The sequence below is a fragment of the Paramylibacter ulvae genome, from assembly GCF_014652655.1.
In the GTDB taxonomy this organism is placed as follows: domain Bacteria; phylum Pseudomonadota; class Alphaproteobacteria; order Rhodobacterales; family Rhodobacteraceae; genus Amylibacter; species Amylibacter ulvae.
This window is the reverse complement of sequence record NZ_BMZF01000002.1, coordinates 1-115343: the sequence shown is the minus strand read 5'-3', so window position 1 is coordinate 115343 and position 115343 is coordinate 1. Positions and strand designations below refer to the sequence as shown.

At 48.9% G+C, this 115343-nt stretch carries 109 protein-coding genes, 2 tRNA genes and 1 pseudogene (1 of these 112 running past the window's edge); 57 read left to right on the top strand and 55 right to left on the bottom strand.

Annotated features, from left to right (window positions below; genetic code table 11):
* The 7 genes from addA to regB form a co-directional block, all read right to left on the bottom strand.
* Window positions 1-1784: the 5' portion of a double-strand break repair helicase AddA gene (addA, locus tag IE094_RS05385; protein WP_189639562.1), read on the bottom strand. It extends 1585 nt beyond the left edge of the window; 1784 of the gene's 3369 nt are visible here — the first part of the coding sequence; the start codon lies at window positions 1782-1784; its stop codon lies beyond the left edge, outside the window.
* Entirely contained in the window at window positions 1781-4801 is a 3021-nt protein-coding gene (gene addB / locus IE094_RS05380) for a double-strand break repair protein AddB (RefSeq protein WP_189639561.1), read from the bottom strand. The genes addA and addB overlap by 4 nt, the downstream gene beginning before the upstream one ends.
* Entirely contained in the window at window positions 4713-5411 is a 699-nt protein-coding gene (locus IE094_RS05375) for a nucleotidyltransferase family protein (RefSeq protein WP_189639560.1), read from the bottom strand. Before IE094_RS05375 ends, addB begins: the two co-directional genes overlap by 89 nt.
* On the bottom strand, window positions 5401-6417 hold the full coding sequence (locus IE094_RS05370; protein ID WP_189639559.1) for an aminoglycoside phosphotransferase family protein: 1017 nt from the start codon (window positions 6415-6417) through the stop codon (window positions 5401-5403). Before IE094_RS05370 ends, IE094_RS05375 begins: the two co-directional genes overlap by 11 nt.
* Window positions 6418-6948, bottom strand: coding sequence for a tRNA (adenosine(37)-N6)-threonylcarbamoyltransferase complex ATPase subunit type 1 TsaE (gene tsaE / locus IE094_RS05365; protein ID WP_373295854.1), 531 nt, complete (start codon window positions 6946-6948; stop codon window positions 6418-6420).
* A 12-nt stretch (window positions 6949-6960) separates the two neighbouring features.
* On the bottom strand, window positions 6961-7995 hold the full coding sequence (locus IE094_RS05360) for a PAS-domain containing protein (RefSeq protein WP_189639557.1): 1035 nt from the start codon (window positions 7993-7995) through the stop codon (window positions 6961-6963).
* A 229-nt stretch (window positions 7996-8224) separates the two neighbouring features.
* Window positions 8225-9640: a sensor histidine kinase RegB gene (gene regB, locus IE094_RS05355; RefSeq protein ID WP_189639556.1), complete on the bottom strand. Its 1416-nt coding sequence runs from the start codon at window positions 9638-9640 to the stop codon at window positions 8225-8227.
* 97 nt (window positions 9641-9737) lie between these two features.
* Between regB and IE094_RS05350 the strand changes: the two genes are divergently transcribed.
* Together IE094_RS05350 and IE094_RS05345 are read left to right on the top strand one after the other, a co-directional pair.
* Window positions 9738-10343 (top strand): SCO family protein, encoded by a 606-nt coding sequence (locus IE094_RS05350; RefSeq protein ID WP_189639555.1) that lies wholly within the window; start codon window positions 9738-9740, stop codon window positions 10341-10343.
* Between the two features lie 68 nt (window positions 10344-10411).
* A complete protein-coding gene (locus IE094_RS05345) occupies window positions 10412-10966 on the top strand; it encodes an ActR/PrrA/RegA family redox response regulator transcription factor (RefSeq protein WP_099591336.1) in 555 nt (184 codons plus the stop codon).
* On the opposite strand, the gene IE094_RS05340 is transcribed toward IE094_RS05345, so the two are convergent.
* Complete coding sequence (locus IE094_RS05340) at window positions 10963-11850, bottom strand: LysR family transcriptional regulator (protein ID WP_189639554.1); 888 nt, start codon at window positions 11848-11850, stop codon at window positions 10963-10965. The two genes, IE094_RS05345 and IE094_RS05340, sit on opposite strands and share 4 nt — an antisense overlap.
* Before the next feature lie 97 nt (window positions 11851-11947).
* Between IE094_RS05340 and IE094_RS05335 the strand changes: the two genes are divergently transcribed.
* On the top strand, window positions 11948-12124 hold the full coding sequence (locus IE094_RS05335; protein WP_189639553.1) for a hypothetical protein: 177 nt from the start codon (window positions 11948-11950) through the stop codon (window positions 12122-12124).
* A 13-nt stretch (window positions 12125-12137) separates the two neighbouring features.
* Here the strand turns inward: IE094_RS05335 and IE094_RS05330 are convergent, their stop codons facing one another.
* Both IE094_RS05330 and IE094_RS05325 read right to left on the bottom strand, forming a co-directional pair.
* Window positions 12138-12728 (bottom strand): YfbR-like 5'-deoxynucleotidase, encoded by a 591-nt coding sequence (locus IE094_RS05330; protein WP_189639552.1) that lies wholly within the window; start codon window positions 12726-12728, stop codon window positions 12138-12140.
* Window positions 12718-13224, bottom strand: a complete 507-nt coding sequence (locus tag IE094_RS05325) for a sulfotransferase family 2 domain-containing protein (protein WP_229802069.1) — start codon at window positions 13222-13224, stop codon at window positions 12718-12720. The genes IE094_RS05330 and IE094_RS05325 overlap by 11 nt, the downstream gene beginning before the upstream one ends.
* Window positions 13225-13523: 299 nt before the next feature.
* Between IE094_RS05325 and ahcY the strand changes: the two genes are divergently transcribed.
* Window positions 13524-14915, top strand: a complete 1392-nt coding sequence (gene ahcY / locus IE094_RS05320; RefSeq protein WP_189639550.1) for an adenosylhomocysteinase — start codon at window positions 13524-13526, stop codon at window positions 14913-14915.
* Between the two features lie 93 nt (window positions 14916-15008).
* On the opposite strand, the gene IE094_RS05315 is transcribed toward ahcY, so the two are convergent.
* From IE094_RS05315 to IE094_RS05295, 5 genes are all read right to left on the bottom strand, one after another.
* Window positions 15009-16094, bottom strand: coding sequence for a hypothetical protein (locus tag IE094_RS05315; RefSeq protein ID WP_229802068.1), 1086 nt, complete (start codon window positions 16092-16094; stop codon window positions 15009-15011).
* On the bottom strand, window positions 16095-17057 hold the full coding sequence (locus IE094_RS05310; protein ID WP_189639548.1) for an NAD-dependent epimerase/dehydratase family protein: 963 nt from the start codon (window positions 17055-17057) through the stop codon (window positions 16095-16097). It lies immediately after the preceding gene.
* Entirely contained in the window at window positions 17054-17620 is a 567-nt protein-coding gene (locus IE094_RS05305) for a sugar transferase (protein WP_189639547.1), read from the bottom strand. Before IE094_RS05305 ends, IE094_RS05310 begins: the two co-directional genes overlap by 4 nt.
* Before the next feature lie 139 nt (window positions 17621-17759).
* Window positions 17760-18683, bottom strand: a complete 924-nt coding sequence (locus IE094_RS05300) for a polysaccharide deacetylase family protein (protein WP_189639546.1) — start codon at window positions 18681-18683, stop codon at window positions 17760-17762.
* 12 nt (window positions 18684-18695) lie between these two features.
* A complete protein-coding gene (locus tag IE094_RS05295) occupies window positions 18696-19781 on the bottom strand; it encodes a GNAT family N-acetyltransferase (RefSeq protein ID WP_189639545.1) in 1086 nt (361 codons plus the stop codon).
* A gap of 83 nt (window positions 19782-19864) precedes the next feature.
* On the opposite strand from IE094_RS05295, the gene IE094_RS05290 reads away from it, so the two are divergent.
* Window positions 19865-21292 carry a 3-deoxy-D-manno-octulosonic acid transferase gene (locus IE094_RS05290; RefSeq protein WP_189639544.1) on the top strand — a complete coding sequence of 476 codons (1428 nt, stop codon included), beginning with the start codon at window positions 19865-19867 and terminating at the stop codon, window positions 21290-21292.
* Window positions 21293-21372: 80 nt separating this feature from the next.
* Here IE094_RS05290 and IE094_RS05285 read toward each other — a convergent pair.
* Window positions 21373-21459, bottom strand: a tRNA-Leu gene (locus IE094_RS05285).
* 137 nt (window positions 21460-21596) lie between these two features.
* On the opposite strand from IE094_RS05285, the gene IE094_RS05280 reads away from it, so the two are divergent.
* A complete protein-coding gene (locus tag IE094_RS05280; RefSeq protein WP_189639543.1) occupies window positions 21597-22589 on the top strand; it encodes a complex I NDUFA9 subunit family protein in 993 nt (330 codons plus the stop codon).
* On the opposite strand, the gene IE094_RS05275 is transcribed toward IE094_RS05280, so the two are convergent.
* Window positions 22586-23389 carry an undecaprenyl-diphosphate phosphatase gene (locus IE094_RS05275; RefSeq protein ID WP_189639542.1) on the bottom strand — a complete coding sequence of 268 codons (804 nt, stop codon included), beginning with the start codon at window positions 23387-23389 and terminating at the stop codon, window positions 22586-22588. The two genes, IE094_RS05280 and IE094_RS05275, sit on opposite strands and share 4 nt — an antisense overlap.
* A 220-nt stretch (window positions 23390-23609) precedes the next feature.
* Here IE094_RS05275 and IE094_RS05270 point away from each other — a divergent pair, with 220 nt between their 5' ends.
* The 7 genes from IE094_RS05270 (at window position 23610) to IE094_RS05240 (ending at window position 33687) form a co-directional block, all read left to right on the top strand.
* Window positions 23610-25046, top strand: coding sequence for an NAD(P)-dependent oxidoreductase (locus tag IE094_RS05270; protein ID WP_189639541.1), 1437 nt, complete (start codon window positions 23610-23612; stop codon window positions 25044-25046).
* 151 nt (window positions 25047-25197) lie between these two features.
* Window positions 25198-25602, top strand: coding sequence for a GFA family protein (locus tag IE094_RS05265; protein ID WP_189639540.1), 405 nt, complete (start codon window positions 25198-25200; stop codon window positions 25600-25602).
* A 67-nt stretch (window positions 25603-25669) separates the two neighbouring features.
* Window positions 25670-30196: a glutamate synthase large subunit gene (gene gltB / locus IE094_RS05260; RefSeq protein WP_189639539.1), complete on the top strand. Its 4527-nt coding sequence runs from the start codon at window positions 25670-25672 to the stop codon at window positions 30194-30196.
* A 91-nt stretch (window positions 30197-30287) separates the two neighbouring features.
* A complete protein-coding gene (gene mtgA / locus IE094_RS05255; RefSeq protein ID WP_189639538.1) occupies window positions 30288-31049 on the top strand; it encodes a monofunctional biosynthetic peptidoglycan transglycosylase in 762 nt (253 codons plus the stop codon).
* Between the two features lie 64 nt (window positions 31050-31113).
* Window positions 31114-31779 (top strand): FtsZ-binding protein FzlA, encoded by a 666-nt coding sequence (gene fzlA, locus IE094_RS05250; RefSeq protein ID WP_189639809.1) that lies wholly within the window; start codon window positions 31114-31116, stop codon window positions 31777-31779.
* A 20-nt stretch (window positions 31780-31799) separates the two neighbouring features.
* Window positions 31800-32834 (top strand): tRNA epoxyqueuosine(34) reductase QueG, encoded by a 1035-nt coding sequence (gene queG / locus IE094_RS05245; protein ID WP_373295857.1) that lies wholly within the window; start codon window positions 31800-31802, stop codon window positions 32832-32834.
* Window positions 32827-33687 (top strand): SDR family oxidoreductase, encoded by an 861-nt coding sequence (locus IE094_RS05240; protein WP_189639537.1) that lies wholly within the window; start codon window positions 32827-32829, stop codon window positions 33685-33687. Before queG ends, IE094_RS05240 begins: the two co-directional genes overlap by 8 nt.
* 31 nt (window positions 33688-33718) lie before the next feature.
* Here IE094_RS05240 and IE094_RS05235 read toward each other — a convergent pair whose 3' ends face one another.
* Complete coding sequence (locus IE094_RS05235) at window positions 33719-34333, bottom strand: L,D-transpeptidase (RefSeq protein WP_189639536.1); 615 nt, start codon at window positions 34331-34333, stop codon at window positions 33719-33721.
* Window positions 34334-34487: 154 nt separating this feature from the next.
* Between IE094_RS05235 and dalA the strand changes: the two genes are divergently transcribed.
* Window positions 34488-34985 (top strand): divisome-associated lipoprotein DalA, encoded by a 498-nt coding sequence (gene dalA / locus IE094_RS05230; RefSeq protein ID WP_189639535.1) that lies wholly within the window; start codon window positions 34488-34490, stop codon window positions 34983-34985.
* Window positions 34986-35018: 33 nt separating this feature from the next.
* Here the strand turns inward: dalA and IE094_RS05225 are convergent, their stop codons facing one another.
* From IE094_RS05225 to IE094_RS05215, 3 genes are all read right to left on the bottom strand, one after another.
* Window positions 35019-35546, bottom strand: a complete 528-nt coding sequence (locus tag IE094_RS05225; protein WP_189639534.1) for a L,D-transpeptidase family protein — start codon at window positions 35544-35546, stop codon at window positions 35019-35021.
* Window positions 35543-36715 (bottom strand): dual-specificity RNA methyltransferase RlmN, encoded by a 1173-nt coding sequence (gene rlmN / locus IE094_RS05220; RefSeq protein WP_189639533.1) that lies wholly within the window; start codon window positions 36713-36715, stop codon window positions 35543-35545. Before rlmN ends, IE094_RS05225 begins: the two co-directional genes overlap by 4 nt.
* A gap of 112 nt (window positions 36716-36827) precedes the next feature.
* Complete coding sequence (locus IE094_RS05215; RefSeq protein ID WP_189639532.1) at window positions 36828-37349, bottom strand: invasion associated locus B family protein; 522 nt, start codon at window positions 37347-37349, stop codon at window positions 36828-36830.
* 167 nt (window positions 37350-37516) lie between these two features.
* Here IE094_RS05215 and IE094_RS05210 point away from each other — a divergent pair, with 167 nt between their 5' ends.
* Window positions 37517-38533 carry an asparaginase gene (locus IE094_RS05210; RefSeq protein ID WP_189639531.1) on the top strand — a complete coding sequence of 339 codons (1017 nt, stop codon included), beginning with the start codon at window positions 37517-37519 and terminating at the stop codon, window positions 38531-38533.
* A 77-nt stretch (window positions 38534-38610) separates the two neighbouring features.
* Here IE094_RS05210 and IE094_RS05205 read toward each other — a convergent pair whose 3' ends face one another.
* On the bottom strand, window positions 38611-39975 hold the full coding sequence (locus tag IE094_RS05205) for a mechanosensitive ion channel family protein (RefSeq protein WP_189639530.1): 1365 nt from the start codon (window positions 39973-39975) through the stop codon (window positions 38611-38613).
* 236 nt (window positions 39976-40211) lie between these two features.
* Between IE094_RS05205 and leuC the strand changes: the two genes are divergently transcribed.
* From leuC to leuB, 4 genes are all read left to right on the top strand, one after another.
* Window positions 40212-41618 (top strand): 3-isopropylmalate dehydratase large subunit, encoded by a 1407-nt coding sequence (leuC, locus tag IE094_RS05200; RefSeq protein ID WP_189639529.1) that lies wholly within the window; start codon window positions 40212-40214, stop codon window positions 41616-41618.
* A 320-nt stretch (window positions 41619-41938) separates the two neighbouring features.
* Complete coding sequence (leuD, locus tag IE094_RS05195; protein WP_189639528.1) at window positions 41939-42544, top strand: 3-isopropylmalate dehydratase small subunit; 606 nt, start codon at window positions 41939-41941, stop codon at window positions 42542-42544.
* A gap of 189 nt (window positions 42545-42733) precedes the next feature.
* Entirely contained in the window at window positions 42734-43552 is an 819-nt protein-coding gene (locus IE094_RS05190) for a hypothetical protein (RefSeq protein ID WP_189639527.1), read from the top strand.
* 67 nt (window positions 43553-43619) lie between these two features.
* Window positions 43620-44726 (top strand): 3-isopropylmalate dehydrogenase, encoded by a 1107-nt coding sequence (gene leuB, locus IE094_RS05185; protein ID WP_189639526.1) that lies wholly within the window; start codon window positions 43620-43622, stop codon window positions 44724-44726.
* 17 nt (window positions 44727-44743) lie between these two features.
* Here leuB and IE094_RS05180 read toward each other — a convergent pair whose 3' ends face one another.
* Window positions 44744-48169 carry an indolepyruvate ferredoxin oxidoreductase family protein gene (locus IE094_RS05180; RefSeq protein WP_189639525.1) on the bottom strand — a complete coding sequence of 1142 codons (3426 nt, stop codon included), beginning with the start codon at window positions 48167-48169 and terminating at the stop codon, window positions 44744-44746.
* A 171-nt stretch (window positions 48170-48340) separates the two neighbouring features.
* Window positions 48341-48691, bottom strand: coding sequence for a hypothetical protein (locus IE094_RS05175; protein ID WP_189639524.1), 351 nt, complete (start codon window positions 48689-48691; stop codon window positions 48341-48343).
* A gap of 261 nt (window positions 48692-48952) precedes the next feature.
* On the opposite strand from IE094_RS05175, the gene IE094_RS05170 reads away from it, so the two are divergent.
* From IE094_RS05170 to IE094_RS05160, 3 genes are all read left to right on the top strand, one after another.
* Window positions 48953-49975, top strand: coding sequence for an aspartate-semialdehyde dehydrogenase (locus IE094_RS05170; protein WP_189639523.1), 1023 nt, complete (start codon window positions 48953-48955; stop codon window positions 49973-49975).
* 105 nt (window positions 49976-50080) lie between these two features.
* Window positions 50081-51754, top strand: coding sequence for a mucoidy inhibitor MuiA family protein (locus IE094_RS05165; RefSeq protein ID WP_189639522.1), 1674 nt, complete (start codon window positions 50081-50083; stop codon window positions 51752-51754).
* Window positions 51755-51854: 100 nt separating this feature from the next.
* Entirely contained in the window at window positions 51855-52208 is a 354-nt protein-coding gene (locus IE094_RS05160) for a cytochrome c (RefSeq protein WP_189639521.1), read from the top strand.
* A gap of 49 nt (window positions 52209-52257) precedes the next feature.
* Here the strand turns inward: IE094_RS05160 and IE094_RS05155 are convergent, their stop codons facing one another.
* Window positions 52258-52911 (bottom strand): carbonic anhydrase, encoded by a 654-nt coding sequence (locus tag IE094_RS05155; protein ID WP_189639520.1) that lies wholly within the window; start codon window positions 52909-52911, stop codon window positions 52258-52260.
* A gap of 138 nt (window positions 52912-53049) precedes the next feature.
* On the opposite strand from IE094_RS05155, the gene IE094_RS05150 reads away from it, so the two are divergent.
* Genes IE094_RS05150 through IE094_RS05140 form a run of 3 tightly spaced genes read left to right on the top strand, consistent with a single transcriptional unit; the run spans window position 53050 to window position 55647 of the window.
* Window positions 53050-53445: a hypothetical protein gene (locus IE094_RS05150; RefSeq protein WP_189639519.1), complete on the top strand. Its 396-nt coding sequence runs from the start codon at window positions 53050-53052 to the stop codon at window positions 53443-53445.
* A gap of 56 nt (window positions 53446-53501) precedes the next feature.
* Window positions 53502-54896, top strand: a complete 1395-nt coding sequence (locus IE094_RS05145) for a leucyl aminopeptidase family protein (protein WP_189639518.1) — start codon at window positions 53502-53504, stop codon at window positions 54894-54896.
* A complete protein-coding gene (locus IE094_RS05140; protein ID WP_189639517.1) occupies window positions 54889-55647 on the top strand; it encodes a C40 family peptidase in 759 nt (252 codons plus the stop codon). The genes IE094_RS05145 and IE094_RS05140 overlap by 8 nt, the downstream gene beginning before the upstream one ends.
* Before the next feature lie 19 nt (window positions 55648-55666).
* On the opposite strand, the gene IE094_RS05135 is transcribed toward IE094_RS05140, so the two are convergent.
* The 3 genes from IE094_RS05135 to hspQ form a co-directional block, all read right to left on the bottom strand.
* A complete protein-coding gene (locus IE094_RS05135) occupies window positions 55667-56014 on the bottom strand; it encodes a DUF2794 domain-containing protein (RefSeq protein ID WP_189639516.1) in 348 nt (115 codons plus the stop codon).
* 60 nt (window positions 56015-56074) lie between these two features.
* Window positions 56075-56263, bottom strand: a complete 189-nt coding sequence (locus IE094_RS05130) for a hypothetical protein (protein WP_189639515.1) — start codon at window positions 56261-56263, stop codon at window positions 56075-56077.
* 117 nt (window positions 56264-56380) lie between these two features.
* On the bottom strand, window positions 56381-56707 hold the full coding sequence (hspQ, locus tag IE094_RS05125) for a heat shock protein HspQ (protein WP_189639514.1): 327 nt from the start codon (window positions 56705-56707) through the stop codon (window positions 56381-56383).
* Window positions 56708-56800: 93 nt separating this feature from the next.
* Between hspQ and IE094_RS05120 the strand changes: the two genes are divergently transcribed.
* Complete coding sequence (locus tag IE094_RS05120; protein ID WP_189639513.1) at window positions 56801-57685, top strand: AEC family transporter; 885 nt, start codon at window positions 56801-56803, stop codon at window positions 57683-57685.
* 78 nt (window positions 57686-57763) lie between these two features.
* Window positions 57764-58342, top strand: coding sequence for a transglycosylase SLT domain-containing protein (locus tag IE094_RS05115; RefSeq protein WP_189639512.1), 579 nt, complete (start codon window positions 57764-57766; stop codon window positions 58340-58342).
* Window positions 58343-58346: 4 nt separating this feature from the next.
* Here the strand turns inward: IE094_RS05115 and IE094_RS05110 are convergent, their stop codons facing one another.
* From IE094_RS05110 to IE094_RS05095, 4 genes are all read right to left on the bottom strand, one after another.
* Window positions 58347-58961, bottom strand: coding sequence for a LolA family protein (locus tag IE094_RS05110; protein WP_189639511.1), 615 nt, complete (start codon window positions 58959-58961; stop codon window positions 58347-58349).
* A gap of 104 nt (window positions 58962-59065) precedes the next feature.
* Complete coding sequence (locus tag IE094_RS05105) at window positions 59066-61870, bottom strand: DNA translocase FtsK (protein WP_189639510.1); 2805 nt, start codon at window positions 61868-61870, stop codon at window positions 59066-59068.
* Window positions 61871-61879: 9 nt separating this feature from the next.
* The gene (locus IE094_RS05100; RefSeq protein ID WP_189639509.1) at window positions 61880-63058 is read right to left on the bottom strand and encodes an aminotransferase class I/II-fold pyridoxal phosphate-dependent enzyme; all 1179 of its coding nucleotides are present in this window, start codon (window positions 63056-63058) and stop codon (window positions 61880-61882) included.
* Between the two features lie 126 nt (window positions 63059-63184).
* The gene (locus IE094_RS05095) at window positions 63185-64513 is read right to left on the bottom strand and encodes an amidase (RefSeq protein WP_189639508.1); all 1329 of its coding nucleotides are present in this window, start codon (window positions 64511-64513) and stop codon (window positions 63185-63187) included.
* Window positions 64514-64577: 64 nt separating this feature from the next.
* Here IE094_RS05095 and IE094_RS05090 point away from each other — a divergent pair, with 64 nt between their 5' ends.
* Window positions 64578-65804 (top strand): FAD-dependent monooxygenase, encoded by a 1227-nt coding sequence (locus tag IE094_RS05090; RefSeq protein ID WP_189639507.1) that lies wholly within the window; start codon window positions 64578-64580, stop codon window positions 65802-65804.
* On the opposite strand, the gene IE094_RS05085 is transcribed toward IE094_RS05090, so the two are convergent.
* The 5 genes from IE094_RS05085 to IE094_RS05065 form a co-directional block, all read right to left on the bottom strand.
* Window positions 65801-65980 (bottom strand): Trm112 family protein, encoded by a 180-nt coding sequence (locus IE094_RS05085; RefSeq protein WP_189639506.1) that lies wholly within the window; start codon window positions 65978-65980, stop codon window positions 65801-65803. The two genes, IE094_RS05090 and IE094_RS05085, sit on opposite strands and share 4 nt — an antisense overlap.
* Window positions 65977-66636: an LON peptidase substrate-binding domain-containing protein gene (locus IE094_RS05080; protein ID WP_189639505.1), complete on the bottom strand. Its 660-nt coding sequence runs from the start codon at window positions 66634-66636 to the stop codon at window positions 65977-65979. Before IE094_RS05080 ends, IE094_RS05085 begins: the two co-directional genes overlap by 4 nt.
* 15 nt (window positions 66637-66651) lie before the next feature.
* Window positions 66652-67557 carry a thioredoxin family protein gene (locus IE094_RS05075; RefSeq protein ID WP_189639504.1) on the bottom strand — a complete coding sequence of 302 codons (906 nt, stop codon included), beginning with the start codon at window positions 67555-67557 and terminating at the stop codon, window positions 66652-66654.
* Window positions 67558-67702: 145 nt separating this feature from the next.
* Window positions 67703-68491 (bottom strand): exodeoxyribonuclease III, encoded by a 789-nt coding sequence (locus IE094_RS05070; RefSeq protein WP_189639503.1) that lies wholly within the window; start codon window positions 68489-68491, stop codon window positions 67703-67705.
* Between the two features lie 105 nt (window positions 68492-68596).
* Window positions 68597-69283, bottom strand: coding sequence for a response regulator transcription factor (locus IE094_RS05065; RefSeq protein ID WP_189639502.1), 687 nt, complete (start codon window positions 69281-69283; stop codon window positions 68597-68599).
* A 161-nt stretch (window positions 69284-69444) separates the two neighbouring features.
* On the opposite strand from IE094_RS05065, the gene ribA reads away from it, so the two are divergent.
* Both ribA and IE094_RS05055 read left to right on the top strand, forming a co-directional pair.
* Window positions 69445-70521, top strand: a complete 1077-nt coding sequence (ribA, locus tag IE094_RS05060) for a GTP cyclohydrolase II (RefSeq protein ID WP_189639501.1) — start codon at window positions 69445-69447, stop codon at window positions 70519-70521.
* Entirely contained in the window at window positions 70518-71030 is a 513-nt protein-coding gene (locus IE094_RS05055) for a L,D-transpeptidase family protein (RefSeq protein WP_189639500.1), read from the top strand. Before ribA ends, IE094_RS05055 begins: the two co-directional genes overlap by 4 nt.
* Here the strand turns inward: IE094_RS05055 and IE094_RS05050 are convergent, their stop codons facing one another.
* From IE094_RS05050 to IE094_RS05040, 3 genes are all read right to left on the bottom strand, one after another.
* Window positions 71031-71681 carry a YggS family pyridoxal phosphate-dependent enzyme gene (locus IE094_RS05050; protein WP_189639807.1) on the bottom strand — a complete coding sequence of 217 codons (651 nt, stop codon included), beginning with the start codon at window positions 71679-71681 and terminating at the stop codon, window positions 71031-71033.
* On the bottom strand, window positions 71671-73836 hold the full coding sequence (locus tag IE094_RS05045; protein WP_189639499.1) for a tetratricopeptide repeat-containing sulfotransferase family protein: 2166 nt from the start codon (window positions 73834-73836) through the stop codon (window positions 71671-71673). The genes IE094_RS05050 and IE094_RS05045 overlap by 11 nt, the downstream gene beginning before the upstream one ends.
* 133 nt (window positions 73837-73969) lie before the next feature.
* The gene (locus tag IE094_RS05040) at window positions 73970-74884 is read right to left on the bottom strand and encodes a porin (protein ID WP_189639498.1); all 915 of its coding nucleotides are present in this window, start codon (window positions 74882-74884) and stop codon (window positions 73970-73972) included.
* A 250-nt stretch (window positions 74885-75134) separates the two neighbouring features.
* On the opposite strand from IE094_RS05040, the gene IE094_RS05035 reads away from it, so the two are divergent.
* The 5 genes from IE094_RS05035 to IE094_RS05015 all read left to right on the top strand — a co-directional run bounded on the left by IE094_RS05035 (window position 75135) and on the right by IE094_RS05015 (window position 80317).
* Window positions 75135-75584 (top strand): DUF3576 domain-containing protein, encoded by a 450-nt coding sequence (locus IE094_RS05035; RefSeq protein WP_189639497.1) that lies wholly within the window; start codon window positions 75135-75137, stop codon window positions 75582-75584.
* 70 nt (window positions 75585-75654) lie between these two features.
* Window positions 75655-78198 (top strand): leucine--tRNA ligase, encoded by a 2544-nt coding sequence (gene leuS, locus IE094_RS05030; protein ID WP_189639496.1) that lies wholly within the window; start codon window positions 75655-75657, stop codon window positions 78196-78198.
* On the top strand, window positions 78185-78682 hold the full coding sequence (lptE, locus tag IE094_RS05025) for an LPS assembly lipoprotein LptE (RefSeq protein ID WP_189639495.1): 498 nt from the start codon (window positions 78185-78187) through the stop codon (window positions 78680-78682). Before leuS ends, lptE begins: the two co-directional genes overlap by 14 nt.
* Window positions 78679-79707 (top strand): DNA polymerase III subunit delta, encoded by a 1029-nt coding sequence (gene holA / locus IE094_RS05020; protein WP_189639494.1) that lies wholly within the window; start codon window positions 78679-78681, stop codon window positions 79705-79707. Before lptE ends, holA begins: the two co-directional genes overlap by 4 nt.
* A 10-nt stretch (window positions 79708-79717) precedes the next feature.
* A complete protein-coding gene (locus tag IE094_RS05015) occupies window positions 79718-80317 on the top strand; it encodes a glutathione S-transferase family protein (protein WP_189639493.1) in 600 nt (199 codons plus the stop codon).
* Here IE094_RS05015 and IE094_RS05010 read toward each other — a convergent pair.
* The 3 genes from IE094_RS05010 to IE094_RS05000 are packed head-to-tail and all read right to left on the bottom strand — an operon-like array spanning window position 80303 to window position 83580.
* Complete coding sequence (locus IE094_RS05010) at window positions 80303-81478, bottom strand: TIGR03862 family flavoprotein (RefSeq protein ID WP_189639492.1); 1176 nt, start codon at window positions 81476-81478, stop codon at window positions 80303-80305. The genes IE094_RS05015 and IE094_RS05010 overlap by 15 nt on opposite strands.
* Window positions 81475-82779, bottom strand: coding sequence for a mechanosensitive ion channel family protein (locus IE094_RS05005; RefSeq protein WP_189639491.1), 1305 nt, complete (start codon window positions 82777-82779; stop codon window positions 81475-81477). Before IE094_RS05005 ends, IE094_RS05010 begins: the two co-directional genes overlap by 4 nt.
* Before the next feature lie 39 nt (window positions 82780-82818).
* Entirely contained in the window at window positions 82819-83580 is a 762-nt protein-coding gene (locus IE094_RS05000) for an SDR family oxidoreductase (RefSeq protein WP_189639490.1), read from the bottom strand.
* 198 nt (window positions 83581-83778) lie between these two features.
* Between IE094_RS05000 and IE094_RS04995 the strand changes: the two genes are divergently transcribed.
* Genes IE094_RS04995 through lpxK form a run of 6 tightly spaced genes read left to right on the top strand, consistent with a single transcriptional unit; the run spans window position 83779 to window position 89790 of the window.
* Window positions 83779-85239 (top strand): DUF2125 domain-containing protein, encoded by a 1461-nt coding sequence (locus IE094_RS04995; RefSeq protein ID WP_189639489.1) that lies wholly within the window; start codon window positions 83779-83781, stop codon window positions 85237-85239.
* Between the two features lie 13 nt (window positions 85240-85252).
* Entirely contained in the window at window positions 85253-86599 is a 1347-nt protein-coding gene (locus IE094_RS04990) for a TldD/PmbA family protein (protein ID WP_189639488.1), read from the top strand.
* Window positions 86592-87356, top strand: coding sequence for a 3'(2'),5'-bisphosphate nucleotidase CysQ (locus tag IE094_RS04985; protein WP_308429204.1), 765 nt, complete (start codon window positions 86592-86594; stop codon window positions 87354-87356). Before IE094_RS04990 ends, IE094_RS04985 begins: the two co-directional genes overlap by 8 nt.
* 16 nt (window positions 87357-87372) lie before the next feature.
* Window positions 87373-87615, top strand: a complete 243-nt coding sequence (locus tag IE094_RS04980) for a DUF4170 domain-containing protein (protein WP_189639486.1) — start codon at window positions 87373-87375, stop codon at window positions 87613-87615.
* A 7-nt stretch (window positions 87616-87622) separates the two neighbouring features.
* A complete protein-coding gene (locus IE094_RS04975; RefSeq protein ID WP_189639485.1) occupies window positions 87623-88825 on the top strand; it encodes a 3-deoxy-D-manno-octulosonic acid transferase in 1203 nt (400 codons plus the stop codon).
* Complete coding sequence (gene lpxK, locus IE094_RS04970; RefSeq protein WP_189639484.1) at window positions 88825-89790, top strand: tetraacyldisaccharide 4'-kinase; 966 nt, start codon at window positions 88825-88827, stop codon at window positions 89788-89790. Before IE094_RS04975 ends, lpxK begins: the two co-directional genes overlap by 1 nt.
* On the opposite strand, the gene IE094_RS04965 is transcribed toward lpxK, so the two are convergent.
* From IE094_RS04965 to IE094_RS04955, 3 genes are read right to left on the bottom strand one after another with little or no spacing between them, the layout of a single operon-like run.
* Entirely contained in the window at window positions 89787-90923 is a 1137-nt protein-coding gene (locus tag IE094_RS04965) for a CaiB/BaiF CoA transferase family protein (protein WP_189639483.1), read from the bottom strand. The genes lpxK and IE094_RS04965 overlap by 4 nt on opposite strands.
* Window positions 90924-90926: 3 nt before the next feature.
* Window positions 90927-91613: a DsbA family protein gene (locus IE094_RS04960; RefSeq protein WP_229802067.1), complete on the bottom strand. Its 687-nt coding sequence runs from the start codon at window positions 91611-91613 to the stop codon at window positions 90927-90929.
* Window positions 91614-91625: 12 nt separating this feature from the next.
* Window positions 91626-92165: a DUF721 domain-containing protein gene (locus IE094_RS04955; protein ID WP_189639482.1), complete on the bottom strand. Its 540-nt coding sequence runs from the start codon at window positions 92163-92165 to the stop codon at window positions 91626-91628.
* 143 nt (window positions 92166-92308) lie between these two features.
* On the opposite strand from IE094_RS04955, the gene IE094_RS04950 reads away from it, so the two are divergent.
* Both IE094_RS04950 and IE094_RS04945 read left to right on the top strand, forming a co-directional pair.
* A complete protein-coding gene (locus tag IE094_RS04950) occupies window positions 92309-93322 on the top strand; it encodes an A/G-specific adenine glycosylase (protein WP_189639805.1) in 1014 nt (337 codons plus the stop codon).
* A pseudogene (locus IE094_RS04945) lies at window positions 93319-94257 on the top strand (alkane 1-monooxygenase); the annotation flags it as partial. The gene IE094_RS04950 and the pseudogene IE094_RS04945, both read left to right, overlap by 4 nt.
* Window positions 94258-94545: 288 nt before the next feature.
* On the opposite strand, the gene IE094_RS04940 reads toward IE094_RS04945, so the two are convergent.
* The 3 genes from IE094_RS04940 to IE094_RS04930 all read right to left on the bottom strand — a co-directional run bounded on the left by IE094_RS04940 (window position 94546) and on the right by IE094_RS04930 (window position 96862).
* Entirely contained in the window at window positions 94546-95652 is a 1107-nt protein-coding gene (locus IE094_RS04940; RefSeq protein WP_189639480.1) for a site-specific DNA-methyltransferase, read from the bottom strand.
* A 93-nt stretch (window positions 95653-95745) separates the two neighbouring features.
* Entirely contained in the window at window positions 95746-96423 is a 678-nt protein-coding gene (rnhB, locus tag IE094_RS04935; protein ID WP_308429198.1) for a ribonuclease HII, read from the bottom strand.
* Between the two features lie 37 nt (window positions 96424-96460).
* Window positions 96461-96862, bottom strand: coding sequence for a hypothetical protein (locus IE094_RS04930; protein WP_189639479.1), 402 nt, complete (start codon window positions 96860-96862; stop codon window positions 96461-96463).
* Between the two features lie 178 nt (window positions 96863-97040).
* Here IE094_RS04930 and IE094_RS04925 point away from each other — a divergent pair, with 178 nt between their 5' ends.
* The gene (locus IE094_RS04925; RefSeq protein WP_189639803.1) at window positions 97041-97343 is read left to right on the top strand and encodes a hypothetical protein; all 303 of its coding nucleotides are present in this window, start codon (window positions 97041-97043) and stop codon (window positions 97341-97343) included.
* A complete protein-coding gene (locus IE094_RS04920; RefSeq protein ID WP_373295853.1) occupies window positions 97321-98010 on the top strand; it encodes a winged helix-turn-helix domain-containing protein in 690 nt (229 codons plus the stop codon). Before IE094_RS04925 ends, IE094_RS04920 begins: the two co-directional genes overlap by 23 nt.
* Here the strand turns inward: IE094_RS04920 and IE094_RS04915 are convergent.
* Window positions 97994-99871, bottom strand: a complete 1878-nt coding sequence (locus IE094_RS04915; protein ID WP_189639477.1) for a monovalent cation:proton antiporter-2 (CPA2) family protein — start codon at window positions 99869-99871, stop codon at window positions 97994-97996. The genes IE094_RS04920 and IE094_RS04915 overlap by 17 nt on opposite strands.
* 194 nt (window positions 99872-100065) lie before the next feature.
* Here IE094_RS04915 and IE094_RS04910 point away from each other — a divergent pair, with 194 nt between their 5' ends.
* Both IE094_RS04910 and IE094_RS04905 read left to right on the top strand, forming a co-directional pair.
* Window positions 100066-100494 carry a hypothetical protein gene (locus IE094_RS04910; protein ID WP_189639476.1) on the top strand — a complete coding sequence of 143 codons (429 nt, stop codon included), beginning with the start codon at window positions 100066-100068 and terminating at the stop codon, window positions 100492-100494.
* A 107-nt stretch (window positions 100495-100601) separates the two neighbouring features.
* On the top strand, window positions 100602-101072 hold the full coding sequence (locus IE094_RS04905; RefSeq protein WP_189639475.1) for a Dps family protein: 471 nt from the start codon (window positions 100602-100604) through the stop codon (window positions 101070-101072).
* Here the strand turns inward: IE094_RS04905 and IE094_RS04900 are convergent.
* The 3 genes from IE094_RS04900 to IE094_RS04890 form a co-directional block, all read right to left on the bottom strand.
* A complete protein-coding gene (locus tag IE094_RS04900) occupies window positions 101064-101306 on the bottom strand; it encodes a DUF1289 domain-containing protein (protein WP_099594394.1) in 243 nt (80 codons plus the stop codon). The genes IE094_RS04905 and IE094_RS04900 overlap by 9 nt on opposite strands.
* 10 nt (window positions 101307-101316) lie before the next feature.
* The gene (gene hemP / locus IE094_RS04895) at window positions 101317-101493 is read right to left on the bottom strand and encodes a hemin uptake protein HemP (RefSeq protein WP_189639474.1); all 177 of its coding nucleotides are present in this window, start codon (window positions 101491-101493) and stop codon (window positions 101317-101319) included.
* A 151-nt stretch (window positions 101494-101644) separates the two neighbouring features.
* Window positions 101645-101721, bottom strand: a tRNA-Arg gene (locus IE094_RS04890).
* Window positions 101722-101798: 77 nt separating this feature from the next.
* Here IE094_RS04890 and IE094_RS04885 point away from each other — a divergent pair.
* Window positions 101799-102653, top strand: a complete 855-nt coding sequence (locus IE094_RS04885) for an aminoglycoside phosphotransferase family protein (RefSeq protein WP_189639473.1) — start codon at window positions 101799-101801, stop codon at window positions 102651-102653.
* On the opposite strand, the gene ubiB is transcribed toward IE094_RS04885, so the two are convergent.
* Together ubiB and ubiE are read right to left on the bottom strand one after the other, a co-directional pair.
* The gene (ubiB, locus tag IE094_RS04880) at window positions 102639-104168 is read right to left on the bottom strand and encodes a 2-polyprenylphenol 6-hydroxylase (protein ID WP_189639472.1); all 1530 of its coding nucleotides are present in this window, start codon (window positions 104166-104168) and stop codon (window positions 102639-102641) included. The two genes, IE094_RS04885 and ubiB, sit on opposite strands and share 15 nt — an antisense overlap.
* Window positions 104169-104918, bottom strand: a complete 750-nt coding sequence (gene ubiE / locus IE094_RS04875; protein WP_189639471.1) for a bifunctional demethylmenaquinone methyltransferase/2-methoxy-6-polyprenyl-1,4-benzoquinol methylase UbiE — start codon at window positions 104916-104918, stop codon at window positions 104169-104171. It abuts the gene before it with no gap.
* Between the two features lie 86 nt (window positions 104919-105004).
* Here ubiE and mutM point away from each other — a divergent pair, with 86 nt between their 5' ends.
* From mutM to gyrB, 9 genes are all read left to right on the top strand, one after another.
* Window positions 105005-105874, top strand: coding sequence for a bifunctional DNA-formamidopyrimidine glycosylase/DNA-(apurinic or apyrimidinic site) lyase (gene mutM / locus IE094_RS04870; protein ID WP_189639470.1), 870 nt, complete (start codon window positions 105005-105007; stop codon window positions 105872-105874).
* A 101-nt stretch (window positions 105875-105975) separates the two neighbouring features.
* Complete coding sequence (gene rpsT, locus IE094_RS04865) at window positions 105976-106242, top strand: 30S ribosomal protein S20 (protein ID WP_189639469.1); 267 nt, start codon at window positions 105976-105978, stop codon at window positions 106240-106242.
* Window positions 106243-106639: 397 nt separating this feature from the next.
* The gene (locus IE094_RS04860) at window positions 106640-107074 is read left to right on the top strand and encodes a rhodanese-like domain-containing protein (RefSeq protein WP_189639468.1); all 435 of its coding nucleotides are present in this window, start codon (window positions 106640-106642) and stop codon (window positions 107072-107074) included.
* A gap of 24 nt (window positions 107075-107098) precedes the next feature.
* Complete coding sequence (dnaA, locus tag IE094_RS04855) at window positions 107099-108463, top strand: chromosomal replication initiator protein DnaA (RefSeq protein ID WP_189639467.1); 1365 nt, start codon at window positions 107099-107101, stop codon at window positions 108461-108463.
* A 157-nt stretch (window positions 108464-108620) separates the two neighbouring features.
* The gene (dnaN, locus tag IE094_RS04850; RefSeq protein WP_189639466.1) at window positions 108621-109739 is read left to right on the top strand and encodes a DNA polymerase III subunit beta; all 1119 of its coding nucleotides are present in this window, start codon (window positions 108621-108623) and stop codon (window positions 109737-109739) included.
* Between the two features lie 3 nt (window positions 109740-109742).
* Complete coding sequence (gene recF, locus IE094_RS04845; RefSeq protein WP_189639465.1) at window positions 109743-110849, top strand: DNA replication/repair protein RecF; 1107 nt, start codon at window positions 109743-109745, stop codon at window positions 110847-110849.
* 15 nt (window positions 110850-110864) lie between these two features.
* The gene (locus tag IE094_RS04840) at window positions 110865-111293 is read left to right on the top strand and encodes a VOC family protein (RefSeq protein ID WP_189639464.1); all 429 of its coding nucleotides are present in this window, start codon (window positions 110865-110867) and stop codon (window positions 111291-111293) included.
* Complete coding sequence (locus IE094_RS04835; protein WP_189639463.1) at window positions 111290-111910, top strand: LysE family translocator; 621 nt, start codon at window positions 111290-111292, stop codon at window positions 111908-111910. Before IE094_RS04840 ends, IE094_RS04835 begins: the two co-directional genes overlap by 4 nt.
* A gap of 78 nt (window positions 111911-111988) precedes the next feature.
* The gene (gene gyrB / locus IE094_RS04830) at window positions 111989-114406 is read left to right on the top strand and encodes a DNA topoisomerase (ATP-hydrolyzing) subunit B (protein WP_189639462.1); all 2418 of its coding nucleotides are present in this window, start codon (window positions 111989-111991) and stop codon (window positions 114404-114406) included.
* Window positions 114407-115343 lie beyond the last annotated feature (937 nt).

Here is a 115343-nt window from a genome sequence, read left to right as displayed (position 1 = left end):
GCCTTTAGTTCTTTGATGATTGCTTTGAACAATGCGCCGCGGCTGCGTACCAAAATCAGAAAATCACCTGCGGTAACTGGGCGAATATCCCCGTCTGCCTCAATCAATTGTCCGCTTTCCAATATCGCATGAATTTCGCATGCAATTTGACGGGCCAATTCATTTCGCGGATCGTCAGGTGCGGCGGCATTAGTGGGCACGAACCATTCGGATTCCTCGGGTTTTTCACCCTTGTCAATCACGGGCCACAAATCAATTCGACCTGCCATTTCTGATTTAAAAGCAATGTGTTGCACACCGTTTTGAAACCGATCTTCTGGCAGGTTCTTAAACACATTATCAACCAGCCCCATTATTGGTTCTGACGATCGAAACGAATATAGCAAATCTTGGGATGCGAGTGGGTTATTCACCTGCGCGAGCTGTGTCGCAAAATGATCCTTCATGTCGCCAAAAATACGTGGGTCTGCACCTTGGAATGAATAAATTGATTGTTTTTCATCGCCCACGATAAACAACGTTCGTGCGGTATTATTCGCGGATTCCCCGCTGGTAAATTCGGCGTGTAGCTGTTTCACAACATCCCATTGCTGCGAACTGGTATCTTGCGCCTCGTCAACCAAAATGTGATCAATGCCACCATCCAAACGATATAACACCCACGCGGCCATGCTTGATTTTGTTAACAACAGGCGGGCGCGATTGATTAGATCATCATAATCCAACAGCCCCGTGTGCGTTTTATGCGCATCGAATTGTTTCAAAAATACGGCGGCAAAACGATGAAGCGCCGCCGTGCGTTGAAACGACAATAACGATAACCGTTGATCACGAACAGCTTCAACAAGATGCATTATCTCGTTGATTTCATTTCGTAATGGTTCACCCTTTTTAAGAATCTTTAATACTGGAACCTTATCAATTTTTGCAGAAAAAGGTTCATTTGCACCAGCACCAGTGAGCATCACGCGTTCAAGGTTTCTTAATGCGCTGTTGGGATCGCGCGCTGTGAGCGCGGCGCGAATAAAACGTGCGTTGTTAACGTCCTGAACTCCGCCATTTGGCATGATGTCTGCCAGCTCCGCGAGGGTGGCACGGTTTTTATCTGTGAAAACAACAGCCGAGATGAGCGCCAAGGATTCATCCCCAGACAAGCCAAAATCTTTGGCGGTTGGTGCACGGTCAAAATCTTCGCGGTGTTTGACGATTTCCGCCAACAGTTCGTCAGTATCAGCACCGGTAAAAAAACCCGCGAAATCGTCGAATACGCCCTGATCATCACCCGACGCGATGTTTTCCAAAATATCGCCGCAAATCTGCGCCTTTTGGCGCTCATTTATCATTTCAAATTGCGGCGAAACACCAGATTCAACAGGAAAACGGCGTAACAGCGCATCGCAAAAGCTGTGAATCGTTTGGATTTTCAATCCACCAGGCGTTTCCAACGCGCTGGCAAATAATGTGCGTGCAAGGCGAAGTTTTTCATCGGTTAATATATCGGCGGGCTCGCCAAGCTTTAACAACTCTTTGCGCAGGGCGGCTTCTTCCATCATCGCCCATTGACCGAGCCTTTGAAACAACCTTATTTGCATCTCTGCAGCGGCGGCTTTGGTGTAAGTGAGACAAAGAATTTTTTGGGGATCCGTTCCGTGCAGCAATAATCGCGCAACGCGGTCAGTTAACACGCGCGTTTTCCCAGAGCCTGCGTTCGCTGATACCCATGTCGATGCCGACGGGTTTGCCGCACGAATTTGGGCGCGTGTTGCATCATCAAATTCGATCATGGCACTTCCTTTGGGACGGGGGCGTCTGTTATTTCCCACTCGCCCTTGCGCGACAAGTGATCGTAGTCAGAAAAATCGTTTTCATTTAATAGCTTATCACGCGCAGTGAATCCAGATTGGGCAAGTTTATAGGCATGAATAAGCGAACGGAATTCTTCCCAAACTTGGTCAATGGGTGTTTTTTCGATGTCAACGATCCGTGTTTCCTGATCTTGATGCATGCCGATATATTCAAGATGCACAATTTTCGCGGCCCCCAGGTCATCAAATTTACCCTGACTAGCGATGGCTGCTTCTAACTGTAATTGTTTGTCAAAATTTGCGATATCCTTTGGTGCGGGTGGCTTGCCCGCCTTGTAATCATAGATTGCGTAATTCCCCGCATTATCCATGTCGATACGATCGGCCTGAACGGATAATGTAAAATCCAATTCTGGATCGTAGAATTTACCACATCGTTCCTGTGCGATAACGGTGCCAAATTTCTGGCGATCAACTTCGCCATCGACAAACCACTGTGCCACGCGTTGCAATCGCGCCAGCCATAACCGCTGCATCGCTGGCCACGGCACATCCCGCTCCAAAACTGTTTCGGCAAGGTTGATAAAGTAATTTGTATTTAAGTTATCTTGGTCTGTTGCGACATCGGCGATGAAATTTTCCAAAAACGAATGAATGGAAATACCGCGCACCAACGCATCGGGTTCTTGGCCAACTGCATCTAACTTGCGCAACCCAAGCACATGCTTGGCATAAATCGCATAAGGATCACGAACCAATGTTTTGATTTGGGTTACGGATAACCGATTTGGCCGCGCCGCAATCGGCGGCATTGGCGAAGGCCTAGGTTCACGCGCAACGCTTGTTTCAACGCGTTCAATGGCATTTGCAATGGCAATCCAATGGTTTCCGCGTGATTGCATTGCTGCAAAATATGAATCACTTTCGTTATCTATGCCTTTGATAAGGTTTGATAATCTTATCAACCAGCGAGATGCAAGAGTTGGTGATTCATTGTCCCTGACGGATCGTGACAACACCACATTGGGCGCGCCCATTGCGAGCTGAAAATCATGTGCCGCTAAACCTATTTGGCGATCTGGCAACGCAAGACCAATTTGCCCGCGCATATTGCGGTTGAGCCATGGGTCGGGAGAGGGCGTTTTGGGCCAAATCCCTTCGTTGAGACCACCAAGAATGACCAATTCCGCACCCTGAACACGCGCCTCCATGGTGCCCCATATCGAGATGAGCGGATGCGCTTGCGTGGCGCCGCGCACTTCGCCCTTTGATAACACCAATCGTAACAGGGCGCGATATTCTGTGATGTTTAAAACACCGCCGTATGTTGATTCAGCACTAAATTCACGCCAAATTTTTGCGGCCTCAACGCCCGCTTCTTTGCGCCACAACTCGCCTTCGGTATCGTCGTTGGCGCCTGATGATAGTGTTTGTGCAAGTTGTTGGTGATCATGAACCCATTGTTGCAAATCACGCGGCGCGCCGTTTTCCACGCCACTAAACGCTGATTTCAACCAACCGACCCACTGAATACTTGCGGGGTCATTTTGTTTTTGCGCCCAAGAGTGCAGTGCTTCAAAATTTACCTCTGGATCACCGCCGCGCAAAATTTTGAGCTCAACTTCGCTAATGCGGCGTTGGTGTTCACCACGATCACCGCCGCTATGTGTGAGGGGGTGCTTCAAAATTGCAAGCAGACGCTGAGGCGTGAGTTTTTGCCCCAAAAAATCACCTGCCAAGCGTAAAAATATACCGGGCGGTGACAAATCCAGCGGTTGCCCCGCGCTGTCATCGGGAATAATTCCCCATCGCCCCAATGCCGTTTCAACACGACGCGTCAAATTGCGATCAGGCGTAATCAGCACGGATTGTACACCGTCCTCTGCGGCCTTGCGCAGGCGCAAAGCGATTGTGAGGGCTTCTTCTTTGGGTGATTTTGCTTCCAGTAAATCTATATTTTTTATTGCATTACTGATAGTTGCGGAAAGTTTTTCACCTTCTTCTCGCCACTGATCTGTCACGGGTGCTGGACGCAGAGCAAGTGAGATTAGCGCATTGCGATCTGTATTTTCGGGCAAGACAGTATGCCAAAGATGAACATCACTAGGGGCCATTTCCAAACGTGCAAGTAGCTTTGCAAATCCAGCCTGTGGATGATCAAGAGCTGCATTGGATTTTGATAATGTTTTCCAAACACTTATTGGCATATCCTTGTCAAAACCAGGCAGCACCACGCCACCCTGGGGTAAATTGGCAACCGCGTGCATGAACAATGCTGTGTGCCCGCGTGAACCCGTTGAGCCAGCAACAATTATGGGGTGATCTGGCGGATTTTCACGCCAATGATCGGCATATGCCTTTGCCACATGGTGTTGGCGATCATTTGGGTCAGTACCGGCGTTTTCTGTCCAATGGGTCGCGATAATTTGCAAAAATTTCAGCGAGCGGTTCCAATGTTCCGATTGGTTTTCCAGAACAATATCGTCTAGTGCTGTGAGTGGAACTGCTTCTCCTTGGAATTCGTCCATTAAGGCCGCTAACGCATCAGCCAAATCGTAAGCGGCGGATTGTGGTGCCAGTGAAGGATCGGATTTGATTAACGCTTGAACCAGTTGACCCATTTGCAGACGCCGCCGCAACGCGGGAACCGGTTTTGGTAGGGTAATCGGCGCGAGCGGGTCATTTGCCAGATCTGTGATCAATCGAATACGAGGCAATAAACAGGAACCTGTTTCAATGAACAGCTGTTTCAATCGGCGTGCCGCGCGGGTTGTATTGACGAAAATTTCGATGCTTGCCAGATATTCTGGCGGTTTGTCTTTGGTTTTCGCAAGCAAGCCCGCAACGAATGCTTGCGAAAAATCTATGCCGATGGGCAGAGAGAATACTCGTGGGTGCGGTGTTGGCTCAAACATGTTTTGCCAATTCGTTTTCTGCGGTGATGATGCCATTGGGATGGCCAACATCAACCCAACCACCATTATGAATAACGCCATGTAACCGGTTGTTTTTTAACATTTCGTTCCACAATACATTAAGTGAAAAGCTTGGTGTTTTAATGTCTTTCAACATGTCAGTTTTGATAATCTGAGCCCCCGAAAACACAAATGGTGCTGATCGAGATTGGCCGCGTCGTGCAATGGTGCCTTGTTCATCACAGAAAAAGTCGCCAGCGCCCGAATACTCTTGGGCATTTTGCAATGGGATCAGGGCCAACAGGCCATCCATGGTTTTTGGGTTCCAATGGTTGCGCAAAACGGTCAATGGGTTTGTGCCCGTCCAAATTGCATCTGAATTAAGCGTGAAAACGGGATTTTTTCCCAAAATTGGCAGCGCGTTTTTCAACCCACCTCCAGTTTCCAAAATCTTATCTGTCTCGCGAATTGTTTGCACGTTGGTGTCAGCCAAGTGTTGTTCAATTTGTTCAGGCAAGTAATGGACATTCACTACTGTGGTTTTCACGTCCGCCGCCGCAACCAAATCCAGAGCATAATCGATCAGCGGCCTGTTGGAAATTTTGATCATCGGTTTTGGCGTTGATTGCGTAAGCACGCCCATGCGCGTGCCAAAACCCGCGGCAAATATCATGGCAGCGTCAGGCTTCATGACGATAACCTGCGAGTTTTTCCAATGTCGCGCGGTCTGGCGACGGTAGATTTAGAGCAACCCAATTTGCCAAACCTTGCAAGGATGGATGGGAAAGATCGTTCATTAAATGGTTCCATACGCGTTGGATAAGATCAAGATATTGCACCTTGCCATCGCGTGCGGCAAGGCGTGTGAACAGGCCAATAATTTTTAGGTTCCGTTGTGCGCCAAGTGTGTGGAACGCTTGGTCAAACGTCGCGTAGTCAAACCCAGATTGGGCAATAAAATACGATTTCATTTCGGACTGTAACTTTTGGGATGTGTCGCGGCGCGCATCTTCGAGTAATGACACCAAATCATATGCGGGATGCCCTGCGAGCGCGTCTTGGTAATCAAGCAAACCAACACGCTTGACGCCGCCGCGTTCTGGCAGCCAGAGTAAATTTTCTGCATGAAAATCGCGTAGAATTGTGCACTGATCGTAGGGTTCCAGCGCTTGGGTTGCATCTGTGATCAAAGTTTGCAGTGCCAAAAATTGTTCTGCGCGTGGTTTGTTACTCGTTGCCGCAGGATAATACCATTCCAATGCAAGACTGCTTTCGCGCAGATATGTTGCCAGATCATAGGGGGGCAATGAATCACATTTGGCATTTTTTTGTACCCGCAGCAAAACGTCAATTGCTGCACGGTAAAGATCGGATTCCATTTCTGGATTTGAACGGCACAAATTTGCAAACAGATCATTTCCGAAATCTTCGATCAATAAAAATCCGCGATCAAAATCTGTTTGAAATATTTGTGGAACCGATACACCAGCGTTGTGCAATAGCGTGGTGACATCAGCAAAAATTTTTACCGGCAGGTTTGTTTTGGGTGGAGCATCCATCAGAATGGAGATATCACCACGATTATCCAACCGTTCATATCGGCGGAACGAAGCATCAGCCACAAGCGCGTTGCGTGTTGCATTTTCCAACCCGTGCGAATTCAAAAACGCATTAATTTCGATTTCACGGTCTTGCATTTATTGGGTTTCCACGGATTTCACAATATCACTTAGCCTATCATCCCATTTATCATGCTGCCATTCCAGAACAAGGTTTCGCGTGTTTTCGTCGTGAGTATCAAGGTGAATGTGCAAAGCATCAGAGCCCAAACTGTCTTGGATTTTTTCAGGCCATTCAATCAGGCAAATTGCGTCATTGATCGCATCTTCCAGACCAAGCTCGTCGATTTCATCAATCGATGTTAGGCGATAGAGATCGGCGTGCCAAATTTCACCTTGTGATGTTTCATAGGTTTGCACCAAGGTAAAAGTAGGGGATGGGATGTCCTCTTGCACACCATCAACCGCCAATCGGCTTGTGATTATTTGACGTGCGAAATGTGTTTTTCCAGCGCCAACATCGCCATATAGAAAAACCGTATCGCCATTTTGCAATTGGCCCGCCAATTTTTGCGCAAGCGCTGTTGTTGCATCAACAGAATTCAAAAATAGCGTGATTTGCAATGTGCCTGCCTCGTTAACTTTTGCGGTTACGATAGCTGGCGGCAAAGCGACGTGCAATCACGCTTTGGCAATTGATTGTTGGCGCGTTTCAACAACTGGGGATCGGGCGGCATAGGCTTTGTGTTGAAATACACAAAAGGTTTGCCCGTTGATCAGTGGGGTAAATGTTGCCTCGATGGTTTCGCCCGTTTTTAGTGTTAGATCGGCGTTCCATGTTTCCTTGTCATCCAGTTGGAAAACAAAATCGCGCAGATCGCCAAAAATGGGTGAAGGCATGCATTGTTCAGACCAAACACGGCTGACAGCAAGGATATCTGGCACAACGACAGAGCGGGAAAATTCTTTGCCCCACAATTTATCAAATTCCTGATTGGCAAACGCCATTTCGCCTGATCGTTCAAACATAATCACAGCACAATCAAGCACATCAAATGCGTTATAGAGATTATCAAGATGTGATCGATATTCGCGTTCAACCAACACGCGCCCTGATATATCTTCGAAGTAAAATGTAACGGCACCGTTGGAATTGGGATATGCCGATACGTTGTAAACCGATCCATCTGGCATGTTCCAATCATCCTGATATTGGAAATTTGGATCACTTAGATCGTTGATAAATTCGTTTCGCCATTTTTTGAAATCACGCGGTTCTGGCATTGCACCGTGGTAACGAAGCTTGGTTAAAAATTCATCGATGCTTGGTGCGCTTGCCAACCAACTTGGCGCAAGATCGAGTAGTTTTGTCAGAGCGGGATTAAACATCGACAACCCGTGTTGTTGATCAAACACCGCAATCCCAGTTGGTGAATTTGCAAAACTTTCGGAAATGTTTTCGACAAACCGTTTGCGTTCTATTTTTGCGTTTTGTGCGGATTCAGTCGTAACCGCAAAATAAAATTCGCGCCCTTCAAATTCAAATTTACATATTTCATAATCCAACGAATCTGGTTGATTGGGAAGCGTGAGTGTCGCGCCAACACTTGGCCCATTCAGAACAATGGGTGCTTGTAAATTGTACATTTTGATTGTGAATTGATCTTCGCCAGAATTTTTCCAAAGCGATAAATGTTTATCATTCGCCCAAAACACATTTCCATCCTGTTCGCACCAAATGGAAATGGGTAATTTATCCGCGAGCTTCGTAATGTTATCGGATTGATGCGCCTGATTTTGGCGAATAAGAATTGCACATAAGCCTGCAATAAGAGCAAGTGTCGCTATCAAAGATAGGTTGGAAAGAGTTAAATCAGAAAGAATTTGAGAGCCTCAGATATTTTTTCTAATCCACTAACCTCATTTTTGTTAACGAATGGTTAACCTAAATTTCAAACCTTTGGTTTTCACCCAGAATTTTGGTTTGTGTTTCAATATTCGCACGCGCCCATCGAACGCTGACAATCGCGCCAACTGCATCCTTCATCAACGCCAAATTGGGTGGCGTTTCAGGGGTGTGGGGCGTTTCGTTTCGAGCGTTTGAAAATGTGAGCTCGGCGCCTGATCGTTCCAACAACGTTTTTGCGATGAACAGACCCAGCCCCATGCCTTCGTATTCGGGGCGTTTTTGGGCATTTTGTTTTTTGCGCGAACGAGCGCCCAAAAACGGATCACCGATACGATGGATAAGTTCGGCCGAATACCCCTTGCCATCATCGCCCACCAGAATACGAATGGAATTTTCCGTCCAAATGGTGTGAACCCAGACTTTGGATTGCGCAAAATCAACGGCATTTTGCACCAGATTCCGCAGGCCATGAATGACTTCTGGGTGGCGTTGCACCAAAGGGACCCCGAATAAATTCCCTTGTTCAATTGTGCCGTTGGACAGATATATAATCTCTTTCCCGCGGCCTTCGTGGGGCTCAGCAGCTTCGCGCAATATACTGGTTACGGGGGCGGATTTAAGATGCAAATCATCTTTGCCAGTGCGACCCATGTCTTTTAGGATTGTGCTTAACCGATCTGCTTGGCTATGAATTAGTTGCATATCTTCTAGCATATCGGGTGAATCAGATAATTCCGATTGCAATTCGGATGAAACCAATTTGATTGTGGCAAGTGGTGTGCCCATTTCATGTGCGGCTGCGGCAACTACACCACCAAGCATCGATAATTTATATTCGCGATCCAGTGCCATTTGGGTTGCGGCCAGCGCTTGTGACATTGAAAATGTTTCCATCGTGACGCGCCGTGCATAGGCTGCCAAAAACACAATCCCGATGACCAATGCCGTCCAGTTTCCCCAATGAAACAATGTGGGCAAGGTGATCAAATCACCGCCCGTGGTCTTGAGCGGAACATATGTAACTGTTAGCGTCGTAATGGACAGCACCGCCAATGTTCCAATGGCAATGGTGGCGCGCAATGACAACGCGGTTGCCGAAATGGTTACGGGTGCCAAAATTAACAGCGCAAATGGGTTGTTGATACCACCAGTTAAATACAACAGTACAACCAGTTGGCACAGATCAAATACGAGGGTTAGCAACGTTTCGCGTTCAGACAGGCGCTTGTTTGCAGGCAGCACAAACAACGAAATCAGGTTCAATAAAACGGATGACCCAATCGCCAATGCACAAAGCCCAACATTCAGCGACAAATCGAGCAAAAACACAGCAACGATCATTGCCAAAGTTTGTCCTGTAATCGCCAGCCAGCGCAAAATTATTAGCGTGCGCAGACGCACCCATTCGCTTCTGGCGGATCGATTAAACAGGTTGGGTTGTTGAACTGGCATTATTTCCCCTAACGCGATTGTGACGATTTGGCCGCTTGCGCTTTGTTGGCAAAGGCTAGATGAAATTCGTAGGATTTGCCAGAAAGAGAGAGACCTTATGTCAAAAAATTATGCAATCTTGGCGGCATCAGTTGTCACCGTTGGTTTGGCGGTTGGGGCTGGGTTTGTGATGTTTGGAAAATCTGGCGATCAATGTTCCACATCCACCATTGCAGGTGGTGCGGCCGCGATTGGCGGGCCGTTTTCACTGGTTAATCAGACAGGTGAAACTGTTACAGAAAAAGATGTGATCAAAGATTATAGTCTGATTTATTTTGGCTACACCTATTGCCCTGATATTTGCCCGTTGGACACCGCGCGCAACTTGGAAGCGGTTGATATTTTGGATGCACGGGGCATTCAAGTCGACCCTGTGTTCATTACCATTGATCCCGCGCGTGACACGCCACAGGTTCTGGCAGATTACGCCAAAATCATGCACCCACGTTTAATTGCATTAACAGGGTCAGAGGAACAAATTTCCGCAGCGTCCAAAACATATAAAACCTATCGCGCCAAAAGTGGCGATGGTGATGCGGATTATCTGATGGATCATTCGACATTCACATATTTGATGTCACCATCGGGCTTTGTTGATTTTTTCCGCCGCGAGGTCACACCAGAAGACATGGCGGATAAGATCGCGTGCTATACCAAAGGATAGCGATGATCTATTTGACCAATGTGTTGCTTGCACCTAAAAAGGTGCGACAGCCACATTAGGACATAGCAATGACGGATCGTGAATTGACAGATATTGGGCCTGATACATCTCTGCTCATCTTGGATGATGACGAACCGTTTCGCCGCCGTTTGGCGCGTGCCATGGAAAAGCGTGGCTTTACCCCAACCGCACTTGAAAGCGTCGCTGCAGGGCGTGCATTTTGCACCGCGACACCACCCGCCTATGCCGTGGTTGATCTGCGATTAGAGGATGGCAATGGTTTGGATGTGGTCGAAGTGTTGCGTGAAAAACGACCAGAGGCAAAGGTCATTGTGCTTACGGGATATGGTGCCATTGCCACCGCGGTTGCAGCGGTAAAAATCGGGGCGACGGATTATCTTTCTAAACCTGCGGATGCCAATGATGTGACAAATGCATTGCTGGCCACTCCAGGGGACCGCCCACCGCCACCTGAAAACCCGATGTCTGCGGATCGTGTGCGCTGGGAACATATTCAACGTGTGTTTGAACTTTGTGATCGTAATGTGTCCGAAACCGCGCGACGTTTGAATATGCATCGGCGCACATTGCAACGTATTCTAGCAAAACGCAGCCCACGTTAACCACGGTTGGATTCAGCCGCCGCACGGCGCAGCCATTTTTGAAATATGCGCAAGGCATCCGTTTCACGCCCAAAGCGTGTGACCATGTAATACCCAAGCCCATCGTCGCGCAGCGCACAAATTTGCGCCAGCTCGCCCGATTTAATCGAAGGGGCAACCAGCGCTTGGGGTTGCAACGACATACCCAATCCCGCACGCGTTGCCGCCAACACCAGTTCGCTTGTGTTTAACATGCTGACCTTGCAGTTGTTCAGGTCAATGCCTTCGTTTTCAACCAACGCTTTGCGTTCCAACATATGGCTTTCAAACAGCCAAGTAAGATCGCATATATCTTGCAACGTTTTGATTTTACGCCCCGCTACCAAATCAGCGCGCGCGACCACAACAATATTCCCGCTGGTCAAGTGTTCGCATTCCAACCCCGCCCAATCGCCATTTCCAAATCGAATTCCCATATCAAAGCCGTCTTTGACCAAATCAACCAATTGCGTTGTTGGGCTAAGGTTTACCGTGATCTCTGGGTGTGCCGCCCAAAATTCACCGATGCGGGGCATTAACCAGCTGGCGGCGAATGCGGGTGTGATGGAAATGTTTAATGGACGCTGGGCGTTGTGATTGTGCAATGTTTCCACGCCATCCGCAATAAGCGTAAAGCCATCGGCCAGATGATCTGCAAGCGCACGCCCACGTGGCGTCACCGCCATTCCGCGCCCGCGCCGTGTGACCAAAGTTTGTGCGAAATAATTTTCCAGTGCACGTACATTTTGCGCGATCGCGGCATGGGTCACATTCAATTCCTGTGCAGCGCTTGAAAAACTACCCAACCTTGCGGTCGCTTCAAACGCGCGCAGCCACGAAAGCGATGGAACATTTGACCAGTCCATATGTTAGTTTTCCTTACATATTGAAAATCTTATAAACTCGATATGATCAACAATATATGACAGAAATGACATAGACAAACAAGGAAAGGAAAGTAAAATGTTAGGAATTTTTTCAAACGTATTCAGAATTGCAAGTCGTACAGAACCACAAAATTCGCAAAATAAAACCGAAGATTACTATTCACAAATGCGTCGTTACCGAAACGCAGAAAAGGCAGAACGCGATCAGGCACGCCGCCGGTTGGATCGCGCATATTTGCAAACATTCTGGTAAAATCGCAGCGCGATTAGACGCTGTCGATTAGATCATGAAATACTTCTAAAAATTGACCCTTCACCTCCATCGGGGGGTGGGGGCGCAATGTGCGATTTGGTAAATCCTTTAACACCGGTTTGCCGAATAATTTATCAGCCTCCTCGCGACTAAACCCTGCCAATTGCACCGCCTCTAACCATGCGGAGAGCGTATCGGCGCGTTTAATTTGGCGTTTAATCAAATCGGGAATTTTTGCGGGCAATCCGAATTTTTGATGAATGGCGGCCGTCAGGCGATCGTCCATCTCTTTATACGCGGGTCCGACCGCGCTTTTGACGGGGCTAATCATGTCGCCGATCACATATTCAGGCGCATCATGCAACAAAGCCGCCAACCGCCATTTGCGATCAATGCGAGGGTTCAGGCGAGTGAACAATTCCGTAACAAATACCGAATGTTCAGCGACTGAATACGGATAATCGCCGTGCGTTTGCCCATTCCAGCGCGCCACAAAAGAAAGCCCATGCGCGATATCTTCGATTTCAATATCCAGCGGCGATGGATGCAATAAATCCAAACGTCGCCCTGATAACATGCGCTGCCATGCGCGTTTACTTGTCATACCCAAAAATCTCGTAATCGTTTTTATATGATTCAAATACTTCGTCGCGCAGGCGAGAAAATTCAGCAACGCTCAGGTTTAAACGTTCGCGACGTGTATCCGTTGCATGGTCGCTTTGGTTTTCGTGATGCATCCGTCGCCCCGTCATATCGAGCCCAGCATTTTTAAATTGTTCCATCCATTTATCCGCCTCTTCCACGCGTAACAAAAGATCGACACGTGGTTTCGTGACACTTGGAAAATGCGTCCAATTTGTTTGTGCGGGAATATAGCCGTTTTCATGTTCAATAAGTGCGAGATATTGAAATGGATCCAAATCCTTGACCATTGGGCCATACGCTTTGACTAAGCCGCCCATATATGGGCCAAGAACATGATAAAAATATCCTGAAATAAATCGATCAAATGGGTGGCGGACAGCGGCGATTGAAAAACAATTTAACCAATATCGTTCAGACAGTTTTTCTCGTGGATAAACATGAGATTGTTTGTGCACACCCAACAATTTGCGCAAACTGGTGCCCGCTGCCTTGGGGTTGTGCAGAAATATAACCGGTCTGCCGTTTAATGTGAGTTCTGTGGATATGCTCGCGGTTGGAGCACCATAAATTCGATATACCCCGCGATTTATTTTTCGCAGCGACGATTTTAACGCGGTTGAGATTGGTTTTTGATAGTGAAATTCCATGTCTCGCGCTTTGTGCCTTTGTTGATATTTCCCGTCCTACTTGCCGATTGACTATCCTAGTGATAGGCAGCAAGCAAGATTGTTAATCCCCATATACGGTAGAGACCATGACACAAGATTACATTGTAAAAGATATTTCTTTGGCGGAATTTGGCCGCAAAGAATTGGATATCGCAGAAACTGAAATGCCGGGTCTGATGGCGTTGCGCGATGAATACGGCAAAAGCAAACCATTAAAAGGTGCGCGTATTGTTGGATCGTTGCACATGACAATTCAAACGGCTGTGTTGATTGAAACGCTGGTGGCGCTGGGCGCAGATGTGCGTTGGGCATCATGTAATATTTTTTCCACCCAAGACCATGCGGCGGCATCTATTGCGGCGGCGGGTGTTCCCGTGTTTGCAATCAAGGGGCAAACATTGGTGGAGCATTGGGATTATTTGGATCGCTCATTCATGTTCCCAGATGGTGCGAATTTGATCCTTGATGATGGTGGTGATGCGACGCTGTACGTGTTGCTTGGCGCACGTGTCGAAGCGGGCGAAACCGACCTGATCGAGGTTCCAACATCCGAAGAAGAAGAAGCAATTTTTGCTCAGATCAAAAAGCGTATGGCGGCCAGTCCAGGTTGGTTCACCAAAACACGCGATGCGATCCAAGGTGTTTCAGAGGAAACAACGACGGGCGTTCACCGTCTGTATGATTTGCACAAAAAGGGGCAATTGCCTTTCCCGGCGATCAACGTGAATGATTCCGTGACCAAGTCAAAATTTGATAACAAATACGGCTGCAAGGAATCACTGGTTGATGGCATTCGTCGCGCAACCGACACAATGATGGCGGGTAAAACTGCCGTGGTGTGCGGGTACGGTGATGTTGGGAAAGGTTCCGCTGCATCCTTGAGCGGCGCAGGTGCGCGCGTGAAGGTAACGGAGGTTGATCCAATTTGTGCATTGCAAGCGGCGATGGACGGGTTTGAGGTGGTAACACTGGAAGACGCGGTATCAAGCGCAGATATTTTCATCACAACCACAGGCAACAAAGATGTCATTCGTATCGAACATATGCGCGAAATGAAGGACATGGCGATTGTTGGTAACATTGGACATTTCGATAATGAGATTCAGGTTGCTGCATTGAAAAACCACAAATGGACCAACATCAAAGATCAAGTTGATATGATCGAAATGCCATCTGGCAACCGTATGATCCTGTTGTCACAAGGGCGTTTGTTGAACCTTGGCAATGCGACGGGTCATCCATCATTTGTGATGTCCGCATCATTTACAAACCAAGTGTTGGCACAGATCGAGCTGTGGACCAAAGGTGATGAATATAAAAACGAAGTGTATATTTTGCCCAAGCATCTGGATGAAAAAGTTGCGCGCCTACATCTCGATCGTATTGGTGTGAAGCTGACTGAATTATCCAAGGAACAGGCAGATTATATTGGCGTAACACCCGTTGGCCCATATAAGCCAGAACACTATCGTTATTAATAAAATCTAACGAAAACCATTCCAAAAGGCGCCCGCAATTTTGCGAGGCGCCTTTTGTATCTTGGTGCGTTTTTCGCAGAACACTTCAGCCAGTTAGCTATGGTTATCTGCTGACTCCGTGGAAAAGCGATGCATCAACGGTAAGCTGAGCAATAAATATAGATACGGTGTGCTGATCGAAATATTCGTCAGCCCAAAATAAATAACGGCGATAATCAAAAACAGCCGCGCACGTGCGATGCATATATATCCAATAACAAGTGGAATACTTGTGAATCCAAACACATAAATTAATACAGTTGCAATACTGGATAAACGCTCGATCGTGGTGTCTGCACCATTGGCAAGAAAATCGAAATTCACATTGATATCACCAGATTGAGGAAATGCATGTGGCCAAAATCCAGATTGGAATGCGCTTGCGATGGGTGCCAAGCCACGCGCGATACGGTTGGAAAAACTTTGATCGTTCCAAATCAAACTTTGATCTTGAGAGACATCGGCCAGCAACATGCCCATGCGCGTGTCGGTTTGAACAATACCGTTAAACAAAATCACCAATACAATCACTGTCAGCACAACATAATGAATTCGATTTGCACGCAAATTTGCCAGAACCAAAATGACCGCGAGCGGAGCAATTGCAGTGAGTGATTCAGAGGCGAGCACCAAGAAACAGGATAACGTTATCCACCAAAAAGACTGACGAAGATGGAGCAAGACCACAACAATCGCCAAACCGATCAATCCCAGATATGACGGTTCTGATGTGAAGGATGTCATCCCGCGCGCAACGCTGCCACGTTGGTTTGACACCACCAAATCCAATATGCTGGGCGCAACTATTTCAACGGCAAGCCCAAATACATAGAAAATGAGCGCGACTTTTATTGTCTGGGTTAAGGCCGTTTGATTTTGGCGTGCAAAAAAAGCCGTTGCAATCGGAAAGGTAAGCAGTGCCAGTGTATTGACGCCAGCACCCAAAATCAGACCCGCAATACCCATTGCTAACGTAATAATCAGCGTGGTTGCCGCAAATGGCAATTCGCCATCCTTGATCGTGCAAAACGCCATCAAACCAATAAACAATAAAAAAAAGTGGGGTTGTATATCCGTCTGTAACGGGCTGGCCTTTAGATAGGGTAAACACGCCGCTAAGATAACAATCCGCGCCAGCATTTATGAATTAAGTTGCTGTTTATCTGCCTGCGCAATGGCAGCCATTTCATCGTCAATGGTGAACCGCGGTTCCCAGTCGCAGTTGTCGCGTAAAATTTGATCATCTACCCGTACATCATTGGTTAGGCGTCGCACCGCAGCACCGACAATCGGTATCCGTTTCGCGATCAAAAACAAAAGCTTGGGTATGTTGATTAACCGAGAAGGAACGCCATACGCCTTGGCGATTTTCTCTATGAGATCAGGTGTTGAAATTGGCGCCCGATCACACAGTAGTATGGGTTTATCAATCGCGTTAAATTGTCGTGACAACATCACCAGAATGTCGCAAAAATTGCGCAATCCGATCATGTCTCGACTGTTAGAAATGTTTTTAAATGGCAGTGGTTTTTCTGCCTTGATATGTTCAATTAACGTTCGAAATTTTCCGGTGACATTTGCGCCGTAAATCAATGGTGGGCGCAATATCATCAATTCAACACCCAGCGATTTGGCGTGCGGTATCAGTGCATTTTCGGCATCTAATTTAGAGCGCGCATATGCATTTTCGGGTTTGGGTGTATCATTCCATTTAAACGGTGTGGCACCCGATGTGGCTCCATTCACCAATAGCGATGACACAAAAATCATTTTACGCCCCCCTGCCAATGCAAATCCGTTCAAAGCCGTTACCGCAGCTTGGCAATTTGCCACGTGCAACAATTTTTCAGACTCTGGTGTATCTTGGTTACCAAATGGTAAATATGCGGCAAGGTGGATATAGACATCTGCGCCCTGCAACGCTGTTTGCCAATCCAATACATCGCAATTAATTAAATCTGGACAACGCCGATCCGATTTAGAACCAGTCCGTGCCAACGCAATTGGGGCAATCGTTTTACGGTGATTTTGTAACGTGCCCCCAAGACATTTCCCAACGAAACCATTTGCGCCAGAATATGCGACATTTAATGGCGCGGTCATTGGAATATGCTGTGGTTAAGCCTTGGAGCCTTGGTGCGGGCAAATGTTGATAACAGTATCTGAATATCCAGCCAAATATTTTGACGCTCGATATATTCTTTGTCGGCAATCGCCAATGTTTCATGTGTCGACATATCGATATTGTTCACTTGTGCGAGGCCAGTGATACCAGGGCGCGTTCTAAACACACCATATTGGCGGCGAATAAGGATCAGGGGTTGTTGGTTGGGCAAATTGGGGCGCGGCCCAACAAGGCGCATATCGCCAATAATCACGTTCCAAAATTGTGGTAGCTCATCAAATTTTGATTTGCGCAAAAATCGCCCGATGCGCGTTATATGCTCGCCACCCACGGTATGGGTCGGATGATCGCCAGTGCCCTTTTTCATGGTGCGAATTTTATACAATGAAAACAACTTTTCATCTTTGCCAAGACGCGTTTGCCGAAATATCGGCGCCCCGCGAGATTCAATAGAAACAGCGACACAGATCACAAGAATTACAGGCAATGCGATTAAAAACAGTGGGATCGATACCCCCAAATCAAAAACGCGATTATTCACTCAATTCACCTCTCGCTGGCCAAGCAGATTTGTTGGTATTCTTTTGTCTGCAACTCGTAATATAGGCGTTAATTTGCGAAAGTAAAATTCGCAACTCTTGCAATATGATATGCATTAGCGAGCGCAATGGCGGATCATATTACTGGGGAAAATCATTAGTATCAAAACGATTGATTTGCAACGGATCATCGGTTGCAAGATTTGCTGTACCCACTTTCACCGTGAACCCAGCAACGCAGCCCATTGTGCGCAAAATTGCCAATGTATCTGCGTTATACCCACCGTAAGGATAACACATAACCCAGTTGTCAGACGGTACACCAAGTGAGCTTAGATAGTCTTGTGACAGTTCAAGCTCTTGTTTTTGTTCATTTTTCGAAACACTGTTCAGCCAAACATGGTTATATGTGTGATTTCCCACATACATGCCATTGGCCATCATTTCGCGCAATTCGTCGGATGTCACATACAGTTCGGTGCAAAAATCCGTCGGGGTTATTCCTACGTATTTTTCGAACAGAGTTTTCGTAATGCTGCTCCGCATTTGATGGGGCAATTCACGTTGCAACATTCGTTTTACAAATGTGATTTCTGGCGCGTCATAACGATTTTCGACGTTTACGCTATTGCGATAGGCATCCCATTGTGCAGGGTTCATACCCGCCGCCATACATTCGGTTTTCAAATCGCGCAGCAGCGTGGTTTGATCATCTGATGATGCTAAGATAAAATGAATCGCATTCACGTCCAGCAATGACTTGTCTCGGATGGCACAAGCAGGTGGAAAGAAAAAACCGGTCAAATTTCGGCGCATCAATTCTGGAAATACAAAGTCAAAGTGATCTCGATACCCATCATCAAACGTCAATGTGCACGCCCGATCAGGCAAGCGTTCGCCGTTGATTAGATGTGCCAAGAAATGTTCGGGCGAAATGATGTTATATGTGGATTGCAAATAATCCAACTGTCGCACGAACCCAGACAGTTCCAACCCCTTTAAATTTGGAAACCGCGATTTCGCGATTGGGCGAACGTAATGATACATAACGCTGGTTAAAGTCATCGCATTTCCTGTTTACGTGGCTGTAGCGGGTACAGGCCGATCCAAATCTGCATCTTGTTTGGTGATGTATAGCTTGGAAATATCTGCCATATCCACCAAATGATCCTTTGCCCAGTAAATCAAAGACGTTGTTTGTGGGTGGCGCAATTCAAGGGGTGAAAACAAATGTGGAAAACAAAACTGCGGATCGTTGGTTGTTGAAAACCAATTATTTGCAACAAACTCTGCATAGATTGCGGAGCTCGTGCAATAAAAGTCTATCACATGCGCACCGTTTTCTGCGCCAAAGTTTTCGATAAAACATCTCGCAGGGCCAATTGCGCTTTGATCGCCAAACACATCCATGATGTGTAACACCGTGAAACCTTGATCTGTTTGGTGGAAACGTACTGCTACGATTGATTTGTGTTTTGACCCTATCGGGCGCACACAAAATTGCATGTACTTAAAATTGGGATGTGCATCATACCGCCAAGCCATGTTTACACTATCGCGCGCGAACAGATTGTATTGTTTTGTCATCTGCGCGTAAGCGGATTCAATATCATCTGGGGTGGCGACAGATACGTCATAGTTTTTGCTTGAAACACCCGACCATTTTTTCGCCAATCGCATGCCCATTGCGTCGGTTTCACAAAAGGCTTCTATTTTTTCAAAATCTAGAACTTTTACAAATCGCGGTATTTCGCGCACATATTTGAACCCACTGCGCAAATAAATCGGCAATGCATCATTCGTAATTCCCATCCCGATGAGAATATCAAAATTATCCATGATATGTTTTAGAATTTTCGCACCAGCGCCCTTGTTTCGATAAGCCTCGCCAGTTGCCCATGTTGTCAATTCACCGCCGCGCAATGTTGTCTGGCCCAAATTGAAATTACGCGGTGTGACCCCCATTGCTCCGGCAACTTGGCCTATCTTTTCATCAAATGCGATTACGCAACTGTCCAATCCCATATCGCGGGGCGAATTGATAAATTGCCAAGCATAGAAATTTGGATCTGACAATGCGATCGGTCGAGACCAAACATCGCGATAAAAATTTTGAACCTGCTCCGGGCTGACCCCCAGCTCTGCTGCTGTTCCGATTTGCATCTTGCGTCAATCCATTTTACCAAGGGCTTCAACGCCGTAATTTGCAGTTTGGACAGATGAAATGCAACAGCAAAGCACTAAGAATGCGTAACGGAACGCACGGTCAACAGGCCGCTGATATCGCTACGCGCAAGCATCCGTTCCTCACCTTAAAAACACGGGTTCAGTTGTTTTTGTATCGGGTGGCGTGGGTCATCCTATCGCCGATAATTTTGGCATATTTTCTCCTTCGTAGCAGACGTGACTCTGCCTATCGTCAAAATATCCCCGAGCGTTTTGGGTTTTATAAATCACCAAAACCAGCCACGGTTTGGCTTCATGCGAATTCTATGGGCGAAGTTCGCTCTGCTGTACCAATTATTCACAAATATCTAAACCAAGGGTTAAAGATCGTCGTGACCAACATGACGCCAGCTGGTCGGCAAACCACACAAGAAATTTTTGCGCCCGAAATCGCAGCTGGGTCACTGCAATTTTCATATATACCATTTGAGTTTCATGGTGCATATCAGCGATTTTTTGATGCTTTCCAACCCAAGTTTGGCTTGGTCATGGAAGCGGAAATTTGGCCCATGATGATTGATCGCTCTCGTCATTTCAAAGTGCCTCTGTTTTTGTGTAATGCGCAATATTCCGATCATAAATCTGGGCGAGCTCCGGATCAATTTTTGGCGAAAATTTGTACGGGTTATGTTGGAATTTTTGCAAAATCAAAACCTCAGGCAGATCGGTTTCGACATATCGGTTGCACCCATATTGCGATCACGGGTGAAACGCGGTTTGATCAAAACGTTCCCCAAAATTTGTTAGATTCGGTGATTTTGGTGCGCGAAAAACTGGCGCCAATGTCGCGAAAAATAGTGACCATCGCCAGCGCCGTAGAGGGCGAAGAGTCAGAAAATTTGGCGCTAATTGATGAAATTCGTAATACTGCGATATCGCGTGGTGAAACAGCGCCATTGATTATTTACGTTCCAAGAGCAACTGAACGCTTTGTTCCAATTACACAAATTTTGAATGACAAATTCACGGTTCAAAATCGATCTGTGTTGTTCGACGATAATCTGTGCATTGTTGGCACAGTTGAACCCAATTTGGACATCTTGGTTGGAGACAGCTTTGGTGAAATGTATTTCTATCTTGGCCTGTCTGATGCTGTTGTTGTTGGGGGTGGATTTGATCGAAGGGGCGCACACAACATCATCGAACCCATCGCAGTTCAAAAGCCAGTATTCGTTGGGCCATACACATGGTCAATTGAATACCCTGCCAAAGAAGCATTGGATGCAGGTGTTTTGAAACAAGCGGACACACCAGCGCTACTTGCCGTTGACGTTGTAGATGGGTTGTTTGGCTGTGACGACATTAATGTCCGATGGAAAGCCTTGCTTGATTTCTATCGTGCGCATACTGGATCCGCCCAAAAGGTTATCGATTGCTTGCCACGGTTGCTGCGCGAAACTGGTTTCGCGAAAATCGTGGATGATGCGAGGTTAAGCGAAACACCCTAGAAAACCAACGCGCGTTATCAGGATATAACCATGAAGACGGAAGGTTTTGTGGAGTGAAATTTCGGTATCTATCAAATATTTGGTGCCCAGGAGAGGACTCGAACCTCCACGTCCATACAGACACCAGCACCTGAAGCTGGCGCGTCTACCAATTCCGCCACCTGGGCAGGTCACGTTGGGGCGATTTATACGCGACATTGGGACAAGTCAACGTCAAGAATTGCACAAATTCGCGATTCAACTTGTTTGCGCGGCCCCAGCGCGGTAATGCCTATGTTGAATTCTATTAATGTTGGAGCGTTTCATGACCGCAACTCCTAAATTGGTAACGATCTTTGGTGGATCAGGCTTTGTAGGCCGTTATATTGCACGGCGTATGGCCAAGCAGGGATGGCGCGTGCGCGTTGCCGTGCGTCGCCCAAACGAGGCGATGTTTGTTCGCCCTTATGGAAGCGTGGGGCAAGTTGAACCAATCTTAGCAAACGTGCGCGACGATGCGTCTGTGCGCGCGGCGATTGCGGGTGCTGATGCGGTTGTGAATTGTGTTGGTACGTTTGATGCCACAGGCAAGAATAATTTTGATGCAGTTCATGTGGATGGCGCTGGGCGCATTGCACGTATTGCGAAACAAGAACGTGTTGCGGAATTGGTGCATATCTCGGCACTTGGCGCAGATGTGGATGCTGATAGCGCCTATTCACGCAGCAAGGCCGAAGGCGAAGCGGCAGTAAAGGAACATTTCAAATCCGCGATGATCCTGCGCCCAGGTGTGATTTTTGGGCCAGAGGATGAATTTTTCAACCGTTTTGCCAAGATGGCAAAATATTTCCCAGTGATTCCACTGGTTGGTGGCAACACATTGTTCCAACCTGTATATGTCGATGATGTTGCAGCTGCAGCAGAACAAGGCATTTTGGGTCAGGCCGCGGGTGGCGTTTACGAGCTTGGCGGGCCAGATACAGAAAGCTTTGCTGATTTGATTGCGCGGATGCAAAAATCTGTGCGTCGCAATCGTATCGTGATCCCTGTACCGTTTTTCTTCGCGCGGATGAAAGCGTGGGGGTTCAATTTGACACAAAAACTGACCCTAGGTTTGTTTAAAAATACCATCCTGACACCCGATCAGGTGAAGGGGCTGCGCGTTGACAATGTGGTTTCAAGCGGTGCTAAATCATTTAGCACGTTGAAAATCACACCCACGGCGATGGCTTCGGTTTTGGATGAATATCTGTATTGCCACCGCCCATATGGACAGTACACTGAATTGACGGAATCTGGTAAAAACCTACGCACCTAGGCGTAGGCATATGCCAGTAACGCGATACCCAAAACAACCCGATAAATCACATATGGGGTGAAGCTGACAGATTTGAGCAGCTTCATCATCAACGACAACGCAAGCAATGCGGCCGCGAATGCAAACACCGCGGCAATTGCGCCGTCTTTTGCCATGGCCCAATCCGCACTTTTGGCAACATCCAATCCCAGCAAAACACCCGATGCGATGATCGTGGGGATCGACATTAACATGGCGATTTTTGCGCCATCTTCACGGGTGTATCCCATTTGGCGCGCACCCGTAATGGTGATGCCAGAACGCGATGTGCCAGGGATCAGAGCGACGGCTTGCCATAGGCCAAGTTTGATCGCGTCGGGTAGGTTCCAATCCGATTGTACCTTGGTCTGTGCACCCTTTTGATCTGCCCAATAAAGTACGATACCAAAGATTAACATGGCCCAGCCAATGACCTTGATCGAGCGCATGGCGTCGGACAGGCCTGTGAGCTTGAGGATAAATCCAATGATGACCACGGGGATGGTGGCGACGATTAATAACAGCGCCAATTTTGCACCATCGGTATCAATCTTGCCCGTGATTAATCGCAACGCGCCAAAGAATGCAGATTTCACATCGGCCCAAAAGTAGAGAACAACCGCACCAAGCGTGCCAATATGAACCGCAACATCAATGAATTGCCCTTGATCCTGTGCGCCCGTTAATGCAGGCAACAATGCCAGATGTCCCGATGACGATACGGGCAAAAATTCAGTGATCCCCTGAATTACCGCGAGAAGTAATAAATAAAACAATGACATGATTCATCCTTGATTCGTTTGGGTGACCATAAAAACCTTTGGATTCAAAGGGAATTGCCAATTTAGGTAAGTTTAAGTTACCTAAATTTGTTGAAATTCAGTTACGTAACTTTCAAATATATCAAATTTCCCACAAATAGGTCAGTAAGATTGACTTTTCATTCCTTCTCTGCTTGTTTAAAACACGCGCAAACGTGTTACCAAAATAAAGAGGCAAGCGATGGCACAGCAAAAAATGCTGAAATTTGTAAACGTAGAACGGGACATGCCCCAAAAACGTGTGCCAGATTTACGCAAAAAAGATTACGATGAAATCTATCAAGAGTTCGCCGCGGTCAAAGCAGAGGAGCAAGCAAGCCGTTGTTCGCAATGTGGCGTGCCGTTTTGCCAAACCCACTGCCCGCTGCATAATAACATCCCAGACTGGCTCCGCCTGACGGCAGAGGGGCGTTTAGAAGAAGCCTATGAAATTTCACAGGCAACGAACACTTTCCCAGAAATTTGTGGCCGCATTTGCCCACAGGATCGCCTGTGCGAAGGCAACTGTGTGATTGAACAATCGGGCCACGGCACCGTGACAATCGGATCGGTGGAAAAATACATCACGGATACCGCGTGGGAAAAGGGCTGGGTTAAGGCCGCAAAACCATTTGCAGAGCGTGACGAATCCGTTGGCATTATTGGTGCGGGCCCTGCAGGTTTGGCCGCCGCCGATATGTTGCGTCGCCAAGGCGTGCAAGTCACCGTTTATGATCGTTATGATCGCGCGGGTGGATTGCTGACATATGGTATCCCCGGTTTCAAATTGGAAAAAGATGTGGTGATGCGCCGCAATAAATTGCTGTCTGATGGCGGTGTTGAATTTGTGCTGAACACCAATATCGGTGTTGATATCAGCTTTGCCGATTTGCGTGCAAAACATGATGCAATCCTTATTGGTACTGGTGTTTACAAGTCTCGCGATCTGGGCGGACCGGGTGCGGGTAACAACGGAATTGTTAAAGCGATTGATTATCTGACCGCATCAAACCGTTTGAATTTCGGTGACACAGTGCCCGAAATTGAAAGCGGTGAATTATCCGCCACGGGCAAAAAGGTTGTCGTGATCGGCGGTGGTGACACCGCAATGGATTGTGTGCGCACAGCCATTCGTCAAGGTGCGATATCGGTGAAATGTTTGTATCGTCGCGATCAGAAAAACATGCCGGGATCACAACGCGAAACACAAAATGCGATTGAGGAAGGCGTTGAATTTGTCTGGCTGTCTGCCCCCAAAGGGTTCACAGGCGAAGGCGACGTTTCAGGCGTTGTTGTTTCCAAAATGCGCCTTGGTGCGCCAGATGCATCTGGCCGCCAAAGCCCCGAGGAAATCCCCGGTGCAGATTATACAGAAGACGCGGATTTGGTGATCAAAGCATTGGGTTTCAGCCCAGAAGAATTGCCAACATTGTGGGATACACCCGAATTGGAAGTGACCCGTTGGGGCACGGTGAAGGCCGATTTCCAAACCCATGCAACATCCATGGATGGCGTGTTTGCTGCGGGCGATATTGTGCGCGGTGCATCATTGGTTGTTTGGGCCATTCGCGATGGCCGCGAAGCCGCGGACAGCATTTTGGATTACCTCAATAACGCATCTGCAGTGGCGGCGGAATGATCGCAACCTGGATCATAAATGCCCAAAACTGGCTGTATGACATGTGGCGGACAAGCGTCGGACAGGTGTCGGACAACCGTGCGACAGCGTTACAGCCCGTCAGGGTAAATAGGTCAAGCGATCTGTCCCAATATCCTTGGGAGCAAAAGTGATGTCACAGATGGGTCAATGTATGTGCGGTGGGATTGAATTTACCGCGGATGTCGAAAACGCGTTTGGTGCGTGCCATTGCAAAATGTGCCAGCGCTGGGCGGGTGGCATGTTTATGGGCACACATGGTGCCAATCTTAGATTCACCAAAGGCGCGGATATGCTCGCCGTGTATGAATCATCAGATTGGGCAAAGCGAGCGTTCTGTAAAACCTGTGGTTCAAGCATTTATTACGAATTGAACGGAGTTGATGGTGTGTCCATATCCATTGGCACATTGAACAATACATCAGCGTTGGAAATGAAACGTCAGTTTTTCACCGATCTGTGCATTGGTGATGTCAGCATTGCCAATCAAACCGACACGATGATCAGCGCCGAAATACAAGCAAAATTCGGGGTCTAACCCCAAGCCAGAACAATTTTCGAGCAGCGGCATTGCCGTTTGCCCGACCCGACGAAAGGATGAATCGATGACAAAATATGATGCAGCTTGGAAAGCAGACCAAGAATCCAAACGCGCCTTTGTGGCCGAACATGGCATGTATTCAGAGGCCGACGAGCACAGCTCTTGTGGGGTTGGGTTGGTTGTTGCCATTGATGGCAAAAAGAACCGCAAAGTAGTCGAAAACGCGATTGCGGCGCTCAAGGCGATTTGGCATCGCGGTGCGGTTGATGCGGATGGTAAAACAGGTGATGGCGCGGGTATCCACGTACAAATCCCTGTGCCGTTTTTCTATGATCAGGTTGAACGCACAGGCCACGTACCACGCAAGGGCGAATTGATCGCTGTTGGACAAGTGTTTTTGCCGCGCACAAATTTCGCCGCACAGGAAACTTGCCGTACCATCGTTGAAACCGAAGTGTTGCGCATGGGCTATTACATTTACGGCTGGCGCCATGTGCCCGTGGATGTGTCTTGTCTGGGTGAAAAGGCAAACGCCACGCGCCCTGAAATCGAACAAATTCTGATTTCCAATTCCAAAGGTGTGGACGAAGACACATTCGAGCGCGAACTTTACGTTATCCGTCGGCGCATTGAAAAACAGGTTGTCGTAAGCCAAATCAAAGATTTTTACGTTTGTTCATTGTCATGTCGTTCGATCATTTACAAAGGCATGATGTTGGCCGAACAGGTTGCGGTGTTTTACCCCGACCTGATGGATGATCGTTTTGAATCCGCATTTGCGATTTATCACCAGCGTTATTCAACAAACACATTCCCACAATGGTGGTTGGCACAACCGTTCCGCATGTTGGCGCATAACGGTGAAATCAACACATTAAAGGGCAATGTGAATTGGATGAAATCCCATGAAATTCGCATGGCTTCCAAATCATTTGGATCATACGCCGAGGATATCAAGCCAGTGATCCCTGCGGGTTCATCCGATTCAGGTGCGCTTGATTCCGTGTTCGAAGCATTGGTACGCGCTGGGCGTTCGGCGCCCATGGCGAAAACCATTTTGGTTCCTGAAAGTTCGGCCAATGATGATCTGCCACAATCGTGGTTGGATATGTATTCATATTGCAATTCTGTGATGGAACCATGGGATGGCCCCGCCGCATTGGCAATGACCGATGGGCGTTGGGTTGTTGCAGGTTTGGATCGCAACGGGTTGCGCCCGATGCGTTATGTCATCACTGGCGATGGTTTGGTAATCGCAGGTTCAGAGACGGGCATGGTTCCCACCGACGAAGTGACCGTGATGGAAAAAGGCGCACTCGGCCCAGGGCAAATGTTGGCCGTGGACATGAAAGAACAGCGTCTGTTTCATGATGCAGAGCTTAAGGACACATTGGCGGCGAAAAAACCATTCGGTGAATGGGTGAAATCCGTGATCGATCTGGATGACGTAACAGCCGCGAAAAAAGAGATCGTAGAATTTAGCGGTGATGCATTGCGCAAACGCCAAGTGGCGGCAGGTTATTCCATCGAAGAATTGGAAATGATCCTGCACCCGATGGCCGAAGATGGCAAAGAAACATTGGCATCCATGGGCGATGATACACCATCGGCGGTATTGTCCGATATGTATCGCCCATTGTCGCATTTTTTCCGTCAAAATTTCAGCCAAGTCACCAACCCACCGATTGACAGCCTGCGCGAAAGCCGCGTGATGAGCCTGCGCACGCGGTTTGGGAACCTTGGCAATGTGCTGGACGAAAGCAACGAGCAAACCGAGATTTTGACATTATCCAGCCCGTTTGTATCCAACGCGCGGTTCGCCGCAATGGTGGAACAATTCGGCAAGGCGGTGACGACCATCGATTGTACATTTGATGGATCAGATGAACGCGGGCTTCGCATTGCGGTGGATCGTATCCGCGCAAGCGCCGAAGAGGCCGTGCGTTCAGGTGCGGGTCAAATCATTTTGACCGACAAAGCGCAGGATGAAAACAAGGTGGCGATGCCAATGATTTTGGCAACATCTGCGGTGCATTCATGGTTAACGGCGGCGGGTTTGCGCACGTTCTGTTCGATTAACGTACAGTCGGGTGAATGTATTGACCCCCATTATTTTGCCGTGTTGGTTGGATCTGGTGCAACCACAGTGAATGCCTATTTGGCATTGGACAGCTTGGCCGATCGTATTGATCGCGGATTGTTGGATTGCACGCTTGAAACCGCAGTTCTGCGTTACAAAGAGGCGATCAATCAAGGTTTGTTAAAAATTATGGCCAAGATGGGGATTTCTGTGATTTCATCCTATCGCGGTGGTTTGAATTTTGAGGCGGTTGGACTGTCCCGCGCAATGGTTGCGGAATTCTTCCCCGGAATGCCAAGCCGCATTTCAGGCATCGGTCTGCACGGTATTCAGCGCAAGGTAACAGCCGTGCATGCCAAGGGTTGGAAACAAGGCCAAGATATTTTGCCCATCGGTGGTTTTTACAAATCGCGCCGCTCGGGTGAAAAACACGCTTGGGAAGCGCAAACAATGCACATGTTGCAAGCCGCCTGTGACCGCGCATCATATGATTTGTGGAAACAATACAGCAAAGCGATGCAAAGCAATCCACCAATTCACTTGCGTGATTTGTTGGATTTCAAAGCGGCCGTAAAACCAATTTCTGTGGATGAGGTTGAAAGCATCACCGCAATTCGCAAACGTTTCGTGACGCCGGGAATGTCATTGGGCGCATTGAGCCCAGAGGCACATAAAACATTGAACGTTGCGATGAACCGTATCGGTGCAAAATCCGATAGCGGCGAGGGCGGCGAAGATCCCGCACATTTCGTACCAGAACCCAATGGTGATAACCCGTCTGCGAAAATCAAACAGGTGGCATCGGGGCGTTTTGGCGTAACAGCGGAATATCTAAACCAATGTGAAGAATTGGAAATCAAGGTCGCCCAAGGTGCAAAACCGGGCGAAGGTGGCCAATTGCCAGGCATCAAAGTGACGGAATTAATCGCACGCCTGCGCCATTCAACACCGGGTGTGACATTGATTTCACCGCCCCCACATCACGATATTTATTCGATCGAAGATTTGGCACAGTTGATTTACGATCTGAAACAGATCAATCCACGCGCCAAGGTGACGGTGAAATTGGTATCATCATCGGGTGTGGGTACTATCGCCGCTGGTGTCGCAAAGGCCAAGGCCGATGTGATCCTGATTTCGGGTCACAATGGTGGCACGGGCGCATCCCCTGCGACATCCATCAAACACGCTGGTTTGCCATGGGAAATGGGTCTGTCAGAGGCACACCAAGTTTTGGCAATGAACAATCTGCGTGATCGTGTGACATTGCGCACCGATGGTGGTTTGCGCACGGGCAAGGATATCGTAATGGCGGCCATGTTGGGTGCGGAAGAATACGGTATCGGCACGGCGGCATTGATCGCGATGGGCTGTATCATGGTACGTCAATGTCAATCAAACACATGCCCTGTTGGTGTCTGTGTCCAAGACCCAGAGCTGCGCAAAAAATTCACTGGTAATGCGGATAAGGTTGTAAACCTAATCACGTTTTATGCCCAAGAAGTACGCGAAGTTTTGGCCAGCCTTGGTATGCGTTCATTGGACGAGGTGATTGGGCGCGCTGATATGTTGGCACAGGTATCACGTGGGTCTGCGCATCTTGATGATCTGGATATGAACCCGTTGTTGATCAGCGTCGATGGTTCGCAATCAATTAAATACGATCGCAATCGTGAACGCCAAGCGGTGACAGATACGCTGGATGCGGAAATCGTGGCGGATGCAGAACCGTTTTTCAAGGACGGTGAAAAAATGCAGCTATCTTATGCGGTGCAAAACACGCATCGTACCATTGGCACACGCGTATCATCCCATATCGTGAAACGTTTTGGGATGCGTAATGAATTGCAAGAGGATCACCTGACAATCAAATTGACAGGCTCCGCTGGCCAATCATTGGGTGCGTTTGCCGCACCTGGGCTCAAGCTAGAGGTATCGGGTGATGCGAATGATTACGTCGGCAAAGGCTTGTCGGGTGGTAAAATCGTTGTGCGCCCACCGTTGTCTAGCCCGCTGATCGCCGCGGAAAACACCATTATCGGTAACACGGTTTTGTATGGTGCGACGGATGGTAAATTGTTTGCCAATGGTCGCGCAGGCGAAAGGTTTGGTGTGCGCAATTCTGGTGCATCCGTTGTGATCGAGGGCTGTGGTTCCAATGGTTGTGAATATATGACCGGCGGCGTTGCGGTGATCCTTGGCACGGTTGGTGCGAACTTTGGCGCAGGTATGACGGGTGGTATGGCGTATATCTACGACCCCGAAGGCAAGTTTGCAGATGTGGCAAATATGGAAAGCCTTGAAACAGCACCTGTAACCGTTGCGCATTGGCAAGATCAGCTTAAGGGTTTGATCACAGAACATGTGGCCGAAACGCGAAGCCCGAAGGGCGCACAAATATTGCATCACTGGGAAGAAGAACTGGCACATTTTGTGCAAGTCTGCCCCAAAGAAATGATGTCGCGCATTCCGCATCCTTTGCGATCTGAAAGTGCAAAAAAATCAGCATAAATTTTCAGGGGCGCGTTTTGCGCCCCTTGTTTTTTGGCGCTAGGAATATTGTGCGGGTTTGGCTAGTCTTGCCGTGAAACAATAGGTTGGCATGGCAAAGACGACGTCCAAAAAAGCAGCACCGCGCAAATCAAAAAACAGCGCAAAGCCCAAGGTAAAGAACAGCAAAAAGCCTGTCAAAAAACGTGGGCTGATCGCGCGTGTTTGGCGTTGGGTTTGGCGTGGGGTGTTTGGCTTTTTCGCGCTGTGCATTTTTTTGGTTATTTTGTTTCGGTTCGTCAATCCACCCAACGGGATTTACATTTTGGAGGAACGCCATCGTCTGGGTGGCGTGAAGCAAGATTGGACAGCGCTTGATGATTTTTCGCGCCACATGCCATTATCCGTGGTCGCGGCAGAGGATGCGAATTTTTGCCTTCACAGCGGGTTTGATTTGGACGCAATCAAAGACGCATGGGAAGACGGGGGAACACGCGGTGGTTCCACCATCACCCAACAAGTGGCGAAAAACGTGTTTTTGTGGCATGATCGCACATGGCTGCGCAAAGGATTGGAAGCAGGATTTACCATCCTGATTGAAATTATCTGGCCGAAAAAACGCATCGTAGAGGTTTATTTAAACGTGGCCGAATTCGACGCTGGCGTGTTTGGCGCAAGCGCAGCAGCGAAACATTATTTTGGGGCAGCACCAAAAAACATCAGTGCGCTACAGGCCGCGCGTTTGGCGTCCATTTTACCAAACCCACAACAACGATCCGCAAGCCGCCCATCGCGATCCACCCGCAATAAAACCCGCCGCGTGATGTCGGGCGCACAAACAATTGCCGCCGATGGGCGTGATAACTGTTTCTAGGTGTTGAAAATTCTTTCAACTCTTGTCACAAGGAAGGGGTACACCCCAAAAAAATGAACGTATGATGCATAGACTCTATCATTTTCCATTGTCGCCCTTTTCCCGCAAGGCCCGTTTGGTTCTGGCGGAAAAAAAGATCGAGGTCGAATTAATCGAAGAACGTTTCTGGGAAGAGCGTTCCGAATTTCGCCGCCTGAACCCCGCGGGCAAGGTGCCTGTGTTAAAGGTGGATGACTTTATTTTGAGTGAATCAAATGCGATTTGCGAATATCTCGAAGAAAAACACCCAAACCCACCATTGTTACCACGTACACCAGAAGAGCGGGCCGAAGTGCGCCGTTTGGTCAGCTGGTTTGACGATAAATTTTATCGCGATGTCACGGTGAACCTGTTGGGTGAACGCATGATGAAGCGCATCACTGGTGTGGGTTACCCCGAAAGCACGAATGTGAAAGAAGGCTCGCGACAAATTAAGATGCATCTGGATTATATGTCGTGGCTGTTGGATCGTCGCCGCTGGCTGGGTGGGAATATGTTAAGTCTTGCTGATTTTTCCGCAGCGGCACAGTTAAGCTGTTTGGATTACATTTCCGATGTGGATTGGGATCGATCACCATTGGTCAAAGACTGGTACGCGACGATCAAATCACGTCCTGCGTTTCGATCATTGCTGTCTGATCAATTATCGGGTTTCCCGCAACCACCACATTACGCCAATCTGGATTTTTAGTGACTGATGGGGTGCAACCCCTGCGTGATGCACTGGAAAAGCGGGCATATGCAGAAGGTTTTGCCAAGATGGGCATATGCGGGCCCGATGCAATCCCATTGGCGCCCAGTCGATTGGAAGAGTTTGTCGCCTCTGATATGCACGGGCAAATGGGATGGATGGCCGAGCGCATGCATTGGCGCGGCAACCCCGCAAAATTATGGCCTGATGCAAAATCGGTGATCATGCTGGCAGAACCGTATACACCCGAACATGATCCGTTGGATATTTTGCAACACCGTGATCGCGCGGCGATTTCGGTTTATGCGCAAAACCGCGATTATCATGACATGGTCAAAAAGCGCCTGAAACGATTGGGACGCTGGTTGATTGAACAAGCTGCGGGAACCGAGATTAAGGTGTTCGTTGATACTGCTCCTGTGATGGAAAAACCATTGGGTGCGGCGGCTGGGCTTGGCTGGCAGGGCAAACATACCAATCTGGTAGGGCGCGATCTGGGCAGTTGGTTTTTTCTGGGCGCGATTTTTACGACGGTGGATTTTTCCAAAGATGTAGGCGAGGTGGATCATTGCGGATCATGCCGTGCCTGTTTGGATGTCTGTCCCACAGATGCGTTTCCTGCACCGTATCGATTGGATGCGCGGCGGTGCATTTCGTACCTGACAATTGAACATAAAGGGCCGGTTGATGTTGATCTGCGCCCATTGCTGGGTAATCGTATCTATGGCTGTGATGATTGTTTGGCGGTATGTCCGTGGAACAAATTTGCACAGGATGCCCGTGACATTGGATATGCCCCGCGAGCGGAATTGACGGCGCCGAAATTGGCGGAATTGGCGATGTTGGATGACGCCGCATTTCGCAAATTGTTTTCCAAGAATCCGATCAAACGAATTGGGCGCAATCAATTCATTCGCAATGTATTATATGCGATTGGCAATTCGGGCGATGCGGGTTTACGCGATATTGCAAAACACTTGGTATCGGACGGGGATGAAACGGTGGTTGATGCGGCCAACTGGGCGTTAAATGAATTGGAGCGAGCGCATGAGTAAGATTTTGTTGAGCATTGGGCATGGGTATTCTGCACGCGCGATTGCATGTGGTTTGATTGGTGATGGTTGGACGATTTACGCCACCACGCGCAGTGTGGAGCAGGCACGGGTTTTGCAAGGCGAAGGCGTTATTCCCATTATCTGGCCCGATACCGATCTGACCCCGTTTATTACCAAGGCCACACATATCGTAAGCTCTGTTGCGCCTGACGAACATGGCGATGCGGTTTTGAACGCATATAGCGATGAAATCGCCGCGCAAAAGGATCGCTTGGAATGGGTGGGGTACCTTTCCACAACAGGTGTTTATGGTGATCACGATGGCGGTTGGGTGGACGAGGAAACACCGCTGAACCCAACTACACAGCGCGGTAAATATCGCCAAGCAGCGGAACAGGAATGGCAGACACTTGGCTTGCCTCTGGTGATATTCCGTCTGGCGGGAATTTATGGTGTTGGGCGTGGACCATTTTCCAAACTGCGCGCTGGTACAGCGCGGTGCATCGTTAAGAAAAACCAAGTGTTTAGCCGCATTCATGTGGATGACATCGCACAAGTGGTGATTGCATCAATGAGAAACCCCGATGCGGGGAATGTGTTTAACGTTTGTGATGACGATGCGGCCCCACCCCAAGATGTGATCGCGTATGGCGCAAAACTGTTGGGTATTCCCGCGCCTATTCCAGAGGATTTCGAAACCGCAGATATGCGCCCCATGGCACGCAGTTTTTATGCGGAATCAAAACGTGTGCGTAATGATCGGATCAAACGTGCGCTTGGCGTGACGTTGAAATTTCCTGATTATAAAACAGGGTTGCAAGCATTGCTGAAAACAGAAACGGCGCCCGAGTAGAGCGCCGTTTCGTATTCAAAATTTACCAATCCTAGATCAACAAAACCTGTGTGCCGACCGATACGTCGTCGAACAATTCTGCGATGTGGCGGTTATACAAACCGATACAGCCATTGGATGAACGACGCCCAATTTTGCGCGTGTCATGCGTGCCGTGAATACGATAATAAGTCCAGCTAAGATAAAGCGCATGTGTGCCAAGCGGGTTATCCGGGCCAGGTGCAATGTATGGTGGCCATTCTGGATTGCGTTTCAACATGGATGGCGTTGGGCGCCAATCGGGGCCCACACGTTTGCGAATAACGCTGGTGCGCCCCAAACGGGTAAGTTCGGGCGTGGCAGGCACGCTTGTTGGGAACAATTTATATGTTTGCCCATCCGCAGACCAGAAATGCAACGCACGGCTTTTGGTATCAACCAAAACCGCGCCCCTGTTTAGGTTGCTGAAATACGGTTGCCACTCTTTGGTGGTGAAACTGGAAATATTGCGCACAACGCGGCCAGATGACGTTGGCGTTTGTTCCAATCGCAAGTCATTTTCCAAGGCTGCGTCTTCCTGTGCCAAGGCAGATGTGCCAAAGGCCAGCGTTGATGCCGCAGTTGCGGAAAATACACGGCGCGAGATTTTTGAACCGTTATCGGACATAATACATTCCTTTTCTGATATCTTGGCAATTTAAGGCCGAATTCATCGGATTTCAAATCAAACTGTTGTTAAACTTACTTTTAGGTCTATCTAGTGTTTGAAATTACACGAATAAGCCTGTAATTATCGACAGGTTAATGCAAGGAACATTGTCATGTTAAGAATTGTTGCGCTGATTTTTGCCAGTTTGATGCTGGTCGCCTGTACCCCTGATGTTACTGAAACAACTGGTGATGGCACCAAGGTGTTCCGCATAAGCGCAGCCGATGAAAACAAAATTCAGTTTCGTCACTTGGACGCGGTGAATGGTGTGCGTACGGCAAAAGGATTGCAATCGGTGCAATTGTCACCGCAATTGATCGCAGCCGCCAAAACACATTCATATGACATGTCACGCCAAAATCGCCCTTGGCATTTTGGATCCGACGGATCATCGCCAATTGATCGGGTGAACCGTGCTGGATATTCGGGTACTTTGTTGGGTGAAAATATTTCAGAAACGTTTGAGGGTGACCTGCAAACACTGAATGCGTGGATGGCGGATTCGCTAACACGCGAGGTGATCATGGACCCGTCAGCACGTTATTTGGGTATTTCATGGTATCAACAAAAGAACGGCAAAATTTGGTGGACGCAATTGATGGGCAATTGATGCCCATCTCAATTGTATAAATGATTTGTCGATTTATGGATGAATCATGATCGGGGTTCCGACCTTTACCATTGCAAAAATATCTTCCATTTCGGCGTCTGACACCGAGATACAACCGTGTGTCCAATCTTTTTTGTTGCGCTCGCCACGATAACGTGGACCGCCGTGGATAAAGATATCGCCACCTGGGCTGACGCCAGCGGCGGCAGCACGTGCGCGGTCACGGCTGTTGGGATATGAAACGCCCAAACTCAGATAATATTTGCTGTTCGGATTGTCGCGATTGATCGTATAAAGGCCCTCTGGCGTGCGCCCATCACCTTCGCGCAATTTGTGCCCTTTGGGCGCAAAGCCAAGATCAATATCATATTCGCGCAACGGTTTACCAAAATGAAGCAGCTTCATTTTGCGCCGTTTTTTATAGATAATTACGCCTGTTACCTCTGGCCCATTGTAAACTTTGAATTTGGCGCGCTGCGGTTTTTTCTTGGCCCATGCGGTGTTCGCGCTTGCTAGTATTGCTGCAATCGCGCCGCCCGTAATAAAACGACGTCGTTTCATAATCCCTCAATTTCCTTTGCGATCTGTGCCGCTGATTTTCTTGCGCGTTCTGTCGCGCTTTTAAGTTGGCCACATGCGGCCATAATGTCTTCGCCGCGCGGTGTGCGCACGGGGCTGGCATAGCCAGCTTTGTTTACGATATCTGCAAATGTTTCGATGCGATCCCAGTCGGAACGCTCGTACGGTGCGCCCGGCCATGGGTTGAAAGGGATCAGATTGATTTTCGCGGGAATACCCGCAATCAATTTCACCAAACGACGCGCATCTTCGTCGCTATCATTCACATCTTTGAGCATGACATATTCAAATGTGATGCGCTCGGAATTGGATAGGCGTGGGTAATTGCGACAAGCATCTAACAGTTCGGCAATCTTGTGTTTGCGATTGATCGGCACCAATGTATCGCGCACTTCGTCCGTGGTGGCGTGAAAGCTGATGGCGAGCATACAGCCGATTTCATCGCCTGCTCGGATGATTTCAGGAACGATACCTGATGTGGATAATGTGATGCGGCGGCGCGATAGGGCGACGCCTTCGTTATCCATTGCGATCAACATAGCATCGCGTACATTATCGGTATTATAAAGAGGTTCGCCCATGCCCATCAAAACGATGTTGGACAACAGACGTTTGTCACCCGCAGGTTTTCCCCATTCTTCCAGATCGTCACGCGCTACCAATACTTGGCCGATGATTTCGGCAGCAGTCAGGTTGCGAACAAGTTTTTGCGTACCCGTATGACAGAATGAACATGTCAGGGTGCAACCAACCTGTGATGAAATGCACAACGTGCCGCGATCGGACTCAGGAATATAAACGGCCTCGACCTCGTGCCCGCCATTGATGCGCAGTAAATATTTCCGCGTCCCATCAGTTGAAATTTGACGGGTCACAATTTCAGGACGTGTCAGGGCAAAATTCTGTGCCAAGTTGGCGCGAATATCCTTGGACAGATTGGTCATGTCATCAAAGGATTGCACACCCTTTTGATAGATCCACGCCCAAATTTGCCCAACACGCATTTTGATTTGTTTTTCAGGAATACCGATACCGGCCAATGCCTCACCCAACGCTTCGCGGCGCATACCGATCAGATTCGGCAAAGAACCTTCGCCGTCTTTGCGCGGAATCGTCAACAAATCTTGGGTTATGGGTGCATTTGCCGTCATATTTCACCTATATCAAAAGACCCCCATAGTCAGAGAGCATGGTGGCCTTTATCGTAAACGAGACAAAATAAGAAGAGGTTACCAAGCGCATCGGCGCAAAGTCACCAAATCTTTATCCGCAACGTTTTTGAGCATCATCCAATGCGGCGGTAAAACCGCTTAGAGAAAATGTATCAATCGTGGTTTTACCACGTGCTGATTGCCCCGTGATCACAGCTGTTGCACCGCGGCGCATTGATGCGCGGATTTTGCTGTCGTCACCTGTGGATGCAGGCCATGCCCATTCACCCTCTGGTACCAATGTGTAACCAGATGAACCAATTTGCATTTTGACAGGTGTGTTTGGTTTCAAGGGATATCCGCTGGTGAATGAAACCTCGCCCGCGGCACCCGTTGATTTGTCATATGTGACAAACAGCAAAATCGCTGAACGGTTTGCTGTCACGTCCTTGCCGTTTTGCGTAATCTTGATTGATTTCGGGGCGGACACAATCCAGCACTTATTGCTTTCTTGGAATACGGACCAATCCGTTTTTGCGTTTACTAGGTTATTTGATGTTTGTGCCGATGCGCTGACAGACATCATTGATGCGACTGTCAAAACGCCAAGGTTTTTTAAAAAAGTTTTCGTCATACTGCCTACTTGGCCTCCAAGCCCTACTGCCTTGCCGATTGAATGCTGATCGCATTTTTGTTTTACGGCTTTGAATCTGGCGTGAGTATAGCAAAAGAAACGCTGTTTTCTAGCCCCTGAATGTGCCAAAAGCCAACCGTGGGTTTTATGAAACAGAAGGCACGAAAATGGCAAAATATGTTGATTTAATAGAGGTTTGGCGCGGCGAATTCTTGGAATGCGTCCACCGTGGCCATGCGGTTGTGTGTGATCATAACGGTGATGTTATCGCACAGTGGGGCGATAGCAGCGATATTATTCTGCCACGGTCATCATGTAAGATGCTGCAAGCCTTGCCATTGATCGAAAGCGGAGCGGCAGAAAAATTTGGTTTGAACCCATCGCAGTTGGCGCTGTCTTGTGCATCGCATCAGGGTGCAAAAATCCATGTAAATGCGGTTGAAACCTGGTTGGGTGAAATTGGTTTGGCGGAGCAAGATTTACGTTGTGGTCCACAATGCACCGCCGATTTGGAGTATCGTTCTGAAATGATCCGTGCTGGCGATAAGCCAGATCAGCGTCACAATAATTGTTCAGGCAAGCATTCGGGCTTTCTGACGTTGAATAAACATCTGAGTGGTGGGTCAGAGTATATCGAAATTGACCATCCCGTACAAAAAGCAATCGTAGAGGCAACCGAAGCGATGGCAGGCGAAAATATTAGCGGTCACGTGATCGATGGGTGTTCGGCGCCGAATTTGGCGATTAGTTTGCGTGGGCTTGCCATGGCGATGGCGCGTATGGGGACGCCGACATCTGATATGGGAGTTGCACGTGGAAACGCCGCGCGTGCGTTGACCGCTGCGATGGCAGAATATCCCGAATTGGTAGCAGGCGAAGGCCGTGCGTGCACCGAATTAATGCGAGCGATGAACGATGGAACGGTTGTGAAAACAGGTGCAGAAGGCGTGTTTACCGCAATTTTGCCCGAACGTGGTTTGGGTGTTGCATTGAAAATTGCAGATGGCGCCACCCGTGCGAGCGAAGCCGCAATGGCGGCGCTATTGGTGCGATTGGGGGTTGCGGATGAAAACCATCCCATGGTGCAGAAACGATTGAAACCCGCGGATAAAAACCGCCGTGATATCGTGACGGGGCATATCCGACCCGCCGATATGTTTTTTGAAAACGGCGCATCGATTTAAAACCCAATTGCGTGCGCAATAGCGCACGCCACCTGCGGTGAGCGGATACTTAAACAAAATGGAGGAGCGGTTTTGGCCTAGTCCTCGGGCAATTTTGTTGGTTCGGGTCGCTGAGATTGTTCCGTGTACATATGCACATCGCGCCTTGGGTATGGGATTTCGATGTCGTGTTCTTTCAGCGTATCCCAAAGGGCGAGATAAACATTACCGCGAATGTTGGTTAGGCCGCTGGTTGGATCCTTGATCCAGAAGCGGAGTTTAAAATCAATCGAGCTGTCGCCGAAATTGATGATGTGGCAGACAGGTGCGGGTGAGCTTACGACGCGATTGACCGATAGGGGGGCTTCGCTTGCGATTTTTTTGACGAAATGCGGGTCACTGTCATAAGAAACGCCAAAATGGATATCGAGGCGGACAAAGTCCGAGCTGTGAGTCCAGTTGATGACTTGGTTTGTGATGAAATCTTCGTTCGGAACCAGATATTCGCGCCCATCACGTGTGGTTATCGACGCATAGCGCGCACCCAGTTGTGTGATCCAACCAAACGTGCCATCAAGCGAAATCACATCCCCCGGTTTGATTGATTTATCAAGCAAGATTATGATGCCTGAAATCAAGTTAGATACGATTTTTTGCAAACCAAAACCGATACCCAAACCAATCGCACCAGAGAGCAATGCCAAGCTGCCCAGATCAAAGCCAACGGCGCGGAGCGAAAACAGCAATGCGCCACCGTAGAGCAATAATTGCAATGCCTTGGTCAGCAATGCCTTGATCGAAGGTGACATATCTTGGGCATTGTGAATTTGACGTGCGCCAGATCGGTTCAGCACATTTGCCAGCGCGAACAATACCCCAAGCGTAATAATGGCAGTTAAAACCATCATCACCGAGATACGAATCCCCCCCGTATCAATTGCGATTGTTTCCAAAAGGTTTGCGGTTTTATCCCAAAGATTAAGGATTTGAAGCGTTGCATAAGTCCACGCACCCCATGCAACGAATTTGCGGATCGTACGGTTGTTTATCAGTTTGGTCAGAACTGCAATGATCACCCATGCGGTGGCAAGCGATGCGACAATCCCGATAAAATAGCTGCGGCTAGGCCAAGTTGCCGTCTGCATTATGAAATAAGCGATCCAACTGAACAGTACAAACAGGATCAACGCGATGCGTTGATTGAGCAAAACCAATATCCGCAACAGGGGCTTTGGCACCCCGTGCAAATTTCCAAGCGCTGCGCGAATTTTGGGTTTTAGTACGAGCTTCACAAAATAAGACAACACAATCAGACCGATGATTATTCCGATTTGATACAGGCTCCATTTACTGGACAACCGATTGATTAGGTTTTCGCCAAGGGCGAATAGCCCGACGGCCTGATCGGTTACATTTTGTACTGTGGCTGCTTCTGCAACCTTACCAATGATATCGTCTGCCAATTTGTGCTCCTACGCTTGTGGATAACTATGCTGATTATCGCATGGGGTGCAAGCTGGACACTTGAATGTGACCTGCATTTCGGTTTATCGACTGTTTATGACTCGGATTATCGACATAGATGATAAAACGCGCCTGCCGTGGCGATTCCATGGTGCACGGCTGACGGTGTTGGCGGACCTGTAATCCGCCACCCAGCCCGAAGACTCTTTTTGAAATTCTAGCGAGGGAGACAGATATGTCCGCGCCAAAAACATTATATGACAAAATCTGGGATGCGCATGTCGCGCACGAGGCCGATGATGGCACATGTTTGCTATATATCGACCGCCATTTGGTTCACGAAGTAACATCACCACAAGCCTTTGAAGGTTTGCGCATTGCGGGGCGCGGCGTGCGTGCACCCGAAAAAACAATTGCTGTACCTGATCACAACGTTCCAACAACAACGGATCGTGTGAACGGTATTGATAACGAAGAAAGCCGCATCCAAGTGGAAGCGCTGGATAAAAACGCCAAGGATTTTGGCATTCATTATTATCCTGTGTCCGATGTGCGCCAAGGGATCGTGCATATCGTTGGCCCAGAACAGGGTTGGACATTGCCCGGTATGACCGTTGTTTGTGGTGACAGCCACACCGCAACGCATGGTGCATTTGGTGCGCTGGCACATGGTATCGGCACGTCAGAGGTTGAACATGTTTTGGCCACGCAAACATTGATCCAGAAAAAATCCAAAAATATGAAGGTCGAAATCACGGGTTCTTTGCGCCCAGGTGTAACGGCCAAAGACATCACCATGACTGTGATTGGCGAAACAGGTACCGCTGGTGGTACTGGTTATGTGATCGAATATTGTGGTCAAGCAATCCGTGAATTGTCCATGGAAGGTCGCATGACCGTTTGTAATATGGCAATTGAAGGTGGCGCACGCGCAGGTTTGATCGCACCAGACCAAACAACTTTTGATTACGTTAAGGGTCGTCCACATGCGCCAAAGGGTGCGGATTGGGATGCGGCCATGGCAAATTGGGCCGGTCTTTATACCGACGAAAATGCGCATTTTGACAAGGTAATCACAATCGCAGGCGAAGATATCGCACCATCTGTAACATGGGGCACATCACCAGAAGACGTGTTGCCAATTGATGCGGTTGTACCAAACCCAAGCGATTTCAAAGGTGGCAAGGTCGACGCGGTTGCGCGTTCATTGGCATATATGGGTTTAACACCCGGCCAAAAATTGTCTGACATCGACATTGATACGGTGTTTATCGGATCTTGCACAAACGGGCGCATCGAAGATTTGCGCGCCGCTGCTGCTGTGTTGAAAGGCAAGAAAATCAAAGACGGAATGCGGGCAATGGTTGTTCCAGGTTCTGGTTTGGTACGCGCCCAAGCAGAAGAAGAAGGTCTGGCGCAGATTTTCATCGATGCGGGGTTTGAATGGCGCATGGCAGGGTGTTCAATGTGTCTGGCGATGAACCCAGATCAATTGGCACCAGAGGAACGCTGTGCGGCGACATCCAACCGTAATTTTGAGGGTCGCCAAGGCCGCGGTGGGCGTACGCATCTGTTGTCACCTGCAATGGCAGCGGCAGCGGCGGTTACGGGTAAGCTCACCGATATTCGTGAATTCAACTAGGGTTGGTATGTGCCTGATTTAACAAAGATAGCAACCTGTTCATTCTGTGGTTCCCGCACTGTTTTGCGCCTGCGCGAAGTTGGGAACCACCACGAGCTGTCTTGTGCAAATTGCGCCGCACCCATCCACGAAATGAAACCGTTAAAAATTTCTGCACAACCCACAACGCCAAGGGCGCTTTCAAAATTGGGAATGCAGAAAAAGAAAGTCAAAAAGAAATCGAGAAAACCGTCACACACATCGCGTATTTTGTATAAGATCGCAGAAGAATTATGGGACGAGTTGGAAGATATTTTCGATTAGGTAAGGAGACCTAAGACATGGAAAAGTTTGAAAATGTATCAGGCGTTGGTGCACCAATGCCGTTGATTAACATCGACACGGATATGATTATTCCAAAACAGTTTTTGAAAACAATCAAGCGTTCAGGCTTGGGCGCAAACCTGTTTGATGAAATGCGTTTTGATGACAATGGGAACGAGATCGAAGATTTTGTTTTGAACAAACCTGCATACCGCAAAGCAGAAATTATCGTTGCTGGCGATAACTTTGGCTGTGGTTCTTCACGTGAACATGCGCCTTGGGCATTGCGCGATTTTGGGATCAAAGTGATCGTATCCACATCATTCGCCGACATCTTTTATAACAACAGTTTTAAAAATGGCATTTTGCCAATCGTGTTGCCAAAAGAACAAGTTGATGTGCTGATGGAAGATGCTGAACGTGGTGAAAATGCCCGCATTAGTGTTGATTTGGAAAACCAAACAATCAGCGCAACAGACGGGACAGCATTTAAGTTTGAGGTCGATAGCTTTAAAAAACACTGCTTGTTGAACGGATTGGATGACATCGGTTTGACGATGCAAAAGGTTCAATCAATCGATACCTTTGAAGAAAAATACAAAAAATCAGCTCCTTGGGTGTAAATACTGATGTATAAAGGCCGCAACGCGCGGCCTTTATCGAATTGTGTCCAAAATGTGACCATATTTCTTAACGCAATATTGACGCAACAATACTGCGCGCTAATATGCCATTAAAGTTCAAATTGATTACGGTTGGACTAATGCGCATATCCAATCAAAATTCGGTCTGAAAAGACAAGGGGACACAAGGTGGTTTTTCGGTTTCTCTCTGCATTATTGCGAGCAGGTATAGCATTCTTTTTGATTGTTTTTCCGTCCTCGATACTGGCTGATCCGAATGCGGGCAACTTTGGCGCTATTGTTGTTTTTGCACTTGTGACAGGGATTGTTGTGTTTTTCGAATATATGGCGTTTACGCCGAGCTTGATCGAATTTCGATATGCACCTCCCTATAACCGATTTCGAGTATTGGTTTATGCATTCATCGCTGTGTTTATCGTCACCAGTTTAAATGCGAACAATCAAATGGGGCCGATTTTTGAATTGGTCGATTTTGTTGCGCAGGGTGCGAATGCAACATTTGCACATAGTTGGGATCCCGCAACGGTATTGGCAAATAGCCTACGTTTGCCAGATGGCGCGGATCGCGAGAGCTTTATCATCCTTGCCCATGGTGCATTATTTGTCGCGATATTCAGCGCATTATTATTCTGTTTGGTGATATGGCTACAACGTTGGCCGCTGAGCAATGCTGGGTTCAACCTTTGGCCGAATATGCCAAGCTTTCACGCCCAAGCCGGAAGCAAAACAGAATCGCGTATGGCGCAAATTGCGCTGTTAAGCCTGTCATTGGCATTCGCCGCCCCCTATTTGATTCCGCGCGTTGGACAACTGGTATTGGATTGGATGTCGTTTAACTACAATTACACACATCATTCCGCGTTTTGGATTATCAGCTTTTGGGCGATGTTCACGGCGATGACCCTGATGCGTGGTATTGTTTTGCTAAAGGTTGCATATTTGGCCAGCCAAATGCGCAGCATGAATCAAGCGAAACAACAAGCATAATTGATCACAGCCTTGACCCTTGGCGCGCTGGGCATTAGGCCGTTTGCGACAGCAAAAGGACATATCAATGAGCAACCCTTCTCTCCTTATCCTGCCAGGTGATGGCATTGGCCAAGAAGTTATGGCTGAAGTGAAAAAAATCATCGATTGGTTTGGTGATAAACAAGATTTGAAATTCGACGTATCCGAAGATTTGGTCGGCGGTGCAGCATATGACGCGCATGGCACACCATTGCACGACGACACAATGGCCAAAGCCCAAGAGGTTGACGCCGTATTGTTGGGCGCGGTTGGCGGCCCCAAATACGACGATCTGGATTTCAGTGTAAAACCAGAACGCGGTTTGTTGCGTTTGCGCAAAGAAATGGACCTGTTTGCGAACCTGCGCCCAGCGCAATGTTTTGATGCTTTGGCGGATTTTTCTTCGTTGAAAAAAGATATCGTGTCTGGCCTTGATATTATGATCGTGCGCGAATTGACCTCTGGTTCATACTTTGGCGAACCGCGTGGGATTTTCACCGAAAACAACGAACGTGTGGGGATCAACACACAGCGTTATACAGAATCTGAAATCGAACGCGTTGCGCGTTCTGCATTTGAATTGGCAAAACGCCGTGGCAACAAAGTCTGCTCCATGGAAAAAGCCAACGTCATGGAAAGCGGCATCTTGTGGCGCGATGTGGTGACAGAGGTGCATCAAGCAGATTACGCGGATGTGGAATTGTCCCATATGTACGCCGACAATGGCGCGATGCAATTGGTGCGCGCACCCAAACAGTTCGACGTGATTTTGACGGATAACCTGTTTGGTGATTTGCTGTCGGATTGTGCGGCGATGTTGACGGGTTCTTTGGGCATGTTGCCATCTGCGTCTTTGGGTTCACCAATGGAAAATGGTCGCCCCAAGGCGATGTATGAACCGGTACATGGTTCTGCACCCGATATCATGGGCCAAAACAAAGCAAACCCAAGTGCGTGTATCTTGTCATTCGCGATGGCGCTGCGTTACAGCTTTGATCAGGGCGACGCGGCAACGATGCTTGAAAAAGCAGTTGAAAGCGTGCTGGCCAAGGGTATCCGCACCGCCGATTTGATGCAGGCAGATGGCGGCAAGGCCATCGGTACCAGCGAAATGGGCGATGCAATTATCAATGAATTGAACGCAAACGTTTAAACCATACAGAGCGCAAATTATTGCGCCGCTGTTTTTGTGATATCAATGGTATCTTTTGCCCGCGCCAGTAATTCGGCGCGGGTTTTTTCTGCCTTTTGAATCGCGGCCAGTTTAACGTGACCATATCCACGGATCGCATCTGGGATATTGGCAATTTCAAGTGCGGTTTCAGGATCAATCTGTTGATCAAGAACATCCAAGATGGATTGCTTGTAGGTTGCGATTAACCCACGCTCCATGCGACGCTCAGATGTATATCCAAATGGATCATAAGTCGTACCGCGCAGCGATTTACCCTTTGCCAAGACTTTGAACAATGCCAGTACCCAAGGGCCAAAATTGATTTTTTTGGCCTTGCCAGTCACCTTGTCTGAGCGCGACAATACTGGTGGTGCCAATGCGATCTTAAGCTTTAGATCACCCGTAAATGCTTGTTCCAACCCTTGGCGGAACGATGGCAGGGAATAAAGCCGCGCAACCTCGTATTCATCCTTATAGGCCATCAATTTGAACAGATGTTTGGCGACGCTGATGGCGAAATCTCCACTGGCGCCTTTGGCGATGATGCCATCCATGAACCCACGATAATCTTGTGCGTAAGCCTCGTTTTGATAATCTTTTAACCGTGCGAAACGATCGGCCATGATGGTATCAAGCGTTTCGGGTTTTGGTGCCACGACTTGTGGTAACAACGCATCCACGGATGATTTATCCAGCACCCATTGGCGCCCGAACGTAAACGCGGTTTTGTTCATTTCAACAGCCATGCCATTGATTTCAATCGCATCCAAAATGGAATCCAGTTCCAGCGGGATCAAACCTTTTTGATAGGCGACGCCCAACATGAAAAGGTTTGCGCCAATGCTATCCCCAACCAGTTTGGTTGCATAGTCGCTGGCATCCAACATGGTTAGGTTTTCATCACCAACGGTATCCAGCAATCGGCGATGCATCAGATTGCTGGGCAATTTGAAATCGCGATGTTGTGCAAATTCGCGTGGCATTTGTTCGTGGGTGTTCACCAGTGCCGCAGATGTTTTTGACAGGGTCGACAATGCGGGATTACCCGCGCTGACGATTACGTCACAACCCAATAACAAATCGGCGGTGCCGCTGGAAACGCGGATCGATTTAATGTCTTCGGGGCTGGGCGCGAGTTTCACATGTGAAAAGACTGAACCACCCTTTTGCGCAAGACCTGCCATATCAATAATGCCGCTGCCCTTACCATCCAAATGCGCGGCCATACCAAGCAGCGCACCGATTGTGACAACACCCGTACCGCCAACACCCGTCACCAATATGGAATAGGTTTTATCAAGCGCGGCCTTGTTCACCGGTTCTGGCAAATCTGGCAGGGCATGATTTTTCACGGCATTTTTACGCGGCACACCACCGGTAACGGTGACAAAGCTGGGGCAAAAGCCGTTGGTACAGCTAAAATCCTTGTTACACACAGATTGGTCAATCATGCGTTTGCGCCCCAATGGGGTATCAAGCGGTTGAATGGCGACACAGTTGGATTGTTCACCACAATCGCCGCAACCTTCGCAGACATCAGGATTGATATAAATGCGGCGTGGATCATCCGCCATTTTTCCGCGCTTGCGGCGGCGGCGTTTTTCAGAGGCACATGTTTGATCGTATAACAACACACTCACACCTTTGAGCGTGGTCATGGATTCTTGAACCTTCATCAGATCATCGCGGTGGTGAACGGTGATACCGCTCGCCAACTGTGCGCGATCAATGCGGGATGGATCCTCAGTTACGTATTCAACGTTGTTGACGCCTGCTGCGATGACTTCGCGAACGATGTCATATGCTGATAAACCACCCTCGTGAGTCTGCCCGCCGGTCATCGCGACAGCATCGTTATAGAGAATTTTATAGGTGATATTCACATTCGATGCGACAGCGGCACGTAATGCGAGCAGGCCAGAATGGTTAAATGTCCCATCGCCAAGATTTTGGAATACATGATCGATTTTTGAAAATTTAGATTCCCCGATCCAATTGGCACCTTCGCCGCCCATTTGGGTGTAACCCTCGACGTTGCGCTCCATAAATTGCGCCATCCAGTGACAGCCAATTCCGGCATAGCCACGCGCACCCTCTGGCAAAACGGTGGATGAATTATGCGGACACCCAGCACAAAAAACCACGCCGCGCGCAACGGGCAATTCGATTTTGGAAACCTCCATACGCGCCTTAAGGTCGGCAACCTTGTTGGCAAGCGATTTACCCTTTGGCATCGCCATTAGGCGTTCACCAACAGCGGCAGCGATTTGAATGGGGTTGAGCGCCATTTCTGGCTGAAACAAATGCGCACCGTTTTCGTCTTTTTTGCCGATAATGCTGGGCGCGTTTTTTTGACCATAAAGTTGTTCGCGAAGCTGACCCTCGATCAAGCCACGTTTTTCTTCGACGATGATTACTTGATCTAAACCTTCACAAAATTTGGCAATGCTTGTGGGTTCAAGCGGCCAAGGCATGGCGACCTTGAACACAGATAGCCCAAGTGCGGCGGCGCGGGTTTCGTCAATGCCCAATTCTTCTAGTGCTTGTAGGACATCGAGATATGATTTGCCTGTAGATACGATCCCGATCTTGGGTTTTTTGCCACCATTCAAAGTGACATGGTTCAATCCATTGGCACGTTGGTATGCCAACACCGCATCGAATTTATGCTGATGCATTCGTGCCTCTTGGACTGCAGGCATGTCATTCAGGCGGATATTCAATCCATCCTTTGGCATGTCGAAATCATCGGGAACAATCGTTTTGTAACGATCGGGGTGCACATCAACGGAACCAGATGATTCAACATTGTCTTTGACACATTTGATGCCACACCAAACACCCGCAAATCGTGACATGGCCCAACCATGCAGGCCGTATTCCAAGATTTCGGAAACTGTTGCGGGGTAAAACACTGGGATCATTGCGTCCATCAATGCGTAATCGCTTTGATGGGCTGTTGTTGAACTTTCGCACGTGTGGTCATCGCCCATGATAACCAGCGCGCCACCCAACGGTGACGTGCCCGCCATATTGGCGTGGCGGAAAACATCGCCAGAACGATCAACGCCCGGGCCTTTGCCATACCACATCGAAAACACGCCGTCGTATTTCCCATCACCGCGAAGCTGCGCTTGTTGTGTGCCCCAAACGGCAGTGGCGGCGATGTCCTCGTTCAAACCCGGTTCAAACACGATATTTGCCGCGTCGGTATGTTTTTTCGCGCGCCCAAATTGTTGATCCAAACCACCAAGTGGAGAACCGCGATAGCCAGTGACATAACCAGCGGTGTTAAAACCAGCCAAATTATCCTTTTGCGCCTGCATCAAACAAAGACGCACAAGCGCCTGAGTTCCCGAGATAAAAATCCGGTTTTGGTTAAGGTCAAATTTGTCGTCGAGTGTGATGGAATGTTTTGTCATTCGAAAATGCTAGCGAAAGAAAATTACCGAGCAAGCAATTTCTGCACAGATTTTAAACATAGTCAGATTGTTTTCACGGCGGCGTAAAATACGAAATTCACTTGCGCAAAAATCGGTTTTCGCGACATGAAAAATAGTGAGCAGGTGCACAATATTTGGCAGCGATGCGCATTATGGGAGTGTGAATTTAAAATCAGCACCCACACCGTGAACATTGTCACGTGGTTTAATTGTAACGGACGTTGTGCCATCTGGAATTTTAACGCCAGACAGGCTTCTGGTGAATGGCTGTTCGTTCACATGCGGATGCAACAATTCGCGATAACCAAGTTCGGTTCCATCCGCCAAATAAACACCCCACCCATCGGCGTAATGATCCCAGCCCGTATCAGTGTGGGACAAGGTCACATCGAAACGATAACTATCATTTTGTGGGGTGGCGACGACATTGGTGACAACGGCTTCGCCTGCGAATGTGATATTGGCGATACATATCAGCAATCCAGATAAGATACATTTCATTTTGAAACCTTAGATTTTTGGAATTTGTTATCATAATTCGATGCCGCGAATATTCACAATCGCATTACACGATAACAGAATCACGGATCAAATCGGTAGAAATGAACGAAATTATCCGAGATTTTTGCCATAAATTGTCACGCTAGCGTGGAATCCGGCGTTTTCCTGTGCGCTATCTCTTTTCCTACACAAATAAACAGCGTAAGAGGCGCAGGTCTAATACAGACATGTCCAAAAACCATAACCTTTAGGAGACCTCAAATGGGTTACCGTATTGTTGTCGTGGGTGCTACTGGTAATGTAGGCCGCGAAACGCTGAACATTCTTGATGAACGTCAATTCCCGATTGATGAGCTGGCCGTATTGGCAAGCCGTCGATCAAAGGGCACAGAAGTGATGCTAGGCGACAAGACGTATAAGACGGACGATTTGGACACGTTCGATTTTACGGGTTGGGACATGGCGTTCTTTGCTGTTGGATCTGATGCGACCAAGAAATACGCACCAATCGCGGCCAAAGCTGGTTGTGTTGTGATCGATAACAGCTCGCTTTATCGTTACGACCCAGAAATCCCTTTGATTGTACCAGAGGTGAACCCAGACGCGATCGAAGATTACAAAAACAAAAACATCATCGCCAACCCGAACTGTTCAACTGCGCAAATGGTTGTGGCACTGAAACCGTTGCATGACCGTGCGAAAATCAAACGCGTGGTAGTGTCCACGTATCAAGCTGTGTCTGGTACGGGCAAAGAAGCGATTGATGAATTGTGGAACCAGACCAAGGGCAAATATGTCCCTGGCCAAGAGGTGGAACCAAAAGTTTACACCAAAGACATCGCATTTAATGTGATCCCACATATCGATGTTTTCATGGAAGATGGTTCAACCAAAGAAGAATGGAAAATGGTCGCCGAGACGAAAAAAATCGTCGACAAATCGATCAAGGTGACGGCCACTTGTGTGCGCGTCCCTGTGTTTGTTGGTCACTCTGAATCCATCAACATCGAATTCGAAGACTTCATCGACGAAGACGAAGTTCGCGATATCTTGCGCGAAGCACCTGGTATCATGGTTGTCGATAAACGCGAAGATGGCGGATATATCACGCCCATCGAATGCGTTGGCGAATACGCAACCTATATCAGCCGCATCCGCCAAGACAGCACAATTGATAACGGTATCAATCTGTGGTGTGTTTCCGACAACCTGCGTAAAGGTGCTGCATTGAACACAGTGCAGATCGCCGAATTGCTTGGCCGTCGGATTTTGAAAAAAGGCTAATATTTCAGATTTGGCACGAAAGTGCTGATCAGAAAGGGCTGGGGGTTTCTCTGGCCCTTTTTTTATGCTTGGCTGTTGGAAATTGTATTGAACGGAGTATTCCATATGCGTTTTCTTTTCCCACTTGCCGTCACATTGTTGGGCAGCACCAGCTTTGCCGATGATTATAACCCAGAGAGTGCTGTGCAATCTGTCACGGCATACACACGCGGTGGGGCCATCACGCGAGTTGCGGACTTGGACATGCCAGCGGGTGTGCATACGGTGACATTGCGCGGTAATCGCGCGTGGATCGAAACCAATGCCTTGGAATTTGACTTTGCAGAAAATAGTGGGGTGACGTTGATTTCAACTGCATTGCGCAATGATCGATTGGAACCCAATGTTGTTGAAGAAACTGCGCAATACAAACAACGCGAGTCGGTGTTGATTGCGGCGGAAAATGCACTGGCGGATTTTGATCTGGGCGTTGCGAATGATCGCGCTGCACTGCAATCGGCAAACTTACGGCTCGAATTTTTGCGATCAATGGCCAGCGGTCAAGCGGGCGTATTCCCCAAAGACGGTGCCGTAACATCGGATCAGCTTAGCGCGGTTGTTACCAGCTTGGGGGCAGAGGTTGCCAAAGCATCATCTGAAATTGCCGCCGCGAATACGCGCATTGCCGCGTCTGAACGCACGCGTGTTGATCTGGTCAAGGCGCGTGATAATGCACGCCAAGCATTGGACGCGATCACAAAACCAATTGCGACGGATCAGGCAGAGGTCACATTAACCCTGCGCGCGGAACGACCATATGTGGGTCCGTTACAAATGAAATATGTAAGCCATGCAATTGCGTGGTCGCCCAAATATAACCTGCACGTCGCACAAGAGGCCGCCGCTGGCACATTATCTATAGATCGGCGCGCAACACTGTATCAGGCAACAGGAGAAGATTGGGCAAATGTGGCGGTTACATTGTCCACCGCGGATCTGGGTGGTGAATTGCAAACAACAATGCCATGGCCAGATATCAAACGTCTGCTTGATCCACAGGTTATGCAAAAAAGCATGGGTTCGCGACAACTAAGCGATAAAATGATGGCGCCCCAAGAGGCAGAAGTCATGATGGCCATGGCAGAGGACGCGCCAACGCCCAATGTGGGTGAGCGTATCAAAGGGCAAACAATCGAATTTGAACTGAATGCCCTTGTGACCATGATCAGCAGCAACAACAGCGGCGCCGTGTTTGAAATCGATACAATCGACATTCCGGTTGATTTATTTGCGCAGGCAAATGCCGCGCGTGATGAAAAGGCATTTTTATATGCCGAACTTGAAAACGAAACAGGTGGAAATCTGTTGGCAGGGAGTGCGCAGATTTACCGTGACGGTGCATATATGGGCGAGGGACAATTCCCCGCGATCACCGCAGGGGATAGCATTGATCTGGCACTTGGCCCTATTGATGGGTTGCTGATTGAACGGCGCACCGTGAGCCGTGCGGATGGTGATCGTGGCATCATCACATCGTCAAATTCGTTACAACTTCGCTATGAAACCAAGATTAACAGCCTGCTTGATTACGCAATTGATTTGCGCATCTTTGACAACATTCCTGTTTCAGAATCCGAAGATTTGGTGATCAAAGAAGTTTTATCACCAAAGCCAACCGAACGTGAAATCGATGGTAAACGTGGTGTGTTGCGCTGGGATTTCGATATGCAACCAAATGCGACGCAAACATTGAACACAGGTTACGACATGACATGGCCAAGTGCCAAAGTGTTGCAATAGGCGATTTATCGGCGATCACGTAAAGTTGTGAAAAACATATTGATCGGGCGTTAACCTTGTTTATCGTAACGATTGAGAAGTACCTAACAGGGAGTTTCGAATGAAAAAGATTATTTTGGGTTTGGCAGTTGCCGCATTTTCAACAGCCGCGTTTGCCGATGCTGATGACAGCATCAAAGCAAGACAAGCCGCAATGAAAGCAGTGGGTGCCGCCGCTAAGGCTGGTGATTTTGCTGCAATCAATAAGGCCGCGCTAGAGGCACAGGTTGCATTTGCCGAAAATACCGATGGTATGGGTTCCGTGGAAACAGAAGCCTTGCCAGCAGTCTGGGCAGATTCTGACCAGTTTAACGGCATTATGGAAAATCTGATTACCGCATCAGCGGCCGGTGACAAGGACGCCACGTTTGGCGCCTGCAAAGAATGCCACACCTCATTTCGTGTGAAAAAATAACACGGTCAAGATTGACGAAAAAGCCCGCGAATTTCGCGGGCTTATTTATTTAGATTGTAACGAATTTATTTGCGTTTGGATCAAAATTTTCCATATGGCCATCGCGAATATCAATCCACACACCATGAAGCGACAGATCTTCTGCTTCGACGCGATCGGCGACAAAAGGGAAGGTTAGCAAGTTTTCCAATGACACCATCACACCTTCGCGTTCGAGCGCGGAAATTTGATCTGCATCGTCGCCACCTGCTTCTGCAACGCGTTTGTAACCTGGGCGTAAAATATCCATCCAGCGCCCGACAAAGCTTGATGCCTCTTCCAGTTCTGGTGCCTTGCCAGAACACATGTCATGACAACCTTTTATCCCACCACAAAGCGAATGCCCCATAATGATAATATTGGTTACACCCAGTGCCGTGACCGCATATTCAATGGCCGCTGACGTACCGTGGTAATCCTCGTTTGGGGCAAAAGGTGGCACCAAATTTGCGATATTTCGGTGAATGAAAAATTCGCCAGTTTCCGCACCAAACACAGATGTGACGTGAACGCGGCTATCGCAACAGGAAATAACCATCGTACGTGGTGTTTGACCTTTGTCTGCCAATCTGGCGTACCATGCTTTGTTTTCTTCAAATTGTGTGGCGCGCCATCCGTGATAGCGTTTGATCAAACTGGATGGAAGTGGTGCGATACGTTTCATTTCGATAAACCCGTTTTCAAATTTCTACCTTTTTCGTCAATTTGCGCGTATTATTCAAGCACTAGAATTCACAGAAATTACCAAGCCTTTACCCTCGGAATTTAAACCTTGCGTGTTCATAGAAGGAGTGGTGGGACTATGAAATCGAACACTGCACAAAATATTGTGCAACTTGGCATGTCTGAAGTGCCGGCAATTCGGCCTGAAATATTGGTAGAACTGCAACGCGAAATGGGTTTGCAAAACTGCCAAGATGTGGTGGAGCGCGCGGTTCTTGAATTATCGGATCGGTTGTGGAATCTGGAAAACCAGTTGAAGCAACATAATCTGTCAGAGGTGCAAAGGATATCCAACAGTTTGATTGCCATCAGTCAACAAATTGGATTGGCGGAATTTGCGGCAGTGGCGCAAAATCTGGCCAACAGCATTTCGCAATCGGATAAAACAACGGTTCATGCCATTGCTGCGCGTTTATCGCGTGTCGGCGAAGCATCGCTATTCTACGCTCTGCGTTTTCACGATGATTTTGGCTAGCAACGCTTGCGGGGGTGCAAAATTCAGATAGTCTGCCCTTAACCAAGGAGACGAATATGACAAACACCCCCCCAAGTTTTGCACCCCCAAAAGGCACTGCAATTCCGTTGCATGTTTTGGAAACCGATGCGTTTGCGGATTGGTTGAAAAATGCGGATGCAAGGGTGGCGGAATGGGTCAAGGCGACAGAGTTTACCGCTGCGCTTGGTCAGGTGCTGCTGGTACCTGATCAGTCTGGTGCGATTGAATTTGCCCTTGCTGGTTGGGGTGACAAACAAACCCGCGCGCGTGGACGGTTTCATATGGCGGTGGTTGCGCGAAAATTACCCCAAGGTATTTACGAAATCGCATCGGGGCTTGATGAAAAAGAGCACAGCGAATCCGCGTTGGCGTGGTTATTGTCGGCCTATGCATTTGATCGTTACACGTCAAAAAAAGGGGCTGTTGCAATGTTGCGCCCGCATGAATCGGTGGACCAAGGCTCGCTTTTGGCACAGGCCGCAGGGGATTTTTTGACCCGCGATTTGATCAACACACCAACAAACGATATGGGGCCAGACGCATTGGAAACAGCGTTTCTGGATTTGGCCAAATCGCACGGCGCGACCGCAACAGTGATCAAGGGCGATGATCTGATCGCGCAAAACTTTCCCATGATCCACGCAGTTGGACGTGCATCGGATCAAGCGCCGCGCTTGTTGGATATGATATGGGGCAAACCCGATCACCCCACGATCACATTGGTGGGCAAGGGCGTTTGTTTTGACACGGGTGGACTAAATATCAAGCCCGGCGCATCGATGGGTTTGATGAAAAAGGATATGGGCGGTTCCGCCACGGTGATGGGTTTGGCGCATATGATTATGGCGATGAAATTGCCCGTGCGTTTGCGCGTTCTTGTACCCGCGGTTGAAAATTCGATTTCTGCCGGTGCGTATCGACCACAAGACATATTGACCAGCCGCAAGGGAATGAGCGTAGAAATCAATAATACCGATGCCGAGGGGCGATTGGTATTGGCCGATGCACTTGCGTTGGCCGACGAAGACAAACCCGACCTGTTGGTTTGTACCGCAACATTAACCGGTGCTGCGCGTGTGGCACTTGGCCCTGATGTACCACCATTTTTTACTGATGATCGAAAACTGGCAAAGCAAATATTCAAAAGTAGCAAACGCGTCGCCGATCCATTGTGGCAATTGCCGTTTTGGGAACCTTATGAGCCAATGATCGAACCTGATGTGGCTGATTTAGATAACGCACCTGCAGGTGGGTTTGCTGGTGCAATCACTGCGGCATTATTTCTGCGTCGCTTTGTTGAACACACTGACGCGTTTGTGCATTTGGATGTGTATGGCTGGACGCCAAGCGCGAAACCAGGGCGTAGCAAAGGTGGTGCCTGTCAATCCGCGCGCGCGATGTTTGATGTGATTGCGAAACGATATGGCTGATCTGCGCCGCATCGCATCGCCTGTTGCGAATTTATTGGATATCCCCAATGGTCGATTAGAGCGCCAATTGTTGAGCGGCGAAGGTTTTGTTGTTTCGAATGAAACGGATGGTTGGGCCAAAGGCACGCGTTCCTCGGACGGATATGCGGGTTATATTCAAATGAAACATCTGGCGGGTTGGGCCGATCCGACCGTGCGTGTGCGTGATATGGGTGCACATGTTTATGAAAGGCCTGATATCAAAACCATTCCTTCGCACCACTTTCCGTTTCAGGCAGAATTGACCGTCGTTGACGAGGCGGGGGATTTCGCCGAATTGGCGGGAGGTGGGTTTGTCCATCAAGGCCAAATAGAATCCATTGCGATTGTTGAATCTGATTTTGTGCGCACGGCGGAACGTTATTTGGGTGTTCCATATCTGTGGGGTGGAAATTCACAATATGGTATTGATTGTTCGGGTCTGGTTTCTGCGGCAATGCGATCTGCGAAAATTGCACATCCAGCGGATAGTGGAGCACAGGAAAAATCATTGGGTGTGATTATTCCTGAACATGGGGGGCTGCAACGCGGTGATTTGATTTTTTGGAAAGGTCATGTTGGATTGATGTGGGATGAAACCCGTTTGTTGCACGCGAACGGGTACCATATGAAAGTGGCGTTTGAACCGTTAAGTGATGCGATAGATCGGATTTTGGCGACCGGAGGCGGCAACGTTACCGCACGGCGACGGGTTGCATATTTGGATATTTAGAACATTTGGAGAGTGGGGGTTAGTCCACAATACGGATCAGTTTTCGTTCCAATACACGTAGGACAGACGCCAAATCATGACCGCGTTTTAATATCCGCCCATCCATTCCGATGACAGCATATTCGCCCTGTGCGCGACGCAGTTTGGGGCGTTTTTCAATACGATAAATTGGGTGTTCTGCGGCGCGACGGAATATCGAAAAAATGGCGACGTCTTTGAGTGGAGAAATGCCATAATCGCGCCATTCGCCTGCTGCCACCATTCGTCCATAGAGCGACATGATTGACCCCAGCTCGGTTCTGTGAAAATGCACAGCGTCACTGGATGTAGGGCCAATGCCCCCAATCGTGGAAACATGTTTATTCATAGTTTCAGTGTGGCCTGTGCATTGCCAATTGGCAATGCTTTTGTCAGGCGTCGGTCGCGATTAGGCGTTTTCAGTGTGCAACAGAAATTGTTTGCGCGCGATTGCAACGGACAGATTACCATTGCTTGCGCATTTCGCGATTTTCAGTTCATTGTCCAGCATATTGTATATATCTCGCGACATTTCTGCGGCGGATTTGTTTTGACGCATCGCAATTTGGATGGTCTTTTCAATGTCTTTGATATTCATGGCAAGCCTCCCAAGGTTCTGAATCACAAGTACAACTTACAGGAGAATTGTGTGATTCTGTTAACACAAAAATGACAGCGTACAAAAATAGGCTAAATTTTGAGCATTGCTTGTGGATTAATTCAATTGTGCGGCAATAGAATATTTCCCGTCAGACAATTCGCCGAACATTGCGGTGACTTCTGGGTGTTCCACGGGTTCACCAGTGCCATCGACAAGTAAGTTTTGTTCGGACACATAGGCGACATAGTAACTGGAATCGTTTTCCGCGAGCAGATGATAAAAAGGCTGATCTTTGGATGGGCGATGATCCTCTGGGATGCTTTCCCACCATTCGTCAGTGTTTGAAAATGTCGGATCGATATCAAAGATCACCCCGCGAAACGGATGTTTGCGATGGCGGACGACCTGACCGATAGAAAATTTTGCTGTTGCTTGTAACATAACACCGACTCGTTTTTTGCAGGCCAGTATTACGCCTTCGTTGACAAGCTGTCCACAGATGTTGGAAGTGTATTTCAACAGAAGGAAAATATTGTGGACATTATTGGAACGGTTGCACAGGTTGTTGCCCCTGTGTTTTTGCTCGCGGCGATTGGGTTTGCTTGGATCAAAGCAGGGTACGAATATCGCATTGAATTTGTAACGACATTGGCGATGACATTATCGGTGCCATGTTTGATTTTTGTTGCATTGATGGAATCAGAAGTTGACCCGATAGCGTTGAAATCCACATTTCTGGCAAGTGTTGTGGCATATGCCGCGGTCACGGTTGTGTTTTATGTAATGATAAAGCTGTTGAAATTGGAAATGCGAAGTTTTCTGGCGCCATTGATTTTTGGCAATACGGGTAATCTGGGTTTGCCACTTGCATTGTTTGCATTTGGCGAAGAAGGTTTGGGTCACGCGGTGATTATTTTTGCGGTGATGGCTGTGTATTCTTTTTCTGTTGGGGTTTGGATGGTATCCGGCGGCGGTTCACCGTTAAAGGCGATCAAAGAACCGCTGGTTTGGGCAACGGTTCTGGGCGCGATTTTTATGGTGATGGGCTGGCGTACGCCAGAATGGTTGACCAACAGCATTAACTTGGTTGGACAAATCGCGATCCCGATTATGTTGATTACGTTGGGTGTCGCCTTGGCACGGTTGCGCGCACCAACATTGGGGAGGGCATTCGTTCTTTCGCTTGTGAAATATGCGATTTGTATTGGTGTCGCCGTTGTCGTCGGGCTTTGGTTCGAACTTGGCCCTGTTGCATTCGCAGTGCTTGTCGTTCAAATCGCAACGCCCGTGGCGGTGACATCGTATTTATTGGCGCAAAAATATGGTGCTGATGCGGATGAGGTTGCCGGGTTGGTGGTTGCATCTACCTTGCTGAGCATAGCGATCTTACCCTTGATCCTAGGGTTTTTGATGGCGTGATCTGTTTTTGGCTTTGAAATTTGAACGAATTGCCTTATCTTATGAGAAACACCAGCGTTAGACTGGGAAGAGGGCAGTATGAGATATTTATTGATCGCGCTTATCGCGCTGAGTTTGGTTTCCTGTTCCAAGGGCCGCAAAACAGATGCACCACGCAATTTGGATAACGCATGCGCAATGAAAAAAGAGCGCAAAGCGTGGTTTAATGATATGTCGGCCGTGCAACGTAAATGGGGTGTTCCCGTTCCCGTGATGATGGCAACCATTTACCAAGAATCAAAATTCGAGGGTAAGGCGCGCACACCATTGCGCTTTGCCGCAGGCGTGGTGCCGTTGGGGCGTCAATCATCGGCATATGGGTATTCGCAAGCGATCGACAGCACGTGGGATTGGTATCGTAAATCACAAAATCGCCCGCGTGCCAAACGCGATAAATTTACAGACGCCGTAGATTTCATGGGGTGGTATATGAATGAAACCCAGAAACGTAACGGTGTTTCAAAACATGATGCGTATAACCAATATCTGGCCTATCACGATGGGCACAGCGGATACGCCAAGCAAAGCTATCTGCGCAAATCATGGTTGCCACCCGTGGCGCGCAGCGTGCAAGAACGCGCGATCATGTATCAATCACAATTGGCTTATTGCCGATAAGCGATCAACGTTTCCGTTTTAATTTTTCGGTGATGTCGTGAACGTTAAACAGGCTCAGCGGTAGGTTCACGTTTTCATCGAGCTTGCCCAAAATTACCGTTGTCTTTTTGCCAGATTGATCGGTGACAACCCACTGGCGAAGCTCGGTTGGGCTGTCTGTGAACACCATTTGAATGTTGCCAATTTCAGGGCGTTTGGGGTCATGTGCCGTAACCTTGGTGGATACACCGTCAGAGCGGTGCTTTGACACCATTCCACTTGCGCTTAGGTTCACTTGTTTTGCCAAAATGATGCTAAGCGGTGTTTTGGACAGCGGGAATTCTTGTGGGCCAGTATTGGATTTTTTATCGTAAATCGCAACAACGCCAGATCCCGCCACAACCAGTGATGGGTTTGGTGCATCGTATTCAAAACGCATCTTGCCTGGACGCTTAAGGTAGAACGTACCCTTGGACAGGCTTCCGTCTGGGTTCACTTGCGTGAATTGCCCTTTGGCCTTGGACAGGTCGTTTAGATAGCTGGAAATAGCGTTCAACGACAACTGTTCTGCGGATGCAGGTGCTGTGCCAATCGCGACTGAGGCGGCCAAAGCGCAGGCCAAAAAGATTCTACGTTTCATGACCTGAACATAAGAAGAGGGGAGGGCAAATAAAAGAGAATAGCGGTTCACAAACAAGTTAGCGCGCGGTGATGGCGATGTTCTGCCGAAAACCGCGCGATTGATTAATGTTCGGGCAATAAGATTTCACGTTTGCCAACGTGGTTGGCGGGGGACACCACGCCATTTTCTTCCATTTCTTCGACCAGTTTTGCCGCCTTGTTATATCCAATGGATAATTTGCGCTGGATGTATGATGTGGAACATTTGCGATCGCGTGCCACGATTTGCACGGCCTCGTCATATTGGGCGTTTTCTTTGTCTGTGTTGCCACCGAGTCCCAAAACTTCGTCAATGCTGGTGCCATCTTTGTCGGCGGCGGGGCCTTGAACAACGCCCGATACATATTCGGGTGCGCCTTGCATTTTCAGATGGTTCACCACGACTTCGACTTCTTCGTCAGATACAAATGGGGCGTGAATACGGGTGATCTTACCACCACCTGCCATGTATAACATGTCACCCATGCCCAATAGTTGTTCCGCGCCCATTTCACCTAAAATCGTACGGCTGTCGATTTTTGATGTCACTTGGAATGAAATCCGTGTGGGGAAGTTGGCCTTAATTGTTCCTGTAATCACGTCCACTGACGGGCGTTGTGTTGCCATTACCAAATGGATGCCGGATGCACGCGCCATCTGTGCAAGACGCTGAATACAGGCCTCGATCTCTTTGCCGGCAACCATCATCAAATCGGCCATCTCATCCACGATCACAACAATGAACGGCAATTTTTCTGGCGTAATTGTTTCGGTTTCAAAAATCGGTTCGCCCGTGTCCTCTGCAAATCCTGTTTGCACGGTGCGTTCAAAATTTTCACCTTTGGCCAATGCCTCTTCGACGCGGCCATTATATCCGTTGATATTGCGTACGCCCATTTTGGACATTTTACGATACCGCTCTTCCATTTCGCCAACCACCCATTTCAGGGCAACAACTGCTTTTTTCGGATCGGTGACAACAGGGGACAACAAATGCGGGATACCATCATAGACACTGAGTTCCAGCATTTTGGGATCGATCATGATCATGCGGCATTCTTCGGGGCTAAGTTTATACAGCAAGGACAAGATCATCGTGTTAATCGCAACTGACTTACCAGAGCCGGTGGTACCTGCGATCAACAGGTGGGGCATTTTTGCCAGATCGGCAATTTCAGCACGCCCTCCGATATCTTTGCCAAGCGCAAGCGGTAGGTTGTGTTTGCCATCGCCATATCCACGCGCTGATAGGATTTCGCGCAGAAATACGGTTTCACGTTTTTCGTTGGGCAATTCAATACCAATCACCGTGCGCCCTGGAACGGTTGAAACACGTGCTGCAAGGGCGGACATTGATCGCGCGATATCATCAGACAGGCCAATCACGCGGCTTGCCTTCAAACCGGGTGCAGGTTCCAATTCGTACATGGTCACAACGGGACCAGGGCGAACCGAAACGATTTCGCCTTTGACACCGTAATCATCCAATACGTTTTCCAACATGCGTGCGTTTTCTTCTAACGCTTCGTTGCTGAGCTGTTCGCGCACAACATTTGATGCGCTGGTTAACAGGTTCAACGCAGGCGTTTCAAAATCCGTCGCGGGTGGATTGGAGAACAGGTTTGGCTGTGCTTCTGCCTTGGCCTGTTTGCTCTGTGCCACAGGTTTTTTGGGTGCATTTTGCACAACGGACTTTGGCCGTCCCAGATCAACGGGAACACGCGGGGCTGATTCAAACACTGCATCATTTTCAGATGGGTTTTCCAAAACGGCGGTGTCGGATTCAAACACGTTGTTTACATCTGGTTTCGGCGCGGTGGGTTGCGTGCGTTGTGCGCTTACGGATGGGCCCCGAAATGCGGGTTCACGACGCTGGTTTGCACGTGCAACAGCGGCAGAAATTTTATCCAAGGGCTGTTCTGGCGCCGCCTGTTCCGTCAATGGTGGTTCTTCGCGTTTGCGAATAACCTCTGCGATGCGTTTTTGCACGCGGGTCGCATCCGCATCGACCTGTTTGTCATGGGTTAACATTTCGTCTTGGGGTGCAACGGGCAGGTGTTCTTCTTTGCGCGAACCAAATACTGGCAATGTTGGGAACAATGTTTTGCGCCCCATTTGTTTGCGCGATTTTGGCTCTTCTGGAATACGCCCCTTTGTTTCGATCACGGGCATGCCGTCTTTTTTGATACGACGTTCTTCCATTTTTGCCTTGGCGCCCGCAGCGGTTTTGTTGCCGAATTGGAAAAGACGCATGAAAAACGTCAATATTCCAGAATATGTCAAAACAACCGCGAGCCATGAATATTTCAAAATGCGTTTCACCTCGGCCCAAGAAAAGCCAAGCGCGAATAACCCAGACCAAATGGTCAATCCACCCAAGGTTAATGACAAAACGCGAATCCATGCGGCAATCGACAGTGGATTAAAATCGATCAGCAATTCCAAAATTGCATCACCCGCAACACCACCCATCGACCATGTATGTGCCCAGCCTGACGCGGGTGCATGTGTCGCCAAAAATACAGCCGTGATCGTGATGAAAATCGGAATCAGTATCGAGCGCCATAACCAACGCTGTTCACCAGCATGTAGTATTAGGCGAAGCCCCCATGCGATCAGTGACAATGGTATGCACCAGCTTGCCCAACCGATAACAAAAATCAGATGCGCCGAGATTGTTGCGCCAAATGAGCCAAGCTGATTTTCAATTGGTCCCGAAGGTGCGTTGAAAAAATTGGGATCATTTGGTGAATACGTGAACAGCGCGATCGCGAAAATCCCCGCGATCCCCAACAACATAAACCCAACCAATTCCGCCGTACGTTTACGTATGGCAGCTTGCATATGGCTTTCTAACAATGGGTCGCGTGTGCGTGTTTGGTATGCCATTTTGTTACCTCAGTACAAACAATCTTTGATGGCGTGCAAACCATTTTGCATTTCATCAATTGGGGCAACCATGGCGACACGGATATATCCCGTGCCCGCATCTGGCCCCGATACTTTTCGGCTAAGATAGGCGCCCGGTAATACCCGAACTCCTGTTTCTTGCCATAATTTCAATGCAGCCGTTTCGCCGTCATCAACCGGCAACCACAAAAAGAATCCTGCGCTTGGTTTCTTATAATTGGGCGTTGTGGCAAAAATTTGATCAGCAACATCATATTTCTTAACATAAAGCGCACGATTTTCCTGCACATGTTTTTCGTCCTGCCATGCTGCGGTTGCAACGCGCTGCAATGGCAACGGCAATGGTGCACCCGCATAGGCGCGCAACCGTTTCATTTCTGCAATAGTTTTCGGGCCACCAGCGGCAAATCCTGATCGCAAGCCTGGCAAATTGGATCGTTTCGATAACGAATGAAATATCACGACCCGTTCAGGATCAGCACCCAATTTATCGGCCATTTCCAAGGCGCCGACGGGTGGTGTATCGCGGTAAATCTCGGAATAACATTCATCGGCGAAAATCTTGAAATCATGTTTTTCGGCCAAACCAATCAGATCACGCCAATAATCGGCACTGGCAATCGCACCTTGTGGGTTGGATGGCGAACAGATGAAACAGATCGCGGTGTCATCCAATACGGATGTCGGCAACGATGTGTAATCTGGTAAATATTCGTTTTCTGCAAGGGCAGGAACAAACACTGGATTTGCACCAGCCGCAGCAGTGGACACGGCGTAAACTTGATAAAATGGGTTTGGTATCAATATGTTACACTTCTTACCTGATTTGTTTTCGGGGCAGAGCGAAAGGCCTGCGTTAAACAAACCTTCGCGCGTTCCATTCAGGGTAAGTATTTGTTTTTCAGCGTCCACATTAACCCCGTATCGTTTACCAACCCAAGCCGCAATCGCCGCCAACAATTCAGGCGCACCATCGTTTGGTGGGTATTTTGCAAATTCATGAACGTGCTGGGTCAATATCTCGGAAACAAAGCTTGGCATCGGATGTTTTGGTTCACCGATTGTCATATGCACGACATCACCGCCCGCTGGGTGGTGATCCAACAGTGAACGTAGACGCGGAAATGCGTATTCTGGCAGGTTCGAAAACCGCTGCGGAAAATCCATATGTGCCTCATGTGCAGGGGTCTTTTGCCCCATTTTGTCGTAATTTATACGTGCAAACGGCGTGCCACAAAAGCAAATATTGCCAGAATTCTGACATTTGTTGCGATTTTGTTGGATCGCAGGGCGTTAAATGATTGCTTCTATGGTGCTGCCAACACGTAAAAGGGACTGTTCGCTGAATGGTCTGCCCATTAACATGACACCACATGATGGCGTTTTTGTGGGTAGGGTAAGCGCGCATGAACCCATGAGATTGCCAATACGCGTATTGCGCAACGCCAATAAATTGGAGCGCACAAAATAATCTGAATCTGTTTCCAATCGTTGAAGATTGGGCGGCGTTATGGGTGCAGTTGGTGCTAATAATCCTTCAAATTCAGATGATTGAGCATCAAAGCTACGGCGAAGTTTTAGCAATGTTGACCATCCATCATCATATTGTGCTTTGCTAAAATTTTTGCCCTGACGGAACCGGTACAAAATTTCTTGGTACATTAAACCGGGGTTGTCTTCGATCACATCGCCCCATTGGGCATATGCTTCGTATGTGAATAGACACCCAGCCAAATCCATCGCCTGTTCAACGCCATCAAATGATGTGCACGTTACCTGTGCGCCATTTGATTTTAAAATTTCAACAACGTCTCCAAATGCGTTTTCTGGTTTTATTTCAATGTCATCGAATGCGATGTTACTGTGGATCGCAAATTTGCACCCCTTCAATTCCATCGGTGATAAATCACAGACAGGCACATTTTTCATAATGGCATAAAGCTGTGCAGCGTCTTCAACGCTTCGCGTCAATGGGCCAACCGTATCAAATTTTTTGCACAGCGGCACAACGCCATCCAATGACAAATCGCCTGACGTTGTCTTCAACCCTACCAAATCATTCCATGCCGATGGGATGCGCACAGATCCCCCTGTGTCGGAACCAATACCAGCGGCCGCAAGGCCAAATGCAACAGATGTCGCCGCCCCCGAAGATGAACCACCTGGTATTGCGTCATAATCATTCACATTTGGCGGGGTCTGTGTGACGGGGTTTAGTCCCAATCCCGAAAACGCCAATTCGGACATATGGGTTTTCCCCAAACAGACCGCCCCCGCGTTCGTGGCATGTTGCAAAACCAACGCATCCGTGGATGGCACGCGGTTTTTTAGCAGATCGGTGCCGGCCTCGGTTTTGATTCCAGCGGTATCAAACAGATCCTTCCAGGAAATGGGGACACCATCCAGCAAGCTTTGCCGTTTGTTATCCTTGGCGCGCATTGCTGCGGCCTTTGCCTCTGACAGTGCGCGCTCATGGGTGACGCTCGCATAGATTCGATCACGAAATTGATGTTGATCAATTGCATCTAAATAAGTTTGGGTTAACGCGACAGGATCGATTTCACCTGTTTCAATGCCACGTCCCAAATCGCTTGCGGTTGCTGTAAGCCAATTTTTGTTCATGAAAAAAGACTAGCGGCGCTTTGCCTCTTGGACAATCACTTTCAAACCGTCATATGCTGTGTTTATGGGCATGAACACAAATATCACAATTGTTGGCGGCGGATTGAATGGCTGTGCATTGGCATTGGCCTGCGCACAAGTTGGATTGCAGGTGATTCTGGTGGATCAATCCCAAATGAACACGCAAAAGGCCGCGAATTTTGATGGCCGTGCCTATGCGTTGGCGCTGACAACTGTTCGTATGTTGCGCGCATTGGATTTGTGGGATTCGGTTTCGCAAAATGCCCAGCCAATTTTGGATATAAAGGTGAGCGATGGCCGTGCAGGTGATGGCGCGTCGCCCTATTTCCTGCATTTTGACCATCGTGAGCTGGACGAAGGCCCGATGGGGCATTTGTTAGAAGACCGTTATTTGCGCAATGTGTTGATGGATCAAATTTCAGCACATAAAAACATAACCTATTTGCCTGAAACCAAGGTTATTGATCAAACCCTCCATGGGGGCGCAATCAGTGTTGGTTTGCACGATGGACGCCAGATCGAAACACAGCTTTTGATCGGGAGCGATGGGCGGCGTTCTGGTGTTGCCACACGTGCGGGGATTAAACGCACAGGTTGGGATTATGATCAGGCGTCATTGGTTTGTGCGATTGAACATGAATTGCCACATAACGGTGTTGCCCATCAATTTTTCACACCTGCAGGGCCGTTGGCGATTTTGCCGCTGACGGGGAATCGATCATCCATTGTTTGGACCGAACAAAAAAAACGCGCGGGCGAAATTTCAAAAATGAGCGAGACGGAATACCTGGATTGTTTGCACCCCGTGTTTGGTGATTTTCTGGGTGAACTTAAACTTGCAGGTGATCGGTTTATGTATCCACTTGGCCTGTCGTTGGCGCAACAATTTGTAGCGCCACGTTTGGCACTGGTTGGTGATGCTGCGCACGGTATTCATCCATTGGCAGGACAAGGGTTGAATTTGGGGCTGCGCGATGTTGCCGCGCTGACAGAAACGCTGGCAGATGCAATGCGGCGCGGCGAAGACATTGGTGCGTTGAATGTTTTACAGCGCTATCAGTCTTGGCGGCGATTTGATGCGGCGGGTATGGCGGTTGCAACCGATTCCATTAATCGCATTTTTTCAAATGATAATAGTATCTTACGCACCATTCGTGATCTAGGGTTGGGTGCGGTGAACGCGATGCCAAATACACGCCGTGGATTTATGCGCCACGCGGCGGGTTTATCTGGAACTCTGCCTAAATTGATGCAAGGGCGTCAGATTTAATCGAGCTTGCGCGCTTCATCCACCAATAAAACGGGGACACCATTGCGAATTGGAAACGCGCATTTGGCACGTTTGGAAACCAGCTCTTGTTTTTCCATGTCATAATCAAGCCGTCCGCCTGTGACAGGGCAAATCAATGCCTCTAACATGGGGCCATCTGTTTTTGCGTCGGTCATTGGATTTTCCTAACGGGATCATCTGATGGGCGCAGTGCAAATTCCATTAACGTCACTAGCGTTTCGCGCCGTGTTTGCAAGCTGGGCGTTTCCAACAATGCTTGTTTTTCCTCTGCGGTAAACGGGCAGAGCATGGAAAGTGAATTGATCAAAAGCTCTTCGTCAGCGTCTTTTAATGTATCCCAATCGCCTGATAATTCGGATGCGCTGAAATATTTACGCAACAGTTTTAGAAACTTTGGTCGATCGAAAGCGGTGTCTTTTATGCACGGGCCAAGGTCTTCTTCGAAACACGCCCATTCAACATCTGCGCGTAAATATGGAGTAAAACCAGCATTTTGCGCGACGATACGAAAGCGACTTACACCCGATAGCGTGATCATATAGCGCCCATCTTCGGTTTCCGAAAAACTGGAAACGCGCCCTGCACAACCGATTTGATGCAACGGGGGGTTCCCCATGTCTTGGGGGACCTCGCGCGGTTGTACCATGCCGATCAGACGATGATCTGTTTTCAAAACATCATCCAACATCGCAAGGTAGCGCGGTTCAAAAATATTCAGTGGCAGGCGTGCGCGTGGTAATAACAGCGCGCCTGGCAAGGGAAACACAGGAATGGTTTCGGGCAGGTCAGCCAAAGAATGTATCTTTATCATCGCCCGTCCACCTATTTACGCAAAAATCATGGATGAAAGTTTCCTTCGCCCGTTCTGTGCCAATTCATCCTCTGGCCCAAGGCTGTCGAAAATTTTGAAAAGCTGTGTTTTTGCGGCGGCGTCGTCCCATTCGCGATCACGGCGGAACAATTCTAGCAGATTATCAATCGCACCTTGTGTGTTGTCCGCGCCCAATTGTGCAAGTGCAAGATCAAAGCGTGATTGGTGATCATCAGGGTTTGCGTCCAGTTTAGATTCTAGCTCCGCGGTTTCACCTGTGTCACTAGACATTTGCGCCAGTTCTAGCTGCGCTTTTAGTGCGAGCACGGCTGGCAGGTTTGCCAAATCCGCAGGCGCATTATCAAGCATTTCTTGGGCGGCGTCCGCATCACCTGCGGCGATTTGTGAACGGATCAGGCCGGAAAATGCCTCGCCGTTTTTGCCGTCTTGCTCCAACACAGCGGCGAAAATTTCGGCGGCATCGGTCACTTCGCCTTGTTCAAGCATTTCATTCGCGGCTGTGATTGCCTCTGATAGATCCCCAGGGCCCTCGCCGCCCGCTGCGATTGTTTTCGCAACGAACTCTTTGATTTCTGAACCCGATTTCGCACCCATAAACCCATCAACAGGTTGCCCATCAACGAAAGCAAAAACAGCAGGTATGGATTGTACGCGCATTTGTTGTGCGAGCATTTGGTTTTGATCAACGTCGATCTTAACCATTTTAACCTTACCGCCAGCGGCGTTTACCTCTGCTTCGAGCGCTGGGATCAGCGTTTTGCACGGGCCACACCACGGTGCCCAGAAATCGACAATGACGGGGGTTTCTTTGCTGGCCTCGATGACATCAGCCATAAAGGTTTCTTCGCTGGTGTCTTTGATAAAATCGGTGGTTTGTTGTGGGGTGCTAAGGTTTAGCATTGGTGGTCTCCTCGGGGTTAGACAAGATGTAACCCGCGGTGAATTTGCGTTCAAGCTATGTTAACAAAATGTGCCCCGTTCGGGGCGTTAGATGAGCCTTTGACATGTCAAAGGCGCGATGTGGATATTTAGAACATTTGGAGAGTTATAGGTCAAATGTTGCAAAAACGGGGGCGTGATCCGATGGTTTTTCCCAGCCACGTGCATCGCGATAAACACGCGATGAATGTGCCGCATTGGAAATGTCAGGGGTTGCCCAGACGTGATCCAGACGGCGCCCCTTGTCTGCGGCATCCCAATCGCGGGCACGGTATGACCACCAGCTGTAAAGATTGCCATCAGGAATATCTTGGCGGGTGATATCGACCCAATTTGCGCTATCTTGAACCTGTGCCAAATGTTCACATTCGATTGGGGTGTGTGAAACGATTTTCAACAGTTGTTTGTGATTCCAAACGTCATCTTCGCGTGGGGCAATGTTCAGATCACCCACGAGCACAGATTTTTCTGGCGAATCGTCGTGAAACCAATCACGCATTTCATTGAGAAATTTCAGTTTGTGATCGAACTTGTCGTTTTTTTCCACATCAGGAATATCGCCACCTGCGGGAACATAAAAATTGTGGATCGTCATGCCGTTTTCAAGTGTCGCAGCACAATGGCGGGCGTCCTTTTTGCCGACAAATTGGCGGTGGCCCGCGTCTGTCATTGGAATGCGCGACAGGATCGCAACGCCGTTGTATCCTTTTTGCCCGCGGGCAACCATATATTTGTACCCAAGGTCTGCGAAATTTTGGGTTGGGATCAGTTCAACCAATGCTTTGCATTCTTGTAAACACAGGACATCAGGTTGTTGCTCTTGCAATAATTTTAGTACGATCGGTTCGCGCAATCGTACAGAATTGATGTTCCAAGTGCAGACAGTTGTGGCCATGATAGATTCCTTTTGGCGTAGCTTAGCCGATCAAGCGAGAGGCTCAAGGTCAAACAGAAAGACCCGCCACAAAGGGCGGGCCAATCTTGGGAGGAACTGGTTGTTTTATGCGGCCAAGCGATAGCCACCTGATTCCGTGACCAACAAACGTGCGTTGCTGGGATCAGGTTCGATTTTCTGGCGCAGACGATATATATGTGTTTCCAATGTGTGCGTGGTAACGCCCGCATTGTAACCCCATACCTCGTGTAGCAATACTTCGCGTGGAACGACGCCTTCGGAAGCGCGGTACAGGAATTTTAAAATATTCGTCTCTTTTTCGGTCAGGCGAATTTTCTTTTCATCCTCTGTAATCAACATCTTGGAGGCGGGTTTGAATGTATATGGCCCAAGCGTGAAAACCGCGTCTTCTGATTGTTCGTGCTGGCGCAACTGGGCGCGAATACGTGCGAGCAGAACAGGGAATTTGAACGGTTTGGAAATGTAATCATTCGCACCTGCATCAAGCCCGTAAATTGTATCGGCATCTGAATCTTGTGCGGTCAACATAACGATCGGACATTTCACGCCTTGTTTGCGCATCAAGCGGCACAGCTCGCGCCCGTCCATGTCGGGCAGGCCAACATCAAGCAGCACAAGGTCGTATAACGCCTCTTTGGCCTTTTCGAGGCCCGAGGTGCCGTCGGCCGCTTCGAATACGTCAAATTCTTCGGTTAGGACCAGTTGATCGGCGAGTGCTTCGCGCAGATCATTATCGTCATCCACCATCAATATTTTCTTTAGATTGCTCATCTCAATCTCCTTTGTTGAACAATATGTGTGCTTTATTCACGGATTGAACAAGGTATTCGGGCGATTGCTCACAGGCTCGTGTCGAAATTACGGGAAATGTTTCATATTCTGTCTGTGCAGGATATAGGGAGAGAGGGTTTTGTAACATAATGGCAGTTCAGATGGCACTAACGCTCACGAATGATGAAAAAATTGCGCGGTTGCGCGCGGATTTGCGAATGGGCGTGGGATTTGTACTGCGCGATGGTGGTGCACGGTGGTTGGCAGCATCGGCGGAAACCTTGCAGGCAGAACGCTTTGCGGGGATGCAGGCGCTGGGTGATTTGGAATTGGTTATTACCGACAGGCGCGCGCGAACGCTTAAAACATGGGCGACTGATGGCACGGTTGGGCGTATCGCGGTGCCAGCGGATGTTGGGCTGAAATGGGTGCAGTCGGTTGCCGATCCTGCCGATGATCTTAGCAATCCATTAAAGGGGCCATTTGCGATGGCGACGGGTGGTGATTCATCCGCACAACGCGTTGTATTGGAATTGTGCAAACAAGCGCGATTGTTACCAGCGGCGGTTATGGTGCGATTGGGCGATGACGCAGCCTGTGAATTGGCGGAAATTTCAGTGGGCGATATTGAGGCCGGGTTAAAAACACGTAGCCCGTTGCATTTGGTATCTTCTGCGCGCGTCCCATTGGCGGTATCCAAAGATTCCCAAGTTCACGTATTTCGGCCAGAGGATGGCGGAACAGAGCATTATGCGATTGAGGTTGGCAAACCATCGCGCAGCGAACCAGTGTTATCGCGGCTTCACTCCGCCTGTTTCACGGGTGATTTAATTGGCAGTTTAAAATGTGATTGCGGACCACAGTTGAATGCCGCCTTGCGCCAAATGGGGGCAGAGGGTGCGGGTATATTGTTATACCTTAACCAAGAGGGACGCGGCATTGGGCTGGCCAACAAAATGCGCGCCTATAGCCTGCAAGATCAAGGGTTTGATACGGTGGATGCAAACCATCGTTTGGGGTTTGAGGATGACGAACGTGATTTCACGCTGGGCTCGGAAATTCTGCGTAGCCTGGGGTTTTCATCCGCACGGCTCATGACAAATAATCCGGCCAAGGTGGATATGATGAATGCGACGGGCATTAAGGTTTCCGAACGTGTACCGTTGAAGGTTGGGTTAACGCCAGAGAATGAAAAATATCTGGCAACCAAGGCCAAGAAAAGTGGGCATATATTGTGAACGCACGATTCCATGATCTGGTTGTTACCCGATGGGGTGCGCGGTTTCGTGGGCGTAAATTACCCGTTGCAATTGGTCGTGGTGGCATTGGTGAAAAACAGGGAGAGGGTGATGGCATCACACCCGTTGGTGTTTTTGAAATTGCCCAGATTGCCTATCGCGCCGATCGTTGCGATTTTACCACACCAGCGTTGAAACAGAATGTGATTGGCCTGTTTGATCGCTGGTCGGATGATCCAAAAGATTCGCATTATAATTTGGCTGTGCGGTCATATGATTATCCATTTTCGCATGAAAAATTGCGCCGCAGCGATGGATTATATAATGCGTTTGGCGTGTTGAATTATAATTGGCCCAATCCCGTGGCGGGGGCGGGTAGTGCGATTTTCATCCACGCATGGCGGCGCGCGCGGTTTCCAACCGAGGGGTGCATTGCATTTGCGCCCGACGATTTGATCGATATTTTTACCAACTGGTCGCCACAATCACGCGTGATTATCCGCAGTTAATTAAGCGTAAACGCGTTCACCAAAGATCGCAGATCCCACACGGATATGTGTTGCACCCAATGCAATCGCACGTTCAAAATCGCTGCTCATGCCCATGGACAATCCGGTCAAACCATTGCGCTCTGCGATTTTACGCAACAATGCGAAATGCAATGATGGTTCTTCGTTGACGGGGGGGATTACCATCAACCCAGTGATCGGCAAATCAAGTGCACGGCAGGCGGCGATGAATGTGTCGGCATCGGCTGGTAACACGCCCGCCTTTTGCGGTTCTTCGCCAGTGTTAACCTGAATAAACAATTCGGGCGATTTACCTTGGGATTGAATTTCAGCGGCCAATTTATTCGCAAGCTTTTCGCGATCAACCGTGTGGATTGCATCAAATAATGCAACGGCCTGTTTTACCTTGTTGGTTTGCAAGGGGCCTATCAAATGCACGGATGCGTCTGGGTAGTGTTCTTGGAATGCGGGCCATTTTCCAGCCGCCTCTTGCACCTTGTTTTCGCCAAACAGGCGATGCCCTTGCGCGAGCACATCGGCAACGCGTTCATTGGGCTGCACCTTGGACACGGCCAATAATTGCGCAGAACCATTTGGGCGCCCTGCAGCGGTTTCAGCGTCGGTGATACGGGATTTAATGTCAGCTAGGATAGTTCCCGCCCTCCTTCAAGGCATCAAACATAGGTTTCAATTCGGTCTCATAACGTTGCCATGCCTTCATCGACGATTTGTAGATGGGTTGGCGAACCTGATAAACGCTGAGCGTTTTTATTTCACGCTTTGATTGGTGAAAATTCAGGCATGAATCTTCCCATTCCAATCCGCAAAAATCAATCAGCTTGCGCGTTTCTTCCTCTGGGTTATCGATCAAGTCTTCATATTGAATTTCGTAAAATTGGTTCGGCATTTTTTCACGCCAGAAATTTACGATATCGATATATTGATTGTAATAGATACCAAGCGCATGCAGGTCATAGGCATATGAATGCGTCCCGTCGGTGAATTTATTGCGATAGATTGACAATAAATTATCGCGCGGATCGCGATTCACAATGACGATTTTGGCCTTTGGCAACGCGGCCTGAACCAATCCCATCATGGTATAGGTTTGGATCGATTTATCTGCGACACGGTTATTATCGCCCGCAAGTTCTTGCAATTTTGTGGCGATGAATTCCCCCATTCCGTGAATTTCATCAGGGGTGATTTTATCGGCGGGATAGAATTTCCCACCATCGCGTAAAATTAGGCTGCGTGCAGTTGTAACCGCATGGCCGACCTCGCCCACGCCGGTGACTTGGCTGTGGCTGGCGATGATTTGTTCCACAAGCGTTGATCCTGAACGCGGCATGCTGGTCACGAAAATTGGTGCGGCGTCTGTGTATCCATGCCTGGATGCATCGGCCACGGAAAAATCTTTGAATAACTCTTTGAGCTGGGATGTATAGGTTATGCGTTCTGCCACATCATAAGGATACACTTCCAGGTTCAAATCATTCGCCTGTTTTAGATAAGGAAATGCCTGTTCGTATTCTTTGGCGTCTTCCAGAATTTTGGTGATCGCAAATGATGCAGAGCGGCGATTATCAAGCGGTTGCTTTTTGTCGCCCGCGATTTTTTTAAGCTTGGTTAAAATGGGATCGTTCAGATCGATTTTATTGGCCGTGGCAAAGCGAAGACAAAATTCGGCGTTGTCAGGATCCAATTCCATTGCGCGCTTAATATGTGTGTTTGCGGTTTCGAAATTCCCCAACAATTGTTCCAATGTACCCAGACGAAATTCCGCCAACACAAAATCACGATCGAGTTTCAGCGCGTGATTATATGCATCGCGCGCGGCTTCGTTTTGGCCAAGCTCGGTCAAAGACGTTCCCAAATAGACGTAAATATCGGGAGTATCGGCACCATTTTCAATCGCAAGGCGCAACTGTTTTATCGATTCATCATGTTCGGTGTTCATCCCAAGTGCCATGCCAAGGCGTGTTGCGATTTGGGGGTTCTGGGGATCCTGCGATTGGGCGCGACGCAAAAATTCGATGGCGTTGGGCGCGCGGTTATCCTTGATCAATGCGGTTCCCAAATTCAACAATGCGCCAGTCATTTTTGGCGCGTATTTTAATGCGGTTTGGAATTGTTGGATAGCGGGCGTTATTTTGTCCGTTTCCAACAGCATGATGCCATATTCGTTATATGCCTCGGCGTATTTGGGGTTCAATGTGATGGCGCGTTTGAAATGAGCCGCGGCGGGATCGTGTTTGCCCAAACGATGCTGTGCGGTGGCGGCGATCAATGCGAACACGGCCGTGTTGGGATATTTGCCCAATGCCTGTGTGGCGACTTGTTCTGCTTTGGCGAATTGCCCCTGATTCATCAGGGACACCAATGTATTGATGGTCTGTTTTTCATGCTCGCCCACAATCATTTTTGATTTGGCGGCTTTGTTTTCCAATCGTGTGCGGAATGTTTTTTTATGCTGCGGGGGCAGGCCAGATGTTTTCAACAGCTTGAGAATGTTATTCGACGTTTTGGTATCGCCAAGCTGTGCCGCGGCGGTGGTCAGTTGATCCCAGATCGCGGGTTCTGCGGGTTTCAGGCGTGCGGCGTTTTGGAAAAATTTCACGGCGTCGCTGAATTGATAGCTGGCCAACATGATGCGACCAACTTGAAAATGCACCTCTGCGATTTTTGGGTTTTGGTCCAGAATTTCGCGGTAAATTGACAGGGCGGATTCGGTTTCGCCCTTACCTTGCAATGCCATCGCGGATTTATATTTTTGTGTTAAATCGCCAGCGTTTGCCTGTGTCATGTCATTACCTGTTTATAGGGACGTTCAACCAATTGGTTGGTTTGCGATCAGCAATAACAAATCATCGGCACTCGCAAAACAAAAAAAAGGAGCAGGTAAAAACCTGCTCCTTTCGAAACTAATTCCAGTGGAATTAGAAGTCCATGCGTAGACCCAATGAGAATGTGTCATTAGTAGTAGCTGCACCGTAACCAGTGTCGCCTTTACCGTAACCAGCAGCAACAACTGCGCCGCCACCTAGGTCGTAGTTTACAACCAAACCGTAACCGTCAGCAGATGCGCCGCCCAGTTCTGATTTTGTGTAGTTAGCGTGCATCAACAATGCGCCAGTTGTGTAGCCAAGGCCGATACCCATTGTATCGTAATCGCTACCACCGATTTCGCCGTCTGCGTAGTTCAACACAACGTCAAAGCCAGCTACTGATGTAGAAGCAGAAAGACCGATCATGTCACCAGCTACGCCCGCGTCTTGGTAACCCAAGCCGAAGCCAACATTTACGCCACCAAGATCAGCACCGTATTTCAGACCCAATGCGTAAACAGCGTCTGTTGTTTGGTCGATGTCTTGAGCAGAAACAGCTACGCCGAAATCACCAAAAGTGTTGTCGTAACGCAAGATTGTACCTGAGTCGAAGAAACCGTTGCCGCCGTGTGACCCGTCGTATGCAAAGTATGCAGTGTGGTCATCAGCGATTGCTGTACCCATTGCGATTTCTGACATTGCCCAATCAAGCGCACCGTCTGTGTCGCCCATTGTCAACGCGCCGAAGCCGCCTTTGATATATACTGATGAATCGTTGTCGTATGATGGGATGCCGTTGTCGTCGCCAGCGTTAGTAACTTCGTCAAGATCGATTGTCGCGCCGAATGACAAGCCGCCATCTGTTTCGCCTGACAATGTGAAGATCACGTCGATGTCGTTGTGGAACTGTGTGTTTGTACCGTTGTCTACGATACCCATTTCAGCAGAACCGCCCAAAGAAACGTCAGCAGCCGCGAAGCCAGCTGATGCAACTAGTGCTGTAGAAGCAATAAGTAGTTTTTTCATTTTATTTTCCCTCGTTGAGATAAATGAAGGTGCACTCGACCTAGGGAATTCCAGATCGATTGGTGGCAAAATCGTTCAAAACGCGCCAAGGGTCAAGAATTTCGGGAATAGTTTTCCGACTGTTCCATTTTTTGGTGCATACATGTCACAGTGGCAGAAACTAGCCTATAAAACCCAGTGAAATAACGCCTTGTTCTATAATGGTCTACAGGTTAAAAATGCCACGAACAATCAGGACCTTGGGGGCAAAATGCGCCATATTATCAAGAATTTAATCGCCAGCATCGCCGTTTTGGGTGTTGTTGCTGGTTGCAGCCAGATCAATACGGCACCAAAAGAACCCGTTGTCGAAGAAGAACGCGAAACGATTTGGGATTTGTTTGAAAACAAAGATAAATCAACGCAAGTTCAGGTGAACAAGTATATTTGGGCGGCATCGCTTGATGTTTTAAGCTTCCTCCCGATAGAGGCCGCCGATCCATTTACAGGTGTGATTGTGATGGGTTGGGGATCTGCCCCCGGTTCCAGTCAGCGTTATCGCGCATCCGTATTTATCAAAGATGCGGCACTCGACGCACGTAGCCTTAAGGTTTCCGTGCAAACACCATCAGGTGCCGCGAGTGCGCAAACGCAACGCCAAATCGAAGATGCAATCCTGACCCGCGCACGCCAATTGCGCATATCAGGTGCCAAACTATAAGCCGTGATCGGCACAACCACTGAATACACGCCGGGCGATTTGTCCGGCGTTTAACGTTAAAGGAATGAATATGTCACGATACAACGCCCGTGTGACAGAGCCAAAATGGCAAGCGGAATGGGAAAAAGGCGCGGTGTTTAACGCGCAGGTCGATCACAATCGCGAAAAATATTATGTGCTGGAAATGTTTCCATACCCATCTGGGCGCATTCATATGGGGCATGTGCGCAACTATACCATGGGTGATGTTGTGGCGCGCTATAAATCCGCCGTTGGTTTTAACGTGTTGCACCCGATGGGTTGGGATGCATTTGGGATGCCTGCCGAAAACGCGGCGATGGAAAAAAAGGTTCATCCAGGCGATTGGACATATCAAAATATCGCGGATATGCGCGCACAATTGAAACCCATGGGGCTGTCGATTGATTGGTCACGCGAATTGGCAACGTGCGACCCTGAATATTACGGTCAGCAACAGGCGATGTTTATCGACATGTTGGACAAAGGTTTGGTGTATCGCAAAAACGCGGTGGTCAACTGGGACCCAGTCGATATGACCGTTTTGGCCAATGAACAGGTCGAAGCAGGGCGCGGTTGGCGTTCGGGCGCATTGGTTGAACGCAAAGAATTAACGCAGTGGTTTTTCAAAATTTCGGATTATTCCGAAGAATTGTTAGGTGCGATTGATAATCTTAAGGACTGGCCTGAAAAAGTACGCTTGATGCAGAAAAACTGGATCGGCAAATCAACGGGGATGCAGTTTCGATTTAAAACCACGGGTGCACCCGCGGGTTTTGAAGAGCTGGATGTTTATACAACCCGCCCCGATACATTGTTTGGCGCATCATTCGCCGCCATTTCTGCAGATCATCCTTTGGCCAAGGCGCTTGAGGCGGATTATGAAAATATCGCCGCATTCAACGCCGAATGCCGCCAGATGGACACCACAGAAGAGGCATTAGAAACAGCCGAGAAAAAAGGTTACGATACGGGCATCACTGTAACGCATCCGTTTAACCCGTCTTGGGAATTGCCCGTATATATCGCCAACTTTATTTTGATGGGCTATGGTACGGGTGCGATTTTTGGCTGTCCTGCGCATGATCAACGCGATTTGGATTTTGCGCGCAAATACGATTTGGTGGTGACACCGGTTGTTTGCCCTGATGACCAAGATCCCGATACATTCACAATTGGTGCGGATGCATATCTTGGTACAGGTAAGCTGATTAATTCGCGTTTCTTGGATGGGCTAACCATCGAAGAGGGTAAAACAGAGGTGATCAATCGTATCACCGTTGCGGGCATGGGCGAGGCAACAACGCAATATCGTCTGCGTGATTGGGGCGTTTCGCGTCAGCGTTATTGGGGTTGTCCGATCCCAGTGGTGCATTGTGAAAAATGTGGTGTGGTTCCTGAGAAAAAGGAAAACCTGCCGATTGAATTACCAAAAGATGTGACATTCGAAAAACCGGGCAATCCGTTGGATCGACATGATGCGTGGCGCAATTGCGAATGCCCATCCTGTGGTGGTGCGGCGTTGCGCGAAACTGACACGATGGATACATTTGTAGACAGCTCTTGGTATTACGCACGTTTCACGGCGCCGCGCGCGGATACGCCAACGGTTGCCGAAGACGCTGCATATTGGATGAATGTCGATCAATATATCGGTGGGATTGAACACGCGATTTTGCATCTGTTGTATTCACGCTTCTTTGCGCGTGCGATGAATATTACGGGGCATTTACCAGATAACGCTGTTGAACCGTTCAACGCCTTGTTTACCCAAGGCATGGTTTGCCATGAAACATATAAAGATGTGGATGGAAAATGGCTAAACCCCGATGAAATCAAACCCGTTGATGATGGATATGTTGATGGCGCGGGTCGCCCTGTCACGGTTGGCCCATCAATCAAAATGTCCAAATCCAAGAAAAACGTGGTCGATCCCGAAGATATCATTGATCAATATGGTGCCGATACCGCGCGTTGGTTTGTCATGTCCGACAGCCCACCAGAGCGCGACGTTGAATGGACCGCATCAGGCGCAGAGGCGGCATGGAAACATTTGCAACGCGTGTGGCGTTTGACGGATGAAATCACGCAAATGGATGATACAGCAGGTTCTGCGGACGAGGCACTTGCCCTGCAAAAGGCAACCCATCGTGCGATTGATGATGTTACCAACGGGGTCGAAGGCTTTGCATTCAACAAATCCGTTGCTGCACTTTATCAATTCACCAATGCGATGGCGAAATCCAAGGCGGATAAAGTAACGAAAACCGCATCAATGTTGACCATGGCGCAATTGATGCAACCAATGACCCCCCACTTGGCCGAAGAAATCTGGGCCACATTGGGTGGTGCTGGTTTGGTAGCGCAAGCATCATGGCCCGCGGTTGATCCTGATATGTTGGTTGACGATACTGTCACCATGCCAATTCAGATCAACGGCAAGCGACGCGCGGAAATTGTCGTATCCGCAACCGCGAGCAAAGAAGAGATTGAAAAATTAGCGCTGGCAAGTGATGCTGTGGTCAAAGCTTTGGACGGGGCAACCCCGAAAAAGATGATCGTGGTTCCAGGGCGCATTATCAATGTCGTTATTTAATCGCAGAACAGTGTTAATGGGTGGCGGTCTTGCCACCCTTTCGGCCTGTGGATTTGAACCCGTGTATGGCACTGGCAAAGCATCCAGCGCCATCATCGGGAAAATAGAAATCCAAGAACAAAACGGTCGATCTGCGTTTGAGCTGCGTGATCGATTGCAAAACCGTCTGGGTGTTGCCGATGCAAATGCGCCGTATTTCTTGATCTATTCACTCGAAATCGAAGAAGACGATCTGGTTGTCACATCAGAGGCGGAAATCACACGATATAATCTGGCCGCAACAGCGGAATACAAAGTGTTCGAACGCGGAAGCAACAAGGTCGTGTTTACCGATACGGTGACAACAACCACATCATATTCCGCAACTTCCGAAACATACCCGACACGCGTGGCAGAACGGGGTGCAAATGTGCGTCTGTCTCATTCCATTGCGGATCAAATGTTCACACGCCTTTCCATCACCGCCAAGGATTGGTTGGCATGAAATTGGCAGGGCCGCGTGCGGCGGCGTATTTTGCCAAACCTGATCCTACCCATTCTGGCCTGCTTATCTATGGTGCTGATGCCATGCGCGTGGCGTTGCGCCGCCAAGAGGTTGTCAAAGCAATCGTTGGCGAAACGGGCGAAGAAGAAATGCGTTTCACCCGTATTTCTGCCGCCGATCTGCGCAAAGAACCCGCCTTGGTTTTAGATGGTCTAAAATCCCAAGGATTTTTCCCAGGTCCACGTGCTGTACTGGTCGAGGATGCGGGCGATGGTCTGGCACCCACGTTGGAAACCGCACTATCAGAATGGCAAACGGGTGATGCCATGTTGATCGTCACGGCAGGGCAACTTAATGCGCGATCCAAGTTGCGCAAAGTTTTTGAATCAACACAAACCACTGTTGCCATCGGCATTTACAACGACCCGCCCAGCAAAGAAGAAATTAGCGCGACTTTGACCAAGGCTGGCCTGACTAATATTTCGGGCGAGGCAATGACCGATTTGCAAAATCTGGGGCGAGAATTGGATCCTGGTGATTTTACACAAACGATGGAAAAATTATCACTGTATAAATACGGCGATGACACGGCTGTTTCCAGCGATGATGTCGAAATCTGTGCACCTGCCACATCCGATGCTGGTATTGATGACGTGATCCATATCATCGCCGAGGCAAAATCGGGCGAGGTTGGGCCCGTCCTAAAACGTCTATTCGGCCAAGGCATTAACCCCACTACATTATGCATCAGCGCGACGCGCCATTTTCGCATATTACACGCCGCAGCCAGCCATGCAGATGGCCCAGATGTCGCCTTGTCACGCGCACGCCCCCCCGTTTTCGGGGCGCGCAAGGATCGCATGGTTCGCCAAGCGCGCAATTGGGGCAGCCCCAAATTGGAAAAGGCACTGGATGTGTTGATGGAAACCGATTTATCCTTGCGTTCATCGCGCCCCTTGCCCGATGCTGCACTGGTGGAACGCGCATTTATTCGATTGGCCATGATGGCGCGTGGACGAAATTAAGGGGAATAATATGTATCAATTGATCGGCACACCAACCAACCGCACATTTCGCGTGATGTGGGCGATGGCGGAAATGGAATTGGAATACACACAAATTCAGGCCAGCCCAGGGAGCGACGCGGCACGTGAATTTAACCCATCGGGCAAGGTTCCCGCATTGGTGGTCGAGGGACAAACGATAATCGACAGCGTTGCGATCATGCAATTTCTGGCTGATAAACACGGAAAAATTACCTTTCCCGCGGGATCAATTGAACGCGCGCAACAAGATAGTTTCACGCAGTTACTCAACGATGATTTGGATGCGATTTTGTGGTGTGCGGCGCGTCATTCTTTCATTTTGCCCAAAGAAAAACGCGTGCCAGAGGTAAAAGAAACCCTTAACTGGGAATTTACCCGCAACCTTGGAATTTTGGAAAAACGCATGGGTGATGGGCCGTATTTGATGGGTGAAAAATTCACCGTACCCGATATCGTTTTAACCCATTGTTTGGGCTGGGCGCGGGTCGCCAAATTTGATCTTCCAAGCGAGGGCCCGATCAAGGACTATATCCGCCGCACGATTGCACGCCCTGCGTATATCGCGGCGAACGCATTACGCACGGGATAGAAATTTCACCGCACCCATTCCCGCCACGCGCCCCGTGGCAAGACATGCGGTGATCAAATATCCACCTGTTGGTGCTTCCCAATCCAACATTTCGCCAGCGCAAAACACACCCTGTTTTTCGTGCAGCATTAACTCATCGCTCAGCGCAGATTTCGCAACACCTCCAGCGGTGGAAATCGCCTCGTCCATCGGGCGTGGACCATTATGATCAATTGGCAAATCCTTGGCCAGCATCGCAAATTGATCGCGCGGCGCGTTCTTGGCAAATTCGTTGAATAGCGCGGATTTTGCAGGGGACAATGAAAATGCCTTGCGCAATATCGAACTGCGCGATGCCTTGGCGGGTTGTTTTTGTAGTCGTTTAGTGAGGATTTCAATGGAAACATCAGGGCAGAGATCAAGAGTAAGGTTTGCACCATTGCGCATGGTACGCGAAACGGCATAAATACCGCCGCCCTCCAACCCAGTGCGTGAAATGACAATTTCACCCGGAACCGATTGATCGCCAGTGTTTAATCGCACTGGCTTTATCGGTTGGCCAAAATGGGGTTCCATGTGTTTTGACCATTCCACCACAAACCCCATATTTGCGGGCTTGAATGACGTGGTTTCAATGCCAGAATTTGCGAATATCTCCGCCCAATGACCCGTGGACCCAAGCCGTGCCCAACTGGCGCCGCCCATTGCAAAAACGGATGCACGCGGTGTGATGCACTGTTTGCCATTTGGGGTGTCGAAGTGTAAATTTTTATCATCCCAACCATCCCATTTCCAGTTTGTGCGAAACGCGACACCCTTGTCTGACAGGCGTGCCAGCCATGCACGCAACATTGGCGATGCCTTCATCGTCTTTGGAAATACCCGCCCTGATGAACCTGTGAAAACATCACCACCCAGCGCATTGGCAAACGCGATAACGGTGTTTGGATCAAATGCGGTGATCATCGGGCGCAACCAATCCGCATCTGCGCCATATGCTGCGATGAATTTTTCAAATGGCTCATCCATTGTCAGGTTCAAACCCGATTTGCCCGCCATCAAAAATTTACGTCCAAAGGTTGGTTTGGCATCGGCCACAACAACCGAAAACCCTGCATCGGCGATGGTTTCCGCCGCCATCAATCCCGCAGGCCCTGCACCGATGATAACGGCATCTGTCATGTTTTTTGCAGTGACCCTTTGATTTCGACAACGCGATGTGGGTATGGAATTTCAATTCCGTTATCTTTCAATGCGTTCCAGATCAAAAACAACACATCGGACGTGTATTTGTTTTTACCGTCATCAATGCCCTCGACCCAAAATTCGACGCTGAAATCAATGCCGCTATCGCCAAAACCGCGCAGTTCGCAATCTGGCTTTTCGGGCTTGTCCAATACATCTGGATGGGTCGCAACCGCGGCCTCGACAATGGCGGGAACTTTGTTGATGTCTGTGTCGTAAGACACTGAAAAATCAGCCTCGTATCGGTTCCCTGATCCTGCATCGGACCAGTTGGTGATGCGTGTCGTGATGAAATCCTCATTTGGGACAACGATCCATTTCCCATCAAAGGTTTCAAGGATTGTCGCACGCGACAACATTTTAACAATTGTGCCGCTTTCCCCGCCGTCCAGTTCAACAAAGTCACCAACGGTCGCTTGCCCTTCGAGCAGCAAGATTATGCCTGAAATAAAGTTCGAGGCGATCTTTTGCAGACCAAAGCCAAGCCCGACGCCAATCGCACCACCCATCACCGCAAGTGCGGACATGTTGATGCCCATAATGCTCATCAGCAGGAGAAAACAAGCGCCAAAAATAGAAAGTTCAACAGCCTTGGTGGCCAATTCGCGTGTGGGCACACGCATGTCTTCTTGGGCGCGGATATATTGCGCGGATTGATCGTTTGACCAACGCCCCAACCAAAACAGGATCGACCCTGCCACGACCCCGCGCAAAATCGCGAGCAAGGAAAAGTTGATATTCCCGACGGCAACATTGGTATCACCCAAAAATGTCATCAAAGTTGGTAACAGGCCAAGCGCATAGATGGCCGCGATTGGGACGATGATATATTTGCCAAGCATTTTCAGGAATGGTGAATAAATAACCCGATTTACCAGACGCTTAGCCGCCAAAAAGATAAAGATGCGTTTGCCAAATGCAATCACATCGCCCGACCCAAATGCGGCGCGTGTGGCTTGTTCACCGATGGCTGTAAAACCATAGGCGAGAAGTGGCAGTAACAGTGGTAAAAACAACAGCGCCATGTTCATCGCGCTGGCAAAAATCGGGCGCATATCATCACTGGGCGTGAGCAAATGGCGCAATGTTTTGCCAAGTTTTTTGTTGATTAATACCGCCAACAAATAGGCAACGATCAACACCGCAAATTGCGACCATGCGGCGGGACTGGTGAGCCAGTTCAATGCCAAATCACGGCCAATTTCCCAATATTCCAATGCTTTGGCTTGGATATCCATAACGCTCTCTTTTTTGCTGGGTTATAGCGTTTGTTGGGTTTAAATCAATCCAATGCTTTTGCGGATACTATCTTCGCGAAGACTTACGGTTTTGCCCAGATAGTTATCCGCGCCATGGGTTGCCATCCATGCCAAAGCACGCGCAGGCCAATCAACGGGGACGTGATTTTCCCATGGGATTTGCGAAACTGGGTTCACGCCACTGTTGCGAATTGCGACCTGCATATCGGTGGCAACTGTCCCCGGTGACAATACCAATGCGCGAATACCATTTTGCGATTCTTCTTCGTGTAAACAATGGTTTAGATGGTGAACCGCAGCTTTTGATGTGCAATATGCAGACCAGCCTTCCAACGCGGATGTTGCCGCACCTGATCCAATCGAAATGATCGTCCCACCTCCGTTTTTGCGCATCAATGGTAATGCGGCGCGGATGCCGTAAAATACGCCCTTGACGTTGATATCAATGACTTGTCCCCATGCATCTGGGGCGGCGTTTTCCAATCTTTCCACAGGTTCAAGTACGCCTGCGTTATTGATTAAAACATCGGGAATTCCATAGGTTGCAACGCAATATTCCACCAGTGAAACAACTGAATTGTAATCGGAAACATCACAAGAAAACGCGCTGGCCTTACCGCCATTTGCGTTGATTTCGGCAGCAACATTTTCAATGTCTTTGGTGCTGCGTGCGGATAACACTACATTTGCGCCACGGTCTGCAAATTCGCGTGCACTGGCCGCGCCAATGCCCCGCGATGCGCCAGTGATAATTACGGTTTTGCCTGAAAAATCTGTCATGGTTTTGGTGCCCGTTCATGTTGGAAAGTCGCAAACGATTGTGGCGTGCCACATGGCACAGTGCAAGAAAAAACCACCGTAGGACAAGCGTCCGACAGCCGTGGGACATGTGGCGGACAGCCGTCGGGCATATTGTTTTCGCGGTTGTCCCTCGTCCAGCGCTGATTTAGGCTGTGCAAAATTTTTCAGGAGAGCCGCATGTTTCAACCCCGTAGTATTTTCGCCAGCACGCTTGCCATCACAACCGCAATGGGCGGAATGGCGTTTAGCGAAGAACAAGCAACCAAAATTTTAGAAGAATATTTTGATATCTTTAAATCAACGCCGCTGGTTGCCAGTATCGGGAACAAAGATGACGCACGCGGTCACACTCAATGGGATGACATTATCCTAAAAACCGAAGACGGTGACGCGGAAATTAGCATCCCGTGGGTGCGTGTGGATAAAAAATTATTGGGCGGGCATGTTTTAACCATCGCCCCAGAAACCACCATGGCGTTCGAAGTTCCCGATGCGGATGATGCGCCAAAGGTTGAAATGACAATGACCCACACGGGCATGGAAACCAATGTTAGCGGCGAAGAAGGTGCACGTAGTTTCGAGACGACATTCGATAATGTCGCGATCAAGAGCACGTCTGAGAGCATGTTCACGATCGACGCCACGATGACAGATGGCAAAACCAACACGACAATCATGGGTGGGGATGATCCGCGCAGCAAGGGTGATTTTAGTTTCGCAGATTTGACACTGAATTACGGTTTCACAATCGAAGATCAGAAAACCGAAGCATTCAGCAGCACCAAGGATTTGTCTGGCGATTTCAACATGCCAATTTTTGGTGATTTCGCTGGCGATAATCCGTTTGCGGGATTTGATGCGAGCAAAGAAGTTTTAATCAATTATCGCACGGGCGAAATTGTTTCAAAATCCAGTGCGACATCACCGATGGGACCGATCAATTTCGAAGTGAATGCCAATAGCAGTGATATGAAACTGAGCCTGTTGGATAATATCGCCAATATGACCAGCAACGGCAGCGACATTGATTACAAATTCGAAAGTGTGGGCTTGGGGATGCCGCCCATGGATTTATCGATCGCGGGTATGGTTTCCGAAATTCAAATCCCGATTGAAAACATGGATGATGCAAAACCCGCCAAAATTAAAATGGTTCTGAGCGAGATGGCATTATCCGACACCATCTGGGGCATGTTTGATCCAACCGCGAAATTGCCGCGCGATAATATTGATCTGAATATCGATGCGCAGGGCGATATGCGTTGGACAAAAACGATCGCAGATGTGTCCGCCGATCCCGCCAATCCTGAACCACCTGTTCAGATGGATAACCTGCAAGTGAATGCATTGAACCTGAATGCAGCGGGGGCGAAATTGGTGACCACGGGCGCATTGCTGTTTCATAACATGCAATTTCCACCACAGGTCGAGGGATCAATGAATGTTGATCTGCAAGGGGCGCAAGCGTTGTTGAAAAAGCTAACTGAAATCGGTTTGGTGCCCGCACAAAACGCCATGATGATCCAAGGGATGAGCGCAATGTTTTTCCGCCCCGGTGGCGGGGACGATCATTTGATCTCGGAAATTAAGCTGTCCAAAGATGGCGGTATCACCGCTAATGGCATGCCAATTAAATAAGTGGAAATAACACGTGGCCAATGATTTTAACGACCTGTCGGCAAAGGTTTTAGCCGCCGCCAAATCCGCAGGCGCGGATGCCGCCGATGTTTTGCTGGTGGATGGCACAACCGTTTCGATTGAGGTGCGCGCAGGCGCATTGGAACATGCCGAACGATCAGAGGGTGTTGATATCGGGCTGCGTGTGTTCAAGGGCAAAAAACAGGCCAGCGTTTCGGTTTCTGATCTGTCCGATCATACGATTGAACAAATGGCGTTGCGCGCTGTCGCCATGGCCGATGTTGCGCCCGATGATCCATACTGTGGTTTGGCCGATCCCGATCAATTGGTCAGGTCTTGGGACGTGGAAGCATTGGAATTATACGACCCGTCCGATCCGATGAGCGCGGATGAATTGCAAGAGGCCGCATTGGCGGCAGAGGCCGCCGCATTGGCGGTAAATGGTGTCAGCCAAGCCCAAGGCGCATCCGCTGGATATTCCAGTTCACGCGTACATATGGCGGCAACCAACGGGTTTTCGGGTGGGTATCGCCGTACATCGACATCGACATCTTGTGTCGCGATTTCGGGCACTGGTTTGAACATGGAACGCGACTGGTGTGGTGAATCGCGCAGCCATGCGGATGAATTACCAAGCCCTGAATCCATCGGCCAATTGGCGGGTGAACGTGCTGTGGCACGCGGAGGCGCAACGCGCCCACCAACGGGCGCATATCCCGTTTTATTTGATGAGCGAATTTCATCAACATTGATCGGGCATATGGCAGCGGCGATCAATGGATCATCCATTGTGCGCGGTTCAAGCTGGTTATCCGATGCGCTGGGCAAACAGGTGTTGCCCCGTGGTATGACATTGATCGAAGATCCAACGCGCAAACGCGTGGCAGGATCGCGCCCATTCGATGGCGAAGGATTGCCCGTCGCACCGCGCGAAATAATTTTGGATGGCGTGTTACAAGGCTGGACATTGGATTTATCCACTGCTCGCCAATTGGGCATGCAAAGCACGGGCAATGCCGCGCGTGGCATTGGCGGCCCACCATCCCCAACAACGGGCAATCTGGCGTTAACCATGGGCGAATATAGCCATGCAGAATTGGTCGCACAGATGGGCACGGGGTTGATCGTGACATCCATGATTGGTTCAACCATCAGCCCAACAACCGGTGATTATTCACGCGGTGCTGCGGGGTTATGGGTGGAAAACGGTGAAATCATTGGCCCTGTCAATGAATGCACAATCGCGGGAAATTTGCGCGATATGTTAAAGACGCTGGTTGCAGGCAACGATGCGCGAATGCATCTGAGCCGCAATATCCCAAGTTTGCTGGTCGAAGGGTTAACCATTGCCGGTGCCTGATCTGACATTGCTAACCGATGCCGCCTTGGCATCGGGCGAAATCGCAATGCGGTTTTTTCGCAAAGAATTAAATGCTTGGGACAAGGGCGGCGGACAAGGCCCCGTTTCCGAGGCTGATTTGGCCATTGATAAAATGCTCTGCGCCGAATTTGGTGCAGCGCGTCCTGATTATGGTTGGTTATCCGAAGAAACCGATGATGATCCTGCGCGGCTTGATTGTGAAAACGTATTTATCGTTGATCCCATTGACGGCACACGTTCATTCATCAACGGGCATGAAAATTTTGCCGTATCCTTGGCCGTGGCCAAGGCGGGCGAGGTGACCGCGGCGGTGGTGCATTTGCCGGCCAAGGGTTTGACCTATGCCGCTGCGCTCGGGGCGGGTGCAACGTTGAACGGTGAGCCGATCCGCCATAATGGGAACACAGAAATTCGCGGTGCGCGTATTTTGGCATCGGGTAGCCAGACGAAATCTGAAATGTGGGTCAAACGCCCGCCACCAATCGAACGCCATTTCCGATCATCGCTTGCATATCGGATGTGTTTGGTCGCCCAAGGGCGGTTTGACGGCATGTTAACCCTGCGCCCAACCTGGGAATGGGATGTGGCGGGTGGTGATCTGATTTGCCGCGAGGCAGGGGTGTCTGTGACCATGCGAAATGGGCAGTCCCCAAAATATAATAGCGCGACGGCCTGTTTTGATGGTTTAATCGCAGCGACACCTGTCATACATACGGGTCTGTTAGACCACCTTTAGCTGAAAGGAATTTGCGATGGTACAACGTTTGCATTTGGTTTTTGGGGGCGATCTGAAAGATCCCGCAACCAAAGAATTCAAAGACGTTTCTAAAATTGATCTTGTAGGGATTTTCCCAAACTATCAATCTGCGTTCGATGCGTGGAAAGGTATGGCGCATAAAACCGTGGATAACGCACACACACGTTATTTCATTGCGCACCTGCATCGTTTGCGTGACGAAGAATCGCCTGCCAGCCCAACCGAAGAATTAAGCTGATAATCGGATGACAGCGGTTGGTGATCAAGCGTCGCATCGCGCACAGCGCGAAGGCCGACCAACCCTGTTACGCCCGACAGGGGCGTTGGTGTGGATTCACTTTGAAACCGCAAGCGAAGTCATCGACAGCGCTGAATTGGTGCGCATGTTGCAATCATCTCCGACGGCACCATTTGTGTTGCTAACTACGAATGAGGACGGCGTGGTTGAACATCTGCGCCGCAAATTGCCCCAAGGCGCAGTGCATCAATATCTTCCGATTGATCAACAAGCGTTTGTTGGGAAATTTTTGGATTATTGGCGACCAGACTACTGTATTTGGGCGTCCGACACGATGCAGCCAAATATCATGACTTTGGCGCATAAACGCGGGGTGAAGTTGGTTTATGCGAATGCAAATCCGCCACAAATTTCAAGATTCAAGCGTTTTTTATCAAATAGATACACTGGTTTATTAAAGCATTTCGTAAAGGTTCTGCCTGTTTCGATTGTCGCTGCAAACAGATGCGCGGCACTGGGTGTTACGACCGACAATATAACCGTGATGCCAGCGTTGAAATCTGGTGGCGAAGCGATGGAATGCGATGAAACTGAACGTGCGCATATCGCAAAATCGATTGGTGGGCGGCCCATTTGGTATGGGATTGGAGTTCAGGACAGCGAGTTGGAAATGATCATCGCTGCGCAAAAATTCACCGCGCGTCGCGCACAGCGATTATTATCCATCATTCAGCCCGCGCAAAAAAATCAATTAGAAAGTTTTGAACGTAAATTTAAGGCCCAAGGTTTTATCGTGCATCGCAGATCCGAATGTGATGCGCCAAAACCCGAAACTCAGGTCTATTTGATTGATAGTTTCGAAGAGGAGGGATTGTGGCTGCGCATCGCGCCCGTCACCTATATCGGGTGTAGCTTTGACAAGGCGCGTGAATTTGATCCGCTAAAGGTTGCGGCCCTGGGCTCTGCGATTATTCATGGACCAGAAATGAATTTTTCTACGGTCTCTATCAGCCGATTACAACGCGCAAACGCGACACGAGCGATTACAGATCAATCGGATTTTTCAACAGCGTTGGCAGATGTGATCGCCCCCGATGTGGCCGCCGAATTGGCACAGGCCGCTTGGCTAACAACATCCATCGGTGCGGAAACAACGGATTATTTGTTCGAGATGATCCAAGAATATCTGGCAGAAAAGGAAATCGCGTGATGAGGCCGCCGCGTTTTTGGTACACCGATACGGTTGGATTGAACGCAATGGCGCTGCGCCCGTTGTCAATGCTGTATCAATACCTGTCCAATCGGCGCTGGACGGGCGGTGCGCATCGCAAGGTTTCGGTGCCAGTGATTTGCGTTGGAAATATCAATCTGGGGGGCACCGGAAAAACACCCACTTCTATTTATTTATCAATGAAATTGAATGAGATGGGGCGCGACGTTCATTTTGTGACACGCGGATACGGCGGCAAATTACAAGGCCCCATTCAGGTTGATATCAACACACATAGTGCCGATGACGTTGGCGACGAGCCGTTGTTATTGGCGGGATTTGGGCCCACTTGGGTTTCCAAAAATCGGGGCGCTGGCGTTGATGCTGCGATTGCAGCGGGAGCAGAATGTATCATATTGGATGACGGTATGCAAAATCCCGCGATTGCCAAAGACTTGACCATCATGGTGGTTGATGGCGGTGTCGGTTTTGGTAACGCGCGGATTTTCCCCGCGGGCCCATTGCGTGAATCCGTGCAATCCGGTTTGCAAAAAACAAACTTTGTTTTGGTTGTGGGCGATGGCGCGGTGAAACTTCCAGCCGATGCGCCCCCCGTTTTATCGGGTGCATTACAGGTGTTGCAAACGGGTATGGATTGGTCGGGGATGCGTGCACTGGCATTTGCGGGGATTGGGCGGCCTGAAAAATTTTACAACAGCCTGCGATCAACGGGTGCGGATGTTGTGCAAACACGCAGCTTTGGTGATCATCAAAAGCTGCCCGTTGCGATATTGAAGCGGTTAGAAACCGAAGCATGGCAGTTGGATGCGCAACTGGTGACAACCGAAAAGGATGCAGCACGGCTTCCAAGTGGTTGGCAACAAAAGATTTTAACCCTGCCTGTGCGAATGAACATCGCAGATGAAGAACCGTTGCTTGCGGCACTTGCGGCGTTGTTTGATTAATCTTTTTTCAAAACATCTTGGGTATGTTTGCCCAACCGTGGTGATGGTTCGTTTTGCATCATGTCTGATTGCGAAAAACGTATGGGATTACGGATAGATGGAACACCATCCAAATCCAATTGCAGTCCACGTGATTTCACCTGTGGATCGGCAAAAACCTCTGCCATATCGTTGATTGGCCCCGCGGGGACGCCGTTGGTTTCGCAGGCTTGCAAACATTCCGATTTGCTAATTTTTTCCAGCTCTGCCTGTAGCATTGGCACGAGAATATCGCGATGTTCAACGCGTGCCTGATTGGTGGCGAAACGCGGGTCCTTTGCCAAATGATCGAGGTTTAGGATCGCGCAAAGTTTCGCAAATTGTCCATCATTGCCCACGGCCAGAATAACGTGACCATCGGATGTGGCGAACACGCGGTATGGGACGATGTTTGGATGATCATTCCCACGGCGTTGTGGTGCCACACCGGTGGTGAGGAAATTCATACCCTGATTGGCGGAAACGGCGGTGCAAACATCCAAGAGCGACATATCAATATGTTGCCCATGCCCCGTTGTTGCGCGGTGCGCCAATGCGCCCTGAATTGCGATCACACTGTAAAGCCCTGTGAAAACATCCGTAACTGCGACGCCCACTTTTTGTGGTTGGCTGTCAGGTTCACCAGTGTAGGACATCAGCCCCGCCATGCCCTGCATCAAGAAATCATATCCCGCGCGATTGGCATAGGGGCCAGTTTGACCAAAACCTGTTATAGAACAATAAATTAGACGGGGATTTAAATGTGAAAGTGACTCAAAATCGAGCCCATATTTTTTCAGACCGCCGACCTTGAAATTTTCGATGAGCACATCTGCATCCGCAATTAAATCAAGCAGGTGTTGGCGCCCAACTTCGGTTTTGAAATCCAGCACGACGGATTTTTTACCGCGGTTACAGGCGTGAAAATATGCGGCGGTTGTTTCGCCATCATGCTCAATAAATGGTGGCCCCCATGTGCGGGTGTCATCGCCAGATGGGCTTTCGATCTTGATCACCTCAGCACCCAAATCAGCCAAGGTTTGCCCCGCCCAAGGGCCCGCAAGGATGCGGGCCAGCTCGATCACTTTGATACCGTTGAGCGGGGTATTGTTCATGGATTATTCGGCAATCGCGTTCAGTTTTGATTCAAGCTCGCCATACGACATATTACCATTTGATTCACCGTTGATGATTAGTGTTGGTGTGGCGCGAACATCATCAGCGTCTGCGTTTTTCTGATACGCTGCGACCAATGCTTCTGCGTGGTCTTTGTTTTGCAGACATTGTTCCATTTGCGCATCGTCCATGCCCGCGATGCGACCGATTTTATAAAGGTTCTGCGCAATCGTCGCACCATCTTCGCCAGCGGTCCATGTTTGTTGTGTTTTGAAAATCATATCGGCCAGACCGAAATATTTATCCTCGCCACCGCAACGCGCCAGCATACCAGCCCAAAGACCAAGGCGATCAAAATATACTTCGCGGAATACGAATTTCACTTTGCCCGTATCGATAAAGTTTTTCTTTAGATCAGGGTAAACGTTTTCGTGGAATGTGCGGCAATGTGGGCATGTAAATGATGCATATTCAACGATGGTGATTGGGGCATCCGCATCGCCCAAGACCATTTCAACAACATCAGCGGTCGGTGCGGCTGTGTCAGGTTCGGCTGTTTCTGTTGTGGCCTGTGCAATAACCGTTTGTTCTGGTTCTACCGCATCTGATGCGGAAATCCCGCGAATGGCAAAACCACCAGCAGCAATTAAAACAAGCGCTGCAATAATCATTGGAAAAGTACGTGACATAAAGGTTCCCTTTTATTGTCCCCGACGGGATAGAATGTTTTTGCCCAAAAGCTCTAAGGCATCTTTCAGGGTCGTATCTGCCACATCTTTAACCGATGTTTCAATCTGTTCGATCTGAACTTTGGACAACTCTTTGTGTTTAGGTTTGTGGGCAAATTCGGATTTTGGTTCTTGAAATCCGCTGCCAAACCCCGTTGGGGCGGTTTGCGTCAATGTAATACGGGCAATTGCATTGTACCCGTAACACGAATTCACCCGTTCAATGATCTGAGGAATTTGCATTTGCAACATCGGCGCATTTGCGCCGTTACACAGCAACGTCAGGTTTGCACCGAACCCTTGTTTAGAATATCCAACCTTGATCGGTTGCGCGATGGCGGCAATTTGCGAGCCAGCGATCTCTGCCCATTGCGTCAGCAGGCGCGTTTCGGCGAATCCGCGTTTTTCACTGGCGGCGCGAATGCGTTGCTGTAACAACCCGCTGGTTTGCAAAAAACCACGGCTTTTGCGTTTGGGAGGTGTGCCCGATTTTGATTGTGATTGACGTGCCATGGTGATCCGTTGCTTTGCTGTGGTATCTTACGCGTGATTGCGTATTTTGCCAGTGAATAAGGCATGAAGGGCACGGAATTTTGGATCAAAAGCGAGACAAGAGCGAAATTTTGCTGGCGTGGTATGATGAACATGCCCGCCTGATGCCATGGCGTGTGCCACCCGCACAACGCCAATTGGGTGTGTTGCCCGATCCATATCATGTTTGGCTGTCAGAGGTGATGTTGCAACAAACAACTGTGGCGGCGGTGCGTGATTATTTTGTGAAATTTACCCAGATGTGGCCAACGGTCAGCGATTTGGCGGCCGCCGATGATGGTGATGTGATGGCGGCGTGGGCAGGGCTTGGCTATTACGCGCGGGCACGCAATTTGTTGAAATGTGCTCGGGTTGTTGCACATGATTTGGAGGGTGTTTTTCCAGATAATGAGGCGGCGTTATTAAAATTGCCAGGCATCGGTCCATATACCGCCGCCGCGGTGAGCGCGATTGCCTTTGATGTTCCTGCAACTGTTTTGGATGGCAATGTGGAACGGGTGATGGCGCGCCAATTTGCGGTGATGGAACCACTGCCCGATAGCAAAGAGGCGTTGCGTGAACTGGCCGCATCGCGCACGCCGCAAAACCGAGCGGGCGATTATGCGCAGGCCGTGATGGATTTAGGGGCGACAGTATGCACCCCGCGTTCCCCGCATTGTGGGGTTTGCCCATGGGCGGACGGTTGCGTTGCACGTGCGCAAGGGATCGCCGCCGAGCTCCCTAAAAAGCGCAAAAAGGCCAAGGTTCCAACGCGGGTGGGCGTTGTATATGTGGCGCGTCGATGTGATGGCGCGGTGTTACTGGAACAACGACCCGACAAAGGATTGTTGGGTGGCATGATGGGATGGCCAGGCAGCGATTGGGCACAAACGCAGATTGATCATGATCAACCGCTTGATGCCAATTGGCGCACCTTGCCGGAAACTGTGCGTCACACATTCACCCATTTTCATCTGCATCTTACGGTGATGGTGACAAATATACCCGATGATCCCCCCGTGTTTCGCGGCGTATTTGTTGACAGCGAACGCTTTGATGCCAATGCTTTGCCAACCGTGATGCGCAAGGTTTGGAAACAAGCCCAGCTCGCATTGATTGAGACAGGATCGGATAGATGAACACACCCAAAGATATATCGCTGTTACGCAATGCGTTGCCGTTTTGGATCACGTTGTTGACCTTGGTATTGCTGGGCGTTTCGGCATATCTGGGTGGGTGGTGGTTGTTGCTGGTTTATCTGAACACTTGGATATTGATCGGCGCACTTGATACGTTCGAAGGATTATATACCGCCAATGCCGACCCACAGACAGATGATGCCAGCCTGTTTTGGTTTCGCTTGATCACCATCATTTGGTTTCCGTTGGAATTTATCGCCGTGTTTGCCTGTATCGCAGCGGTGACATTTGGCGATTATACAATCTGGGAAAAATTTGCGCTGATGGGGAGCATGGGGATTATCACAGGGTCCGTTGGGATCGTGTATGCCCATGAATTGATGCATCAAAAATCCAAGCTGGAACGCCACATGGGCGATGGTTTGATGGCGCTGGCATTATACGGGCATTTTCGATCAGAACATTTATTGGTGCACCACCGATATGTTGGCACACCCAAGGATCCCGTAACCGCGCGTTATAACGAAGGGTTCCATCGGTTTTTTCCGCGCGTTTTGATTGGGTGTTTGAAATCCAGTTGGGCGGCCGAAAAATCAATGTTGGCACGCAAGAAATTGTTATGGTGGCATAAATCCAATCCATTTTGGAAATACGCAACATTGCAAGGCGCATTTTTGTTGATTGCCTTTGCCATTGGTGGCCTTGCTGGTGTTGGGTTTTTCATATTCCAAGCCGCAATTGCCGTTTGGCAGTTGGAGTTGGTGAATTATGTCGAACATTATGGATTAACGCGCAAACATTTGGGCGATGGAAAGTATGAACATACCAAGCCGCAACATTCTTGGAATGCCGCACATAAGGTTTCGAATTACTTTTTGCTGAATTTGCAGCGCCATTCGGATCATCATTATAAACCAGATCGGCGATACCCGTTGTTGCAAAATTACGAAGATGACGCCGCGCCGCAATTGCCGCGCAGTTATCCGATCATGACATTTCTGGCAATGATCCCACCTGTTTGGAAACGTGTGATGAACCCGCGCGTGCGTGCGTGGCGTGCACAGTTTTATCCAGAAATCACCGATTGGCATGCCTATAACAAGGCAGAAAACCCGATGCCCAGATAGCAAAAAGCCCCGCCAAAAATAATGGCGGGGAGTTGGGCTAGTATCTTGGGGCGCAAACCCCAAGACGGCGGTAACTGAAAGATCTGTTACGTAAATTTAGGCGGTCATTTCTGCGCGAATTTTTTTGCGCAGCATGTCGATTGGAATGGCTTCGCCACGTTTTTTGAAACACCAATATGTCCAGCCATTACAGCTCGGCGCGCCTTCAAGTGCGGCGCCAACCTGATGGATGGAACCGCGTTGATCATGTGCAATCAACGTGCCATCGGCGCGAATTTTTGCGCTGTGACGGCCATTTAAGGAATAAAGTTGATCCCCTGGTTTCAACATGCCGCGTTCCACAACTTGGCCAAATGGCACACGTGGTTCCGCGCGTTTTGATGTGGAAACCTTGAGCGATTCCGCATCACATTCTTTGATCGCGCTGATGCGTTTTTTCGCAACCTTGCGATAGGCTTCTTCGCGTTCGATCCCAATGAATTTGCGGCCCAGCTTTTTGGCAACCGCACCAGTGGTGCCCGTGCCAAAGAACGGATCAAGGATCACGTCACCCTCATTGGTCGAACCAATAATCACGCGGTGAAGCAATGATTCAGGTTTTTGTGTCGGATGCGCCTTGTCGCCATTTTCGTCCTTAAGGCGTTCATTCCCGTTACAGATTGGCAAAATCCAGTCAGAGCGCATTTGCACACCGTCATTCAATGCTTTGAGAGCTTCATAATTGAATGTTGGTTTTGATTTTTCGGATTTACCCGCCCAGATCATTGTTTCATGTGCGTTGGTTAAACGGACACCACGAAAGTTGGGCATCGGGTTGGTTTTACGCCAGATGACGTCGTTCAAAACCCAGAAACCTGCATCCTGTAACGCGGTTCCGACGCGGAAAATGTTGTGATAGGAGCCAATCACCCATATTGCGCCATTTGGTTTCAGGATGCGGCGCGCAGCCTGAAGCCATGCGCGGGAAAATTCATCGTAAACCTTAAAGCTGTCAAATTGATCCCAATGGTCGTCTACGGCGTCCACTTTGGAATTGTCGGGGCGGTGAAGTTCACCCTTGAGCTGAAGGTTATAGGGGGGATCTGCAAAGATTAGATCAACACTATTTTCCGGTAGCGAATTCATCACATCAATGCAATCGCCATCAATAATCTGGTTTAACGGCAGAGTCTTACTGCCTGTTTTATTTGTATTTTTTACCATGTCTGCCTCGTATTGCGCGTTTTCGCGTCATTGAGGCTAAAATGAGTCAAATAGGATTCTGGGTCAATTCGTTTTTAATTTTGGCGTTACGTTTCAATTGGTTACAAAATTACCCTTACACAAGATATTGTGTATAGGTTTGAACGAACGTCTATGGTGTGGGGTCACGCCCAGATTTCGGAGGCCTAGCTGATGTATTTTTGTCCCATAACCAGCGTTACGTTCCCAACCATAGCCTGGAAATTGTTGCGCCAAATCACCCATCAGACGGTCACGCGTGACCTTTGCGATGATGGATGCCGCCGCAATTGACGCTGATTTTGCGTCACCTTTAACTACTGCCTCAGCATCCATGGACAGGTTAGGAGGAATTTTGTTGCCATCGATCAGCGCAAAATCGGGTGTGCACGCCAGCCCAGCCACCGCACGTTCCATGGCGCGAAAGGTGGCCTGTAATATATTGATGCGATCAATCTCATCGACTTCGACATGAGCGATGCTGATCTGAGCGCAATCATGAATTTCTTCAAACAATGCCTCGCGCCGTTTCGCGCTCAGCTTTTTGGAATCGTTTAATCCAGTGGGAATGTTGTCGGGATCAAGGATCACGGCACAGGCCGTAACTGGCCCCGCCCAAGGGCCGCGCCCGACCTCGTCCACGCCAGCGATTGTTTTGATTGCGGTGTTGGATTGCATCAATGCGGTTTCAATTGAAAAATCTGTCATGAAATCCGCATAGCGTGAAATGCGTGATAAGGATAGGGGCGCCAAATGTGACGCCCCATTTGCCTGTATAGTCTGCCTGTGATTAGCGTTTATGTCCGTGTGCTTTGCGAAAGCCGTGTTCAGCACCATTGCGACAATCATGTTTGTGGCCAAAGTTTTTCACATGTCGCGAGTTGCGCCCATGAACATGATATTCACAACCGGAGCGATTTCCTGGGTGATAATATCCTGGTTTTTGCGGGCGTTGATGTGTGTATCGCGGCGTGGTTGGATATCTGTGTGGTGTCGCCGTGTGATTATTCCGATATACTGGCGCCGCTTGTTTATCGTCGCGTGATTTTTTCGCGATCACTGCAAGCACACCAGCACCCACCAAAAATGCAGCTAGTTTTTCAGAATCACTCGCGGCGCGTGCGGCACTTCCTGCAGTGGTGGTTGCAATAGCGGCGATGATGCCTGCGGTGATGAATGATTTAAAAGTCATATCGTTTCCTTTCGATTTACCTGCTCGGTTTCAATGCAACGCAACGGGTATTGCGCTGTTGTGATAAATGTTGGGCAAAGCAGGATGTCAGGCAATTACGGTCACGTGTTATCGGATATCACACCCCAAATTTGCACGCGTTATTGAATAACGGATCAAAATGCGCCACCTGTTGGGTATGAAATACAAAACATCTATAATCGCGATCGCAACAAGCATCGCCCTGATGGCACCAATGGCAGCATCTGCGGCCTGTTATGCCGATTACAAAGCGAAACGCGCAGGCGAAGATTTGCGTCTTCATTACGGCGTTATTGAACTGTCGGACAATCTGTGCGGTAATCCAAATGCTGCGAAACGTACGATTGAAAATCGTGTGGCACGCGACGGTTGGACGGTATTGCGTGTGATGTCCACATTTGATGAATCAGGGCTTGGCCCACGGCGAAAGGATGCGGGTGAATATTTTCTTAAATACTAAATCGCCCAAGGGCATTGCGCTGATTGGCAGCGGTATCGTGATTGGTTTATTGTTTGTCGCATCGCTGATATTATTCATCAGCCTGCCAGATGCGAATGCATTTAATGATCGGGTGGAACAGATATTTGTGCAAAACGATGCGCTGACCACCACGGAATCGGTGAAATTGTTAGAGGTGTTGGCGCAATCTGGCACGGCGTTTGCAGATGTGTTGCAAGGATATCGTTTTATCATTTTCGTTCTGTTGGTTTTGGCATCAGCATTATTGCTGGCCGCATTGTATTTTTTGCTAAACAATTACGGGTTGGCGCGACGCGTATCCGAAATTGAACGTTCTGGCATTATGATCAACAGCCTGATCATCAATCGCGAAGAACAGGTTGTTTATATCAACAATATGGAATTTGAATTGACCGAGGCGGCATGTGAAACGCTATCTGTGTTGTGCGAAGCGCGTCTGGATGACGAGGTGATGACAGGTGCCGATATGGAGGCAATGATCACCGGTAAAAACAGCATTGATTGCGACGAGGCATCGGGTGCAACGCGCATCAAACGGTTGCGCGATCATTTGGGCAACCAAATCGTAAGTCAGTTATTGATCAAAAACATCAGCCGTAAGGGTTACATCCTGTCCATCGACAAAGATGTTATTCGGATGCTTTAGGGTCCGTTTCATCATCGCGTTTTGGTTCAACAAATTTCGCCAAATTGGCCAAGAACCCCGTGTGAAAATCAGAATTAATTTCAATGGCGCGTTCGATATAGGCCTTGTTTTTTTCGGGTGGAATATTGGGATCCCACAGTTCCGCCAATTCGGCCAATGCGCTACGATCTGATTTGACGAAGCTTTCTGCGGCCATATCGATATCAAACGGCGCCCAGTCCATTTGTTCCAACATATATTTGCTAGCACGAATGGCGCTGTCGAATGTTTCGCGCACGATGTCATTTGCGCCCGCTTGATACAATTCATAAACGTGATTTCGATCGTATGCCCGTGCGATGATATGCACGTTGGGGTTTACCTTTTTCGCGTGTTTCACCAAATTGACTGCGGCCTTTTTATCATCAACTGCAACGATCAAAATCTTTGCCTCGGGAAGGCCTGCGGCGTGCATTAATTCAGGGCGGCTTGGATCGCCAAAATATCCTTTCACACCAAAGCGGCGCATATTATCGATTTGATCAATATGATGGTCAATCACCACGGTTTTAATACCAGCAGCCAGCGCCATACGATTGATTACTTGGCCAAAGCGGCCAATGCCGACGATAATCACTGTGCCTTGCTCGTCAATTTCATCCTGTTCTGGTGCGTGGCTGGTTGATTTGTGTACGGCCAATTTATCAAACAGGATAAACAACAGCGGTGTGAACAACATCGAGAGCGCGACGATCAAGGACAGGGTTTGTGACAATTCAGTTGGGATGACATTGTTCATCACCGTGGTGGATAGCATGACAAATCCAAACTCACCCGCCTGTGCCAGTGACAGTGCAAATAGCAATCGATCACGGCCTCTGATTTTGAACAGAACGGCGAGCACATATAACACCGCACCTTTGATCAACATCACGCCAAGTGTCATACCAATGATGGCAAAGAAATTCCCAAACAACAGCGTGAAATTAATCCCCGCACCCACGGTGATAAAAAACAGGCCGAGCAATAATCCCTTGAACGGTTCAACATCGCTTTCCAACTCGTGGCGAAATTCACTATTGGCCAGAACGACGCCGGCCAAAAATGTACCAAGCGCTGCAGATAGCCCAACCGTTGTCATTAACAACGCAATGCCAACCACCAACAGCAATGCAATTGCGGTGAACATTTCGCGCAAATGTGCCTTTGCAATGAACCGAAATACGGGGCGGGTTAAATAGATGCCCATCAAGATCACCGCAATCACGGCGCCGATGGTGACAAGTGTAACGCCCCATGCGGGCAAACCATCGGTTAGGCTTAGCGCGCCACCATGATCACCACCATGTGTACCCGCATTGTGCAAATCTGGGAGCGCCAGCAGTGGCACCAATGCCAACATCGGGATCACTGCGATATCTTGGGACAGCAATACAGAAAACGCAGAACGCCCACCCTTGGCATTCATCAATGATTTTTCATTCAGTGTTTGCACAACAATCGCGGTGGACGACAATGAAAATGTTAAACCAATGGCAAGGCTGATCGACCAAACCTGCCCAAGCGCGAGACATGCGCCCATAATTGAAAGCGTGGTTAACGCCACTTGTAACCCACCCAACCCGATCAATCTGTGGCGCATATCCCATAATGCGCGTGGTTCCAATTCCAGACCAACTACAAACAACATCATCACAACGCCAAATTCAGCGAAATGTTGCAAATCCTGCGTTTCCGATCCAACAAGGCCGAGCACGGGGCCGATTAAAACGCCAGCAATCAAATACCCCAAGACCGAACCAAGCCCGGCACGTTTTGCCAGTGGCACCGCGATACATGCCGCAGCGAGGTAAATAGTTGCTTGTAGTAGGAAAATATCCATGCCGCTTGGTTCCTTGTTTTGATGCCATCTTAACGTGAGCAAAATCAGAAACAAAGCGATATGCATTTGTGAATGGATATGAACCTGTTCCAGCCTGATATGGCTTGCGAGGGTGTGGTTTTTTCGCCTATTGCCTGAGTATTTTATATCTGATAAATATACTCAGGAATTATTGAAATCGGTAAGAATCCATAATGTCTGCTTTGTTGAAATACGAACAACCCGTTGCACGCGAAATCGTTGAACATGGTTTTGCGGGCGATGAACTCGCGTTCCTTAACAAGCTGCGGTTAACCGCAATGCGCTGTCGTAGCTCTGCGCGGCTTGATATGTTTGAGGCATGTCGATTGGTCATGAATGTAGATGGGCAAAACCATGATATCGTGATCGAAGCATTGCTGCGCACCATGTATCAAGGGTTGAATAAAACGCCTGTGTTTTTGTCACCAAGTTCAGAAGAATTGTCATTTGATGAATCTTGGTTGCTGCGTTGTGTTTGTGGTTTGAGGGACAAGGATTACGGATCGGTACGGTTTTTGATCGCGCGTCGCGTGGCGCAACCTTATCAGCGTTCTATGGCGTTTTTGATAGAAAAAGTGTCCGAGTGTTTAACTCAAGTTTAGAATCATTCTAAAAACATTGGACATTTGATTTTGCTTTGGTATGGTTGCCAGAAGGAAGCCAGCCAAACGCCAGCCACCTATTTTCACAAAAATTTGGGATAATCAGAATGGCACAAACAGCAACAGCACTGAATTCATCAGCGAAACAAGCAATCGCAGAGGCGCTTAATCAATGCGTCGCTGAAACTTGTGTGACAACAATGTTAGCACAGAATTTCCATTGGAACGTCAAAGGCATGGCCTTTGGTCCATTGCATGATCTGTTTCAAAAAATGTACGAAGATCACTTTGTCGCCCAAGACGATTTGGCAGAACGCATTCGTGCGCTTGGTGAATATGCCGAAGGAACACTTGCCGGCATGATCGAACGATCCAAAGTGAGCGAACAGTCGGGCAAAGCATCAGATGTTGAAATGATCAAAATGATGTTGGATGCCCAAGAAACCTTGGCCGCAACCATCGGTGGTGCGGGGCAAATCGCAGCCGAAGCAGGTGACACGCTCACAGAAGATTTGTGTATCGCACGTGGTCAAACACATGAAAAATTCGCCTGGTTTTTGCGTTCACACCTAGGCTAGCGGATTTGGCGAACCCTTTTTGCGGCACTTCTTATCATAGGCTTCGCGCCAGTGAGAGAATTGCCCCAATTGGGTTTGCTGCACAACCAACATTTCAATAAACGCAATTTGGTGTTTGGGCTTTTTAAGATTTTTAAGCAGCGATTTTTGCGCTTTGGTCATTGAACAAGCAATACAGTGTCCTTGGCGTTTGTATTTACAAACATCGACACAGGGCGAAGGTACCTTTGGCATTATTAATAGCCTACTTGGTTAAGATGAGCTTGTTTTGCCGCGTTTTGCGCAACGTATATACCTGACCATCAAGCACAAGATGTGCCGTGTTCAGATCGCCCAGCACTTGGTCAACGTCATAGGTCGGGACATTGCTTTGATCGAGCGGTATTTCTTTTAACTGCAAATTTTGCGCGTGTTCGCTCATAAGATTTTCCCACCTATCGATCTGTGTTGTTGATGGTTTCATTATCTGACTAAATTTATCGGAATAGTCAATATTATTACTTGATAAATTTACTTGGTTAAGCGTTGCAGCGCGATAATCTGCTTAGAATGTAATTTGGAATTGGAAATTCTGGTGACCCCGGCAGGATTCGAACCTGCAACCTGCCCCTTAGGAGGGGGCTGCTCTATCCAGTTGAGCCACGGGGCCATGCACTGCAAAAGCCACATCAAAAACAAATTTGCAACCCGCTTGTCGTTGGTGCGTATCGCTTTTACAAGCGAGGGATGGAAAATGCTGTTGAAATTTTGGATGATTTTTTAACCCAACAGGGTGTCATTGACGCGGGTATGAAATGGCAGATCCAAACGGGTGGGCGTACTAACCATGTTTGGCATCTGCGTGGGGCGAGTTGTGAATTAGTCTGTAAACTATATAACCACGGTCAAGACAATCCATTGTTTGCGAATACGCCAGCGGCAGAATTTGCGTGTTTACAGCATCTTGATGGACTTGGTGTCGCGCCGAGCCCACACGCATTTGTTGAAACGCCGCTTGGGCAGGTGTTGTTGTATTTTTATGTCAAAGGCGAAATTTGGCAGCGCAACGCGCGATGTGTAGCGGAATTATTGGGGCGGGTTCATAGCGTGAATCCACCCAATATATTGCGCCATATCGCGGGCGGTGTGGACACAATTATTGCCCAGACCAACGGAATTTTGGAACGGTTGGACAAAGCCACTGCAAGCGGGTTGTTGGCCCAACAACCATGCATCGCATCCGTGGAAGAGGTTCCTGCACGGTTCATTCATACGGATGTTGTTACGGCTAATCTGATCGAAGGAGAAAAAGGTTTATGTCTGATTGATTGGCAATGCCCCGCAATCGGTGATCCAATTGTGGATATGGCAATGTTTTTGTCACCCGCCATGCACCATATTTATGGTTCATCTGCGCTGGGCGCTGATGAACAGTTGGCGTTTTTGGCGGGGTTTGATGCGGCGCAGGTGGACAGATATAAACGGCTCGCCCCCCTGTATCATTGGCGTATGGCGGCATATTGTGCGTGGCGTGCGCAAAATGGTGATGCGGGTTATGGCGATGCGGCGCAGGCGGAATTGGATGCGCTAGAATTGGTGTAACACCCACGCGAAAATAACGGCGGTTGCCCCGCCCGCGGCGAATAATAACAGTTGTGATCGCTTGCTTTGCTTTGCTGGTTTTGGTTCGGGCTGTGTATTTCGCTGCAAAATGCCCTCGACAATTTCTGGCAGGCGTGGACCAAAGCGAGAGAGAACCCGCGCTGTTTTTGCCAAATCTTTTGCCATGGCGCGTGGGCCAAGGTGTTCTTTGATGTAATTTTCTACCTCGGGGCGGGCGACGGTCCAGATATTAAGGTCGGAATCCAATGATCGTGCGACACCTTCAACCACAACCATCGTGCGTTGAAGCAAAATTAATTCGGTGCGCGTTTCCATGCCAAACCGTTCGGTCACATCAAACAGGTGGGACAACAGTTTTGCCATTGAAATTTGTTCTGCACCTTGGCCAAAAATCGGTTCGCCTACGGAACGCAATGCCTGTGCGAATGCATCAACGTCTTGGTCGGCGGGAACATACCCTGCCTCAAAATGCACCTCGGCAACGCGTTTATAATCCTTACGAATAAAACCCATGAGAATTTCCGCGTAAACGCGACGAGTGTATTCATCGATGCGCCCCATGATGCCAAAATCAAGCGCGATCAAATCGCCATTGGGCGCTAGTTTTAAATTGCCCTGATGCATGTCGGCATGAAAAAACCCATCACGCAGCGCATGGCGCAAAAACATTTGAATGATGCGTGCGCCGAACTCTTTTAAATCGACGCCAGATGCTTGCATTGCGGGTAAATTGCCAACGGAAATCCCATTTGCCCAATCAAGCGTCATGACAGTGCGCCCGGATTCTTCCCATTTTACGGTTGGAACATAAAACCCATCGTCTTTTTCGGTATTGGCGGCGAATTCGGCGGCGGCCGATGCCTCCATGCGCAAATCAAGTTCACCTTCGACCACGGAATCAAAATGTTCGATCACGGCCTTGGGGCGTAGGCGGCGCGAAGCAGGGGAGAGCAATTCAACCATGCCAGCGCCAAAATAAAACGCATCAATATCGCGGCGAAATGCGCGTTCCACATCTGGGCGCAACACCTTGACCGCGACGCGCTGACCATTGGATGCCAAAACGGCGTCATGCACTTGGGCAATGGAAGCCGCGGCAATTGGTTCGGAAAAGTTGGTGTAAATATCATCCAGTTTTGCGCCAAGTTCATGTTCGATTTCGGCAATGGCCGCCGATTGGGCAAAGGGTGGTAAGCTGTCTTGTAACACTTTCAGCTCGTCGGCCATTTCAACACCCACCACATCAGGGCGCGTGGACATCAATTGCCCAAATTTTATGTAGGCAGGGCCAAGTGCCGTGATGGCGCGCAACATTGGTGGTTGGCTTAAATCCCCGCGCAGCCCCAGCGGTTTAAAAGGCCAGCCCAGAACACGTGCAGCAATGCGAACGCTTGGCGGCACATCCAGTTTTTCCAAAACGATTTTCATCGCACCGGTACGTTCAAACGTGGCACCCGTGCGGATTAGACGCCAAATATTATGAGGGCCGCGCATCTAAATTTTCCACCCCGAATGCAAACAGGCAATGCCAAGCGACAGGTTGCGATATTTCGCGTTTTCAAAACCGCCATCGCGGATCATTTGCAAAAATGTATCTTGGTCGGGGAATTGACGAATGCTTTCAACCAGATATTGATAGCTGTCCGCATCATTGGCGATGATTTTACCCATCGGTGGAATGATGTTGAACGAATAACGATCATAGGCCCATTGCATCGCAGGATTTGGAATTTGGCTAAATTCCAGCACCATCAACCGACCACCTGGTTTGAGAACACGATAAGCCTCGTTAATCGCTTCTTGTGGACGGGTGACGTTTCGAATGCCAAAGCTGATTGTGTAAACGTCAAAAGTATTGTCATCAAACGGGAGATCCATCGCATCACCGCATACCCAATCCAAATGATTGGCCATATCGGCGGCCTCGGCACGGGTGCGGCCAGCATCCAACATACTTTGGGTCATATCAAACACGGTGGCATGTGCGTTTGGCGCACGTTTTAGGAACCGAAACGAAATATCGCCCGTACCACCTGCAACATCCAAGAGTTTTTGCCCATTACGTGGGGCAAGCCAATCCATCATCGCATTTTTCCACAAACGATGAATACCCAGTGACATTGCATCGTTCATCACATCATATTTGGATGCAACATTTGAAAACACGCCATGCACCATGCCCGCCTTTTCCGATTCATCCACGGTTTTAAAACCAAAATGCGTTGTGTTTTTTGAGGCTGTCATAATGAACTTTCTCTTATCGTCTGTGTCGTCTTTATATAATGCGTTTCATAAGATAAACATGCGTCACCTCAGCCCAAGGAAAAACAGTGCCCGAATTACCAGAAGTCGAAACCGTGCGCCGTGGGTTGGAACCCACGATGGTAGGGCGTGTGATTGCGCGCGCCGACATTCGCCGCCCGAATTTGCGTTGGGCATTTCCTGAAAACATGGCCGTGCGTTTAACGGGAAAACGTGTGGAACGATTGCGCCGTCGTTCGAAATATATCCTGTGTGATTTGGACAGCGGTGAAACTTTGTTGATCCATCTGGGCATGTCAGGGCGGATGACGATTGCACCACTGGATGGTGCGGCGGGTGATATATTGGGTGATTTTCATCACCTACATCCAACCCCTGCTAAACATGATCATGTGGTTTTGGATATGGATGATGGTACGCGCATTACATTTAATGACGCGCGCCGATTTGGTGCGATGGATTTGTTGGATACAAAAACCGCCGAGAATCACAAACTGTTGGCCAGCATTGGCCCCGAACCATTGGGGAATCATTTTGACGGTGATTATCTGGCGGCGCGGTTGAAATCCAAAAACACACCGATCAAAACCGCATTGTTGGATCAAAATATTGTTGCAGGGCTTGGCAATATATATGTGTGTGAAACATTGTGGCGCACGGGCATTGCGCCCACACGCAAAGCGGGGACGCTGTCAAAGAAACGTGTGGCAAGTTTGGTGCCCGCGATTCGTGATGTTTTAACAGAGGCGATTGCCGCGGGTGGCTCCAGCTTGCAAGATCACCGCCAAACCAATGGTGAACTTGGTTATTTTCAACATTCATTTGCGGTTTACGGGCGCGAGGGTGAGCGATGCCGAAACGATGGCTGCGGTCATAATATAAAACGTATTGTACAGTCTGGGCGATCAAGTTTTTATTGTCCGTCTTGCCAACGTTAGGGCAGAGCATAAAAAAGAGTCATTGGAGAGTTGACTCTGTTTCTTTTCGCGCCTAGAAGGCCGCTTCATCTTTCGTAATCCGACAAGATCAGGAAATTCACATGGCCAACACGGCACAATCAAAAAAACGCGCACGCCAAGCAGAGCGTCGCACCGAAGTAAACAAAGCACGCCGTTCGCGTATTCGTACTTTCTTGCGTAAAGTAGAAGAAGCGATCACAGGTGGTGACCAAAAGGTTGCACAAGAAGCTTTGAAAGCAGCACAACCAGAAATCATGCGTGGCGTGACCAAGGGTGTAATGCACAAAAACACAGCATCGCGTAAAATGTCGCGTTTGACTGCACGTGTAAAAGGTTTGGGAGCGTAAGCAACCAAACACAACTGCTCGCGCAGTTGTTATGCACTACAGAATTTGAAACGAGACCTTTGGGTCTCGTTTTTTTATGACAGTTTTGTGAATGTTCTGTTTTTGGACCCGTTGCCCGAATCCGTATCGGCGGTTTATGTTGCGGTACTCGTCATATTTACCGCCTGTTAATATGACCTCTATGAAAATTTTACATGTGAAAGTGGCCCCTCATCGGGTGTCGCTGCGTAAGCCGTGGAAATTTAAAAAATTGTTAAATTTCAATTAATTATGCCTTTTTGGCACAGTTCCGATTCTTTGCGCTGTCAACAGATAAGAGTCGTTGAAATGCGAATTGTATCAGGGCTAGTTTCGCTGAGTGATTCAATTTCAAGCTTAGCGAGGGAACATTTAAAAAATGACAAATATTGAAAATGTTGACCCAGCAGAAACATGGAATGGACTTCAAAAAGACAACACTGCCGTATTGGTTGACGTGCGTACACGTGCCGAATGGGGCTTTGTTGGCATTCCTGATTTGTCCCAATTGAATCGCCAACCATTCCTTATTGAATGGAAAGAGTATCCGATGATGAACACCAATGAGGCGTTCGCATCAGAGTTGCTGGAAAAACTGGATGGCGCTGCGCCGTCCAAGATATATTTCTTGTGTCGATCAGGTGCCCGTTCAATGGCGGCTGCTAATCTGATGAGCGAAATTTTCGCAACACAAGGGCAGGCAACACAATGCATCAATGTGGCTGAAGGATTCGAGGGTGATCTTGATTCTGATGGGCATCGTGGAAATATGAACGGCTGGAAAGCACGGGGGTTGGACTGGCGCCAATCCTAAGGTCTGACAGAAATTTGGGGTAATATGGGAACTGACATTTGGGGAACGATCCAATCCAAGCTCAACCAAGAGTTTGGACAGGACGCTTATACGAATTGGATTAAGCCGCTTACGCTTGTGTCAACTGACGCACGCGTCGCGGTGTTGCAAGCGCCAACGGCATTTATCGGCAATTGGGTTGCGCGCAACTACGGCGATCGCATTGTTGCATTGTTTGTCGGCGAAGGTGTGAGTGTTGAACGGTTGGAGTTTAAAACTGGCATGATCAATCGCACCGTTGCAGAGAACGTGGCAACACCAGTTGTCACAAAAACACCCGTACCAGCGGTTAGCCGTAATAAAACAGGCTTACCAGGTGCAAAGTTAGATTCGCGCTGCACGTTCGATACGTTTGTGGTGGGCAAGCCAAACGAATTGGCACATGCGGCTGCGCGGCGCGTCGCCGAAGGTGGCCCCGTAAGCTTTAACCCGCTGTTTTTGTATGGTGGGGTTGGATTGGGTAAAACCCATTTGATGCATGCCATCGCGTGGGAAATTCAGGAACGTAACCCACAAGCCAAGGTTTTATATCTGTCCGCTGAACAGTTCATGTATAAATTTGTTCAAGCATTGCGATTCAAAGACACAATCAGTTTCAAAGAAATGTTTCGTTCGGTTGATGTATTGATGGTTGATGATGTGCAATTCATTGCCGGCAAAGATTCCACACAGGATGAATTTTTCCACACGTTCAATGCATTGATTGATCAGAACAAACAAATCATCCTGTCCGCCGATCGCGCCCCTGGCGAAATCGAAGGTCTGGAAGAGCGTATTAAATCGCGACTTCAATGGGGGTTGTGTGTTGATCTGCATCCAACAGATTACGAATTGCGCTTGGGTATTTTGCAATCAAAGGCGGAACAACAGATGTTGTTAAACCCAAATGTTGAAATCGCCGATGGTGTATTGGAATTTGTGGCTCATCGTGTTTCATCTAATGTGCGCGTGCTGGAAGGCGCATTAATCCGTTTGTTCGCGTTTGGCTCTTTGGTCGGGCGGCAGGTCACATTGGATATGGCAACGGAATGTTTGGCGGATATTCTGCGCGCATCCGATAAAAAAGTTACGGTAGATGAAATCATCCGCAAGGTTACGGATCACTACAATATCCGTATGACAGATATGCTGTCACCACGCCGTGCGCGTTCGGTTGCGCGCCCGCGTCAAATGGCGATGTATCTAGCGAAAAAGCTGACCAGCAAGAGCCTGCCTGAAATTGGGCGCCGATTTGGTGGCCGCGATCATACCACTGTTATTCATGCAGTGAAAAAAATCGAAGAATTGCGTTCAGTTGACAACCAAATCGCCGAAGATTTGGAACTGTTACGCCGTATGCTAGAGGCCTAAATTTCATCAAATTTCGAATTCATAACGGCGCTGCATATTGTGGCGCTGTTTTCTTTTGCATGATACCTTTGCAACACGCGCAAAAATATGCAAATACACTTGCAACAAACGGGGAATTGCGACAGGTTAAACAGCCACGCAAACAGGAGATTTTTTCATGAAAGTCAGCATCGAACGCAGCGCATTGCTGAAAGCCATGTCACAGGCACAATCTGTTGTGGAACGCCGCAACACCATTCCAATTTTGGCAAATGTTCTGATCGAAGCTGAAGGCAACGATATTTCATTTCGCGCAACTGATCTGGATATCGAAGTGGTAGACAAGGTTTCTGGCATGGTTGAACGCGCTGGTGCGACAACGGTTGGTGCGCATACGTTGCACGAAATTGTGCGCAAATTGCCAGACGGTGCGATGGTGGAATTATCGGACGATGGCACATCTGGACGTTTGGATGTGATTGCTGGTCGATCAAACTTTTCGCTGGCGACATTGCCCCGCGAAGATTTCCCCGTGATGGCAACATCTGAATATGCGTGTAATTTTGCGGCACCTGCTGCGGTGTTACGCCGCCTGTTTGATAAATCAAAATTTGCAATTTCAACGGAAGAAACACGTTACTATTTAAACGGTGTTTATATGCACGCATCCGATGGTGATAGTGGCAAAGTATTGCGTTGCGTTGCCACCGATGGCCACCGTTTGGCGCGTATCGATGCGCCATTGCCAGATGGTGCCGCCGATTTGCCAGGTGTGATTGTGCCGCGCAAAACCGTTGGTGAGATGCGCAAATTGTTGGAAGACGACGATATGGAAATTGCCGTATCAGTGTCTGAAACAAAAATTCGCTTTGCAACACCTGAAATCACACTGACATCCAAGGTCATCGATGGATCGTTCCCTGATTACACACGCGTCATCCCCCAAGGCAACACGCGCCGCATGGAAGTGGATGCCGCAGAATTTGCACAGGCCGTGGATCGTGTATCAACGGTTTCATCTGAACGATCACGCGCGGTTAAATTGACCATGGAAGAAGATCGGTTGATACTGTCCGTAAACGCACCTGACAGTGGTGCCGCAGAAGAAGAAGTCGTGGTGGCATACGGAGATGAGCGTTTGGAAATCGGGTTCAACGCGAAATACCTGTTGGAGATCGCAGGCCAAGTTGATCGCGAAAACGCGGTGTTTATGTTTAATTCCAGCGGTGATCCAACCTTGATGCGCGAAGGCAATGACGAAAGCGCAGTCTATGTTGTGATGCCGATGCGGGTCTAACACTTGGCGCATCTTGCGGTTCGTCAACTTACGCTTTCGCATTTTCGATCGCATAAACGGGCAGTCATCGAAACCGATGGCCGCCCGATTGCCATTTATGGCCCAAACGGCGCAGGCAAAACCAATATACTAGAGGCGATTTCGATGTTGTCGCCAGGGCGCGGATTGCGCCGTGCGAAAACAGCGGAACTTGCGCGTGTGCCTGAAACTGTGGGGTGGAAGGTTAGCGCGATTTTGGACAGCCTTGGTCATTCGCACGAACTGGAAACATCGTTTATGGGCGAGGGATCGCGCAGTGTTTCGATTGATGGGAAATCAGCACCACAAATCGCATTGGGCCGTTTGGCGCGCGTTGTTTGGTTGGTGCCGGTGATGGATCGCCTGTGGATCGAGGGTGCGGACGGGCGGCGGCGATTCTTGGATCGTCTTGCCATGAGCTTCGAGCCATCACACGGTGAACAGACATTGATCTACGAACGCGCCATGCGAGAACGCAATCGGATGTTAAAGGATGGGATCACGGATCCATCATGGTATGGAGCGGTTGAAACGCAAATGGCCGATGCGGGTGCGCAAATTGCACAAAACCGATTGCAAACCATCACGCGAATTTCTGTGGCGCAGGATAGTGCAACAACCGGCTTTCCCGCTGCGAAGCTTACACTTGTGAATGGCGATAATGCGCAGATATTCGAAACCGCGAATGATTTGCGCGATGCATTTGCGGATGGGCGCAGGCGGGATATGCAGGCGGGGCGCACATTGGTCGGACCTCATCGCGATGATCTGAACGCGATTTACGCTGCCAAAGACGTGCCCGCCGCACAGTGTTCCACGGGTGAACAAAAGGCATTGTTAGTCAGTTTGATATTGTCCAACGCGCGTGCGTTGGCACAAGATTTCGGAGCGGCCCCGATCATATTGCTTGATGAGGTCGGCGCACATTTAGATGCAGATCGGCGCGCAGCACTCTATGACGAGATTTGCGCATTGGGTGCACAGGCATGGATGACGGGCACAGGTGCGGAATTGTTTGACTCTTTGGGAAATAGGGCGAAATATCTGATGGTAGATGACGGCGCAACCAGCGCCATCCACCCAATGCCCTAGAGAAAGGCCAAAACAATGACACCGCAACGGATATCGATGGTGACGCTGGCCGTAAAGAATTTGAAAAAATCGCGCAAGTTTTATAAAAAGCTTGGCTTTGAAGAAGCCGAAGGTGGCAATGATCAAATTGCCTTTTATAAATTGGGCGGACAGTTTTTTTCACTGTATTCGCGCGACGCGTTGACCAAGGATTTGTGTATGCCTGTGCATGGACGATCAACGGGGGGCATTTCATTAGCAACGAATTATACTTCGCGCGAAGAGGTCGACGCCGCATACGCACGCGCGGTAGAGGCGGGCGCAATTATCGTCACCGAACCAACTGAGGTTTTCTGGGGTGGTTATTCCGGTAATTACGCAGATCCCGATGGGCATTTGTGGGAAGTGGCGCATAATCCGTTTTGGACATTGGATGAAAACGGACTGGTGACAGGCGATCCATGAGTATTTCATTAGCGCAGCTCGCGCTTTATGCTGGTGCGCTCTTTATTCTGTTTATCACGCCTGGCCCCGTATGGGTCGCCGTGATTGCGCGCGCCGTATCGGGTGGCACAAAATCGGCGGTGCCGCTGGCGTTTGGCGTCGCACTTGGTGATGTGCTCTGGCCGGTACTGGCGTTGTTTGGGGTGGCATATCTGGTTTCAATTTATGCGGATGCGATGATCGTGTTGCGGTATTTCGCGGCTGTTTTATTATGCGCTATGGGTGCGGCGTTGGTGCGTTGGCCAAGCAAGGTGCTAAGCGCTGATATGCGGTTAACGTCGCCTGGCATGTGGGCCGGTTTTTTGGCAGGGTTTGCCGCCGTGATCGCAAACCCAAAGGCAATGTTGTTTTACATGACATTATTGCCGAGCTTTTTCGATTTCAAACAAATAACCAAATGGGATATGGCGGCGATTTGCGTGGCATCGTTCATTGTCCCACTGTTGGGCAACCTGACGTTGGCGATGTTTGTGGGGAGAATGCGTCAATTTTTGGCGTCACCAGATGCGGTGCGCCGCACCAATATTGGGGCGGGAATAGCATTGATTTTGGTGGGCGTTGTGATCGCACTGACCTAACGCAAAATCTTGTGTCATTCGCGTGACAAGCCTGTTCAAAACTGCTATATTTTGCGCAAATAGAGACGGGAAAAACAAATGTCCGAAGAGCAGACGAATCCAGAAGAATATGGCGCGAATTCTATCAAAGTTCTCAAGGGCTTAGAGGCTGTTCGTAAACGCCCTGGTATGTATATCGGTGATACCGATGATGGGTCTGGTTTGCACCATATGGTTTACGAGGTCGTTGACAACGGTATCGACGAAGCCTTGGCTAAACATGCGGATTTTGTTTCTGTCACAATTCACGAAGACGAAAGCATTTCGGTGCGTGATAACGGGCGCGGTATTCCCGTGGGTATTCACGAAGAAGAAGGTGTTTCCGCCGCTGAAGTTATTATGACTCAACTTCACGCCGGTGGTAAGTTCGACAGCAATTCATACAAGGTATCTGGTGGTTTGCACGGCGTTGGTGTTTCTGTTGTGAACGCGCTGTCTGACTGGTTGGAATTGAAAATTTGGCGTGATGACAAGGTTCATATCGCTCGTTTCGAACATGGCGATACGGTGAAACACCTAGAGGTTATCGGTGACGCACATGGCGAAACGGGAACCGAGGTACGTTTCATGGCCTCTACCCAAACATTTTCCAACCGCGAATATTCATTCAAAATCTTGGAAAACCGTCTGCGTGAATTGGCGTTTTTGAATTCTGGTGTGCGCATTATTTTGCGTGACGAACGCCCCAGTGAATCCTTGGAAACCGAATTGTATTATGAGGGCGGCGTCAAGGAATTCGTACGGTTCCTTGATCGTTCAAAATCCGCGGTTATCGAAGACCCAATTTATGTGGTTGGTGAAAAAGACGACATCACGGTCGAGGTCGCGATGTGGTGGAATGACAGTTATCATGAAAATGTTTTGCCATTTACCAATAACATCCCACAACGTGATGGCGGCACACATATCGCGGGATTCCGCGGTGCGTTAACGCGTACGATCAATAACTATGCCGCGTCATCTGGTATAGCCAAAAAGGAAAAGGTTTCCTTTACTGGTGATGATGCACGCGAAGGTTTGACATGTGTTTTGTCGGTCAAAGTTCCCGATCCAAAATTCAGCTCGCAAACCAAAGACAAATTGGTGTCATCAGAAGTACGACCAGTGGTTGAGAGCCTGATGAATGAAAAGCTGTCTGAATGGTTTGAAGAAAATCCAGCCAACGCCAAAGAAATCGTTTCCAAAATTATCGAGGCAGCATTGGCCCGCGAAGCAGCGCGCAAGGCGCGTGATCTAACGCGGCGCAAAACTGCGTTTGGTGGTACATCATTGCCAGGTAAGCTGGCAGATTGTCAGGAACGCGATCCGGCCAAATCTGAACTGTTCATAGTGGAGGGTGACTCCGCTGGTGGTTCGGCGAAACAGGGGCGTTCGCGTGAAAACCAAGCGGTACTGCCGCTGCGTGGTAAAATCCTAAATATTGAACGTGCGCGTTTTGATAAAATGCTGTCGTCTGAACAAATCACCAACCTGATCACGGCGATGGGTACGGGCATCGGGCGCGATGAATTTGATATTTCAAAGCTGCGCTATCATAAGATCGTCATTATGACGGATGCGGATGTTGACGGTGCGCATATTCGAACGTTGTTGCTCACGTTCTTTTTCCGCCAGATGCCTGAATTGATTGACGGTGGCTATCTTTATATCGCGCAACCGCCGCTCTACAAAGTGGCGCGTGGCAAATCAGAAGTGTACCTCAAAGATCAAACCGCGCTTGATGATTTCTTGATTGAACAAGGGATCGATGGTGCGTCTTTGATGCTCGAAGATGGGAGTGTCATCACGGGTGCCGATCTGGCGCGTGTTGTGGATGAGGCACGAAATGCGCAATTTGTTTTGAACGCATATCCAACCCATTACGATCGCGAAATTTTGGAACAAGCCGCGATTTCAGGTGCCTTTGTCGAAGGACGTATTGATGCGGATATCCAAGGTGTCGCCGATGGCGTTGCCGCACGTTTGGACAAAGTCAGCCTTGAATATGAAAAGGGTTGGGCAGGGCGCCAAACCCAAGATCACGGTATCCGCCTAAGCCGCATTTTGCGCGGTGTCGAAGAAAGCCATACATTAGATGGCAAATGCATACGATCAGGAGAGACGCGCCGCATGGGTGGCATGACGCAAGCATTGCAAGAAATCTACGGCGGTCGTGCAAAACTGAATCGCAAAGATAAATCTGTTGATATTCACGGCCCGCTTGGTCTGTTACGGATCATTCTGGAAGAAGGTGAAAAAGGTCTGAGCCTGCAACGCTACAAAGGATTGGGGGAAATGAACCCTGATCAATTGTGGGAAACCACGCTTGACCCAGAGGCACGCACATTGCTGCAGGTTAAGGTCGCAGATTTGGCGGACGCGGATGATCTGTTTACAAAATTGATGGGTGATGTGGTGGAGCCACGCCGCGAGTTCATCCAACAAAACGCATTGTCAGTGGAAAACCTAGATTTTTAAATTTGTGTAGGATTGCCCATAATGTTTCGCGATACCCATAAGTTTTCGCGAAACACCCATAATATTTCGTTTTGGGGTTTTGGGTGCTTTCATCAACTCGGAAAAAAGCGTGAAATAAGAGCATCTTTTTTCCGAGTATTCTAATTGTTTCAATGTTTTTTTGCAAGCTGAGGATGGAAAGTGGTTTCTTTCGTCTCGATCATTGATACGACCCAGCACTTAATTGAATTTACCATTCAGAAAATGTAAGAACATCCTCCAATAGGTGTAGTTCAACGTCCCCGGCTAACTGTTCGGACCAAAATTTATTTCTAAGTTTGTAGCTGCCAGAACCCAGCCAATCGACTACTTTAAGGTTTTTATCTGAGCGTTGTTGCGAAATAATCCGGTTTAAGTGAGTATCGTTCCCAGAGTACCCGAAAAGGACAATCTCGCCACTCTCCTCAATGGCCATCTGGAGAAACTCCCAATAAATGCTCAACACTTCGGAGGAGGCGATAATCTTGGGTTTTTGCGTGAAGTGGCTTAGTACAATATGTCTTCCACATTGTTGAGGTAAAGAGCGCCTCTTAATAGTAGATTCAAGAATTTTTTAGGCACCGCTCCAGATTTACCGACAAACAAAGGGCTTCCGTGTAAATGAAGATACCAGCCGCCAAAATTTTTCTTCCTAAACAAATTTTTTCGATCAAACTTTGACTCAACGAATCCGTCAAAAAGGACTGGATCTATGCCGTCAAGAAGCCCCGAGCTTCGAAGGCTTTCGGAAAGCAAATCATCGTAATTTAAGGTAGCTACATGAGATTCCGTATCTGTCTAACGTCAGCACCTTTGGGACATACCTGAGCATTTGAATAATGGAGGATTTCTGGTTCATCTTAACAATTAGGAGTTAAGCATGACAAAGAAATCAGGGCAGTCGAAAGCGGCTGCAGAT

Excerpts from the sequence above, each read along its gene's own strand:
- IE094_RS04910 (WP_189639476.1), top strand. The coding sequence starts at position 100,066 with ATGTCTGCTTTGTTGAAATACGAACAACCCGTTGCACGCGAAATCGTT.
- IE094_RS04915 (WP_189639477.1), bottom strand. The coding sequence starts at position 99,871 with ATGGATATTTTCCTACTACAAGCAACTATTTACCTCGCTGCGGCATGT.
- IE094_RS04995 (WP_189639489.1), top strand. The coding sequence starts at position 83,779 with ATGTTTCAACCCCGTAGTATTTTCGCCAGCACGCTTGCCATCACAACC.
- IE094_RS05150 (WP_189639519.1), top strand. The coding sequence starts at position 53,050 with ATGAAATCGAACACTGCACAAAATATTGTGCAACTTGGCATGTCTGAA.
- hspQ (WP_189639514.1), bottom strand. The coding sequence starts at position 56,707 with ATGTTACAAGCAACAGCAAAATTTTCTATCGGTCAGGTCGTCCGCCAT.
- IE094_RS05235 (WP_189639536.1), bottom strand. The coding sequence starts at position 34,333 with ATGTCCGATAACGGTTCAAAAATCTCGCGCCGTGTATTTTCCGCAACT.
- IE094_RS05070 (WP_189639503.1), bottom strand. The coding sequence starts at position 68,491 with ATGGCCACAACTGTCTGCACTTGGAACATCAATTCTGTACGATTGCGC.
- addB (WP_189639561.1), bottom strand. The coding sequence starts at position 4,801 with ATGGCGTTATTCATAATGGTGGTTGGGTTGATGTTGGCCATCCCAATG.
- IE094_RS05350 (WP_189639555.1), top strand. The coding sequence starts at position 9,738 with ATGTCAAAAAATTATGCAATCTTGGCGGCATCAGTTGTCACCGTTGGT.
- IE094_RS05040 (WP_189639498.1), bottom strand. The coding sequence starts at position 74,884 with ATGAAAAAACTACTTATTGCTTCTACAGCACTAGTTGCATCAGCTGGC.
- ribA (WP_189639501.1), top strand. The coding sequence starts at position 69,445 with ATGGCACTAACGCTCACGAATGATGAAAAAATTGCGCGGTTGCGCGCG.
- IE094_RS05370 (WP_189639559.1), bottom strand. The coding sequence starts at position 6,417 with ATGCAAGACCGTGAAATCGAAATTAATGCGTTTTTGAATTCGCACGGG.
- IE094_RS04930 (WP_189639479.1), bottom strand. The coding sequence starts at position 96,862 with ATGACTTTTAAATCATTCATCACCGCAGGCATCATCGCCGCTATTGCA.
- IE094_RS05315 (WP_229802068.1), bottom strand. The coding sequence starts at position 16,094 with ATGCTGGCGCGGATTGTTATCTTAGCGGCGTGTTTACCCTATCTAAAG.
- IE094_RS05075 (WP_189639504.1), bottom strand. The coding sequence starts at position 67,557 with ATGCTAAACCTTAGCACCCCACAACAAACCACCGATTTTATCAAAGAC.
- IE094_RS04980 (WP_189639486.1), top strand. The coding sequence starts at position 87,373 with ATGGTACAACGTTTGCATTTGGTTTTTGGGGGCGATCTGAAAGATCCC.
- IE094_RS05240 (WP_189639537.1), top strand. The coding sequence starts at position 32,827 with ATGAGTAAGATTTTGTTGAGCATTGGGCATGGGTATTCTGCACGCGCG.
- IE094_RS05170 (WP_189639523.1), top strand. The coding sequence starts at position 48,953 with ATGGGTTACCGTATTGTTGTCGTGGGTGCTACTGGTAATGTAGGCCGC.
- lptE (WP_189639495.1), top strand. The coding sequence starts at position 78,185 with ATGTCGTTATTTAATCGCAGAACAGTGTTAATGGGTGGCGGTCTTGCC.
- IE094_RS05155 (WP_189639520.1), bottom strand. The coding sequence starts at position 52,911 with ATGAAACGTATCGCACCACTTCCATCCAGTTTGATCAAACGCTATCAC.
- IE094_RS05085 (WP_189639506.1), bottom strand. The coding sequence starts at position 65,980 with ATGACCGACGCAAAAACAGATGGCCCCATGTTAGAGGCATTGATTTGC.
- IE094_RS05130 (WP_189639515.1), bottom strand. The coding sequence starts at position 56,263 with ATGAATATCAAAGACATTGAAAAGACCATCCAAATTGCGATGCGTCAA.
- IE094_RS05290 (WP_189639544.1), top strand. The coding sequence starts at position 19,865 with ATGCGTAACGGAACGCACGGTCAACAGGCCGCTGATATCGCTACGCGC.
- leuD (WP_189639528.1), top strand. The coding sequence starts at position 41,939 with ATGGAAAAGTTTGAAAATGTATCAGGCGTTGGTGCACCAATGCCGTTG.
- rpsT (WP_189639469.1), top strand. The coding sequence starts at position 105,976 with ATGGCCAACACGGCACAATCAAAAAAACGCGCACGCCAAGCAGAGCGT.
- IE094_RS05095 (WP_189639508.1), bottom strand. The coding sequence starts at position 64,513 with ATGAACAAAAATTGGCTTACAGCAACCGCAAGCGATTTGGGACGTGGC.
- IE094_RS05295 (WP_189639545.1), bottom strand. The coding sequence starts at position 19,781 with ATGCAAATCGGAACAGCAGCAGAGCTGGGGGTCAGCCCGGAGCAGGTT.
- IE094_RS05335 (WP_189639553.1), top strand. The coding sequence starts at position 11,948 with ATGTTAGGAATTTTTTCAAACGTATTCAGAATTGCAAGTCGTACAGAA.
- IE094_RS05105 (WP_189639510.1), bottom strand. The coding sequence starts at position 61,870 with ATGGCATACCAAACACGCACACGCGACCCATTGTTAGAAAGCCATATG.
- leuS (WP_189639496.1), top strand. The coding sequence starts at position 75,655 with ATGTCACGATACAACGCCCGTGTGACAGAGCCAAAATGGCAAGCGGAA.
- IE094_RS04955 (WP_189639482.1), bottom strand. The coding sequence starts at position 92,165 with ATGGCACGTCAATCACAATCAAAATCGGGCACACCTCCCAAACGCAAA.
- mtgA (WP_189639538.1), top strand. The coding sequence starts at position 30,288 with ATGGCAAAGACGACGTCCAAAAAAGCAGCACCGCGCAAATCAAAAAAC.
- IE094_RS05145 (WP_189639518.1), top strand. The coding sequence starts at position 53,502 with ATGACAAACACCCCCCCAAGTTTTGCACCCCCAAAAGGCACTGCAATT.
- IE094_RS04950 (WP_189639805.1), top strand. The coding sequence starts at position 92,309 with ATGCCATGGCGTGTGCCACCCGCACAACGCCAATTGGGTGTGTTGCCC.
- IE094_RS04885 (WP_189639473.1), top strand. The coding sequence starts at position 101,799 with ATGGAAAATGCTGTTGAAATTTTGGATGATTTTTTAACCCAACAGGGT.
- leuB (WP_189639526.1), top strand. The coding sequence starts at position 43,620 with ATGAGCAACCCTTCTCTCCTTATCCTGCCAGGTGATGGCATTGGCCAA.
- IE094_RS05375 (WP_189639560.1), bottom strand. The coding sequence starts at position 5,411 with ATGAAGCCTGACGCTGCCATGATATTTGCCGCGGGTTTTGGCACGCGC.
- rlmN (WP_189639533.1), bottom strand. The coding sequence starts at position 36,715 with ATGACGGCAAATGCACCCATAACCCAAGATTTGTTGACGATTCCGCGC.
- IE094_RS05045 (WP_189639499.1), bottom strand. The coding sequence starts at position 73,836 with ATGACACAGGCAAACGCTGGCGATTTAACACAAAAATATAAATCCGCG.
- IE094_RS05010 (WP_189639492.1), bottom strand. The coding sequence starts at position 81,478 with ATGACAGATGCCGTTATCATCGGTGCAGGGCCTGCGGGATTGATGGCG.
- IE094_RS05275 (WP_189639542.1), bottom strand. The coding sequence starts at position 23,389 with ATGTCATTGTTTTATTTATTACTTCTCGCGGTAATTCAGGGGATCACT.
- IE094_RS05215 (WP_189639532.1), bottom strand. The coding sequence starts at position 37,349 with ATGACGAAAACTTTTTTAAAAAACCTTGGCGTTTTGACAGTCGCATCA.
- IE094_RS05310 (WP_189639548.1), bottom strand. The coding sequence starts at position 17,057 with ATGACCGCGCCATTAAATGTCGCATATTCTGGCGCAAATGGTTTCGTT.
- IE094_RS05090 (WP_189639507.1), top strand. The coding sequence starts at position 64,578 with ATGGGCATGAACACAAATATCACAATTGTTGGCGGCGGATTGAATGGC.
- holA (WP_189639494.1), top strand. The coding sequence starts at position 78,679 with ATGAAATTGGCAGGGCCGCGTGCGGCGGCGTATTTTGCCAAACCTGAT.
- dnaN (WP_189639466.1), top strand. The coding sequence starts at position 108,621 with ATGAAAGTCAGCATCGAACGCAGCGCATTGCTGAAAGCCATGTCACAG.
- IE094_RS05035 (WP_189639497.1), top strand. The coding sequence starts at position 75,135 with ATGCGCCATATTATCAAGAATTTAATCGCCAGCATCGCCGTTTTGGGT.
- IE094_RS05280 (WP_189639543.1), top strand. The coding sequence starts at position 21,597 with ATGACCGCAACTCCTAAATTGGTAACGATCTTTGGTGGATCAGGCTTT.
- IE094_RS04975 (WP_189639485.1), top strand. The coding sequence starts at position 87,623 with ATGACAGCGGTTGGTGATCAAGCGTCGCATCGCGCACAGCGCGAAGGC.
- IE094_RS05100 (WP_189639509.1), bottom strand. The coding sequence starts at position 63,058 with ATGGATTTTCCGCAGCGGTTTTCGAACCTGCCAGAATACGCATTTCCG.
- IE094_RS05160 (WP_189639521.1), top strand. The coding sequence starts at position 51,855 with ATGAAAAAGATTATTTTGGGTTTGGCAGTTGCCGCATTTTCAACAGCC.
- IE094_RS05345 (WP_099591336.1), top strand. The coding sequence starts at position 10,412 with ATGACGGATCGTGAATTGACAGATATTGGGCCTGATACATCTCTGCTC.
- regB (WP_189639556.1), bottom strand. The coding sequence starts at position 9,640 with ATGCCAGTTCAACAACCCAACCTGTTTAATCGATCCGCCAGAAGCGAA.
- IE094_RS05000 (WP_189639490.1), bottom strand. The coding sequence starts at position 83,580 with ATGACAGATTTTTCAGGCAAAACCGTAATTATCACTGGCGCATCGCGG.
- hemP (WP_189639474.1), bottom strand. The coding sequence starts at position 101,493 with ATGAGCGAACACGCGCAAAATTTGCAGTTAAAAGAAATACCGCTCGAT.
- IE094_RS05140 (WP_189639517.1), top strand. The coding sequence starts at position 54,889 with ATGGCTGATCTGCGCCGCATCGCATCGCCTGTTGCGAATTTATTGGAT.
- dalA (WP_189639535.1), top strand. The coding sequence starts at position 34,488 with ATGTTAAGAATTGTTGCGCTGATTTTTGCCAGTTTGATGCTGGTCGCC.
- IE094_RS05225 (WP_189639534.1), bottom strand. The coding sequence starts at position 35,546 with ATGAAACGACGTCGTTTTATTACGGGCGGCGCGATTGCAGCAATACTA.
- gyrB (WP_189639462.1), top strand. The coding sequence starts at position 111,989 with ATGTCCGAAGAGCAGACGAATCCAGAAGAATATGGCGCGAATTCTATC.
- IE094_RS05210 (WP_189639531.1), top strand. The coding sequence starts at position 37,517 with ATGGCAAAATATGTTGATTTAATAGAGGTTTGGCGCGGCGAATTCTTG.
- IE094_RS05180 (WP_189639525.1), bottom strand. The coding sequence starts at position 48,169 with ATGACAAAACATTCCATCACACTCGACGACAAATTTGACCTTAACCAA.
- IE094_RS04840 (WP_189639464.1), top strand. The coding sequence starts at position 110,865 with ATGACACCGCAACGGATATCGATGGTGACGCTGGCCGTAAAGAATTTG.
- IE094_RS05265 (WP_189639540.1), top strand. The coding sequence starts at position 25,198 with ATGTCACAGATGGGTCAATGTATGTGCGGTGGGATTGAATTTACCGCG.
- IE094_RS04960 (WP_229802067.1), bottom strand. The coding sequence starts at position 91,613 with ATGTCACGTACTTTTCCAATGATTATTGCAGCGCTTGTTTTAATTGCT.
- IE094_RS05115 (WP_189639512.1), top strand. The coding sequence starts at position 57,764 with ATGAGATATTTATTGATCGCGCTTATCGCGCTGAGTTTGGTTTCCTGT.
- IE094_RS05005 (WP_189639491.1), bottom strand. The coding sequence starts at position 82,779 with ATGGATATCCAAGCCAAAGCATTGGAATATTGGGAAATTGGCCGTGAT.
- IE094_RS04965 (WP_189639483.1), bottom strand. The coding sequence starts at position 90,923 with ATGAACAATACCCCGCTCAACGGTATCAAAGTGATCGAGCTGGCCCGC.
- lpxK (WP_189639484.1), top strand. The coding sequence starts at position 88,825 with ATGAGGCCGCCGCGTTTTTGGTACACCGATACGGTTGGATTGAACGCA.
- fzlA (WP_189639809.1), top strand. The coding sequence starts at position 31,114 with ATGCATAGACTCTATCATTTTCCATTGTCGCCCTTTTCCCGCAAGGCC.
- IE094_RS05270 (WP_189639541.1), top strand. The coding sequence starts at position 23,610 with ATGGCACAGCAAAAAATGCTGAAATTTGTAAACGTAGAACGGGACATG.
- IE094_RS05340 (WP_189639554.1), bottom strand. The coding sequence starts at position 11,850 with ATGGACTGGTCAAATGTTCCATCGCTTTCGTGGCTGCGCGCGTTTGAA.
- IE094_RS04860 (WP_189639468.1), top strand. The coding sequence starts at position 106,640 with ATGACAAATATTGAAAATGTTGACCCAGCAGAAACATGGAATGGACTT.
- IE094_RS05080 (WP_189639505.1), bottom strand. The coding sequence starts at position 66,636 with ATGATAAAGATACATTCTTTGGCTGACCTGCCCGAAACCATTCCTGTG.
- IE094_RS05015 (WP_189639493.1), top strand. The coding sequence starts at position 79,718 with ATGTATCAATTGATCGGCACACCAACCAACCGCACATTTCGCGTGATG.
- IE094_RS05165 (WP_189639522.1), top strand. The coding sequence starts at position 50,081 with ATGCGTTTTCTTTTCCCACTTGCCGTCACATTGTTGGGCAGCACCAGC.
- IE094_RS05065 (WP_189639502.1), bottom strand. The coding sequence starts at position 69,283 with ATGAGCAATCTAAAGAAAATATTGATGGTGGATGACGATAATGATCTG.
- IE094_RS05175 (WP_189639524.1), bottom strand. The coding sequence starts at position 48,691 with ATGAAATGTATCTTATCTGGATTGCTGATATGTATCGCCAATATCACA.
- IE094_RS04835 (WP_189639463.1), top strand. The coding sequence starts at position 111,290 with ATGAGTATTTCATTAGCGCAGCTCGCGCTTTATGCTGGTGCGCTCTTT.
- dnaA (WP_189639467.1), top strand. The coding sequence starts at position 107,099 with ATGGGAACTGACATTTGGGGAACGATCCAATCCAAGCTCAACCAAGAG.
- IE094_RS05110 (WP_189639511.1), bottom strand. The coding sequence starts at position 58,961 with ATGAAACGTAGAATCTTTTTGGCCTGCGCTTTGGCCGCCTCAGTCGCG.
- ahcY (WP_189639550.1), top strand. The coding sequence starts at position 13,524 with ATGACACAAGATTACATTGTAAAAGATATTTCTTTGGCGGAATTTGGC.
- leuC (WP_189639529.1), top strand. The coding sequence starts at position 40,212 with ATGTCCGCGCCAAAAACATTATATGACAAAATCTGGGATGCGCATGTC.
- IE094_RS05300 (WP_189639546.1), bottom strand. The coding sequence starts at position 18,683 with ATGACTTTAACCAGCGTTATGTATCATTACGTTCGCCCAATCGCGAAA.
- ubiB (WP_189639472.1), bottom strand. The coding sequence starts at position 104,168 with ATGCGCGGCCCTCATAATATTTGGCGTCTAATCCGCACGGGTGCCACG.
- IE094_RS04925 (WP_189639803.1), top strand. The coding sequence starts at position 97,041 with ATGAAATACAAAACATCTATAATCGCGATCGCAACAAGCATCGCCCTG.
- IE094_RS04900 (WP_099594394.1), bottom strand. The coding sequence starts at position 101,306 with ATGCCAAAGGTACCTTCGCCCTGTGTCGATGTTTGTAAATACAAACGC.
- IE094_RS04940 (WP_189639480.1), bottom strand. The coding sequence starts at position 95,652 with ATGGTAAAAAATACAAATAAAACAGGCAGTAAGACTCTGCCGTTAAAC.
- ubiE (WP_189639471.1), bottom strand. The coding sequence starts at position 104,918 with ATGACAGCCTCAAAAAACACAACGCATTTTGGTTTTAAAACCGTGGAT.
- IE094_RS05330 (WP_189639552.1), bottom strand. The coding sequence starts at position 12,728 with ATGACAAGTAAACGCGCATGGCAGCGCATGTTATCAGGGCGACGTTTG.
- IE094_RS04905 (WP_189639475.1), top strand. The coding sequence starts at position 100,602 with ATGGCACAAACAGCAACAGCACTGAATTCATCAGCGAAACAAGCAATC.
- gltB (WP_189639539.1), top strand. The coding sequence starts at position 25,670 with ATGACAAAATATGATGCAGCTTGGAAAGCAGACCAAGAATCCAAACGC.
- IE094_RS05135 (WP_189639516.1), bottom strand. The coding sequence starts at position 56,014 with ATGAATAAACATGTTTCCACGATTGGGGGCATTGGCCCTACATCCAGT.